At 56.9% G+C, this 115,343-nt stretch carries 99 protein-coding genes and 1 tRNA gene; 49 read left to right on the top strand and 51 right to left on the bottom strand.

Annotation, left to right across the window (positions count from 1 at the left end):
* Positions 1-252 precede the first annotated feature (252 nt).
* The 10 genes from ACR0LY_RS08680 to ACR0LY_RS08635 all read left to right on the top strand — a co-directional run bounded on the left by ACR0LY_RS08680 (position 253) and on the right by ACR0LY_RS08635 (position 9,467).
* Entirely contained in the window at positions 253-1,299 is a 1,047-nt protein-coding gene (locus ACR0LY_RS08680) for a hemin-degrading factor (RefSeq protein WP_170349950.1), read from the top strand.
* Positions 1,296-2,147 carry a heme/hemin ABC transporter substrate-binding protein gene (locus ACR0LY_RS08675; protein WP_170349949.1) on the top strand — a complete coding sequence of 284 codons (852 nt, stop codon included), beginning with the start codon at positions 1,296-1,298 and terminating at the stop codon, positions 2,145-2,147. The genes ACR0LY_RS08680 and ACR0LY_RS08675 overlap by 4 nt, the downstream gene beginning before the upstream one ends.
* Positions 2,140-3,204 (top strand): FecCD family ABC transporter permease, encoded by a 1,065-nt coding sequence (locus ACR0LY_RS08670; protein ID WP_170349948.1) that lies wholly within the window; start codon positions 2,140-2,142, stop codon positions 3,202-3,204. Before ACR0LY_RS08675 ends, ACR0LY_RS08670 begins: the two co-directional genes overlap by 8 nt.
* Positions 3,205-3,207: 3 nt before the next feature.
* On the top strand, positions 3,208-3,978 hold the full coding sequence (locus ACR0LY_RS08665) for a heme ABC transporter ATP-binding protein (protein ID WP_170349947.1): 771 nt from the start codon (positions 3,208-3,210) through the stop codon (positions 3,976-3,978).
* 106 nt (positions 3,979-4,084) lie between these two features.
* Positions 4,085-5,065: a biotin synthase BioB gene (bioB, locus tag ACR0LY_RS08660; RefSeq protein WP_170349946.1), complete on the top strand. Its 981-nt coding sequence runs from the start codon at positions 4,085-4,087 to the stop codon at positions 5,063-5,065.
* Positions 5,062-6,195, top strand: a complete 1,134-nt coding sequence (locus tag ACR0LY_RS08655) for an 8-amino-7-oxononanoate synthase (RefSeq protein WP_170349945.1) — start codon at positions 5,062-5,064, stop codon at positions 6,193-6,195. The genes bioB and ACR0LY_RS08655 overlap by 4 nt, the downstream gene beginning before the upstream one ends.
* Positions 6,192-6,812 carry a dethiobiotin synthase gene (bioD, locus tag ACR0LY_RS08650; protein ID WP_170349944.1) on the top strand — a complete coding sequence of 207 codons (621 nt, stop codon included), beginning with the start codon at positions 6,192-6,194 and terminating at the stop codon, positions 6,810-6,812. Before ACR0LY_RS08655 ends, bioD begins: the two co-directional genes overlap by 4 nt.
* The gene (gene bioA / locus ACR0LY_RS08645) at positions 6,809-8,095 is read left to right on the top strand and encodes an adenosylmethionine--8-amino-7-oxononanoate transaminase (RefSeq protein WP_170349943.1); all 1,287 of its coding nucleotides are present in this window, start codon (positions 6,809-6,811) and stop codon (positions 8,093-8,095) included. Before bioD ends, bioA begins: the two co-directional genes overlap by 4 nt.
* Entirely contained in the window at positions 8,092-8,712 is a 621-nt protein-coding gene (locus tag ACR0LY_RS08640) for a pimeloyl-ACP methyl esterase BioG family protein (RefSeq protein WP_170349942.1), read from the top strand. The genes bioA and ACR0LY_RS08640 overlap by 4 nt, the downstream gene beginning before the upstream one ends.
* Complete coding sequence (locus tag ACR0LY_RS08635) at positions 8,709-9,467, top strand: methyltransferase domain-containing protein (protein ID WP_170349941.1); 759 nt, start codon at positions 8,709-8,711, stop codon at positions 9,465-9,467. The genes ACR0LY_RS08640 and ACR0LY_RS08635 overlap by 4 nt, the downstream gene beginning before the upstream one ends.
* 6 nt (positions 9,468-9,473) lie before the next feature.
* Here the strand turns inward: ACR0LY_RS08635 and ACR0LY_RS08630 are convergent, their stop codons facing one another.
* Positions 9,474-10,082: a GntR family transcriptional regulator gene (locus tag ACR0LY_RS08630; protein WP_170349940.1), complete on the bottom strand. Its 609-nt coding sequence runs from the start codon at positions 10,080-10,082 to the stop codon at positions 9,474-9,476.
* A 273-nt stretch (positions 10,083-10,355) separates the two neighbouring features.
* On the opposite strand from ACR0LY_RS08630, the gene ACR0LY_RS08625 reads away from it, so the two are divergent.
* A complete protein-coding gene (locus tag ACR0LY_RS08625) occupies positions 10,356-11,597 on the top strand; it encodes an acyl-CoA dehydrogenase family protein (protein ID WP_170349939.1) in 1,242 nt (413 codons plus the stop codon).
* Positions 11,598-11,601: 4 nt separating this feature from the next.
* Here ACR0LY_RS08625 and ACR0LY_RS08620 read toward each other — a convergent pair whose 3' ends face one another.
* From ACR0LY_RS08620 to ACR0LY_RS08610, 3 genes are read right to left on the bottom strand one after another with little or no spacing between them, the layout of a single operon-like run.
* Positions 11,602-12,381 carry a carnitinyl-CoA dehydratase gene (locus tag ACR0LY_RS08620; RefSeq protein WP_170349938.1) on the bottom strand — a complete coding sequence of 260 codons (780 nt, stop codon included), beginning with the start codon at positions 12,379-12,381 and terminating at the stop codon, positions 11,602-11,604.
* A gap of 3 nt (positions 12,382-12,384) precedes the next feature.
* The gene (locus ACR0LY_RS08615; RefSeq protein WP_170349937.1) at positions 12,385-14,400 is read right to left on the bottom strand and encodes an acetate--CoA ligase family protein; all 2,016 of its coding nucleotides are present in this window, start codon (positions 14,398-14,400) and stop codon (positions 12,385-12,387) included.
* Between the two features lie 2 nt (positions 14,401-14,402).
* Positions 14,403-15,563, bottom strand: a complete 1,161-nt coding sequence (locus ACR0LY_RS08610; RefSeq protein WP_170349936.1) for an acyl-CoA dehydrogenase family protein — start codon at positions 15,561-15,563, stop codon at positions 14,403-14,405.
* 97 nt (positions 15,564-15,660) lie between these two features.
* Between ACR0LY_RS08610 and ACR0LY_RS08605 the strand changes: the two genes are divergently transcribed.
* Positions 15,661-16,584 (top strand): GlxA family transcriptional regulator, encoded by a 924-nt coding sequence (locus tag ACR0LY_RS08605; protein ID WP_254440210.1) that lies wholly within the window; start codon positions 15,661-15,663, stop codon positions 16,582-16,584.
* 17 nt (positions 16,585-16,601) lie between these two features.
* Here ACR0LY_RS08605 and ACR0LY_RS08600 read toward each other — a convergent pair whose 3' ends face one another.
* Genes ACR0LY_RS08600 through napF form a run of 8 tightly spaced genes read right to left on the bottom strand, consistent with a single transcriptional unit; the run spans position 16,602 to position 23,108 of the window.
* On the bottom strand, positions 16,602-16,859 hold the full coding sequence (locus ACR0LY_RS08600; protein WP_170349935.1) for a hypothetical protein: 258 nt from the start codon (positions 16,857-16,859) through the stop codon (positions 16,602-16,604).
* Positions 16,860-16,872: 13 nt separating this feature from the next.
* Positions 16,873-17,574, bottom strand: coding sequence for a NapC/NirT family cytochrome c (locus ACR0LY_RS08595; protein WP_170349934.1), 702 nt, complete (start codon positions 17,572-17,574; stop codon positions 16,873-16,875).
* Positions 17,575-17,603: 29 nt separating this feature from the next.
* Complete coding sequence (locus ACR0LY_RS08590; protein ID WP_170349933.1) at positions 17,604-18,041, bottom strand: nitrate reductase cytochrome c-type subunit; 438 nt, start codon at positions 18,039-18,041, stop codon at positions 17,604-17,606.
* A gap of 12 nt (positions 18,042-18,053) precedes the next feature.
* Positions 18,054-18,971, bottom strand: coding sequence for a quinol dehydrogenase ferredoxin subunit NapH (gene napH, locus ACR0LY_RS08585; protein ID WP_170349932.1), 918 nt, complete (start codon positions 18,969-18,971; stop codon positions 18,054-18,056).
* Positions 18,968-19,786 carry a ferredoxin-type protein NapG gene (gene napG / locus ACR0LY_RS08580; RefSeq protein WP_170349931.1) on the bottom strand — a complete coding sequence of 273 codons (819 nt, stop codon included), beginning with the start codon at positions 19,784-19,786 and terminating at the stop codon, positions 18,968-18,970. The genes napH and napG overlap by 4 nt, the downstream gene beginning before the upstream one ends.
* A gap of 27 nt (positions 19,787-19,813) precedes the next feature.
* Positions 19,814-22,306 carry a nitrate reductase catalytic subunit NapA gene (napA, locus tag ACR0LY_RS08575; RefSeq protein ID WP_170349930.1) on the bottom strand — a complete coding sequence of 831 codons (2,493 nt, stop codon included), beginning with the start codon at positions 22,304-22,306 and terminating at the stop codon, positions 19,814-19,816.
* Positions 22,303-22,596 carry a chaperone NapD gene (locus tag ACR0LY_RS08570; RefSeq protein ID WP_170349929.1) on the bottom strand — a complete coding sequence of 98 codons (294 nt, stop codon included), beginning with the start codon at positions 22,594-22,596 and terminating at the stop codon, positions 22,303-22,305. Before ACR0LY_RS08570 ends, napA begins: the two co-directional genes overlap by 4 nt.
* Positions 22,593-23,108: a ferredoxin-type protein NapF gene (napF, locus tag ACR0LY_RS08565; RefSeq protein ID WP_170349928.1), complete on the bottom strand. Its 516-nt coding sequence runs from the start codon at positions 23,106-23,108 to the stop codon at positions 22,593-22,595. Before napF ends, ACR0LY_RS08570 begins: the two co-directional genes overlap by 4 nt.
* Before the next feature lie 311 nt (positions 23,109-23,419).
* Here napF and ACR0LY_RS08560 point away from each other — a divergent pair, with 311 nt between their 5' ends.
* The 3 genes from ACR0LY_RS08560 to ACR0LY_RS08550 are packed head-to-tail and all read left to right on the top strand — an operon-like array spanning position 23,420 to position 28,387.
* The gene (locus ACR0LY_RS08560; protein WP_170349927.1) at positions 23,420-25,831 is read left to right on the top strand and encodes a DUF3141 domain-containing protein; all 2,412 of its coding nucleotides are present in this window, start codon (positions 23,420-23,422) and stop codon (positions 25,829-25,831) included.
* On the top strand, positions 25,828-27,222 hold the full coding sequence (locus tag ACR0LY_RS08555) for a bifunctional enoyl-CoA hydratase/phosphate acetyltransferase (RefSeq protein ID WP_170349926.1): 1,395 nt from the start codon (positions 25,828-25,830) through the stop codon (positions 27,220-27,222). The genes ACR0LY_RS08560 and ACR0LY_RS08555 overlap by 4 nt, the downstream gene beginning before the upstream one ends.
* Positions 27,215-28,387 (top strand): acetate/propionate family kinase, encoded by a 1,173-nt coding sequence (locus ACR0LY_RS08550; RefSeq protein WP_170349925.1) that lies wholly within the window; start codon positions 27,215-27,217, stop codon positions 28,385-28,387. Before ACR0LY_RS08555 ends, ACR0LY_RS08550 begins: the two co-directional genes overlap by 8 nt.
* 3 nt (positions 28,388-28,390) lie before the next feature.
* On the opposite strand, the gene ACR0LY_RS08545 is transcribed toward ACR0LY_RS08550, so the two are convergent.
* The 5 genes from ACR0LY_RS08545 to ACR0LY_RS08525 all read right to left on the bottom strand — a co-directional run bounded on the left by ACR0LY_RS08545 (position 28,391) and on the right by ACR0LY_RS08525 (position 31,930).
* Positions 28,391-28,864: a hypothetical protein gene (locus tag ACR0LY_RS08545; protein WP_170349924.1), complete on the bottom strand. Its 474-nt coding sequence runs from the start codon at positions 28,862-28,864 to the stop codon at positions 28,391-28,393.
* Positions 28,865-28,874: 10 nt separating this feature from the next.
* Positions 28,875-29,132 carry a hypothetical protein gene (locus tag ACR0LY_RS08540; RefSeq protein ID WP_170349923.1) on the bottom strand — a complete coding sequence of 86 codons (258 nt, stop codon included), beginning with the start codon at positions 29,130-29,132 and terminating at the stop codon, positions 28,875-28,877.
* A 145-nt stretch (positions 29,133-29,277) separates the two neighbouring features.
* Complete coding sequence (locus ACR0LY_RS08535; protein WP_170349922.1) at positions 29,278-29,949, bottom strand: D-lyxose/D-mannose family sugar isomerase; 672 nt, start codon at positions 29,947-29,949, stop codon at positions 29,278-29,280.
* Between the two features lie 17 nt (positions 29,950-29,966).
* Entirely contained in the window at positions 29,967-30,893 is a 927-nt protein-coding gene (locus ACR0LY_RS08530) for a carbohydrate kinase family protein (RefSeq protein WP_170349921.1), read from the bottom strand.
* Positions 30,894-30,931: 38 nt separating this feature from the next.
* Positions 30,932-31,930, bottom strand: a complete 999-nt coding sequence (locus ACR0LY_RS08525; protein WP_480640785.1) for a glucokinase — start codon at positions 31,928-31,930, stop codon at positions 30,932-30,934.
* Between the two features lie 429 nt (positions 31,931-32,359).
* Between ACR0LY_RS08525 and ACR0LY_RS08520 the strand changes: the two genes are divergently transcribed.
* The 7 genes from ACR0LY_RS08520 to ACR0LY_RS08490 all read left to right on the top strand — a co-directional run bounded on the left by ACR0LY_RS08520 (position 32,360) and on the right by ACR0LY_RS08490 (position 40,422).
* On the top strand, positions 32,360-32,911 hold the full coding sequence (locus ACR0LY_RS08520; RefSeq protein ID WP_170349919.1) for a hypothetical protein: 552 nt from the start codon (positions 32,360-32,362) through the stop codon (positions 32,909-32,911).
* Between the two features lie 74 nt (positions 32,912-32,985).
* Complete coding sequence (locus tag ACR0LY_RS08515) at positions 32,986-33,738, top strand: sugar phosphate isomerase/epimerase family protein (protein WP_170349918.1); 753 nt, start codon at positions 32,986-32,988, stop codon at positions 33,736-33,738.
* Positions 33,738-34,784 (top strand): LacI family DNA-binding transcriptional regulator, encoded by a 1,047-nt coding sequence (locus ACR0LY_RS08510; RefSeq protein WP_170349917.1) that lies wholly within the window; start codon positions 33,738-33,740, stop codon positions 34,782-34,784. Before ACR0LY_RS08515 ends, ACR0LY_RS08510 begins: the two co-directional genes overlap by 1 nt.
* A 22-nt stretch (positions 34,785-34,806) precedes the next feature.
* A complete protein-coding gene (locus ACR0LY_RS08505) occupies positions 34,807-35,556 on the top strand; it encodes a basic amino acid ABC transporter substrate-binding protein (protein WP_170349916.1) in 750 nt (249 codons plus the stop codon).
* 65 nt (positions 35,557-35,621) lie between these two features.
* Positions 35,622-37,265, top strand: a complete 1,644-nt coding sequence (locus ACR0LY_RS08500; protein ID WP_170349915.1) for an amino acid ABC transporter permease — start codon at positions 35,622-35,624, stop codon at positions 37,263-37,265.
* Positions 37,262-39,226, top strand: coding sequence for a beta-galactosidase (locus ACR0LY_RS08495; protein ID WP_217360543.1), 1,965 nt, complete (start codon positions 37,262-37,264; stop codon positions 39,224-39,226). Before ACR0LY_RS08500 ends, ACR0LY_RS08495 begins: the two co-directional genes overlap by 4 nt.
* 71 nt (positions 39,227-39,297) lie before the next feature.
* A complete protein-coding gene (locus ACR0LY_RS08490) occupies positions 39,298-40,422 on the top strand; it encodes an ABC transporter substrate-binding protein (RefSeq protein ID WP_170349913.1) in 1,125 nt (374 codons plus the stop codon).
* A gap of 3 nt (positions 40,423-40,425) precedes the next feature.
* Here ACR0LY_RS08490 and ACR0LY_RS08485 read toward each other — a convergent pair whose 3' ends face one another.
* The 10 genes from ACR0LY_RS08485 to ACR0LY_RS08440 all read right to left on the bottom strand — a co-directional run bounded on the left by ACR0LY_RS08485 (position 40,426) and on the right by ACR0LY_RS08440 (position 51,692).
* A complete protein-coding gene (locus ACR0LY_RS08485; RefSeq protein WP_170349912.1) occupies positions 40,426-42,345 on the bottom strand; it encodes a beta-galactosidase in 1,920 nt (639 codons plus the stop codon).
* Positions 42,342-43,202, bottom strand: coding sequence for an SMP-30/gluconolactonase/LRE family protein (locus tag ACR0LY_RS08480; RefSeq protein ID WP_170349911.1), 861 nt, complete (start codon positions 43,200-43,202; stop codon positions 42,342-42,344). Before ACR0LY_RS08480 ends, ACR0LY_RS08485 begins: the two co-directional genes overlap by 4 nt.
* Positions 43,199-43,804 carry a 2-dehydro-3-deoxy-6-phosphogalactonate aldolase gene (locus ACR0LY_RS08475; RefSeq protein ID WP_170349910.1) on the bottom strand — a complete coding sequence of 202 codons (606 nt, stop codon included), beginning with the start codon at positions 43,802-43,804 and terminating at the stop codon, positions 43,199-43,201. The genes ACR0LY_RS08480 and ACR0LY_RS08475 overlap by 4 nt, the downstream gene beginning before the upstream one ends.
* On the bottom strand, positions 43,801-44,694 hold the full coding sequence (locus tag ACR0LY_RS08470) for a 2-dehydro-3-deoxygalactonokinase (protein ID WP_170349909.1): 894 nt from the start codon (positions 44,692-44,694) through the stop codon (positions 43,801-43,803). The genes ACR0LY_RS08475 and ACR0LY_RS08470 overlap by 4 nt, the downstream gene beginning before the upstream one ends.
* A 4-nt stretch (positions 44,695-44,698) precedes the next feature.
* Positions 44,699-45,466 carry an SDR family NAD(P)-dependent oxidoreductase gene (locus tag ACR0LY_RS08465; RefSeq protein ID WP_170349908.1) on the bottom strand — a complete coding sequence of 256 codons (768 nt, stop codon included), beginning with the start codon at positions 45,464-45,466 and terminating at the stop codon, positions 44,699-44,701.
* Positions 45,466-47,175 (bottom strand): IlvD/Edd family dehydratase, encoded by a 1,710-nt coding sequence (locus tag ACR0LY_RS08460; RefSeq protein ID WP_170349907.1) that lies wholly within the window; start codon positions 47,173-47,175, stop codon positions 45,466-45,468. Before ACR0LY_RS08460 ends, ACR0LY_RS08465 begins: the two co-directional genes overlap by 1 nt.
* Before the next feature lie 24 nt (positions 47,176-47,199).
* The gene (melA, locus tag ACR0LY_RS08455; RefSeq protein WP_170349906.1) at positions 47,200-48,540 is read right to left on the bottom strand and encodes an alpha-glucosidase/alpha-galactosidase; all 1,341 of its coding nucleotides are present in this window, start codon (positions 48,538-48,540) and stop codon (positions 47,200-47,202) included.
* A gap of 21 nt (positions 48,541-48,561) precedes the next feature.
* Complete coding sequence (locus ACR0LY_RS08450) at positions 48,562-49,410, bottom strand: carbohydrate ABC transporter permease (RefSeq protein ID WP_170349905.1); 849 nt, start codon at positions 49,408-49,410, stop codon at positions 48,562-48,564.
* A gap of 1 nt (position 49,411) precedes the next feature.
* Positions 49,412-50,335: a carbohydrate ABC transporter permease gene (locus ACR0LY_RS08445; RefSeq protein ID WP_170349904.1), complete on the bottom strand. Its 924-nt coding sequence runs from the start codon at positions 50,333-50,335 to the stop codon at positions 49,412-49,414.
* A 97-nt stretch (positions 50,336-50,432) separates the two neighbouring features.
* Positions 50,433-51,692 (bottom strand): ABC transporter substrate-binding protein, encoded by a 1,260-nt coding sequence (locus tag ACR0LY_RS08440; RefSeq protein ID WP_170349903.1) that lies wholly within the window; start codon positions 51,690-51,692, stop codon positions 50,433-50,435.
* A 141-nt stretch (positions 51,693-51,833) separates the two neighbouring features.
* On the opposite strand from ACR0LY_RS08440, the gene ACR0LY_RS08435 reads away from it, so the two are divergent.
* The 8 genes from ACR0LY_RS08435 (at position 51,834) to ACR0LY_RS08400 (ending at position 61,739) form a co-directional block, all read left to right on the top strand.
* Positions 51,834-52,640 carry an IclR family transcriptional regulator gene (locus tag ACR0LY_RS08435; protein ID WP_170349902.1) on the top strand — a complete coding sequence of 269 codons (807 nt, stop codon included), beginning with the start codon at positions 51,834-51,836 and terminating at the stop codon, positions 52,638-52,640.
* Positions 52,637-53,695: an ABC transporter ATP-binding protein gene (locus ACR0LY_RS08430; protein ID WP_170349901.1), complete on the top strand. Its 1,059-nt coding sequence runs from the start codon at positions 52,637-52,639 to the stop codon at positions 53,693-53,695. The genes ACR0LY_RS08435 and ACR0LY_RS08430 overlap by 4 nt, the downstream gene beginning before the upstream one ends.
* Before the next feature lie 160 nt (positions 53,696-53,855).
* Positions 53,856-54,815, top strand: coding sequence for a dihydrodipicolinate synthase family protein (locus tag ACR0LY_RS08425; protein ID WP_170349900.1), 960 nt, complete (start codon positions 53,856-53,858; stop codon positions 54,813-54,815).
* Positions 54,806-55,738, top strand: a complete 933-nt coding sequence (locus tag ACR0LY_RS08420) for a 4-hydroxyproline epimerase (protein ID WP_170349899.1) — start codon at positions 54,806-54,808, stop codon at positions 55,736-55,738. Before ACR0LY_RS08425 ends, ACR0LY_RS08420 begins: the two co-directional genes overlap by 10 nt.
* Positions 55,735-56,973 (top strand): NAD(P)/FAD-dependent oxidoreductase, encoded by a 1,239-nt coding sequence (locus ACR0LY_RS08415; RefSeq protein WP_170349898.1) that lies wholly within the window; start codon positions 55,735-55,737, stop codon positions 56,971-56,973. The genes ACR0LY_RS08420 and ACR0LY_RS08415 overlap by 4 nt, the downstream gene beginning before the upstream one ends.
* 9 nt (positions 56,974-56,982) lie before the next feature.
* Positions 56,983-58,008, top strand: a complete 1,026-nt coding sequence (locus tag ACR0LY_RS08410; protein ID WP_170349897.1) for a trans-3-hydroxy-L-proline dehydratase — start codon at positions 56,983-56,985, stop codon at positions 58,006-58,008.
* A gap of 160 nt (positions 58,009-58,168) precedes the next feature.
* Positions 58,169-59,281, top strand: a complete 1,113-nt coding sequence (locus tag ACR0LY_RS08405; protein WP_170349896.1) for a tetratricopeptide repeat protein — start codon at positions 58,169-58,171, stop codon at positions 59,279-59,281.
* Positions 59,282-59,525: 244 nt separating this feature from the next.
* A complete protein-coding gene (locus tag ACR0LY_RS08400) occupies positions 59,526-61,739 on the top strand; it encodes an NADP-dependent isocitrate dehydrogenase (protein ID WP_170349895.1) in 2,214 nt (737 codons plus the stop codon).
* A 285-nt stretch (positions 61,740-62,024) separates the two neighbouring features.
* Here the strand turns inward: ACR0LY_RS08400 and ACR0LY_RS08395 are convergent, their stop codons facing one another.
* The 12 genes from ACR0LY_RS08395 to ACR0LY_RS08340 form a co-directional block, all read right to left on the bottom strand.
* Positions 62,025-63,131 (bottom strand): transporter substrate-binding domain-containing protein, encoded by a 1,107-nt coding sequence (locus ACR0LY_RS08395; RefSeq protein WP_170349894.1) that lies wholly within the window; start codon positions 63,129-63,131, stop codon positions 62,025-62,027.
* A 44-nt stretch (positions 63,132-63,175) separates the two neighbouring features.
* Positions 63,176-64,438: a substrate-binding periplasmic protein gene (locus tag ACR0LY_RS08390; protein ID WP_170349893.1), complete on the bottom strand. Its 1,263-nt coding sequence runs from the start codon at positions 64,436-64,438 to the stop codon at positions 63,176-63,178.
* A gap of 22 nt (positions 64,439-64,460) precedes the next feature.
* The gene (locus ACR0LY_RS08385; RefSeq protein ID WP_170349892.1) at positions 64,461-65,246 is read right to left on the bottom strand and encodes a PP2C family protein-serine/threonine phosphatase; all 786 of its coding nucleotides are present in this window, start codon (positions 65,244-65,246) and stop codon (positions 64,461-64,463) included.
* Between the two features lie 3 nt (positions 65,247-65,249).
* Positions 65,250-66,281 (bottom strand): FHA domain-containing protein, encoded by a 1,032-nt coding sequence (locus ACR0LY_RS08380; protein ID WP_170349891.1) that lies wholly within the window; start codon positions 66,279-66,281, stop codon positions 65,250-65,252.
* A 208-nt stretch (positions 66,282-66,489) separates the two neighbouring features.
* Entirely contained in the window at positions 66,490-68,658 is a 2,169-nt protein-coding gene (locus ACR0LY_RS08375) for a serine/threonine protein kinase (RefSeq protein WP_170349890.1), read from the bottom strand.
* A gap of 339 nt (positions 68,659-68,997) precedes the next feature.
* Positions 68,998-70,284 (bottom strand): dynamin family protein, encoded by a 1,287-nt coding sequence (locus ACR0LY_RS08370; protein WP_170349889.1) that lies wholly within the window; start codon positions 70,282-70,284, stop codon positions 68,998-69,000.
* Complete coding sequence (locus tag ACR0LY_RS08365; protein WP_170349888.1) at positions 70,281-72,323, bottom strand: dynamin family protein; 2,043 nt, start codon at positions 72,321-72,323, stop codon at positions 70,281-70,283. The genes ACR0LY_RS08370 and ACR0LY_RS08365 overlap by 4 nt, the downstream gene beginning before the upstream one ends.
* A 67-nt stretch (positions 72,324-72,390) precedes the next feature.
* Positions 72,391-73,263, bottom strand: coding sequence for a hypothetical protein (locus tag ACR0LY_RS08360; RefSeq protein WP_170349887.1), 873 nt, complete (start codon positions 73,261-73,263; stop codon positions 72,391-72,393).
* A 24-nt stretch (positions 73,264-73,287) separates the two neighbouring features.
* The gene (locus ACR0LY_RS08355) at positions 73,288-73,689 is read right to left on the bottom strand and encodes a hypothetical protein (protein WP_170349886.1); all 402 of its coding nucleotides are present in this window, start codon (positions 73,687-73,689) and stop codon (positions 73,288-73,290) included.
* Between the two features lie 22 nt (positions 73,690-73,711).
* Positions 73,712-75,451, bottom strand: a complete 1,740-nt coding sequence (locus tag ACR0LY_RS08350) for a dynamin family protein (protein ID WP_170349885.1) — start codon at positions 75,449-75,451, stop codon at positions 73,712-73,714.
* Between the two features lie 8 nt (positions 75,452-75,459).
* Positions 75,460-77,469 (bottom strand): dynamin family protein, encoded by a 2,010-nt coding sequence (locus ACR0LY_RS08345; RefSeq protein WP_170349884.1) that lies wholly within the window; start codon positions 77,467-77,469, stop codon positions 75,460-75,462.
* Between the two features lie 2 nt (positions 77,470-77,471).
* Positions 77,472-77,957 (bottom strand): hypothetical protein, encoded by a 486-nt coding sequence (locus ACR0LY_RS08340; protein ID WP_226689470.1) that lies wholly within the window; start codon positions 77,955-77,957, stop codon positions 77,472-77,474.
* A 671-nt stretch (positions 77,958-78,628) separates the two neighbouring features.
* Here ACR0LY_RS08340 and ACR0LY_RS08335 point away from each other — a divergent pair.
* A tRNA-Leu gene (locus ACR0LY_RS08335) sits at positions 78,629-78,713 on the top strand.
* A 112-nt stretch (positions 78,714-78,825) separates the two neighbouring features.
* Here the strand turns inward: ACR0LY_RS08335 and ACR0LY_RS08330 are convergent.
* The 3 genes from ACR0LY_RS08330 to ACR0LY_RS08320 form a co-directional block, all read right to left on the bottom strand.
* Entirely contained in the window at positions 78,826-79,314 is a 489-nt protein-coding gene (locus tag ACR0LY_RS08330) for a TlpA family protein disulfide reductase (protein WP_170349883.1), read from the bottom strand.
* Positions 79,315-79,365: 51 nt separating this feature from the next.
* On the bottom strand, positions 79,366-79,611 hold the full coding sequence (locus ACR0LY_RS08325) for a hypothetical protein (RefSeq protein ID WP_480640775.1): 246 nt from the start codon (positions 79,609-79,611) through the stop codon (positions 79,366-79,368).
* Between the two features lie 119 nt (positions 79,612-79,730).
* Complete coding sequence (locus ACR0LY_RS08320) at positions 79,731-80,129, bottom strand: hypothetical protein (RefSeq protein ID WP_480640838.1); 399 nt, start codon at positions 80,127-80,129, stop codon at positions 79,731-79,733.
* On the opposite strand from ACR0LY_RS08320, the gene ACR0LY_RS08315 reads away from it, so the two are divergent.
* Both ACR0LY_RS08315 and ACR0LY_RS08310 read left to right on the top strand, forming a co-directional pair.
* A complete protein-coding gene (locus ACR0LY_RS08315; protein WP_170349881.1) occupies positions 80,013-80,354 on the top strand; it encodes a substrate-binding domain-containing protein in 342 nt (113 codons plus the stop codon). The genes ACR0LY_RS08320 and ACR0LY_RS08315 overlap by 117 nt on opposite strands.
* Before the next feature lie 236 nt (positions 80,355-80,590).
* Entirely contained in the window at positions 80,591-80,881 is a 291-nt protein-coding gene (locus ACR0LY_RS08310) for a hypothetical protein (RefSeq protein WP_170349880.1), read from the top strand.
* Between the two features lie 104 nt (positions 80,882-80,985).
* Here ACR0LY_RS08310 and ACR0LY_RS08305 read toward each other — a convergent pair whose 3' ends face one another.
* Positions 80,986-83,793 carry an autotransporter outer membrane beta-barrel domain-containing protein gene (locus tag ACR0LY_RS08305; protein WP_170349879.1) on the bottom strand — a complete coding sequence of 936 codons (2,808 nt, stop codon included), beginning with the start codon at positions 83,791-83,793 and terminating at the stop codon, positions 80,986-80,988.
* 310 nt (positions 83,794-84,103) lie between these two features.
* Here ACR0LY_RS08305 and ACR0LY_RS08300 point away from each other — a divergent pair, with 310 nt between their 5' ends.
* Positions 84,104-86,200: a tetratricopeptide repeat-containing sulfotransferase family protein gene (locus tag ACR0LY_RS08300; RefSeq protein ID WP_480567114.1), complete on the top strand. Its 2,097-nt coding sequence runs from the start codon at positions 84,104-84,106 to the stop codon at positions 86,198-86,200.
* Positions 86,201-86,829: 629 nt separating this feature from the next.
* Here the strand turns inward: ACR0LY_RS08300 and ACR0LY_RS08295 are convergent.
* Positions 86,830-88,098: an arylsulfotransferase family protein gene (locus tag ACR0LY_RS08295; RefSeq protein ID WP_170349877.1), complete on the bottom strand. Its 1,269-nt coding sequence runs from the start codon at positions 88,096-88,098 to the stop codon at positions 86,830-86,832.
* A gap of 336 nt (positions 88,099-88,434) precedes the next feature.
* On the opposite strand from ACR0LY_RS08295, the gene ACR0LY_RS08290 reads away from it, so the two are divergent.
* From ACR0LY_RS08290 to ACR0LY_RS08275, 4 genes are all read left to right on the top strand, one after another.
* Positions 88,435-89,808: an arylsulfotransferase family protein gene (locus ACR0LY_RS08290; RefSeq protein WP_480567113.1), complete on the top strand. Its 1,374-nt coding sequence runs from the start codon at positions 88,435-88,437 to the stop codon at positions 89,806-89,808.
* Positions 89,805-90,068, top strand: coding sequence for a hypothetical protein (locus ACR0LY_RS08285; RefSeq protein ID WP_254440209.1), 264 nt, complete (start codon positions 89,805-89,807; stop codon positions 90,066-90,068). The genes ACR0LY_RS08290 and ACR0LY_RS08285 overlap by 4 nt, the downstream gene beginning before the upstream one ends.
* On the top strand, positions 90,065-91,558 hold the full coding sequence (locus tag ACR0LY_RS08280) for a sulfotransferase (protein WP_170349875.1): 1,494 nt from the start codon (positions 90,065-90,067) through the stop codon (positions 91,556-91,558). Before ACR0LY_RS08285 ends, ACR0LY_RS08280 begins: the two co-directional genes overlap by 4 nt.
* Positions 91,559-91,784: 226 nt before the next feature.
* A complete protein-coding gene (locus ACR0LY_RS08275) occupies positions 91,785-93,254 on the top strand; it encodes an arylsulfotransferase family protein (RefSeq protein WP_170349874.1) in 1,470 nt (489 codons plus the stop codon).
* Positions 93,255-93,536: 282 nt separating this feature from the next.
* Here the strand turns inward: ACR0LY_RS08275 and ACR0LY_RS08270 are convergent, their stop codons facing one another.
* The gene (locus ACR0LY_RS08270) at positions 93,537-94,574 is read right to left on the bottom strand and encodes an SGNH/GDSL hydrolase family protein (RefSeq protein WP_170349873.1); all 1,038 of its coding nucleotides are present in this window, start codon (positions 94,572-94,574) and stop codon (positions 93,537-93,539) included.
* Between the two features lie 513 nt (positions 94,575-95,087).
* Here ACR0LY_RS08270 and ACR0LY_RS08265 point away from each other — a divergent pair.
* The 10 genes from ACR0LY_RS08265 to ACR0LY_RS08220 all read left to right on the top strand — a co-directional run bounded on the left by ACR0LY_RS08265 (position 95,088) and on the right by ACR0LY_RS08220 (position 106,991).
* Positions 95,088-96,209: an MBOAT family O-acyltransferase gene (locus tag ACR0LY_RS08265; RefSeq protein WP_480640772.1), complete on the top strand. Its 1,122-nt coding sequence runs from the start codon at positions 95,088-95,090 to the stop codon at positions 96,207-96,209.
* 180 nt (positions 96,210-96,389) lie between these two features.
* Complete coding sequence (locus ACR0LY_RS08260; protein ID WP_480640770.1) at positions 96,390-97,418, top strand: hypothetical protein; 1,029 nt, start codon at positions 96,390-96,392, stop codon at positions 97,416-97,418.
* 132 nt (positions 97,419-97,550) lie between these two features.
* Positions 97,551-99,374: an HAD-IIIC family phosphatase gene (locus ACR0LY_RS08255; RefSeq protein WP_170349870.1), complete on the top strand. Its 1,824-nt coding sequence runs from the start codon at positions 97,551-97,553 to the stop codon at positions 99,372-99,374.
* The gene (locus ACR0LY_RS08250) at positions 99,371-99,619 is read left to right on the top strand and encodes an acyl carrier protein (RefSeq protein WP_170349869.1); all 249 of its coding nucleotides are present in this window, start codon (positions 99,371-99,373) and stop codon (positions 99,617-99,619) included. Before ACR0LY_RS08255 ends, ACR0LY_RS08250 begins: the two co-directional genes overlap by 4 nt.
* Before the next feature lie 201 nt (positions 99,620-99,820).
* On the top strand, positions 99,821-100,381 hold the full coding sequence (gene rfbC / locus ACR0LY_RS08245) for a dTDP-4-dehydrorhamnose 3,5-epimerase (RefSeq protein ID WP_170349868.1): 561 nt from the start codon (positions 99,821-99,823) through the stop codon (positions 100,379-100,381).
* A complete protein-coding gene (gene rfbB, locus ACR0LY_RS08240; RefSeq protein WP_170349867.1) occupies positions 100,378-101,418 on the top strand; it encodes a dTDP-glucose 4,6-dehydratase in 1,041 nt (346 codons plus the stop codon). The genes rfbC and rfbB overlap by 4 nt, the downstream gene beginning before the upstream one ends.
* On the top strand, positions 101,415-102,266 hold the full coding sequence (rfbD, locus tag ACR0LY_RS08235) for a dTDP-4-dehydrorhamnose reductase (RefSeq protein WP_170349866.1): 852 nt from the start codon (positions 101,415-101,417) through the stop codon (positions 102,264-102,266). The genes rfbB and rfbD overlap by 4 nt, the downstream gene beginning before the upstream one ends.
* Positions 102,263-103,135, top strand: coding sequence for a glucose-1-phosphate thymidylyltransferase RfbA (rfbA, locus tag ACR0LY_RS08230; protein WP_170349865.1), 873 nt, complete (start codon positions 102,263-102,265; stop codon positions 103,133-103,135). The genes rfbD and rfbA overlap by 4 nt, the downstream gene beginning before the upstream one ends.
* A 131-nt stretch (positions 103,136-103,266) precedes the next feature.
* Positions 103,267-105,267, top strand: coding sequence for an acyltransferase family protein (locus tag ACR0LY_RS08225; RefSeq protein ID WP_368040138.1), 2,001 nt, complete (start codon positions 103,267-103,269; stop codon positions 105,265-105,267).
* A 257-nt stretch (positions 105,268-105,524) separates the two neighbouring features.
* The gene (locus ACR0LY_RS08220; protein WP_170349863.1) at positions 105,525-106,991 is read left to right on the top strand and encodes a glycosyltransferase family 39 protein; all 1,467 of its coding nucleotides are present in this window, start codon (positions 105,525-105,527) and stop codon (positions 106,989-106,991) included.
* Positions 106,992-107,030: 39 nt separating this feature from the next.
* On the opposite strand, the gene ACR0LY_RS08215 is transcribed toward ACR0LY_RS08220, so the two are convergent.
* From ACR0LY_RS08215 to ACR0LY_RS08190, 6 genes are all read right to left on the bottom strand, one after another.
* Positions 107,031-108,293, bottom strand: a complete 1,263-nt coding sequence (locus ACR0LY_RS08215) for a right-handed parallel beta-helix repeat-containing protein (protein WP_170349862.1) — start codon at positions 108,291-108,293, stop codon at positions 107,031-107,033.
* Between the two features lie 94 nt (positions 108,294-108,387).
* Complete coding sequence (locus ACR0LY_RS08210; RefSeq protein WP_170349861.1) at positions 108,388-109,950, bottom strand: carbamoyltransferase C-terminal domain-containing protein; 1,563 nt, start codon at positions 109,948-109,950, stop codon at positions 108,388-108,390.
* A 9-nt stretch (positions 109,951-109,959) separates the two neighbouring features.
* Entirely contained in the window at positions 109,960-110,772 is an 813-nt protein-coding gene (locus tag ACR0LY_RS08205) for an alginate O-acetyltransferase AlgX-related protein (RefSeq protein WP_170349860.1), read from the bottom strand.
* A 75-nt stretch (positions 110,773-110,847) separates the two neighbouring features.
* Positions 110,848-112,689, bottom strand: coding sequence for a carbamoyltransferase family protein (locus ACR0LY_RS08200; RefSeq protein WP_170349859.1), 1,842 nt, complete (start codon positions 112,687-112,689; stop codon positions 110,848-110,850).
* Positions 112,690-112,698: 9 nt separating this feature from the next.
* On the bottom strand, positions 112,699-112,848 hold the full coding sequence (locus ACR0LY_RS08195) for a DUF5989 family protein (protein WP_170349858.1): 150 nt from the start codon (positions 112,846-112,848) through the stop codon (positions 112,699-112,701).
* Between the two features lie 9 nt (positions 112,849-112,857).
* Positions 112,858-113,262, bottom strand: coding sequence for an SxtJ family membrane protein (locus ACR0LY_RS08190; protein ID WP_170349857.1), 405 nt, complete (start codon positions 113,260-113,262; stop codon positions 112,858-112,860).
* A gap of 789 nt (positions 113,263-114,051) precedes the next feature.
* Between ACR0LY_RS08190 and ACR0LY_RS08185 the strand changes: the two genes are divergently transcribed.
* Positions 114,052-115,343: right-handed parallel beta-helix repeat-containing protein (locus ACR0LY_RS08185; protein ID WP_480567109.1), on the top strand; the 1,292-nt coding region annotated here is incomplete at its 3' end.

Raw genomic sequence — 115,343 nt, 5'->3', positions numbered from 1 at the left:
ATGCTACCTCGCGATGTGCTGGGTGTTTCTACGGGCCTGCGCGCTAGATGCTGCGCGCTGTGGTCCATGTGGGCGGCTCCTTAGCGGATTAGATTTTTCTATACCAGACTATTTTTGTCAGAAAAATGCTGCGTGCCCTTGATGCCACAGGCAGGACCGCTTAGGACAAGGGCAAAGAAAGCTAAAAACAGCGCGCAGCCCGGTCGTCTCGGTCCCAGCCAAATGCGTTTCGATACCATTGTGGAGACGACCATGACCCATCCAAGCCCTTCTGAAATCCGTGCTGCGCGGTTGGAAAACCCCAAGCGGCGCGAGCGTGATCTGGCGGATCAACTCGGCATCACCGAGGCACAGCTGGTGGCCGCGCATGTCGGACACGGAGCCACCCGCATAAGCCCCGACATGGACCGGCTGATGCCCTTAGTGAACCGATTGGGCGAGGTCATGGCACTGACTCGCAACGAAAGCTGCGTGATCGAGAAGGTGGGGATTTACGATGATTACCGTGGCGGCCCCCACGCGGCGCTGATCGCCAATCACGATATTGATCTGCGCATGTTCCCGCGTCACTGGGTTTACGGCTTTGCCGTGGCCAAAACGCTTGAGGATGGCTCGGAACGCCTGTCCCTTCAGATTTTCGACGCCGCAGGTGATGCGGTTCACAAGGTCTTTTTGCGCGATACCTCTGTGATCGAGGAATGGGATGCCGTGATCGAGGCCCTGAAACTGCCGGACCAGTCAGACACTCTGACAGTTGAACCGCGCGCAGCGGTCGAACCTGCCAAGGTCGACCCTGAGAAAATCGACCGTCTGCGTGCTGGATGGGATGAAATCACAGATACCCATCAGTTTCTCCAGATGGTTCGCAAGCTTAAGCTGAACAGGTTGGGGGCCTATCGCATGGCCGGGGCGCCATATGTGCGGCCTCTGGCGATATCGGCTGTCGACACAATTCTGCACAGCGCCGCAAAAACAGGCCTGTCGATCATGGTTTTTGTTGGCAATCAGGGGTGCATCGAAATTCACACCGGACCCCTCAAAGAGGTCAAGCAGATGGGCCCATGGCTGAATGTGCTGGATCCTGGCTTTAACCTGCACCTACGCACCGATCACATCGCCGAGGTCTGGCAGGCCAGGAAATCCACCAAACGAGGCGATGCGATCTCGGTCGAGGCGTTTGACGCGCAGGGCGCACTGATATTGCAAATCTTTGGCGTGCTGGCCGAGCCTGCCTCAGCTGCAATCTGGAACGACCTTGTTGCGTCGCTTGAGGGCCGCCCAGAGGAGGTTCCGGCATGACTCGGGTGCGCGCAAAACTGAAACTTGCCGGATTGGTGCTGTTGGTATCTGCATTTGGTCTGCATGCCGACCCGGCGAAACGCATTGTCTCGGCCGGGGGATCGATCACCGAGATCATTTATGCGCTGGGACAAGAACACCGGCTGGTGGCACGCGACAGCACGTCGAACCATCCGCCGCAGGTCGCCGCATTGCCAAACATAGGCTACGTGCGCCGCTTGTCCGCCGAGGGGTTGCTGTCGGTCAGCCCCGATCTGATCTTGGCAGAAGAGGGCGCAGGCCCGCCGGAAACGCTGGAGGTTCTGGCCGAAACTCATATCCCTTTGGTCAGTATACCGATGGGCCATGATCGCGCGGCGGTTGTCGCCAAGATCAAGGCCGTTGCCAAGGCGCTGGATGTTCCTGATGAAGGCGAAGCACTGGCGCAACGCGTTGGCGGCGCAATCGATGCCGCCACTGCGCACAGTGAATTGGCCGATCAGCGTGTTCTGTTTGTACTGGCAATGCAGGGTGGGCGCGTGCTGGCCGCAGGGCAGGATACGGCAGCGCAGGGTATTATCGAGCTGGCCGGGGCCACAAATGCTGTTAAGGGGTTTCAGGGCTATAAACCATTGGGGGATGAGGCGATCATTACAGCAGCCCCCGATGTCATCTTGCTGATGGACAGCGGCCGACAGATTTCCCTGACAGATGAAGAGGTTTTCAAACACCCTGCGATTGCGGCCACACCGGCAGGTCAGAACGCTAAATTGTTGCGGATGGATGGCATGTTGTTGTTGGGTTTTTCGGTGCGCACCGGGCAGGCCATCTCTGATCTTGCAGCTGGATTGCGCGGCGCCAATGGCTGACCAAACCGCTGACCGGATGGCAATCGACGGCGACCGGAGCGTAACCGCGCGTCGGCTCAGCTGGGTTTTGATCGTTGTATTGAGTGTGGTGGTGCTGACCGGGCTTGCAACGGGATCGGCTGGCACGTCGTTGTGGCAGGCATTCATTGATATGGCACAGGGCCAAGACCTGTCCTTACGGGACCGGGTGGTTTTGCTGGATATCCGCGCGCCCCGTGTGATCATGGGTTGTCTTGTTGGGGCGGCGCTGGCTGTGTCTGGGGCGGTGCTGCAGGGCTTATTCCGCAACCCGCTGGCCGATCCGGGCATAGTTGGAGCCAGCGCCGGGGCCAGCTTGGGGGCGGTCGGTGCGATTGTTCTGGGCGGGACTTTGACCGTTGCCGCCGGGCTGGCAACATGGCTTGTCCCGATTGCTGCGTTCCTTGGCGCCTGGATCACCACAATGCTGCTCTATCGGGTTGCAACGCGGCGTGGCCGAACCTCTGTTGCAACGATGCTGCTGGCCGGGATTGCGCTGACCGCACTGGCGATGGCATTGACAGGCATCCTTGTCTATGTGGCGGATGACGCGCAGTTGAGGGATTTCACCTTTTGGTCCATGGGCTCTCTGGCGGGCAGCAGTTGGGGCAAGATCATGGTTGCGGCCCCGTTGATCCTGATCCCCCTAATGCTGTCGCCATTTCTGGCGCTGGGTCTGAACGGTCTGGCCCTGGGCGAAGCCGCAGCCGGGCATATCGGCATCCGCGTGCAACATCTGAAAACCTGCGCCATTCTGGTCGTCGCCGCATCGACCGGGGCAGCTGTGGCCGTCAGTGGTGGGATCGGGTTTGTGGGTATCGTGGTGCCGCATCTGCTGCGACTGGCCTCGGGGCCCGATCACAAATACCTGCTGGTCAATTCGGCCCTTCTGGGTGCGGCGCTTCTGGTGCTGGCCGACCTGATCAGCCGAATGATCATCGCGCCGTCTGAGCTGCCCATTGGGATTGTCACCGCAGTCATCGGCGCGCCGTTCTTTCTGTGGATTTTGTTGAGGCAACGCGGAATTGTGGACCTTTAGACCATGTTGATTGTCACAGACCTGAGCGTTCAGCTGGGGCGCCGCACGATCCTAAGCAATCTGTTTTTCTCAGCCCAGCCCGGACAGGTGACTGCCGTTGTGGGCCCGTCGGGGGCGGGTAAATCTACCTTGTTGGCCGCGCTGACCGGCGATCTGGACCATGACGGGGCCGTTACGTTGAACGGTCGGGATATCGCGCGAACCAGCGCTGCTGAGCTATCCGACATTCGTGCCGTCCTGCCACAAGCGACTCCAATGAGCTTTCCGTTCACCGTGTTAGAGGTGATCCGCATGGGGCGTATGCGCAGAGCTATGGACGACCGGATTGCCCTGCATGCGCTGACTCGTGTCGGTTTGGGTGGATTTGAAGGGCGGTTCTATCAGGAACTGTCAGGGGGTGAGCAGCAGCGTGTTCAACTGGCCCGCGTTCTGATGCAGGTGTGGCAACCGACCGGGCCGAAAGGGTCGCGCTGGTTGTTTCTGGACGAACCCGTTTCCAGTCTGGATATCGGCCACCAATTGCAGGTGATGCAAATTGTTCGGGATTTCGCGGCCAGCGGCGGCGGGGTGGTCATGGTGATGCATGATCTGAACCTGACGGCCATGTGTGCCGACAATGTGATTCTACTGTCGGATGGGCAAATCCTCAGCCAGGGCACGCCGGTGGATACATTGTGCGACGATTTGCTCAGTCAGGCGTATGGCTGCCGTATTGCGGTCAATTGTGCCCCTGAAACAGGAGTCTACCTTTTACCGCAGGTGGCTGGGCTTTGATCACGCTTCGCGGTTCGGCGCTGTTGAATTAGATTTAAGTTGTAGTTTGTTGTATTATCGATATTAGAAAGGCTAGGCATGGAGTTTTGGATAGATTATCGATAAAATGGAAAACACCTCCCCCACTTGGACCCGCGAGGCGGCGCAGGCCGTATATGATCTTCCCCTGATGGATTTGCTGTTCCGCGCGCAGACCGTGCATCGCGAGAATTTCGATCCCAACAAGATTCAGACCTCCAAGCTGTTGTCGATCAAGACAGGTGGCTGTGCAGAAGATTGTGCCTATTGTTCGCAATCGGCGCGCAACGGTTCGAAGCTGTCGGCCTCGAAACTGATTGAGGTTCAGCGCGTGCTGGCCGAGGCCCGCAAGGCCAAAGACGGTGGCGCTACCCGGTTCTGCATGGGCGCGGCCTGGCGTGAACCGAAAGATCGCGACATGGATGCGCTAGTGGCCATGGTCGAAGGCGTTCGCGAGATGGGCATGGAGACTTGCATGACACTGGGCATGCTAGACGACAACCAGGTGTTTCGCCTGCGTGACGCGGGCCTGGACTATTACAACCACAACATCGACACGTCCGAGCGTTATTACCCCGAAGTAATCACCACCCGCACCTTCGCCGACCGGATCGATACAATGACCCGCGTGCAAGAAGCCGGGATCAAAGTGTGTTCCGGCGGTATCCTGGGGATGGGTGAAGAGGTCGGCGACCGTGTCGATATGTTGGTCACACTGGCCAATATGGGACCCGCACCTGAATCGGTGCCGATTAACATGCTGATGCCGCAGGAAGACACACCGCTGGCGGACGCCAAGCCGATCGATCCGATCGAGTTCGTGCGTGTGATCGCCACCGCCCGTATCATGATGCCGAAATCCTATGTTCGCTTGTCTGCCGGACGCAGCGATATGACCGATGAGCATCAGGCCATGTGTTTCCTGGCCGGGGCGAACTCGATCTTTGTGGGGGAAACGCTGCTGACGGCAGAGAACCCGGAAGAAGACACCGACGCGATCCTGTTTGCCAAGCTTGGGTTGCAAGCCGAAACCGTGGCCGGGCAAAGCTGTGCGGAAGCTGCTGAATGAAAGTATTGGGTCGCCTGAACTCGATGCTTGAAACATTAGGCGCCCGGCATCGTCGCCGGGTGCTGACCCCGAGGCGTGGGCTGGACTTTGCCTCGAATGATTATCTGGGTCTGTCCGAATCTGCATGGCTGCAAGGTGCCGCGCAAAAGGCGCTGGATCGCGGTGTGCCGCTGGGATCGGGTGGGTCGCGGTTGCTGCGCGGCAATCACCCGGTACATGAGGCGTTGGAGGCTGAGGCCGCCGCGTTTTTCGACGCCGAAGCCGCCTTGTTCATGGGTGGCGGGTTTCAGGCCAATCAGGCGATTTTTTCGACCCTTCCCGCTGGTGGTGATCTGATCCTGTATGACGATCTGGTTCATGCCAGCGCTCATGAAGGCATGCGTATGGGCCGGGCCGACACGCGGGCCTTTGCTCATAACGATGTGGCCGACGCACGCCGTGTTATTGCCGACTGGCTTTCCGCAGGAGGGTCCGGTCAAATCTGGATTGCCGTGGAAAGCGTTTATTCGATGGAGGGTGATCTCGCGCCCCTGAACGCGCTGTCCGATCTGGCTGTGGAGCAGGAAGCGGTGTTGGTCGTGGACGAAGCCCATGCGACCGGTGTTTTCGGCCCACACGGCAAAGGACTGGCGCATGGGTTGAAGGCCGAAGTGCTGACATTGCATACCTGCGGTAAGGGTCTGGGCGTTTCGGGCGGACTGATCTGTGGCCCACGGCTGATGATCGACGCGCTGATCAACAGGGCACGGCCGTTCATTTTTGCGACCGCGCCATCTCCGTTTAACGCGGCCCTGGTGCGAGCTGTACTGGCGCATTTGCAATCAGACACCGGACTGACCGAGGCGGCGAACGCTCGAATACATCATGCCCATGCCGAAGCGCGTCGGAATGGCGTGTCGCCGGGTGTGCTGAACAGTCAGATCATCCCCGTCATTCTTGGGGACGAAGCGCACACGATGCAGACGACCGCAGCCCTGCAGTCGCAAGGCTTTGACGTGCGCGGCATTCGCCCTCCTACGGTTCCGCGCGGCACATCGCGGCTACGGGTTTCGGTTACGGGCAATGTTTCACAGGCCAATATTACCGCCTTGTTCGAAACCCTAGCGCAGCAACAAAGCGAGGCCGCATGAGCCCTGTCATCGTAGTCGGAACGGATACGGGCATCGGGAAAACTGTCTTTGCAGCGGGCCTGACAGCAGTCCTTGGCGCGCGGTATTGGAAACCTGTGCAGTCGGGGCTAGAAGAGGCCACAGACTCGGAAACCGTCAAGGCCCTGACCGGGGCCGAGGTGCTGCCCGAGGCGTATCGGCTGAACATGCCCGCCTCGCCACATCTCTCTGCCGAGGATATGGGGATTGAAATCGACCCGGCCCGCCTGACCTTGCCGCCGGTACCCGGCCCACTTGTGGTTGAAGGCGCGGGCGGGTTGATGGTGCCGCTGAACCGTCAGGTCTTTTTCCTGGATGTGATTGCGCAGTGGCAGGCCCCGATTGTGCTGGTGGCGCGTACCGCACTGGGTACGATCAATCACACGACCCTATCCCTGATGGCATTGCGCAATGCAGGGTGCAAAGTGATTGGTGTGGCCTTTGTTGGCGACCCAGAGCCGGACGTGGAACAGACCATCGCCGAAATGACCAATATCCGCCATTTGGGCAGGCTGCCCTTCGTCGAAAACCTTTCACGCGAAACTCTGTCTAACGCATTTTCTGCCATCGACATTGACGCGATCCGAGGTGCCTTATGACACCGCTGGAGTTTGATGCCCGCCATCTGTGGCACCCATACACGAACGTGCTGGAACCCGGCCCGATGCACCTGATCACGGGGGCAGATGGGGTTTGGCTGACGGCTCAGGACGGTACGCAGATGATCGACGCCATGTCGTCCTGGTGGTGTGCGGTGCACGGGCATCGTCACCCGGCCATCATCGCAGCCATGCAGTCGCAGTTGGATCAGATGCCGCATGTGATGTTTGGTGGGCTGACACATGAACCCGCGATTGAACTGGGCCGGAAAATGATCGGGCTTTTGCCCGACGGGCTGGATCGCATTTTCTACAGCGACAGCGGGTCGGTCGCCATCGAAGTAGCCCTGAAAATGGCGGTGCAGTACCAAATGGCGCAGGGTCGCAAGGGGCGAACGCAGTTTGCCACCATCCGCGGCGGCTATCACGGCGACACCTGGAAAGCGATGAGCGTATGCGACCCGGTCAACGGAATGCACGGGTTGTTTGCGGGCGCCCTGTCCGTTCAGCATTTCCTGCCGCGCCCACAGATCGCCTTTGGTCAGGACTGGTCCGAGGATGGTGACCTGAACGGGCTGAATGCACTGGAACAGTTGCTGGAGGCGAAAGCTGACCAGATCGCGGGGCTGATCCTTGAACCTGTGGTTCAGGGGGCAGGGGGGATGTATTTCTACCACCCGACCTGGCTGCAGCGCGCCCATGAGATGTGCAAGGCACATGACGTGCTAGTCATCTTCGATGAGATCGCCACTGGCTTTGGCCGCACCGGTGAGCTGTTTGCCCTGCACCATGCCGACATTGTGCCAGATATTCTGTGCGTGGGTAAGGCGCTGACAGGTGGGCATATCACGTTGGCGGCTACGGTCACCACCGAAACCGTCGCACGACGGATTGGGGAAAGCGAGGCCGGCGTCATGATGCACGGGCCCACCTATATGGCTAACCCGCTGGCCTGCGCGGCGGCGGTGGCCAGTCTGGAACAACTCTCGGTCCGCGATTGGCGGTCGGAAGTGGCGGGTATCGCTGTGCAGATGACGCAGGAGCTGGCTCTGGCGCGCGACTTGCCCGGTGTGGCAGATGTGCGCGTCTTGGGCGCCATCGGTGTTATCGAGATGGAAGGCTGGGTCGACGCGTCGGTAGCGCATGGGTTGGCGTTGGAAACCGGCGTCTGGCTGCGACCGTTCGCACGCAACATCTATTGCATGCCGCCCTATATCATCTCATCAGATGAGCTAAGCCGCGTAACCTCGGCCATGGTATCGCTGGTTCGAGGGATGTCATGAAACAGCGCTGGTTGTCCCGCTCAGGCACGGCCGAGGTGCTTTTGGTCTTCGGGGGCTGGGCCCTTGGCCCGGGTCCTTTCGAAAGCCTTGAGGGCAATACGGATGTCTTGTTCGTCGACGACTATATCCGTTTGGATAACCCGCTGAGCGAGCTGTCAAACTATGACAGGGTCACCCTGATCGCGTTCTCGTTTGGCGTGGCCTCGGCCGCGCATTGGTTGGCACAAACGGGGGTGCGGCCAGATCGGCTGATCGCGGTCAGCGGCACTTTGCATCCCGCCGATGTCGAACGCGGCATCGCGCCGGACATGATCCGGGCCACGGCCGATCAACTTAGCACCGCCAGCTTTGCCAAGTTCTGCCGCCGAGCTGGGCTGGAAGGTCCGGCGCCCGAAATAGATATCGACACGGCAAAAGCAGAGTTGCACGCGGTGATCGAACGTGGCCCGGCACCCGATCCCGGGTTCGACCGGATTTGGATGCCGCTGAGGGACCGGATCATTTCCACATCCGCCCAAAAGGCAGCGTGGGTTGATCAACAAGAAGCAGTCCGAACTGTTCCAACCGCGCATATACCCTTTGCCAACGGTCAGAACTGGCAGGAGTGGATCGCATGAATGCCCAGATGACCAGCCGCGTCCAGCGTAGTTTTAGCCGCAGTTTCCACTCGTACCACGAGGCTTCCAACCAACAGGCGCGGATAGCTGAGCGATTGGCGAAGGATTTGCAACGTGACGGTGCTCCGACGCATTTTGCGTCCGGATTGGAGTTTGGCTGTGGCACCGGTCATTTGACCCAAAGGCTTTGCGCGCAGTTCGCGTTTGATGGTTTGACCGTCAACGATCTGTCACCCGAGGCATATGAGACCGCCGCGTCCTTTGGTGCAGGATTTCTGTGTGGTGATGCGGAAACGGTCGCATGGCCTGCGAAACCGGATCTGATTGCCTCGGCGTCAATGATCCAGTGGTTGCCCGATCCCGCCGCGTTCCTGCACCGGGCCGCGCAGGCGCTGGCCCCCGGAGGCTGGCTGGCGGTTTCCGGTTTTGGCCCGCTGCAATATCAGGAACTGGTGCAGATTGGATCGGCGGCGAAGGCGCCCGGCCTTTGTGGACCGGAGGTTTTGGCCGCTGCTGTCGAAGGTATTCTGAACGTCGTCAGTGCCGGAGAATCCAAACAGCAGATGCAGTTTTCCTCTCCTCGCGACGTGCTGGACCATCTGCGCAGAACCGGAGTGAACGGGCGCGCGCAGAAGCCGTGGACAAAGTCGAGCCTGCTTTCCTTCAATAATGACTATGTTCGGCAGTTTGGCGGCAAGGACGGGGTTCCGTTGACCTATCACCCGACCTGGATCATCGCCCGGAAACCCGACTGATCCCGCCTAAGGCAGGCGGGTCAGGTGGCGCTGCATAACCGAATGCGCCTTGGCCGCATCGCGATCCTTGATGGCGGCCAGAATTGCAGCGTGATCCGGATCGGCGCGCGGTCGCCATTTGGCGGTGTACAGGTTGTTGAAATGCCACGTGTACAGCACTTGCAGGTTCCTGATCTCGTCAATCATGCGCGGCATGTTGCAGGCCGCGATGACGGCCATATGAAAACGCTGATTGGCGTCTTCCCAATCTTCAGCAGTTTGGGCGCTGTCGCAGTCTTCGTGTACCTGTTCTATCTGGGCAATCTGCTGGGCCGTCAGGTTTGGAACGGAATGTAGCAAGGCCACCGGTTCAAGCGCGCGTCGCATCACGCGCAGCTCTTGAATGGCGTTCTGGTCCATTGGCGCCACGCACATACCTCGGCGTGGTACAGCGACGGCCAGTCCTTTTGATGCCAGATTCAGCAGCGCCTCGCGTACAGTGACCTGGCTGACTCCGAACTCACGCGCGATCAGGTCCTGCCGCAGCTTTTCGCCGGGTTTCAATGCGCCACGGACAATCCTGGTCAACAGTTTCTGCGCAATGTCATCCGATTTTTTGATCTGCTGCTCAGACACCTGAACTCCGTCGCATTGGTGCTTTGGTCATATGATCAGACGATTATCGCTCTGCAAGGTGATGGGCAACAGGTGATGGTTGTCGTCGCAACAGCTTGGTCGTTAACTCGGCCACGCTTGACGATACAAAACCCGGCAAGTCCTGTCGCAACTCAAATGACCTTGCGGCAAAAACCGTTGGAAACCAACTGGCAGCTTTCACAAATGCGGTGGGTGCGGATAGGGTACCCGCAGAGGCAACGTAGTGTTGCAACGTTCTGAAAAGGGACCGTCATGGACTTTGCCCCATCGCCACGCGCTGCGGAAATCCGCGAGCAGCTGAAACGCTTTATGCAGGCGCATATCTACCCGCGCATCCGTGCCCATAAGGAAGAGATTGAAGCAGGCAAATTCCCGGTCTCATTCATGGAAGACCTCAAGGCGCTGGCCCGGGCCGAAGGGCTGTGGAACCTGTTCCTGCCTTCCTTGCGCGACGATGAACCCGGCACCCGGCTGAGCAATCTGGAATACGCCCCGCTGGCCGAGTTGATGGGGCAGGTCAGCTGGTCCTCTGAGGTGTTCAACTGCAATGCGCCGGACACCGGCAATATGGAGCTGTTGCACATGTTCGCCACGCCCGAGCAGCGCCAAGAATGGCTGGTGCCATTGCTGAACGGCGAAATCCGTTCGGCCTTTGCGATGACGGAACCGGATGTGGCCAGTTCGGACGCGACAAACATCACCACTTCGATCCGGCGCGAGGGGGATGAATATGTCATCAACGGGCGCAAGTGGTTCATCACCAATGCCTGTCATCCGAACACCAGAATGTTCATTGTCATGGGCAAGACCGATCCCAATGCCGACAGGCATAAACAGCAAAGCATGGTGATCGTGCCCAAAAACACATCCGGCCTGGAGATTGTCCGAAACCCCACGATCCTGAATATGCATGACCCCGAAGGCCATGCCGAGCTGCTGTTCAAGGATGTACGCGTGCCGGTCGGAAATCTTCTGGGCGAAGAAGGCAGCGGGTTTGCTCTGGCGCAGGCGCGGCTGGGGCCGGGACGTATCCATCACTGTATGCGCTCAATCGGGGCCGCAGAGATGGCGTTGTCGCTGATGGTTGAACGCGCGCAAGAACGGAAAACCTTTGGCAAGCAACTGTCAGACCAAGGCGTGATCCGGGAATGGATCGCGAAATCGCGGCTTGAGATCGAACAGGCACGTTTGCTGACCCTGCAGGCTGCGTGGAAGATTGACCAGGTGGGCGCCAAGGCGGCGCGGCGTGAGATTTCCCTAATCAAGGTGGTGGCACCCAATGTGCATGCCGCCGTGACCGACCGCGCAATGCAGGTCTTTGGTGCCATGGGGATGACGCCGGATACGCCGTTGGCCGACAGCTATACATGGGCGCGGGCATTGCGATATGCGGACGGCCCGGACGAGGTGCATCTGCAAGCCATCGCGAAGCAGGAGATCAAAGAGTCAAACTTCGGGATGTCAGCGCAATGGCTGACTCCGCCGCCGCGCTGAACGCTTACTTTCCTTTCCAGACCGGGTCGCGTTTTTCCGCAAAGGCGCGCGCGCCTTCCAACTGATCTTCGCTGGCATACAGCACATCTACCGTGCGCAACTGGCGCTTGGTGATGCGGTTCATGGCATCCTGGAACTTACTGTCCTCGGCGTCGCGCACGACCTCTTTGATCGCGGCGTAAACCAGAGGAGGGCCCGAGGCCAGCAGCCGGGCCAACTCCCACGCGCGATCCATCAACTGATTGGCGGGGATGATTTCGTTCACCAGCCCCCAGCGGTTGGCTTCTTCGGCGTCGAACCAGCGCCCGGTCAGCAGCAGCTCCATCGCGATATGGTAGGGGATACGCTTGGGCAGTTTGACGCTGGCCGCATCCGCAACAGTGCCCGAGCGGATTTCAGGCAGGGCGAATGTGGCATGCTCGGCCGCCAGGATCATGTCGGCTGACAGAGCCAGTTCCAAACCGCCGCCACAGGCGATCCCGTTTACCGCTGCAATCACCGGCTTGTTCAGATCGCGCAGTTCCTGAAGGCCGCCGAACCCGCCAACGCCGTAATCGCCGTCAACTGCATCGCCATCGGCAGCGGCTTTCAGATCCCAGCCGGGGCAGAAGAACTTTTCGCCCGCGCCTGTCAGAATGGCGACGCGCAATTCGGGGTCATCGCGAAATTCGGTAAAGACCTCACCCATTCTGCGGCTGGTGATCAGGTCGATAGCATTGGCCTTGGGCCGGTCCAGCGTCACCTCAAGGATCGCTCCGTCACGTCGGGTTTTGATCGGGTCCATGTCTCAGGCCTTTCTAATCAGGGCATCCACTGCAACCGCCGTGTCGGGCGTGCAGAGAAGCGGGTTAATTTCGACCTCGCCAAGCGTGTCGGCATTTTGCATGACATAGGCCTGAACGGCCTGAATTGCGGTGATGATCGCATCCATATCAGCGGCAGGTTGGCCGCGATAGCCCGCAAGTAACGGGGCTATTTTCAATTTGGCCAGTGCGGCGCGGATATCGTCGGATGTGCTGGGTACCAACAGCGACGCGGTATCGCGTAGCACTTCGGTCAGCACACCGCCTGCGCCCAGCGTCAGGACGAACCCATGCGCCGGATCGCGGACGACGCCGATTAAAAGCTCGACTACGGTACCGGTGATCATCTCTTCGATCAGCACCTCATCCGTCCCGATATCGGCGGCCACATCGGCCACGTCGTCAACCTGGACGCCAAGGCATACTGCGCCGTGTTCGGATTTATGGGCCAACCCGATGCCTTTGATGGCAAAGGGCGCGGTCATATCCGACGCCGCAGCGCGTGCTTCATCAGCGCCCCGAACTGTGCGGTTCTGAGGGACGCGCAAGCCACACACTTCCAAAGCTGATTTCGCCTCGGCCTCGGTCAATGTACGCGTTGCCTCGATCGTGCCGGGCAGGCAAACTAGGGCCTCGGCGGGTGCTTTGACCTGACCCGCTGCACGGGTGGCGCTAAGCGCTTCTTGCAGACCCATAAGAGGGGCGACGCCACCGGCCATAAGGTCTTGCGCGATGTCCTGGGGCAGAAGTTCAGGCAGAGTTGCCGCGATAGCGAAACGAGCTCCGGTCTCGGCCCGCACTTTCAGCGCCGCTCGCGATGCGCAGGTCCAATCTGTCGGATCAGTGGTCGGGTAATCGACGATCGAGAAGGTCAGGTCGATATCGTCGCCTGTCATTCCCGACCACGCCCGCGTCATCGCACCCTCATCGCGCCAGATATAAGTGTGGTAGTCCAGCGGGTTATTCAAAGCGACCATCGGACCAAGCGCATCACGCAGTTGGGTTTTCTTGTCGTCAGTCAACTGAGGGAAACTCAGACCAGTGCCAATGGCCATATCGGCGATTAAGCTGGCCTCGCCCCCCGAGCAACTGATCGAGGCGATGTTGCCACCCGGCAATGGCCCGTAGCAGTGCAATAGTTTCAGCGTTTCCAGGAAATCAGGCAAGGCAGACAGGCGCGGTATGCCCAACCGCTCCAGAAGCGCCTGCGCCCCGGCGTCGCTGCCTGCCAGAGACGCGGTGTGCGACACGGTTGCCGCCTGCGCCTGTTCCGACGCGCCGACCTTGAGCGCTATCAGGGGGATGCCCTTTGCATGCGCCTTGGCGGCCAGCGCCTCCCACTGTCGGATATCCTTGAACCCTTCGATATGTAGGCCAACGGCGGTCACGCGCGGGTCGTCGATCAGGGCCGAGGCAATCTCGGCCTGACTGGTTTGCGCCATGTTTCCGCAAGTCACCATATAGGCAATCGGTAGCGCGCGTTTCTGCATCGTCAAGTTGATCGAGATGTTCGAGCTTTGCGTCAAGATCGCAACGCCCTTGTCCACCGGCGTTGCACCATGCTGATCCGGCCATAGCAGCGCCCCGTCGAGCGCGTTGATGAAGCCGTAACAATTCGGTCCCAGAATGGGCATGTCTCCTGCGGCGGCTAGCAGCTGCTCCTGCAGGTCCGCGCCGGTGTCATCTTCGGCCACTGCTTCGGAAAAGCCCGAGGCGAAGCATACCGCCCCACCGGCACCCATGGCGGACAGCGTCTGTACCGCCTCAATCGTAGCGTGTCGGTTGATGCCGATGAAAACGGCATCCGGGGCCTGTGGCAAGTCTTCCAGACGGGCGAAAACCGTGTGCCCTGCGATGTCACTTGCCTTGGGATGGACCGGCCAGACCTGGCCGGCATAGCCCATGCGTTCCGATTGCAGGATGACCTGCTGACACCACGCCCCACCGCCGATAACGGCAATGGATTTCGGGCGTAGCAGCCGGTTCAGATCTTTGCTCATCTTCAGGCGCCCAAGGGACGCAGCAGATCGCGGCTGATGATGTGGCGCTGAATCTCGCTGGTGCCGTCCCAAATACGTTCAACTCTTGCATCGCGCCAGAACCGTTCGATCGGGAAGTCATCCATCAGACCCATGCCGCCGAAGATTTGCAGTGTGGTATCGGTCACCCGCGCCAGCGTCTCGGAGGCATAGAGCTTGGCCGAGGCGATCTCGCGGTTCGATGGCAAGTTCTGGTCCAGTCGCCACGCGGCGGCGAGGGTCAGCCAGTCTGCAGCGTCGATCTCGGTGATCATGTCGGCGATCTGAAAGCCGACGCCCTGAAACTTGCCGATGGGTTGGCCGAACTGCTTGCGTTCGGCCGCATAATTCAGCGCATAGTCAAAGCACCGGCGCGCGCGCCCGACTGAAAAGGCCGCGACCGTCAGCCGGGTGGCATAGAGCCACTCATTCATCACCGCAAAGCCGCCGTCGACCTCGCCCAGAACCTGGGCATCGGGCAGGCGGCAATTGTCGAAATAAAGGATGTAGTTCTTGTAACCTTTATGGCTGACCGAGTTATAGCCCTCGCGAACCTCGAACCCCGGCGTGCCGCGATCCACGAGAAAGGTGGTGATCCGCTTCTTTGGACCTTTCGGGGTCTCATCGACCCCGGTTGCGATGAAGACAATGAAGAAATCCGCGTGTTCCGCGCCCGAGATGAAGTGTTTCGAACCATTGACGACCCAGTCCCCGCCATCGCGCACGGCCTGGCATTTCATGCCCCGCACGTCCGACCCGGCATCCGGTTCGGTCATCGCCAGCGCGTCCATTCTTTCACCACGCACGGCGGGCAGAAGATAGCGCTCGCGCTGATCATCGTTGCAGGCCATCAGGATGTTTTGCGGACGGCCAAAGAAGTGGGTCAGCGCCATGGAACCGCGGCCCAATTCACGTTCGACCAATGTGAAATCCAGATGCGACAGACCAGCGCCGCCGACTTCTTCGGGGAAGTTGCAGGCGTAAAAGCCAAGGTCGATACACTTCTGTTTGATCTCTTCGCCCAGCTCTGATGGCACGGTTCCGCTGCGCTCGACCGCGTCTTCGTGGGGGTAGATCTCTTTCTCGACAAAGCTGCGGACCGTTGAAACGATCATTTCCTGTTCTTCTGACAGACCGAATTGCATGGCGCGTGTTCCCTGGCTGGTGGTTGACGAATGAAACGCCACAGGTCACGGTCACGACATGCAAAGTTAGTCGCTTAGTATGCAGAGTTAGAAAAAATTGTCCCAACGCTATAACATTCTGTTGTTTGATGGGTTTTCGAACCACTGCCTCGCCAACATGGTCGAACCGCTACGGGCGGCCAACTCGTTGTCGCGGCAGACGCTGTATCTCTGGCGATTCTGTTCGTTGGATGGCAAGCCCGTGCAAAGTTCCAGCGGGCTGGTCGTCACGCCGCATGGGGCCTTGCACGTTCACAGCGGCGATGTATTGGTCGTGATGCCATCTTACGGCTATTTGTCGCTGGATACTCGTGCCACCACGCGCGCCCTGCTGGCGGCGGCGCGGACCCATCCGCAAGTGGCCGGGCTGGATACCGGCAGTTGGCTACTGGCGCGCGCTGGCTTGCTGGACGATCACCGCGCGACGATTCACTGGGATGAGCTATCGCGGTTCGAAGAAGCCTTTCCAGCAGTTGACGTTGTGCAGGAACGCTTTGTCATAGACGGCAATCGGTTGACTTGTTCGGGGGCGATGGCGGCCTTTGATCTGGCCTCGGCCCTCATTCGTCGGGATCATGGCCCGCTACTGTCGATGGAGGTAGCCCACCTGCTGATGAGCCGCAGCGCGACCGATCCCTATGCCTTGCCTTTGAAATCCGAAGATACGCTGGTCAATCGCACGTTGACGGTGATGCAGGGGAACATAGAAACGCCGCTGACGATCCGGGACGTTGCCCGCAAACTTGGCTGTTCGCAAAAGAAGATCGAAATGCGGGTTCAGGCCGAATTACGCACCACGCCGCAGGCACTGTATCGGCGCCTGCGGCTGACTATGGCCCGGAAACTGGTCGAGGAGACCGAACAAACCATCGCGGATATTGCCGGTCGCTGCGGGTATGAAAACGCCAGCGCCATGACCCGTGCGTTCAAGGCCGAATTCGGGCGAACCCCGACTGCATTCCGCAGCGGGGCGCCGAATTGATGCAAAGTTTGGCGAATTCAGACTGTCGCACCCTTGATGCGGATGACCGAACCCAACGTACCTGCGCACAGGCCGATGACGACGGCGATTAACAGTTCGACCATACTGACATTGGCAAAGTTCCAATGGGCGAAGATCACCGTTTCCAGCACGCCGACCACGGCCCCCATCAAGCCGCCCAGCCACAGGCGGCGGGTCATCATGCCAAGCGCAAGGCCCAGAATGCCCGGAAGGCTGATGATGTTGGCCCCGATTGTTCCCAGAAGTTCCAGCATATCGTGCCTCTCTTTAATCCGCGCTCTTGTTCAGAAATGACCGGATCTCATCGCTGCTATCTGCAACCTGATGCGATTGTGCGCCCGTTGTCTCACCGGCCAGCTCATCCGTGACTCTCTGGTATTCCTCAAGGTAATCCGAAGGCAGGCTGTGCGCGATGCCCTGGTGGCAATCGATGCACGTCATGTTGGTGTCGATGGCGCGCTGGTGTTCGGATGCGGCGCGAGTTTCCTGGATGGTGAAATCCATATAGTCGAAGTTGTGGCAATTGCGGCATTCGCGGCTGTCCGACGCCTTCATCTTTTTCCAGACGGCCGAAGCCATGCTCAGACGGTGCGCTTCGTATTTTTCGGGCGTGCTGATGGTTCCGGCCAGTTCGTGATAGACGTCTTTGACGGCCATGATCTTGGCCTTGATCTTGTGGTTCCACTCATGCGGCACGTGGCAGTCGGAACAAATCGCGCGCACGCCGGAATGGTTGTTGTAGTGGATCGTTTCGCGATATTCGCCCAGATTGACCTCCATCGTATGGCACGAGGTACAAAACTCCTCGGTGTTGGTCAGTTCCAGTGTCCAGTGGAACCCACCCCAGAACAGGATGCCGGCCAGAAAGCCCGCTAGGATCAGAAAGCCCGAGCTGAACGCCACGGCCGGTGTCCAGATCCAGTTCCAGAGGCGGCCAATCCAACCGCGTTTTTCGGGGGAGTCTGCCATCTTGGTGCTCCTTTCAGACATGCGTTGGATTAGTTGCCGGACGAGGGTTCAAACACGTTGTCGACCAATGCAGGCGCGTCTGCCTGAGGCACGTGACATTGGTTGCAGAAATAGCGGGTGCCCGCAATGTGATCCAGCTCGTTGCCGTCGCGATCCAGATAGTGGGTCATCGACAGGGTCGGAGCGTTGCGTTCACCTGCCTTGGTCCAGTCGTGGCAGGACAGACACTGATTGGTGCGCACGTCGATCTGGTATTGTTCGATCGAATGAGGAACCAGCGGCGGTTGCTGGCGATAGTTGCGCTGCATGCGCCCTTCGACATTTTTGTGGATCTGATCAAGTGGAATAAGCTCATCCACTTCCGCCCCACGCAGGGTTTCCACTTGGGCCGACTGGGCAAGGGCGAACCCGCTCAGGAGCAAAACGGGGATCAGGGCCATTCCGCCTGTCACGATTGATTTTTTCATCTTGGCACTCCCTTAAATAGGTCTGGCTACGCGCCGGTCGGGCGCGGGAACTGGATCGGAAGGCGCGGCGACATGGTCGTCGAACCGGTGAGTAAAGGTGAAGACATCGACAGCGCATACGTCGATGCAGCGGCCGCAATTGGTGCAGTCCGGGGAAAGGATCAGTGGCGTTGTCCCGGGCTTGCCCTTCAACGCGGGGGATATGATTTGATTTTCTGGGCAGACGGCATAGCAATCCATGCAATCGTCACAGGCCGCCCGGTTTGCGGCGCTGACTCGCAGCAAGCTTTTGTTGCCGATCAGACCATAGAAAGCGCCGACCGGGCAGATATGACCGCACCATCCGTGGCGCGCGACGAACAGGTCAAAGATAAAGATCGCAGCAACCATGGCCCAGACAAAACCCGCGCCAAAAATCAGCCCGCGATGCAGCATGGTGATGGGGTTGATCAGCTCCCAAGCGATCACGCCGGTCAGGCCCGACACGACCAGGACCATTGCCAGTACCCATAGGCGTGTGCTGCGTTTTGGTTGCCAACCTTTCGGCAGGTCCAGTCGCCGGTGCAGCCAATTGGCGGCGTCGGTTACCGGGTTGATTGGGCAGACCCAGGAGCAATAGACACGGCCCCCGATCAGCGCATAGGCGACCAGAACGATTAGCCCGCCGATCAGAGCAGTCAATTCAGGCCAATGCCCGGCAATGATGCTTTGCAATACGATAATCGGATCGGTCAGAGGCAACACGCCTAGGGTCAGGGATCCGGCCAGTGTGCCTTGCACGATCCAGATGCCGAACCATGGGCCCAGCAGGAACAGGACCAGAAAGAACAACTGGCTGGTACGACGCAGTAGCAGAAAACGATGCGCTCCGATCCAGCCTTTGGCTTCGATCGCTTCGTGACCGACAGGAATATGCGTGCGCGCGCTCATTGGCCTACCCCCGGCAGGTCATATGACGGTGCAAAGCCGCCCGGTGTGGTCAGGTTGTCTGTGCCCGGTCCCGGCAAGCGGTCGGGCAGATCGATCAAGCCGTCCACCAAAGGCCCGCCATGGGCCTCTTTTTCTTCCCAGCCTTTGCGATAGTGGTCGGCCGCGCTGCCCCGCGCCAGTCGTTCCGGCAGAACCTTGATGGCAGCTTCCGGTAGGACACAGCTTTTTTCGCACATGCCGCAACCGGTGCAGCGCTCGGCATGCACGGTGGGGATGAACATCGCATGATGGCCCGATCGGGCGTCATGGGCCGCTTCCAGCGTGATCGCGTCATCAATGACGGGGCAGACGCGATAGCAGACGTCGCAGCGCAGGCCCTGAAAGTTCAGACAGTTCTCCTGATCGACCAGAACGGCAACGCCCATTTTCGCGTCGTCGATATTGTCCAGCCCCGGGTCCAGCGCACCTGTGGGGCAAGCGGCAACGCAGGGAATGTCGTCGCACATCTCACACGGCACATTGCGCGCCGTGAAATAGGGGGTGCCGGTGGCCACGGCATCCACCCCAAGTTCGGCCAGTTTCAACGTATCGTAAGGGCAGTCCCGCACGCACAGCCCACAGCGGATGCAGGCCGACAGGAACGCCTCCTCAGGCAGTGCGCCGGGTGGACGCAGCGCCTCGGCCGGTAACGCACGGGCATCACGGGCCAGCCAGGCCAGCAAAGACCCTGCGACCACGCAGCCGCCTGCCGCGCGCGCCGAATCCTGCAGGAAACGGCGCCGTTGAGGCGAGAGGGGGGTACCAGCCAGAGACATGGGGGCTACCTTTGCGATCCGGGCCGGTTACGCGCGCTCGACCTTGCAGGCGCACTTTTTATAGTCGGTTTCTTTCGACAGTGGGCAGGTCGCGTCCAGCGTCAGTTTGTTGGTCAGCTGGTGTTCGTCGAACCACGGCATGAAGACCAAACCGCGCGGCACCTTGTTGCGTCCGCGGGTTTCGACCCGGCTGGTAACCTCGCCACGGCGAGTGGACAGAATGATCTCTTGCCCGCGGCGCAGACCCCGATCCTTGGCGTCCTGCGGATGCATGTAGACGACAGCGGATGGGAAGGCGCGGTGCAATTCCGGCACCCGGCGGGTCATCGAGCCCGAGTGCCAATGTTCAAGCACACGTCCCGTGGACAACCACAGATCAAATTCTTCATCCGGCTCTTCAGCCGCGGGTTCGTAGGGCGCAAAGATGATCTTGGCCTTGCCATCCTTGTGGCCGTAGAATTTTACGTCAGCCCCTTCGGGAACATACGGGTCAAAGCCTTCGCGGAAGCGGTATAGCGTTTCTTTGCCATCCACGACCGGCCAGCGCATACCGCGTGCCTGATGGTACATTTCGAACGGAGCCAGATCGTGCGCATGGCCGCGACCGAATTCAGCGTATTCTTCGAATAGACCTTTCTGAACGTAGAACCCAAAGTGCTCGGCGTCGTCGTTATGGAACCCTTCTGCCGTTTCGGACAGCGGGAACTGATCCACTTTACCGTTGGCATAAAGCACGTCGAACATGGTCTTACCGCGATGCTCGGGCATCTTGGCCAGCAGTTCTTCGCCCCAAACCTCTTCAACCGTGAAGCGTTTGGAAAATTCCATAAGTTGCCACAGGTCGGACTTGGCCTCACCTGGGGCCTGCACCTGCTGCCGCCAGAACTGGGTGCGGCGTTCGGCGTTGCCATAGGCGCCTTCCTTCTCGACCCACATGGCGGTGGGCAGGATCAGGTCGGCAGAGACAGCGGTGACCGTGGGATAAGGGTCAGAGACAGTGATGAAGTTTTCGGGGTTGCGATAACCGGGATAGCCTTCTTCGTTGATGTTGGGCGCGGCCTGCATGTTGTTGTTGCACTGCACCCAATAGGCGTTCAGCTCACCATCTTTCAGCTTGCGGTGTTGCAACACAGCGTGGAAGCCCGGTTTGGGCGGAATGGTACCTTCGGGGATGTTCCACGCAGTTTCGCAAATCTCGCGGTGTTCATCATTCGCCACCACCATGTCGGCGGGCAGGCGGTGGGCAAAAGTGCCGACTTCGCGTGCAGTCCCGCAAGCTGACGGCTGACCGGTCAGCGAGAAGGGCGAGTTGCCCGGTTCGGAAATCTTACCCACCAGCAGATGGACGTTGTACATCAGCGAGTTCACCCAAGATCCGCGGGTGTGCTGGTTGAAACCCATAGTCCAAAGGCTCATGACCTTGCGGGTCGGGTCCGCGTATTGCTGCGCGAGCTTCTCGAGCTTATCCGCCGGAACGCCCGACAATTCCGAGGTGTATTCCAGCGTATAGGGCGCAACCGCTTCGGCGTATTCTTCAAAGCTGATGCTCTCAAGCGCGCCAGAGTTCGGGTTTTCTGCTTCTTGTTGCAGCGCGTTGGTTTCTCGCAGGCCATAGCCGATATCGGTGGCAGTCTTCGTGATGTTGACGTGATTTCTGACGAAATACTCGTTCACCGCGTTGTTCTGGATGATGTAGTTCGCGATGTAATTCAGGATCGCCAGATCGGTCTGTGGTTCAAACACGATGCCGTTGTCTGCCAGTTCGAACGAACGGTGTTCGAAGGTCGACAGCACGTGGACTTCACATCCCGGCTTGGTCAGGCGCGTATCGGTCAGGCGCGACCACAGGATCGGGTGCATCTCGGCCATGTTCGAGCCCCACAGCACAAAAGTGTCCGCGTGTTCGAAATCGTCATAACAGCCCATCGGCTCATCAATGCCGAATGTGCGCATGAACCCGACAACGGCGGATGCCATACAGTGCCGCGCGTTGGGATCGATATTGTTAGACCGGAATCCGGCCTTCATCAATTTGGAGGCGGCATAGCCTTCCCAGATTGTCCACTGACCCGAACCGAACATTCCAACACTGGTTGGACCCTTCTTGGCCAGGGCCTCTTTCCACTTGGCGGCCATGACGTCGAAGGCTTCGTCCCAGCTGACCGGCTCGAATTCACCGTTCTTGTCGTATTCGCCGTTGGTCTTGCGCAGTAGCGGCGTAGTCAGACGGTCCTTGCCGTACATGATCTTGGACAGGAAATAGCCCTTGATGCAGTTCAGGCCACGGTTGACCGGCGCGTCCGGGTCGCCTTGCGTGGCCACCACACGGCCGTCCTTGGTGCCGACCAGCACCGAACATCCGGTACCGCAGAACCGGCAGGCCGCCTTGTCCCAGCGGATATCGGGGGCCCCGGCCTGCGCGTTGGCCTGACCGGTGGCCAGAGGAATGCCAGCGGCTGACGCAGTGGCAGCGGCCGCTGAGGCCTTGAGAAAAGTCCGGCGAGATTCTGAAGTAGTCATAGCGTGAGCCTCCGGCTGGTGGTTTGGCTTTGGGCATCGGGATGCGGGGTAGCCTCCGCAAGATCCTCGAAATGGTGATAGGTCAGCGTTAGTGAGACCACTCCGGGGATCTGATGCAGATCCATGATGATCTCGGACGCCAGGTGATCGGATGTGTCTTCGACGACGACGACGAAACGGCCGTCTTCGGCCTGGGCATGCACCTCGACGCCTGGTGTGTCGCGCATCGTTTGCGCCGCGGCCTCAGCTTGGTCAGGGACGATATGTACAAGGCAACCGCAAATATTCATTGTATCGCTTCCGTTTTAGATGTGGGCTGACGGTCAAGCGCGATGGCATTGACAGGGCAGGAGGGCACGCAAGCACCACACCCAACGCAGGTGTCGGCATCCAGCGAAGGCTCGGCCAGACCGCCCAGTTGCAACCTGAAGCGGATGGCATTCTGTTCGCAATTATCCTGACATACGCGGCAGCTGACCCCGTTCATGGACAGGCAAGAGGATGTCTCGATCGCCGCGCGCCAGGGCCAGTCCGGCAGGCGTTCGATTTGCAACGCGTCTGTCGGGCAGACCGTGGCGCAATCGCCGCAAAAGGTGCAGGGGTTTTCACTGGGCTTAAACACGGGGAAACCGTCCTGACCGACGACAATCACCGTTTCCTGACAGGCGTCGACGCAGTCGCCACATTTGGTGCAGTGATCCAGGAAACCCGGCACATGTGATCCCGGAGGACGGACAATGCTGCTGTCCTCCCGACATATTTTGGCGCTTAGAAACGCCCGACGACTGGTCATCTGGCTCATTTGGCTGGACTGTACGCGCTTGATTCCCTTACTAGGTTATCCCAATAGCGTTTCCGAATGTGATGAATCTTGATCCAGATCATTATTGAAACATTTATTTTTCGCCTTTTCGCAGTCACCTGACAGTTGAAGGTGTCCAATGCCGCTCAGGCGGTGGCTGCACCAACGGTTAGAACCAAGACGGCGCGGCGCAGAGTTGGGTTTGAGTATCATTTCGAAACAAACTATGCTGCGTCGCAGAAATCGACTCGGCCACTGGCAGAATTTCACGGTGGTGGCGCATGTGTTTTCGATGGTTAGAGGACAGGCTCATGGTGACCAATGTGCAGAAGACCTCGTTGAACCTTCGGTCCGAGACGGCTGAAAATGCGGCTGCGGCTCAGGACCGAACGGTTGATATCGTAACCCGCGCTTTGGATCGGTCCGGCGTACAATGGACCCTGTTGTCCCAATCCGCCCGGCTGCAATCGACGCGGATTATCGAAACGCATTCAGAGCGGACCCGAGATCTGATGCAGGGCTTCGCCGAGGTTTCGCAGCGCATTGCGCGTTCGCAATCGATTGTCGACGATTGGACAGCTTATCTGAAAGACGCCACCCAGCGCGTGGTGCTGACCATGGACGCGCTGCGTGAACGCGGAGATGCTTTTCTGGAGCATGAAGCCGCGGGTTGCCCGCCAGTGCTGATCTATGACTATGAGGTCATCGTCGACGGGGCGACCCTGAAACGCCCCTGCAATTACCAACTGCTGCGCATCCTGCCGCCCAAAGGTGTAACCATTGACGACACCCGGCGTCCCTACATCATCATCGATCCGCGTGCCGGTCACGGCGGCGGCATCGGTGGATTCAAACCAGACAGTCAGGTTGGCGTTGCCCTGTCAAAAGGGCATCCGGTTTATTTCGTCAGTTTCGGGCGAGACCCTGTGCCGGGGCAGACCCTTGCCGACGTCATGCATGCCGAGGCCGGGTTCGTGCGCACTGTCCGCGCGCGCCATCCCGACAGCCCGCAGCCGGTCGTGACCGGCAATTGCCAAGGTGGGTGGGCCACTTTGCTGATGGCCGCCTGCAACCCGGATCTGACCGGACCGCTGATCTTGAATGGCGCCCCCATTGCGCCATGGTCGGGCGAGGTGGGGGAAAATCCGATGCGGTATAACGCCGGTGTTCTGGGCGGCACCTGGCAACCGATGTTCTGGTCGGACGTCGGCGCGGGCATGTTCGATGGCGCCAATTTGGTGATGAATTTTGAACAGCTGAACCCCAGCCGGAATTATTTCGGCAAGTATTTCGACCTCTACCGCGACCCTGACGGCGGTCGGAAACGCTTCATTGATTTTGAGCGCTGGTGGGGTGGTTACTTCCTATTGAACGAGGCCGAGATTCACTGGATCGTCGAGCAGCTGTTCGTTGGCAATCGGCTGATCAAGAACACCGCGCAGTTGGAACCGGGCGTGCCGATCGACATCAAGGCGGTGAAAGGCCCGATATTTGTCTTTGCCAGCCAAGGTGATAACATCACCCCGCCCCAGCAGGCACTCAACTGGATTGCCGCCACATACGCAGATGAAGAGGAAATCCGTCTGCGCGGTCAGCGGATCATCTACATGTTGCATGATGAGGTTGGCCATCTGGGCATTTTTGTTTCGTCCAAAGTGGCGCGTAAGGAACATACGCAGATGGCTTCGACCCTGGAAACGGTCGAAGCAATGGCACCAGGCCTCTACGAGATGGTGATCGAAAACACCCAAGGCGAAGGCCAGGATAAACAGTTCGAGGTTCGGTTCTATGACCGCACACTCGGGGATGTAGCCGCGTTAGACGACGGCCAGCAGGATGAGGCCAGCTTTGCCGCGGTGGCCCATATGTCCGAAGTGCAGGCGAATGCGTATGAAACCTTCGGGCGTCCTTTTGTGCGGTCCGTGACGACACCGATGGGCGCAAAGGCTTTGCGTGATCTGCACCCTCTGCGCGTTCAACGCACGGCGATGTCTTCGGACAATCCGATGATGAAGGGGGTTGCGCAATTAGCCGGGATGACGCGCGAACTGCGCGCCCCGGCGACAGCTGATAACCCGTTTCTTGAGATGGAAAAGCTGACCGGCGACTGGGTCGAACAGGCCATGGATCTGAGTCGAGACCTGCGCGACGCCTGGTATGAAGGGATGTTCTATGCGCTTTGGGGTGGTCCGCAGGCCGCGTGGTTCGGCAAGAAGAACGCTGCCCACCGTACCTTGCCTGATCCTGAAACCCTGAAAGCCCTGCCCGAGGTTGAGGCAGCATTGGCGCACATGAAACAGGGCGGGCTGCCCGAGGCCGTGATCCGGTTGTTGCTGTTGCTGGCCTCAAGCAACCAAAGCTTTCGGGCTGAAATTCTGCATCGCTGGGCGCATGTGTTCCAACATGAGGCCCCGTTCAGGGATCTCACCGTCGAAGACCGCCAACGCATGTTGCGCGAACAGACAGTGATTGTCACTTTTGACGAACAGGGTGCGATCGATACGTTGCCCGACCTGTTGCCGCGGGTTGCTGACAGAAAACAGGCGGTTGATCTGCTCAAGCGTGTTCTGGGTGAAATTCCGAACCCTTCACCTGAGCTTGTCGAGATGGCACAAGCGCTATACGACACGCTTGATCTTGCTGAGATCAAACAGAAAGCCGGAACTCGGTCCAAATCTCAAGGGCGCAGTTCGGCTACTGCGAACAAGGCCAAACAGAAATGAAAATAACGGAAAACCGCACCTACACGCAGATCAAGGTCGGGGACGTGGCGCAGGTGACGCGCTTATGTACGGTCGATGATCTTTATGCCTTTGCCTCGGCCTCGGGCGATCATAATCCATTGCATCTGGCAGGATATGATGGCGATGGCGATGGCCACCCCGAGGCAGTGGCCCCAGCCCTGTGGCCTGCCGGTTTGATTGCGGCAATTTTGGGCAATATCCTGCCCGGCGCGGGCACCCAGGCGCGGTCGGCGAACCTGTCTTTTCATGCGCCTGTTCTGGCAGATGACGAGGTGACCGCCACGCTGACCGTGACCGAAAAGCGGGACGACGGTGATTTGCTTTGTGCGACCGAAGTGCGCCGCGTGGGCGACAACGCTCTGATCCTCAGTGGTGAGGTGCAAGTGACGCCGCCAGCCAAACACCTGACGTTTGACTCGGTTGACGTGCCCGGCCTGATCGTTCAGCGCCATCGCCATTTCGATGCACTGATCGCAAAGGCAAAGCCTCTGGATCCGATGCCCACAGCCGTGATCGCCCCGGAAGAGCCGAACTCGCTGGGCGGCGCCTTGCTAGGGCATTCCAAGGGTATTATTGCGCCGATCCTTCTGGGTGATCCTGACAAAATCGCTGCTGCAGCCGCCGAGTTGAAGGCCGATTTGTCGAGTATCGAGATCATTGAAGCCCGCAGTCATGAAAATGCGGCCCATCGCGCTGTGGACCTGGTGGTTGAAGGTAAGGCGCAAACCCTGATGAAGGGGCATTTGCACACCGATGTTTTGCTGCGAGCGGTTCTGCGTCGGGACAAAGGTCTGCGGACAGGCCGTCGCTTGTCGCATGTGTTTGTGATGGATGTGCCAGGCTTTTCACGGCCCATCATGGTGACGGATGCGGCCGTGAACATCGCTCCGGACCTCGAGACCAAGGCAGACATTGTGCAGAATGCCATCCATCTGGCACACTCGATCGGGATAGAAACACCAAAGGTTGGCGTCTTGTCGGCGGTTGAGACGATCAACCCGCATATGCCCTCGTCTGTGGATGCGGCGCTGTTGTCGAAAATGGCCGAGCGGGGTCAGATCACCGGTGGGCTGGTCGATGGCCCACTGGCGATGGACAACGCGGTTGATCTGAAGGCGGCGCGAACAAAGGGCATCAAGTCCGCCGTCGCCGGGGCGGCGGATATTCTCGTGGCCCCGAATATCGAAGCTGGCAATATGGTGGCCAAACAGCTGACTTACATTTCCCATGCCGAGGCAGCGGGAATTGTGGTAGGTGCCGCCGCCCCGATCATTCTGACGTCCCGAGCGGATGATGATGCCTCGCGGTTGGCTTCCTGCGCAGTAGCGGCGCTGCATGCGCAGGCAAATAAGGGTAAAATTCATGGCTGACCATGTGCTGGCGCTGAACGCCGGGTCGTCTTCGTTAAAATTCGGGCTGTATGAACTGGTCGAAGGCAATCGCCCCAGCATGCGTTGGCACGGCCAGATCGAACGCTTGGGGGATGCGCCGCGCTTGTTGGCGGAATCTGCCGGGGGCCGCTCGATCAACCAGGCGCTGACGGATACCCAAAGCCATGACGAGGCAATCCAGGCCTTTCTGGACATGACACGCGAATATCTGCCGGACATCCAAATCCGGGCCATAGGTCACCGGGTTGTGCATGGGGGGACGGTGTATTCCGAACCCGTGCGGATCGACGACAAGGTTCTGGATACTCTGGCCGGGTTCATCCCCTTTGCGCCGCTGCACCAGCCATTCAGTCTGGCCGGTATCCGTGCAGCCAGCGCCGCCTTTCCAGACACGGTTCAGGTGGCCTGTTTCGACACCGCCTTTCACCGCACCCATCCATGGGTCAACGATACCTTCGCCCTGCCGCAGAGCTATTATGACAAGGGCGTGCGCCGGTATGGCTTTCACGGCCTGAGCTATGACTACATCACGCAAAAGCTGAAAGAGATCGCGCCCAGCCTGTATGATGGCCGCGTTGTCATCGCGCATCTGGGCAACGGCGCGTCGATGTGTGCTGTGTCAGGCGGGCGGGCTGTGGCGTCGACCATGGGTTTTTCCGCATTGGACGGCCTGCCGATGGGCACCCGCAGCGGTCAGCTGGACCCGGGTGTCGTGCTGTACATGATGCAGCAGGAAGGGATGAGCGCGGATGAAATCGCCGACATGCTCTATCGTAATTCCGGCCTGCTGGGTCTGTCGGGGATGTCATCGGACATGCGCACCCTGCTGGCCGCCGAAACGCCCGAGGCCCGCAAGGCGATCGATTATTATGTCTTTCGCATTCGCCGAGAGCTTGGCGCCATGTCTGCTGCGCTGGAAGGGTTGGACGCGCTGGTGTTCACGGGCGGCATTGGTGAGAATGCAGTACAGATCCGTCAGCGGGTTTGTGACGGGATGCGCTGGATCGGGATTGAAATGGATCCCAACAGGAACGCCGACAATGGCACGGTTCTGTCGACCGATTTCAGCCGCGTGCGCATTCTGGCAATTCCCACGAACGAAGAGATGGTGATCGCCCGCGCCGCCGCCCGGATGGTGCAATAGTCGCTATTGCTCGGGTTTGTCTTTGCGACGCTTGGCGTATTTGATCAGCGTACTCAGAATGGCGCTGATAACATCGGGTGTCAGGGCACCCAGCGGGTCGCGCCGGATGCCTGTCACGGTGTTACGTGCGTCGGACAGAGTGTCTTTGATCTCGGTTTCGATATCTAACAGTGCCATATCGCGCAATTCGACCGCGGCTGTCGTATCCGCCTGCGCGTTCTGCGTGTTGGCCATCAGAACCAGGATCACACCCAGCAACAGGTTGGCCCCAGCCATGATCAGCGCGGCCAGCGGTTTGGACAGGGTTGCTGACAACCAGAAAAAACCAGCCACGTTCAGCATGATGACAGCCAGCCCCGCGGCCAGCCCCGCCGCAGCGTAAAAGCCGGTACGCCGTGCGGCCACGGCAACATGGCGTTGGGCAATCAACCGTTCGGCGCGCAGAATGATCGAGATATTGCGGGAAATGCGGCTCATGTTCAGGCTCCTACCGGGATCGGCCTAGCAGATAGCCAAGCGTAAAAATGCCAAGCGCAAACAGGATCGGTCTTTTGTGCGGCAGATCCTCCAACTCGGTCAGGGCTTCTTCAAGCTGTCCGGTCCAGTTGTCGATGTTCTCGGCAATCCTGTCGGCCACAGTATCGTGTGGTTCCGGCCTTTGTGCCTGTTCACGGGTCGCAGTTTGCTCGGCCAGTTGGCGGCGCAGATCGGCAACTTGCGCTTCAAGCTCAGCTTTCGTGACCATTGGACCGGCCCCCTAACAGTTGTTGCTGTAACAGGTCAGGGTTGGAACCCCCACCCACGGTTTCGCAGCCCATGTTAATGCGTTTTTCCGGTTTAAGAAAAGGGACTTATCATTTTGCGGGTCAGGTCAGCCTGAAAACTGCGTATCAAGCGTAGTAATCCGCGACCAACAGGAAATCCGGCGCGACGTCTTCTTCGATGGTTGCAAAGCGCGGGATCGGGTCTTCGAACACGTTGTCGGTTCGGTCGTCATTGACGGTCGAGACCTCGCCAATCAGGCAATCGCCTTGTTCGGCCCAGAAGGCGTGCCATATGCCGGGCATCAGAGTGACGCTTTCGCCGGGTTTCAAGCGAAGCAACTCACCGGGCCGAATTGTGACGGGGCAACCGTCGCTGGGCACGACAACAGGATTTTCACGGTCGATACCGCCTTGCGGGTCCGAGGCATAGATCTCCATCACCAGATCACCACCGCCGCGGTTTATGATGTCTTCGGCTTTCACAATGTGGCGGTGCATTGGCGACAGCTGTTTGTCTCGCGACACCAGCAGCTTTTCGGCATAGAGCATGCCCCGACCACTGTTCAGATCACCCACATCGCCGTTGCGCAAGGTGAACAGGAACAGGCCCAACTCATCAAAGCGACCCTGCCCGTAATCGGTGATGTCCCAACCCAGCCCGCGTTCGCGAATGCCTGCGGCTTTGTCACTGCGCATTTGGTCAGGCGACCAATTGGCAAAGGGGGGCAGGACCGCACCGAAGGAGCGTATAAAGGCCTCGGCTTCGGTTTTGATGGCGTTGATGTCAGAACGTTTCATTTAGATCTCTTTGGGGTTCAAAGCTCGTGCGCCCAGGGCGGGTTGGCCCCGGCGCGGGAAACGGTGATGGCTGCAACCTCTGCGCCTTTGGCCAAAGCGGCGCGCAGGTTTTCGGTACTCAGGGTGCGCAGCGCGGTTTTGGTCAGGTGCCCACCGCGCTCCAGCTCGGCCAGCACACCGGCGTTGAACGTGTCACCTGCACCGACGGTATCGACAACTTGAACCGGTCGAACGGGGACTGAGGTTTCGGACCCGTCCGCCAGATAGCCTGACGCGCCGTCACCGCCACGCGTTACAATAACCACGGCAGGCCCGGCTTGCAGCAACAGCGGCACTTTCTCAGTGATGCTTTCCGGGCCGGGAATGATCCAATCCAGATCCTCGTCCGAGACCTTTACGATATCCGCCTGTGCGATCATCCGGTTCAGACGGGTGCGATACCGGGTTTGATCCTTGATGAAATCGGGCCGGATATTGGGATCAATCATCACCGCCCGATCCGCCCCTTGCCGGTCCAGCAATGCGGCGTAAGCGTCGGCGCAAGGCTCGCAGGCCAGGCTGATGCCGCCGAAATACAGCGCCGAAATAGCGGGGAGCTGATCCGGCATATCCTCGGGCATCAGCATGCGACCCGCCGAGTTTTCGTCGATAAAGCTGTAAGAGGCGTGCCCGTCCTTCAACTGCACAAAGGCCAGCGTCGTGGGGCGATCTGCTCGGATCACATGGCTTGCATCCACATGGCTGGTCTTCAGGGCATCGGTCAGTTGCTCTCCGAACATATCCGAAGACAGACCGGTCAGCAGCCCAACCGGCGACCCCAGCCGCCCCAAGGCAATGGCAGTGTTAAAGACCGCGCCACCGGAATGGGGCACAAATCCATCACCGCCCGAAATGGTCGGGGTGGCGATCATGTCGATCAGGGCTTCACCGCAGCACAGGATCATGCCGGGTCCTTTCTGTCTTGTGGGATCAGGCGGCCATATTAACGCGCGAGCGCACTTTTACAGAAATTGTTAGCGCCAACAATGCCAAATTCGTCCTGTTCCGAAACATACAGGCTCATTGACCTTCGCAAATCGGTAAACCGCCCGCCCGCGTTGAACGCATCGCGGAAGGCTTCCTTGAAGAGCCAGCGGTTTTTCTCGGCCACACCGCCCACAAGGAACACACCGCCCACAGGCATCAGCACGACGGCAAGATCACCCATCACTGCGCCCAGATGGGTGGTGAACATATGCGCCGTTTTTTCGGCGATCGGATCTGTCTGCGCGCGCGCGTCATCAAGAATGTCCTTGGCGCTGCGCATTGGCGTGTTGGTCTGTCCTGCGGCCATGCTTGCAGCTTGATAGAGGACCGGCAGACCTGTGCCGCTAAGGAACATTTCCGCCTCAAGCACCAAAGTTTCATCAAAGAAACAATCCGGCGCGATGTGCCGGGCGGCTTTGAAAATCTCGACCTCATCCACATGGCGCGGTGACAGGCCAATATGGCCGCCTTCACCAGATGCGGTGTGATACCGGCCCTCAGAATAAAGCAACGCCCCAACCCCAAGACCTGTGCCGGGACCGACAACCAACCGGGTGCCAGGGGGTGGGTTCGCGGTGCCTTGCAACACCTCGACATCATCGCCTGTGATTTCGGCCACCGACCAAGCAGCGGCGGTAAAGTCGTTGATGACAAAGGTATGCTGCGCGCCCGTGGCCTTGCCGATATCACCCTCGGACAGGTCGAGCTTTGCATTCGTCAGGCAGATCTTCCCGTTCTTCACAGGCCCGGCCCCGGCGGCCACCACGGCGCGTGGATCGGTGCCGATCTCATCGCGCAGGGTGTGAAAGGCGTTAAGCAATTCTGGCAGGGTGCCGGTTGGGTATTTGCGCAGATCGGTCAGCTTTCCGTCAGCGATCACGCCCAAGCGCGTATTGGTGCCGCCGATATCCGCGACCAAGTTCCAATGCGCGCGGTTGGAAGCAGTGGGTTGCAATAGGGGCAAAGAATCTGATTTTCCAGACAGGGTGGTTTTTAAGTCCTTGGTAGACATTTCAGATTGCGTTCCAGTTATGAGAATTCTATGTCAACAAAGCCATTCTGGCATAGTCGATCGTGTGCCCGAGCATCCCGATCCAGACGTGAACAGAACTCTGCGGGGAAATCGATGCAAGTGTAGTGCATTGTAGAAGCCTGTCGGAACGCATTGAGATGCCAACTAACAGTTCAGCCATCTGCAATCCAGTTTTAAACAGACCGGCTGCGGATTTGACACACTTGGCTTGCAGGAGCATCAACCCATCGATCACAAGGAAACAGGCAACCCTTACGACCCAAGACCAAGGAGTAACCTCTTGTTATTTCTTGTGTACCGTGAGAACAGATTTTGGCTTGGAAAGTAAAATAGGCGGTACCCAGCTAGGATATGTCTGACAACAATAATACTGTATTTTATCTGAATTTGATTGAAAAAGAAAATGCACTGGTAAACCAAAGGCTGCATTGGGGCATGATTTTTCAGGGTATACTGTTTGCCGCCATTTTCATTGGGTCCGGCAACAAAGGCGGTTTTTCCCTGACTGCAGAAAACATTGTTCTTACCAGCCTGGGTGCAGTAGCTTCGATGTCCTTGATTTTGGGTACCCTAGCCGCACACTTCGTAATCCGTGGATCGCAAGCTGAAGTTCAAAAGCTGACTAATCGTGTTGGTGCCGCTGAGCAAACCGGTTTGAACTCAATCCTCTTTACGGTGCTTATGCCACATTTTTGTCTTCCCGCGCTCAGTCTGGTGTGCTGGGTCTATCTTGCAACACATGCTTTGATCTCCAGTAGAACGGATAAATTGAGCAATTCAGCGCAGGACCAGTGGCAATTCCTGTTTGTTTTGAATTTCGCAGTGATATTGCTGTTCCTCGCTGTCTTTTCCACACTGGTAGTTCAGAAAGTACTTCAAAATAGGGCTACCGTTCCAAGCTAAACGCTGGGCTTGACAAACATAGTGCGGCTGTTTCACCGTTATTGAAACGTTTCAATCGCGGTGAATCTCAGGAAATGCGGATAGCGGCACAGCTTTATACCGTCAGGCAGCTCGGGGGTCTGGCTGCGCAGTTGGATCTGATCCTCGCCTGCGGTATTGCGGATGTTGAAACAGTTGGATTTCACGATCTGTCCCCTAAACACATGGCGTTGCAGGTTGCGCAGTCGGGCCTGACCGTCCGGTCGGCGCATTTCGATTGGGAGGAATTCGAAGCCCGGTTTGACGATATTCTGACCCTGCTTGATCTTTTGAACTGCCCGGTTGCCGTGATGCCATGGCTGGCGCCACAGGCCCGCCCCGGCACGGTCGCGGGATGGCAGGATGTAGCAGACCAACTCTCTGCTTGGGCGGCGCGATTGGCGGGCCAGGGGGTTCGACTGGCTTATCACAACCATGATTTTGATCTGGTTGGCCCTGTTGGAGAAACGCCTTTGGACCTGATCCTGGCCCATGACACGCTGCATTGGCAGCCCGATATCGGATGGTTGGCCGTCTCGGTGCCGGACCCGGCCGAGGTGTTGCAGCGGTACGCGGGGCGGATCGTATCAGTACACGCCAAGGATGCAGAACCGGCTTCGGGGCAGGGTGATGATCGCTGGCGCAATCTGGGGCAGGGCGTGGTCGATTGGCCCCGGCTGTTGCGCATTCTGAATGACAGCCCCTGCAGCGATCTGTTTGTCGAACACGATGAAACGCCCGACCACGCCGAGACCTTGCGGACGGGGCGAAAGTTTCTGATGGGACAGATGTCTTCGGAGGTCGGATAATGGCGCGCGCAACGATCAAGTCGATCGCCAAGGAGACGGGCTATTCTGTTGGCACCGTCTCGAACGCGCTGCGGGGGGCTGCGTCAGTTCGGGAAGAAACACGCCAAGAGATTCAGGCTGTAGCCACGCGTCTCGGGTACCGTGTCAATATGGACGGTTTGAAGCTGCGCACCAACAAATCCTACCGTATCGCGGTGCTGGTCAGCGTGTCACCTGACGCAGCAGAGGAATGGGAAGGGGTAGAATTCACCCGCATTCTGGCCGGTATCTCGGCGTCCTTGCAGGGTTCGCGATACGAGATGTCTGTGTTCAACGTGGCCGATCTGCCGGATGCCATGGCCGTTCTGGCGCGGATTGTTCAGGACGGTTTGGCCGATGGTGTCATCTTTTCGGGCACATTGCAGGGCGACCCGCGCATCGCTTTTCTACAGCGACACAGTTTTCCCTTCGTGACCATGGGTATGAGCGACAGCAAGACAGCCCATGCCTATGTCGATTTCGACAGTCAGGCGGCTGCGTTTGACGCAACCGCGCGGTTGGTGGGGTTGGGGCACTGGCGTATTGCCTTGGTGAACCCCCCGGCCGAACTGATCTATGCAGCACAACGTCAAACCGGATACGAACAGGCTTTGGCCAATGGTGGCCTTGCGCCTGACCCAGCGCTGATTTTCAATGGCCCCACAACCGCTCGTACTGGGCAGTTGTGTTTTGAGGCACTGATGCAGCTAAGCGACCGACCCACGGCCTGTATCTGCGCGAATGAGGCGATGACACTAGGCGTTTTGTCCGCAGCCCATGCTGCGGGTGTGCAGATTGGCCGGGACATGGTGGTGATTTCCACCGATGATCTGCAACTCAGTCGATATTTCGTACCCCCGCCCAGCACCTATTATGTGCCCATCGAAGAAACCAGCCGTCTTCTGGGCGAGTACATGTTGAAAGCTTTGGAAGGGGGTGACCCGTCCGAGACCCAGAAAAAGATCAGGGCCACGCTGATCGAGCGCCAACCTGACACCCCCGCGCCGCAAAAGGCGCCCACCACGTAAATCAACTCAGGAGGACTTGAAGATGTTTAAAAATCTACTGGCCGCAGCGGTCGTGACCGCGATAGCAGCCCCCGCAGTTTTTGCTGCCGACCTGGACGGGCGCGTTCTGAAAATCGGAACCGACGCCACCTATCCGCCGATGGAAACTGTCGATGAGACGACCGGTCAGATCGTGGGTTTCGATGTGGATGTGATGAATGCGATCTGCGAACGGGTCAATTGCGTCCCGAATTTCGTCAACACCGCATGGGACGGCATCTTTGCCGCGCTTCAGCAGGGTGAGTTCGATCTGGTGATCTCGGGCGTCTCAATCACGCCGGAACGCGAAGAGACGATGGATTTCTCAGAACCCTACATTGTGGTCAGTCAGGCCATTCTGCTCCAGGTCGACAATGCGGACATGACGCTTGAGGATTTCAAAGCCGGTGGTCAGAAGCTGGCGGCGCAGACCGGTACCACCAACGCGCAATTGGCCGAGGATCTGGTAGGGCGCGAAAATGTCAGCCTGTATGACAACTTCTCTGCCGCGATCCTGGCACTGCAAAATGCGGATGTGCAGGGTGTGATCATCGACGGCACCTCGGCCGCCGCATACGAGCAGGAGTTCGCGGGTGAGCTGACCGTGGGCATCACCGGCCTGCAATCCGACCCGCTGGGTATCGTGTTTCAGGAAGGCGACGCAACGGTCGACGCCATCAACGAAGGGCTGGCAGCGATCAAGGCCGACGGCACGCTGGACAAGTTGGTCGGCAAATACTGGGGCACCGAATAAACCTGTCCGATCCGAAACGGCCCGGTGCCGATGGCAACCGGGCCGCCTGTTTGCAGTGAGGTCCCATGAAGCGTCTAAGCTCGATCCGCCCGAGCAATCTTGTTCTGCTCGCCGCGGCCCCGTTCATTATCTACCTGTTCGCTACCTCTTCAAAATACCTGCGCTCTTTGATCGCAATTCTCGGGATCGGGAATAATGCCGGCCCGATTTTTGTCGGGTTCCTGCTGGTTCTTGCGGTGGCCATTCTGGGATATCTCTGCGCCCGAAACGCGCGGTTTCAGACGGCGCCGAGTTGGGTGCGTATCTCGGCATGGGCGGCCTTGCCCGCAGCGTTGGCGCTGGCGGTCTTGGTTTTCGTCGCGCCGCAGGTGCTGATGCCATTTGCCGAGTCCGTCTTCTTTCATGCGCTCAGCGAAAATACTTCGACCTTGATCGACCGCTCCGCGCAGACTTGGGTACTTTTTCCAGACGTTGTTGATCAGGTTCAGACAGGTCTTCAGGTGTTACTGCTAATCTATGCGCTTGTGGTTGCTGGTATTTTGCTGTCGGGCCGTTTGCCCGTCAGGGCGCGGGGACTTGCTCAGCTTGGGTTTGAGATCCTGACCGGGGCCGCGCTGTTCTATCTGATGTTTATGGCCCGTTGGCAATTTGCAACCGGAGTGGCGATCACGTTTCGCGCCGCCATTTTTGCTTATATCTTCGCCGCCATTCTGGGGCTGATCTGGGTCGGGCTGCAATCGTTCAAACCCAAGGCGCGCACGACCGTTGTCTATGGCTGCATCAGCTTGACTTTGCTGGGTGTATCGGCGTTTTTCTTCATGCAGCCACAGGTCAAATACGAACTGATAGGTACGCTGGATGCGCGCATCGCCATTGTGCGCGGCACCCCGCAGGCGCAGGCCGACATCATCAGGTTTGGTGAATTCGACGGGGGCGAAGACCAACAATACCGCATCCGTAGCGCCCCAAACGCTGCCAGCGCGGTGGAACAGATCGAAACCGTCGACAGCGTGTCGGGCGCCTTTGTCCCGGTCGGTGCCAACACCAAGGGCTATCCGGTGATCTGGCAGACGCAATTCCTGCCGGATCAGTACCGCAACCCAGCGCTGGCTTTTGCCGTGTTTGGTTTTCTATTGCTGACGCTGACGGTGGGCGGTGCGCAGCACAAGCTGCATCCGCTGGCCGTAGGGGCCGAGTTCTTCGTGGACACGATCCGTGGCATTCCGATGCTAGTGATCATCCTCTATATCGGTCTGCCTTTGGCTGGGGCGGTCAAAGATGCCACGGGTGGCGGTATCGATATGACCAATATGACTCGCGGGATCATCGCGATCTCGGTCGGCTATTCCGCTTATATGGCCGAGATTTTCCGATCCGGGATCGAGGCCATCCCACGGGGTCAGATCGAGGCTGGTGGCTCGCTGGGTCTTTCGCGCTGGCAAACTGCGCGGCTGATCATCCTGCCGCAGGCGCTGCGCATCGTCACGCCGCCCTTGGGCAATGAGTTCATTGCGATGATCAAGGATACCTCACTGCTGTCGATCCTGTCAGTCCGCGATATGACCCAGCGGATGCGCGAATTTCAGGCCGCCAGTTTTCTGCCCTTTGCGCCGTTTAATACAGCCGCAATCCTCTATGTGGTGATCACGTTGGGCTGCGCCAGCTTCCTCAAATGGATCGAACGCCGCACGGCAAGGGAAGATCGATGAGCAGGTTGGAACTTGGGGTATGCTATTACCCCGAACAATGGGACCGGTCGCTCTGGTGTGAAGACGCGCAGCGAATGGTCGAGATGGGACTGGATTGGGTGCGCATCGCCGAATTCACTTGGGGCCTGATTGAACCGGAGCGCGGCGTTTTCCACTGGGATTGGCTGGATGAGGTGATCGACATTCTGGGCGAGGCAGGCCTGCGCGTGATGATGTCCACGCCCACCGCCGCCCCGCCGAAATGGCTGATCGACGAACATCCGGAAATTCTGCCAGTTGGGCCGGACGGGCGCGTGCGAAGGTTTGGATCGCGGCGGCACTATTGCTTTTCCAGCGATTTCTATCTGGCCGAAGCCCGCCGGATTGCCACCGAATATGCCCGTCGTTATGGCCAGAACCCCTATGTTCACGCTTGGCAGATCGACAATGAATATAACGATCACGACACGGTGCTTAGCTATTCGGATGCGGCGCGGGTCGGGTTCCAGCGATGGCTAGCGGATCGGTACGGGTCGATCGCAATACTGAACGAAACCTGGGGGACAGTGTTCTGGGGATCTGCCTATTCCAGCTTTGACCAGATCGAATTGCCAAACGGGCTGGTGGCCAGCCCCAACCCAACCCACGCGCTTGATTTTGCGCGATACTCCTCGGACCGGGTGCGGCTGTTCAACCGCGCGCAGGTGGATGTGTTGCGTCAGTACGCGCCGGACCGGGACATCACCCATAATTTCATGGCGGGCAGTTTTGAGTTCGATCACCATGCCGTTGCCGCCGATCTGGATATTGTTGGCTTCGACAGTTACCCTTTAGGCAATCTGTTGGGCTCGACCCTGTCTGACGACGAAAAGCACCGCTATTTGCGGACCGGCGCGCCGGACTATCAGGGGTTTCACTGCGATCTGTATCGCTCTCAAGGCAAGGGGCGCATGTGGGTGTTGGAGCAGCAACCCGGCCCGGTGGACTGGGCCGAGAAAAACCCCTCACCCGCGGACGGGATGGTGCGACTGTGGACCTGGGCAGCCTATGCGCATGGCGCGCAGGCGGTGATGTTTTTTCGCTGGCGACAGGCTAAATTTGCGCAGGAACAGTATCACACAGCATTGTTGCGTTCGGACGGCAGCCCGGATCAGGCCGCCGTGGAATTGGCGCAGGTCGCGGCAGAGCGCGACTTGTTGCCCGCCGTGGTACGTGAGCGGGCGCAGGTGGCCATAATTCTGGATTACGAATCCATCTGGGCGGCGGATATCCTGCCGCATGACGATGCCTTCCCAAATGCTCAGGTCATCCGCGAATGGTATGCCGGGCTGTGCGCGCTTGGGGTCGATCTGGATTTTGTGGGGCCACAAGATGAGCTGAACGGGTATGCCCTGATTGTTGTCCCGCAAAGCATGATCGTTCCAAACGATCTGGCCAACAAACTGCGGGACAGTGGGGCGAAACTGCTGATCGGCGCGCGCGCGGGCAGCAAGACACCCGACATGCACACACCGCACAACCTTGCGCCCGGAGCGTTGGCTGAGCTTACCGGTGTGACGGTCTTGCGGGTGGAATCGCTACCAGAACTGGCGCAGGAATCGGTGCGCTTGCAGGACGGAACGACGTATGACTTCACCGGTTGGCGGGAAATCATCGACACCAGCGGAATGGTAACGGCAGAGTTTAGCAGCGCATACCGGGATGGCAGCCCGGCGATTGTACGCTCGGACCGAGCGATCTATCTGGCAATGATCCCACGCGGCCAATTGCTGCATGCCATACTTTCGGACGCGTTAAGCTGGGCGGGCCTTCCCGTCACGGATTGCGGACCGGATCTGCGGATCACACGTCGCGGAGGATTGAAATTTGCCTTCAATTTCGGGGCAGATGGGTTGTCATTACCGACTGACGAACCACATGCCTATTTGGTTGGGGGCACTGAAATCCCACCCTATGGGGTTTCAATCTGGCGGGACACGTGATCTTGCCAGTCCACATTCCTGTTGGCAGCAAGTAGAAGGCTGCAAAACAACTCAATAGCAGGAGAATCAAAATGGCTGAACGGAAAACCCTTTCCAGACGCTCGATGCTGAAAGGCGCGGGCGCGGCTGTTTTGGCGGCTCCGCTTTACAGCAAAAGCGCGCTGGCCTCTTCGGGTGAGATCAACGTGGTGATGTGGTCGGATTACCTGCCGCCTGAGTTCCTGGAAGGGTTCGAAGCGGAAACGGGGATCAGGGTCAATCATATCGGGATCGGATCGAACGAAGAAATCCTCAACATGATGACTGCGTCGAATGGCCAGGGGTTTGACCTTGTCGCGCCTACCAACATGCGGTCTTTGCAATGGGCGCCGCTGGACCTGCTGCAACCGTTTGATCTGGATAAGGTGAACCTGGACGCGGTTAACCCTTCCATGGTTAGAATTGGGACCGACGCTTGGAATTTCAACAAAAGCGGAGCGCACTGGCTGCCGCATATCTGGGGGACTGAGGGCATAGCCTACCGTACCGATCTGTGGTCGCCCGAAGGCGACGCTCCATCCTATGGGGATGTCTGGGCGGAAGAAAATGCCGGTATGACCATGGGTCGTGCGCATTCTATGATGCTGTGTGCGGGTCTGTATTTGGAACGCTTGGGTGAGATGGAGCCCGAGTCCGTCTGGGATGCCTACGACGACGAAGACACCATGCGCAGGGTCTGGGACCAGATCACGGACTGGTGCATTGAACGCAGGGATCGGATCAAGCTGATTTGGAACGATGCTGAAACTCAGAAATACGGCTTGCTGAATGGCGGCGTGGTTGTGGGGCAAACATGGGACGGGCCGCCGCTGGCTTTGAAATCAGCAGGGGAACCGGTGAATTATCAGGCTCCGATCGAAGGAGCGATGGCGTGGGTGGATGGTCTTGCAATGCCAGTCGGTGCGGAAAACATCGAACAGGTCTATGCGTTCATCAACTATTTGTACCGACCTGAGCCAGCCGGAGCTGCCGCTGCAGTGAACGGATATAACACAGCCGTACTGGGCGCCGAGGATTTCGCGGGCGATGAGTTCAGAAAGAACTTTGCCGAGGCCTATCCGGGCGACGCGTTGGCCAACCTCAACCCGTGGCTGGCCGAAGCTCCCTGGTATGCCAAAGCACGGGCCGAATTTGTCGAGAAATTTTTAAACGCCTGAGCATTACCCCTGTGCGGGTGGACCATTTGGTAGGATGACGACGTCACACGCTGCGATTTCGTGCCCGTTCCAAAGGACGGGTGCGGCGGTGTAGTTGATCAGAAATATATACTGCTCGGATTCCCGTCGGCGCAGGCCCTCGGGCATTGCATGCAAGGTCATGTCGACCGTTTGGGCGGCCATCGAGATGACCCTGTCCCAAAGAGCCTCATCCGGGAAACCCGCAAGGTACCAAAGACCGTTTTCGCCTTTTAGGGCAGATGTGCCATCAACAAAGGTCAAAAGGTCTGGGGCATCTCCAGAGAGGCGGTCAACCCAGTGTTGCGCCGCGCCACCTCCGTTAACATCACGCTGCACGTTGGGGGGCAGGGTTTCCACAAGATCAACTCCGCAATCCAGCCCGGACAGGCCCGGGCGGCCTGAGGTTGGAATTTGGAAATCGCGAGTGATCGCGCCTGTACGGGGGCCAAGGATGGCCAGATCACAACCCTCAGTCAGGCGGGTTTCCAGATCGTCATCCAGCGTGGCAAGACCGGGGGCGAGGATCAGTTTGTAACCGGTCTTGGGCGTTTCCGAGGCCGCAATGAAGTCCACCGAAAGCCCGGCCCGCCGCAGCGCGCGATAGGCTGAAAAAACCAGCCGGAAATAGTTGAACCCGGCCCCTTGCGGTTGTGTCGCCCAGGCCCAGTCCGAGGCATAATCGAACACAATCGCCACGTCCGCCTGCGTTTGCGTCAGCGCGCCAAGCTCGGCCAGATCAACTGCGGTTTGACGTGCCTCAGCCAGTGCCGGGGCGGGTGTGTTGTTCGGTGTCAAAAGGCCAGCGTGCATTTGTTCCTGCGCGAACGGAGCCTGCCGCCAGCGGAAATAGCTGACCACTTCGGCCCCATGAGCCACCGCCTCAAGCGACCACAGGCGCACCATGCCGGGCAGGGGGGCAGGGTTATAAGGAGCCCAGTTCACCGGGCCCGGTTGTTGTTCCATCACCCACCAGCGCCCGCGCCCAACGGCGCGATAAAGGTCGTGATGAAAGGCCTGCATATCCGGATCGCCCTGTTGCAGGAACGCGGCTTTATGGGCCTCGTCCGCCTCAAGGCGGTCTGAGAGAAACCCAATCGGGTAGCTGTCCCATGTGGCGATATCCAGATCCGCACCGACTTTGAAATGATCGAAATCCAGAACCCGACCCATATAATTATGCAGCAGTGGCGCGTCGGTCAGTGGCCGCAACGCATCAACCTGCGCTTTGTTGAACATCACCACCTGATCCGAGCTGAACCAGCGGAAGGCCAGAACATGCGCTGGGTTGGGTTCGGTCACAGTCAGATTGGGCAGGTCGATCTGATCGAAACCTGCGTATTCCATCGACCAAAACACATTGCCCCAGGCGGCGTTCAGAGCGTCGACCGAGCCATATTGATCGGCCAGCCACCGCTGAAACTCTCGCAAGGCAGGCTGGCTGTAGCTGACGGTCGTGTCATGGCAGCCATATTCGTTGTCGATCTGCCAGGCGGCGACATGCGGGTTGCGCCCATACCGTTCGCCCATGAGCCGGACAATGCGGGCGCATTCGGCGATATATCCCTGATGACTAAAGCAATAGTGCCTGCGTGAACCGAATTTGCGCGGCTGCCCCTGAGCATCCACCGCCAGCATGTCAGGGTGTTTCTCAAGCATCCATCGGGGCGGCGTTGCTGTCGGCGTGCCCAGAACAACCTTAAGGCCCACAGCCCCCAGCACCTCAATCGCTCGGTCCAACCAGTCGAATTGCAGATCACCCGGAGTTGGCTCCATCCGGCTCCAGGCAAACTCACCGATCCGCACCCAGCTCAGGCCGGTTTCGACCATCTGCGCGGCGTCCGTGGCCCACATTTCTTCGGGCCAGTGTTCGGGATAGTAGCAAACACCAAGTTCGGGCTTCATAGAATGACTCTGTGTTCGGCCTGCCCAGTACCCGTGCTGGGGGCGGCAAAGGTCATACCGTTGGTAGGGTGTGCAGCAAGCGTGTCCTCGTCCAGCCCCTCGCGGGCAGTGGTGCAGTAGAGTGTGGTCAAGTCGTTGCCGCCAAATGCGGGGCATGACACATGGGTGGCTTCAAATGGGATGGCCGTCAGGAACTGTCCTGACGGTTTATAGGCTGCAACACGGCTTGCACCCCATTGCGCGATCCAGAGGTTGCCTTTCGCATCAACCACGGCGCCGTCGGGGTTCAAACCGTCGACGCGTAGGTCCAGGAATACCGTGCTGTCGCCCTTGGGCCAGCCGGTTTCGGAATTCAGCGGCCATTGAATGACCTGCTTGGTGGCCGTGTCCGTGTAATAGGCGCAAGACCGGTCCGGGGCGAAGCAGATCGCGTTCGAGATCGTGACATCGTTCACCAGTTGCCGAAGTTCCCCCCGCCAATACCGATAAATCGCGCCTGCACCGGGTTCGGCGGTTTTACCCATCGTCCCGATCCAGAACCCACCCCAAGGATCCGCACGCCCGTCATTTGAGCGCGTGACCGGATTGTCCGCCTCAAGTGGGGCAATCAGGTCTTTCTGGTCGTTTTGCAGGTTGAACCGCCACAGGCCCGTTTCAGAGGCTATCAACAGCCTATCCCGGTCTACCCAGCCCGCGGCCGAGACATGTTCGTCGAACTGCCAATTGCGCTGCGCTTCGCCGTCCCGTGTCATCAGACGTTTGCCCAGGATGTCAAACCAGAACAGCTGTTGCCGTTCCGGGTGCCACAACGGCCCTTCGCCCAGTTCACAGGCGCGGTTGTCGTAGACGATGCTCATCCAGCGGCCTTGTCGTAGGCGGTGACGATTTGGGTCGCCCGCTCTGCGACTTCCGAGGCGGTCATGCCGGGTTTGAACAGCGCCGATCCGATGCCGAACCCATCAGCGCTTGCCTTGATCCACAGGTCGAAATTCTCGGGGCCTGCCCCGCCGACGGCATAAACCTGCGTGCCTGTAGGTAGCACCGCACGTAAGGCCGCCAACCCTGTTGGTCCTGCCAGCGCTCCGGGGAACAGTTTCAACCCTGATGCCCCTGCTTGGAGCGCGGCGAAAGCTTCGGTCGGGGTAAAAATACCCGGCCAGCTTTCCAGTCCCAGCCGATGTGTGTGCGAGATCACCTCGGGGTCGCAATTCGGTGAGACGATCAGACGACCGCCGACCTCTGATACCATGTCGACCTGCTGGGACGTCAAAACCGTGCCTGCCCCGATCAAAGCACGATCACTGAACTCATTGGCCAGAACGGCGATCGAGGCCAGCGGATCGGGTGAATTCAGCGGCACTTCGATCTTGTCGATGCCAGCGTCGATCAGCGCCCGTCCAACGTCGGTTGCGTCCGAGGGGGCTATTCCGCGCAAAATGGCGATGATGGGTCGGCTCATGCGGTTTGCCTCGTGAGGTTGCGGGCCTGTTGCAGACCGGCCAGGGTACATTTCGTGCTGTTGGCGGTTTCTACAAACGCGCCCTGTTGTTGTAGCGCCTTGGCATAAACTTCCGACAGGCTCTCGGCCCCGATGATTGCCAATTGCTGACCCAACCAATAGGGGCGGGTGGCCGCCAATTCCGCGCCGATCAGATAACCTGACAGCCGTGCCCGGATAACGCCGCCATCCTGCCCTTGCAGCAGATCAGCGGCCCGCAGGCCAAACAGACGCGCCGCCAGTTGTTCAGGTTTCGACAACGCATCGGCAGTGGCCTCAGCAAAGGCGGCATCCTCCCAGCCCTCGCCGATCGAATATTTTAGCACCGATTGCCCGCCCAGCAGATCGAACATCTCGCCCGTCATGAAGGTGCGAAAGCTGACAACCTCTCCGGCGCTGACCTGCACCCATTTCGTATGGGTCCCGGGCAGGCAAATCACCCCGTCCCAGTTTTGATGAGCGGCCAGAAAACCAGCGATCTGGGTTTCTTCGCCGCGCATGACGTCCGGCGGGGCCGTTTGTTTTAATCCGGGCACCACAAAGGCGCGAATTCGGGGATCTGTATTCGGCACGCGGAAGGGGGCAACCGGTGTCGGTTCACACGGAACCGCCGAATACGGGGCCTCGACCCAGCCCTGGCGCGCGCCGACCATTCCACAGGCCACCACATCAATCGGAGCAGTGCTCAGCCAACCTTCGATCAGTTCGAACAGCGCGGCTTGGAACCCGCCTTTGTCCACCCGCGCCATGCCTTTGACCGACTGCGCCTGATCCAGCACCGCATCACCCTGCATCGCCCAAGCCCGCAGATGCGAGGTTCCCCAATCGACTGCAATCCATTCCGTATTCATGGCTTTACCCCGTTACGACAACGCCGCCATCGACGGCCATGCATTGCCCGGTCATCGCGCGGCTGGCGTTTGAGGCCAGAAACAAGGTCGGTGCGACCATATCCTCGGGCGTCAGGTGTTCTTTCAGGCATTGACGGTCCAAATGCGCGGCCAGATCTTCGGGCGTGGCCCACATGTCCAGCTGTTTCTGCGTCAGAACCCAGCCCGGAGCCAGCGCATTCACGCGGATGTTCTGCGGCCCAAGCTCGCGCGCCAAGGATCGCGTCATCCCGGTGATCCCGGCATTTGAGGTGGTGTAGATCGGATAGCCTGCATTGCCCATCATATAGCTGATAGAACTGAAATTGATGATTGCTCCACCCTTGCCCTGCATCTGGCGCGCGGCCTCCTGACAGGCAAAGAAATAAGCCTTGAGGTTCACCTCGATCATCCAGTCCCAGAATTCGGTGGTGGTTTCGTCCAGCGAATGGCGTTTGTCATTGGCGGCGTTGTTGATCAGCACGTTCAGCGGGCCATGCGCCTCGGCGGCTTTTTGCATGGTGACGTGAAGCAGCTCGGTGTCGGTCATGTCGCCTTGCATGAACAGGGGCGCGCGGCCGTGTTTGTCGCGCATTTCCTCGACAAACCCACTGGCGTCGGACCGGCCGATGAAGGCGACATTGGCGCCCTGCGCAAGAAACCCATCGGTCAGCGCCGCGCCAACCCCCGAGCCACCGCCGGTGATATAGACCGAAGCCCCGTTGAGATCGTGGAAAGTGGCTGGTTGATCCATCAGTGGCTCTCTCTGGTCACAAGGCGGGTGTCTTTGCCGACAAGAAAATCAAGGTCCGCGCCCTGATCGGCCTGCAGCACGTGGTCGATATAGAGTTTCGCATAACCGCGTGTGTAATGCGGGTCATCCGGTTGCCACGTGGCGCGACGGGCGTCCAGTTCCTTTTGATCGACCAACAGTTCCAGCTCACCCTTGCTGGCGGAAACCCGGATGCGGTCACCGGTTTTGACCAGTGCCAGCGTGCCGCCTGCCTGCGCTTCGGGGCTGACATGCAGGATGACGGTGCCATAGGCGGTGCCGGACATGCGCGCGTCCGAGATACGGATCATGTCGCGCACACCTTCCTTCACCAGCTTGGCCGGGATCGGCATGTTGCCGACCTCGGGCATCCCCGGATAGCCCTTGGGGCCGCAGCCCTTGAGCACCAGAATGGTCTCGGGTGTCACCGGCAGGTCGTCGCGGTCGATATTGGCCTTGAGATCTTCGATGTTCTCAAAGACATAGACTTCGGCCTCGGTCTCCAACAGCGCGTCCGTCGCGGCCGAGGGTTTCACGATGGCGCCGTTCGGGGCCAGATTGCCGCGCAGCACGCGCAGGCCCGCGGCGGGTTTCACCGGATCGTCAAAGGGGCGGATGACGTCGCGGTTAAAACATTCAGCCCCTTCAGAATGGGCCGAGATATCCTTGTTCAAAACCGTTTTCGCGGGCCGCAGGAAGGGTTTCAGCTCGGACAGAACGACGGGAACGCCGCCTGCGTAACAGAAATCCTCCATCAGGTACTTGCCCGAGGGCATGCAGTTCACCAAAAGGGGAATGTCTGAACCGATTTCGAAGTCTTTCAGGGTCAGATCGACTCCGACGCGGCCTGCCAATGCCAGCAAATGAACCACCGCATTTGTCGATCCACCCACGGCTGCATTAGCCAGGATGGCGTTTTCAAACGCTTCCTTGGTCAGGATGTCCGAGGGTTTGAGGTCTTCGTCCACCATCTCGACAATCCGTTTGCCGGTCAGATGTGCCAGCGCCATGCGACGGGCGTCGACAGCGGGCAGGGCGGCGTTGGTGGGCAGGCTCATGCCCATCGCCTCGACCAGCGACGCCATTGTGCTGGCCGTGCCCATCGTCATGCAAACGCCCGCACTGCGCGACATGCCGGATTCCGCACTCATGAAATCCTGCAGGGTCATTTCACCTGCGCGTACGGCTTCAGAGAATTTCCAGACGTCTGTGCCTGACCCGATATCCTGGCCGCGATATTTACCATTCAGCATCGGGCCGGAACTGACCACAATAGATGGCAGATCAACCGAGGCCGCACCCATCAATTGACCCGGTGTGGTTTTGTCGCAACCTCCCAACAGGACAACGCCGTCGATACCATAGGCGCGGATCGATTCCTCAACATCCATCGCCAACAGATTGCGAAACAGCATGGCGGTGGGTTTCATCTGCGTCTCGCCCAGCGACATGACCGGAAACTCAACCGGAAAACCTCCGGCCTCCCACACGCCGCGTTTGACCCCTTCGGCCAGGTCACGCAGGCCCGAGTTGCAGGGCGTTAGTTCCGACCATGTGTTGCAGATCCCGATGATGGGGCGCCCGTCAAATGCGTGGTCTGGAAAGCCCTGGTTCTTCATCCACGAGCGGTGGATGAACCCATCTTTGTCCAGCTTGCCATACCAGTGCTGTGATCGGCGTTTCTTAGTCATTTGGTCTGCCTTCTATTCTTGGGGTCAGGCGGCTTTTGCCGGTTTGCACCAGTCCGGCAGCCAATCGGCATGGGCGATGAGAAGATCATCAACCAGGTTGCGGATTTGGCGCAGGTCCAGTTCGGCGGCAGTGTGCGGGTCCATCATAGCGGCGTGATATATGTAATCGGGGTTCCGGTCGACCAGCGCACGCACCGTTAGCTCCTGCACGTTGATCTGACTGCGCATCAGCGCGATCAACTGCGGTGGGATGTCCGCGACCACCGAGGGCTGCACACCGTTGCTGTCCACCAAGCACGGGGTTTCAACCGCAGCCCCCAAGGGCAATTGCGGGATTTGGCCTGTGTTGGGCAGGTTGCCATAGGCAACGTAGGGCGTGTCGGTGACGATGGCGTTCATCAGATCGGCGGCGAATTCATGGCTGCGGGTGACATTAATATTGCGCCCGTCGGTCAGGGTCTTGGCCTGTTCTTTCCAACTGGCCACCTGTTCGACGCAGCGGGTGGGGTATTCGTCCAGCGGGATCGAAAACTGCTCGATCAGGTCCGACCGCCCATCCTTGATGAACCACGGCACGTATTCCGCCAGATGCTCGGAGCTTTCGGTGCAGAAATAGCCCAGATGGTCCATTACCTCATACCGGACTTTGTTGGGGCAACGTGGCATCAGCAGCGGGGCCTTGGGTATTTGACCGCTTGCGTATCCCTGCCGCAATGCGGGGTAGAGATCGCGCCCCTGGTGTTCCAACCGTAGAAAGAAGGCGACGTGATTTACGCCAGCGACCTTATAGCGAAACTCGTCCTTAGGCAGGTCCAGATCATGGGCCAGCTCTTCGACCGTGTTCTGAACCGAGTGGCAGAGGCCAACATGCTTCACCGCTGGAAATTGCTCGGCCAGCGCCCAAGTGTTGATCGCCATTGGGTTGACGTATTGCAACAGGGTTGCATTCGGGCACAGCTGCATCATGTCTCGCGCCACATCCCACAGCACAGGAACCGTGCGCAGGCCGCGCATGATGCCCCCAATGCCCAGCGTATCAGCTATGGTTTGTCGCAGACCGTATTGCTTGGGAATTTCAAAATCGGTGACTGTGCAGGGTTCATAGCCGCCAATCTGGAAGGCGGTGATCACGAAATCCGCCCCGTCCAGCGCCGCGCGGCGGTCATTATGGGTGGATACGGTCGCACCCGATCCGACCGAGCGGATCATCGCACGGGCGACCGCCTCGCTTTCAGCCAGGCGTTCGGCGTCGATATCCATCAGCGCAAAGTGGCTGTCGGCCAGCGCAGGGGTCAGCAGGGCATCGCCCACGATGTTCTGCATGAAAATCGTGGAACCCGCACCAATAAAGGTGATCTTGGTCATAAGGCGAACTCCGGTTCGAAGCTATTTGACGGCACCGAGGGTCAGGCCCGCGATGAAGTGTTTCTGCATCAGGAAGAACATAGCGACCGGCGGCAAGGCTGCCACGATGGAGCCGGCGCTCATCAACTGATAGGCGGCGCGGAATTGCGCGTTAAAGCTGGTGATGCCTGCGGTAACAGGTTGGCTTTCGGCCCCTTGGGTCAGGACAACGGCCCAGAAATAATCGTTCCAGATGAAGGTGAAGATCAGCACGCTGAGCGCGGCGATGGCTGGTTTCATCAGTGGCAGGACCACATACCAGAATATACGCCATTCGCTGATACCTTCGACCCGGGCAGCTTCGATCAGCTCAAACGGAAGGGCGCGGATGAAGTTGCGCATGAACAAGGTGCAGAACCCAGTCTGGAAGGCGATGTGGAACAGCACGAGCCCGGTTTTGGTGTTGTAGAGACCCAATTGCAGGGTCAGGTCACGAACCGGCACCATCAGAATTTGAAACGGCACGAAATTGCCTGCCACGAACATGAAGAATATCCAGATGTTCGATTTGAACTTGTAGATCCCCAGCGCGAACCCGGTCATCGTACTGAGCGCGACACACCCGACCACCGTCGGGATGGTGATCAGGAACGAGTTCAGCAGATACCGTGGCATGTCTGAATTAAAGAAGACCTGCCCATAGTTGAACGCGCCCTCAAAGCTGGACGGCATGCCCCAATAGTTCGCGTTGGTGAAGTCCGCAGCCGGTTTGACCGAGAACAGGGCGACCGCCAACAACGGCCCCAGCCACAACAGCAAAGCCAAAGGCAGCATAGCCTGATAGCTGATTTGCGCCGCGCGGGATTGTTTTTCGATAGGTTTGGGAAACATCTCAGTGCCCCTTTTCTTCGCGATACATCGACCACAGGAAGTAGGCGATGAAGCAGAGCATGATCAGGAACAGGATCACAGCGATGGCGGCACCATATCCCATACGGAAGCCGTATTCGGACAGCGCGACCTCGAACATGTAATAGGCCAGCACGCGGGATGATCCGAACGGGCCGCCCTGGGTCATGATTGAAATCAGATCGAAGCTGCGCAGCGCGCCGATGATGGTCACGACAAAGGCGATGAATGTGGCGGGGCGCAGTTGCGGCAGGATGATGTGCCATAACATCCGTAGGCCCTTGGCGCCGTCCAGACGCCCGGCCTCGATCTGTTCGGGGTCCACGGCGTTCAGGCCGGTCAGGTACAGGATCATGCAATAGGCCGTTTGCGGCCACAGACCGGCAAAGATGATGCCATAGGTGACAAAGCGTTCATCCCCTAGCACGTTCAGCGGCTCGATGCCGAACAGACCGAGGAATTCATTGAGCAGTCCGAAGGTCGGGTCATAGAACCACGTAAAAACGAGGCCGACGACGACCTGAGAAATAACGAAGGGGAAGAAAAATAGCGATTTGTACAGGCGGATGCCCCAGACCGTCTGGTTCAAGAGCAGCGCGATGAACAGGCCCGCCGGGATCGCGGCCAGATAGAGGATCAGCCAGATCAGGTTGTTTTTCAACGAGGTATAGAATGCATCCCGGTCAACCCATTCCCAATAGAGGTCTTCATAGTTGCGAAAGCCCACATATTCAGCCGCCCCAAGTCCATCCCATTCATAGAGGGACAGGTTGAAGGACTGGAACACCGGGATGATCACATAAACCATGAAGAACAGCAGGCCCGGGGCCAGAAACAGCCAGGGCGCAATGCGTTGTTGGTTTCTGTGGAACCAGCTTTCCTGTTCTGGGACGTCGACGGCTGACATGAGCAAACTCGGGTTTTAGGTAGGTTGAGTAAGACGGGTTACTACCCGTCTTACGCAGGATGAGGTGCAGGCCGGGCTTTCGCCCGACCCGACCGGTTCAGTTGTCGTAGATGCGCTGACGTGCGCGTTCCAGTTTGGCCAGGATGCGGTCGGCATTGTCCGGCTTGACCATGAATTCCTGAAACCCTTCCATTGACACTTTGGCCATTTCAGCCGGCGCGTCACGATCCCAGAACTGCGCCACGCCACCGGGGCTGTTCGACGACAGCATCTCGAAACCCTGTTGCAGGAACTTGTCGTCATCCACGGTTGATTGCGCGTTCACTGGCAGTTGGCCGAGATTGGCGCCGTTGTTGATCTGGGACTGTTCATCCGCGGATACAACGAAGCGCAGGAACTCACGTGCGGCTTCCTTGTTCGATGCGTTGGCCGGGATGTGGAACGTGTCGGTCGGCGCGTCCTCGGCCAGTTCAACGTCAGGGTTGATGGCGACGAACTGGTAGAAATCCAGTTGATCATCGGTCAGCCCGGCCTCGCGCAGCGGAGCGACGGCGAAGTTGCCCATCAGATACGCCGCGGCCTCGCCGTTGACCATGAAGGGTAGGGCCTCTTGCCAGCTATAGGTCTGGTGGTTGTCGATGAACGCACCCATGTCGATCAGCTGTTTCCAGTTGGCGAAGGTTTGCTTGACCCGGTCGTCTTCCCAGCTGATTTCGCCATTGGCAAGTTGGTTGTGGAAGTCGAAGCCGTTTGTGCGCATGTTCAGGTAGTCGAACCAGCCACCGGCAGTCCAAAGGAACTTGGTGCCGATGGTGTAACAGGCGCGACCGGAATCGACGATCTTCTGACAGTTGACCAGCTCTTCTTCCCAGGTGGTCGGCTCGGTCAGGCCCAGCTCATCAAAAATGTCTTTGCGGTAGTAAACGCCCCATTGATAGTAGGTATAGGGCACGCCCCATTGCTTACCATCAAGGGTCATCGCGCCTTTGGTCGAGGCGAGATTGTCTGCGATCTCGGGTTCGGCCCAAAGATCGGACACGTCTTCGAACAGGCCGGCCTCAACATAGGGCTTCATCCGGTTGGCTGCATACCATGTCGCAACGTCCGGTGTGTCCGCCGTAAGGAAGTTGCGGATCTGAGTCTTATACGCCTCGCGGTCGATCACGGTAGTTTCAATCTCGAGCCCCGGATGCTGTTGCGCGAACCGATCGATCATCGCTTCCATCGTCGCGCGGGGCGCCGGGTTCGATGTGTCGAGGAAGATTCGCAGCTCGCCGGACAGTTCGGCTGCTACGGGCGCGGCAAGTGCCGCACTGGCCGCCAGCGCCACCGCAGTACGCTTGAACATGGAATGCATGGTTTCCTCCCTTAGCTTCCATTTTTAGTTTCAAATAATGAAACCGTGTTTTATATATTGAAAACTACACATCGACTCGGTTAGTCTTGTCAAGACCCTCGTGAAGATGGCGATGGGTCAATAGGAGGAGAACAGACGCCCGTGGCAGGTGACGGAACAATAGGAAAAGCATGTGAGGTGCTGGATCAGGTGGCGGCTTTTGCGCGCCCGGTCCGATTTGCGGAACTATTGGAGAGCAGCGATTTCCCCAAGGCTACGCTCTATCGGTTTCTGCAAACGCTGACCAATCAGGGCATGTTGTCATATGACCCTGATCGGCAAACCTATACGCCCGGTTTGCGGCTGGTGCGGCTTGCGCATTCGGCCTGGACACAAAGCTCATTGGCGCCGATAGCGCGGCCGTTTCTGGATGCTTTGAGCGCAGAGACTGGGGAAACGGTGCATCTGGCGCAGCTGGATGCCAGTCAGGTTCTGTACGTCGACAAGCGCAACGCCGCCCAACCGATCGAGATGTATTCGCAGGCGGGCAAGGTCGGCCCGGCCTATTGTACCGGCGTCGGTAAGGCGATGATGGCGTATTTGGATGAGGTCGCGCTGGAGCGCGCCGTTTCTCAGCAGAGCTATCACCGGTTCACGGATAAAACCCTGACCTCTGAGGCGGCGCTGCGCGCTGACCTCGACCTGATCCGCAGTCGCGGCTATGCCATCGACGATGAAGAACACGAGCCGGGCATTATTTGCATCGCTTGTCCGATTCTGACGTCGGGCGGGCGGATGCTGGGGGCAATTTCGGTCACCGGATCGACCGAGCGGATGAATTTCGAACAATTGGAAACCTGGATTCCCCGTGTTCGCCGAGTGGCCGAACAGATCGGAGCCGAAGCACAGGCCTGGCGGTTCCCCGAGACCCGCCAAAGCGCCGACAACAACAGGATGCAAGCGACATGACCGGAGTTACTCTGAACCAGGCGATCAAGCGATATGGCGAGACGCAGGTAATCCACGGTATTGATCTGGACATCGAAGATGGTGAGTTCTGTGTTTTCGTTGGCCCCTCTGGCTGCGGCAAATCCACTTTGCTGCGCATGATCGCGGGGCTTGAAGAGACGACCGAGGGTCAGATTAATATTGGTGCGCGAGACGTAACCCATATGGATCCGGCCAAGCGCGGCGTGGCGATGGTGTTTCAGACTTACGCTCTGTATCCGCATATGACTGTGGCCGAGAACATGGGCTTTGGTCTGCGTATGAACGGGGTCGCCAAATCCGAGATCGACCAAAAGGTTCAGCAGGCGTCGAATATCCTGAAGCTGGATCAGTACCTCAAGCGTAAGCCCAAGGCCCTGTCTGGCGGTCAGCGTCAGCGGGTTGCCATTGGCCGCGCCATCGTGCGGGGACCCGAGGTGTTTTTGTTCGACGAACCTCTGTCTAACCTCGACGCTGAATTGCGTGTCGAGATGCGGGTGGAGATCGCGCGGCTGCACAATGAGATCGGCGCAACGATGATCTATGTGACCCATGATCAGGTCGAGGCGATGACCATGGCCGACAAGATCGTGGTATTGCGGGACGGCCGGATTGAACAGGTCGGCGCGCCGATGGATCTGTATCGCGACCCGGACAACCGCTTTGTTGCGGGGTTCATCGGCTCGCCCGCGATGAATTTTCTGGAGTGTGATTTTGCGGACGGTAAAGTCTCGCATCCCGCCCTTAGCGCACCGTTGGAGGTGACGGCCAATGTACCTGCGGGTCTGAACAAGGTGACCCTGGGCATCCGCCCCGAACATATCGAAGTTGATCGTGCAGCCGAAACCTGCGCCGTTGATCTGACCGAAGCGCTTGGTGGGGTAAGTTATACCTATCTGTTGACCCCCAATGGCGACAAGCTGATCATTGAAGAGCGCGAAGACCAGCGTAGCAGGCAAGGCGAGCGTATCGGTATCACCGTGCGGTCAGATCGTGCAATGCTATTCGATCCTGAAACCGGGCAACGGTTCCGGTAATCGCAAGATCCTGAGTGAAGCAAAACGCACCGGTCTCTGTGATCTGGTGCGTTTTTTGTCAGTCGCAAATTTTCTGGATTTTGTATCCAATATCCGTTATGGCGAGTCAAAAGGGTGAATTCAACCCGCCTCTACGTTGCCTTTTGGAAGGAAAACTTCGATGACGACCAATGTTTTCACCGGCACCATGCCTGCTCTTATGACCCCCTGTAAGGCTGATCGCACGCCTGATTTCGACGCGCTGGTGCGTAAGGGAAAGCAGATGATCGACGCGGGAATGTCAGCGGTGGTCTATTGCGGCTCGATGGGGGATTGGCCGTTGTTGACAGACGCACAGCGGATGGAGGGTGTTGAACGGTTGATCGATGCAGGGTTGCCCGTGGTGGTCGGGACCGGGGCCATCAATACAAAATCTGCTGTGGCCCATGCGGCCCATGCGCAAAAGGTTGGGGCGGTTGGCCTGATGGTGATCCCGCGCGTGTTGTCGCGTGGCAGCTCTCCGGCAGCGCAAAAGAACCATTTCCAGGCGATCCTGACCGCCGCGCCGGATGTGCCCGCGATCATCTACAACAGCCCGTATTACGGATTCGCCACGCGGGCAGACCTGTTTTTTGCCTTGCGCTCCGAGCATCCAAACCTAATCGGATTCAAGGAATTCGGCGGCAAGGAAGATCTGCGTTATGCGGCCGAGAACATCACCAGTCAGGATGATCAGGTCACCCTGATGGTTGGCGTGGATACCGAGGTTTATCATGGCTTTGTCAATTGCGGCGCGACGGGCTCGATCACCGGGATAGGCACCGCCTTGCCGCGTGAGGCATTGTTGCTGGCCGGGTTGTCCAAAAAGGCGGCCCAAGGCCATGCCGAGGCCCGCCAGCGCGCGCGAGAGCTGACCGAGGCGATCCATGTGCTGTCCAGCTTTGACGAAGGTCCGGACCTGGTACTGTATTACAAGCATCTTCTGGTGCTGAACGGGGAACAGGAATACCGTCTGCACTTCAATGAAACGGACGAGTTGACAGGTGCGCAGCGCAACTATTGCGAACAGCAATATGACCTATTCCGCACATGGTTCGCCGACTGGTCCAAACAGGGCGGAGTAATCGCTGAATGCATGTGATCGACAGCCACACCGGGGGCGAACCCACACGGGTTATCCTAAGTGGCGCACCCGATTTGGGTTCCGGCCCGTTGGGCGAACGCGCCCACCGGTTGGCGACAGACCATGAGGAGTTCTATCGCTCGATCATGTTAGAGCCGCGCGGTCAGCCTGCCATGGTTGGCGCGCTGCTGGTCGAGCCGGTTGATCCGACCTGTGTGACTGGCGTGATCTATTTTGACGTGGATGCCGTGCTGGGTATGTGCGGTCACGGAACCATCGGGCTAACCGTCACGTTGGCCCATCTGGGGCGGATCGGTGTTGGACAACATCGCATTGAAACGCCTGCTGGGATCGTGACGGTCGACCTGCACGACGCCAACACTGTCACCGTCACGAATATCGAAAGCCGCCGGGTGCATCGCGGGGTGACGCTGGATGTGCCGGGTTATGGTGCGGTGACTGGCGATGTGGCTTATGGCGGCAACTGGTTCTTTATTGTCGATCCCAGCCCGATACCGGTGGAAACCGAAAATATCCCTCAGCTGACCGATATGACCGTTGCGATCCGAGAGGCCTCGATTGCGCAAGGGATTGGCGGAGAACAGGGTGAACCGATTGACCATGTGATCTTTCAGGACGCTCCGGATAATCCGACGGTCCATGGTCGCAACTTTGTGCTGTGCCCGGACGACAATTATGACCGGTCCCCCTGTGGCACCGGCAGTTCCGCGCGTCTGGCCTGTCTGGCCGCTGATGGGGTGCTGAAACCCGGCGAAGAGATTGTGCAACACAGCGTCATCGGCAGCGCCTATCACCTGTCCTATCAGCCCGGCACGAATGGTGGTGTCATCCCGTCGATAACCGGGCGGGCCCATATTATGGCCGAGGCGACGCTAATCTTTGGGGACAATGACCCCTTCAAGGCGGGCATCAACCTATGACCTCGCGGGTCGTCGTGATCGGCGCTGGCGTGATCGGCATCACAACCGCGCTTGAGTTGCAGCGCCGGGGCCATCGCGTTCTGGTTCTGGATCGTGAGGGTGTTGCAGCACAGGCCTCGGCCGGGAACGCAGGCGCGTTTGCCTTTTCCGAGGTCGAACCTCTGGCAAAGCCAGGGATTATGCACAAGGCCCCTAAATGGCTTCTGGACCCGCTGGGGCCGCTGTCCGTACCACCTGCTTATGCACTGAAAATCGCGCCGTGGATGTACCGGTTTTGGCGGGCCAGCCGACCGGGACGGTATCAAGACCACCTGCGCGCGCAGGCGCGTCTGATGGACTTGTCCCGCGCGGCTTTGGACCGTTTGGTTACTTCGGTGAACGGCGAAGCGATGATGCGGCGTGACGGACAAATGCAGCTGTACGAAAGCGAGGCCGAGTTCCGCGCCAGCCTGCCCGAGTGGGAGCTGCGGCGCCAACATGGGATCGATTTCGAACTGCTGGACAGTCGCGAGGCACTTGCCGAAAAACAACCCGGCCTGAGCCCCCGTTTTACCCATGCAGGGTTCACGCCGAACTGGATGAACACTGTCGACCCAAAGAAATGGGTTGCGCATCTGGCCCAGACCTTTCGCGATCGCGGAGGGCAGATTGAAATTCATGACACGCGCGGGCTGACTGCTGATGAAGGCGGCGTTCGGATCGCACTGTCTGACGGTGAGAAAAAGGCAGCCAAGGTGGTTCTGTGTGCTGGCGCATGGTCGCATCACCTTGCGTGGACACTGGGCGACGCGATTCCGCTTGAGACTGAACGTGGCTACAACACTACCCTTCCTGCTGGTGCGTTTGACCTGCGCATGCATCTGACATTTGCTGGCCACGGGTTTGTCGCCACGCGGATCAATGGCGGCGTTCGGATCGGCGGAGCGGTTGAATTGGGTGGGCTGACCCTTCCGCCGAATTACAAACGAGCGGACGCGTTGCTGAAAAAAGCGGTTCAATTCCTGCCCGGATTGAACACCGATGGGGGATCGCAGTGGATGGGGTTCCGCCCATCCCTGCCAGACAGTCTGCCGGTGATCGGAGCCTCGCCGAACGCGCCGGACGTCATTTATGCCTTTGGCCACGGTCATCTGGGTCTGACGCAATCGGCAGGAACGGCTGAATTAGTCGGAGCTTTGATTGACGGTCAACCTTCTCAGATTTCCCTAACCCCTTTTTCCGCCACCCGGTTCTAAGGACAAGACATGCGCAGCATCAAAACCATTCACGTGATTTCGGCCCATGCAGAAGGTGAGGTGGGGGATGTCATCGTCGGCGGGGTCCAGCCACCGCCCGGAGAAACCCTGTGGGAACAGCGCTCGTTCATCGCCCAGGATCAGACTCTGCGCAATTTCGTATTGAACGAACCCCGCGGCGGCGTGTTTCGCCATGTCAATCTGTTAGTGCCACCCAAAAACCCCGAGGCGGACACCGCCTTTATCATCATGGAGCCCGAAGACACGCCGCCCATGTCGGGATCGAACTCGATCTGCGTGTCGACGGTGTTGCTGGATGGCGGGATCATCCCGATGCAGGAACCGGAAACGGACATAACGCTCGAGGCGCCGGGCGGATTGGTCCGGGTCCGCGCAGAATGCCGGGACGGCAAGGCCCAGCGTATTCACGTGCAGAACTTGCCAAGTTTCGCCGACAAGATCGCAGTGCCATTGGAGGTTCCGGGCGTTGGCACGTTGACCGTGGACACGGCCTACGGCGGCGACAGCTTTGTGGTGGTCGACGCCGCCGCGCTTGGGATCGAGATTGTTGAAAATGAGGCCCGCGATATTGCGCGCATGGGTGTGGCGATCACGAATGCCGCCAACGAACAGCTTGGCTTTGCCCATCCCGAGAACCCGGATTGGAGCCACATCTCATTCTGCGCCTTTTGTGGCCCGCTTGAGACCACCGAGACTGGCCTGACCGGCAAATCCGCAGTTGCCATCCAACCGGGCAAAGTTGACCGGTCACCCACCGGTACCGCAGTCTCGGCGCGTATGGCATTGATGGCGGCCAAGGGGCAGATGACGGTCGGCCAGACATTCGAGGCGGTGTCGATCATCGGCTCTCGCTTTACCGGTCGGATTGTCGCCGAAACCCGCGTCGGCGACCGCCCGGCCATCACCCCCGAGATCAGCGGCCGTGGTTGGATCACCGGCATCCACCAGCACATGCTGGACCCAGATGACCCCTGGCCCGGGGGATACCGGTTGAGTGACACCTGGGGCGTGTGATTGATCGCCAAGGTTGCGCGTGTGGTTTTTATGGCTCACTTACAGCAGGTTGACGGCTTAGGCATCTTGAGAATGGGTCGAGGATCACCACTTAAAGGTGAGTATCTCTGACCCAAAGGAGCCTTGATGCATATACGCCTTGCTGCCCTGATCATTGTGATTGCTGCTTTCGTTTAATTCACCTTCCAGATTGGAAGCGAAATACACGCAGCTGACCGCAACATGTCTAGGCAACAATGGCAGTACGGCTACGGTTGTTTCGGCATGTACGGCATTGATAGAGGTCGATGGGCTCACTCCGGATCAGAGAAATGAACTGATGAAGGCGCGGGGGTGGGCCTATTACTGCGGTCGGCGTTACGCTGAGGCCATTTCCAACTATGATGCGGCTTTGGCCCTGCGACCGAACGATGCGACCTCGCATCTAAGACGCGGCATGGCGTTGGACGCACAGGGAAATTTCGATGCGGCTGAAACAGAGTATGCCAAAACGCTGCAAATTGATCCGAACAACATCAATGCCTTGCTTGAAAAGTCGAAAATTGACGAAAAACATGGGCGTCTTGAAGACGCTGCCCAAGGTCATAAACGGGTGCTCGAGATAAAGCCGGACAGCAGCAAAAGCGGTTATGCGGTTGCACGCTTACTAAATCGTATTGACGGGAAAGATGGGGTAAAGGCGTTTTTGGATCAGGCTCCAACGCGTTGGCCGGAACAGGCTTGGGTTCACAATGTGCGAGTTTACTATCACCTTGGCTACACAGGGGACCTCTCGCGCGCATTGGAGGCAGTGTCAGAGGTTGATCGTTTGACTTCGGATGTAGAAGGGGTGTTGCTGATGCAAGCAACTATCCACCTTACAATTGGAGAGGAAGAGCAGGGGATAGAATACGTTCAGAGGCTTGCTGCGTACATGAATGAAAGCGATGAGCATTTAAAAGGAATATTCATTAAAAGATGGTTCTACGCGGCTATTAACTGGCATTTGTGGAAGGACAAAAGAGAAGCGTTGTGGCGCGGTCATCTTTTTGCGGTTATGGGTCGCCCGGATTTGGCGACACCAGAATTAGAGAGTGCTCTACCAACGCTTGCGTACAAAGGCCGAAAAGCGGTCTTGGACATGTTTAGCAAGCGAGGGGTGTCAGTTGCGCCACAAGCCTATGCTGGGTCGACTAAACATCTGAACGAAGCGGTTGAAGACTACGTTATACAAGCCGGGAAGTTGTTGGAGAACCTCAGCTTTCGCTCGGAAAATGCGACATCAGGTAACTAGAGAAAGTGATTGCCGGCTCAAGTTTAGCATTTTCCAGCTCGTATAGCCCTGTAATCTTACGACCCGTGTCAATTTGCGCCCCCACTAGACGATTGATCCCAAGGCAAACCTGATTTAAGGGAGACCCTGTCAAATCAGAGTCACCGTTGGGGCGCTTGGATTCCCGCGCCCCAGTACCAGCCACGCAGATGTGGCGCTACTCTTGGATCGCACGCCCCGAAAGGCTGAAAAAAGGTAAAAGAATATGGCAGAAAATTCGAACTTCGATATATTGTATACCATTGTAGACGAAGCGCCCGAGCTGGCCAGCGCGTCCTTCCTGCCCATCATTCGCAAATTCGCCGGCGCCGCGGGTGTCAGTGTTGGAACCAAGGATATTTCGTTGGCAGGACGTATTCTTTCGACCTTCCCCGAAAACCTGACCGACGAACAGCGCATCACCGATGATCTGGCCGCGTTGGGTGAGCTGGTGAAAACGCCCGAGGCCAACGTGATCAAGCTGCCGAACATCTCGGCCTCGGTCCCGCAATTGGTTGCGGCCATCGAAGAACTGCAATCGCAGGGCTATGATATCCCGAACTACCCCGAAGAGCCCTCGACCGAAGAGGAAAAGGCGATCCGCGCGCGGTATGACGCGATCAAGGGTTCGGCCGTGAACCCGGTTCTGCGCGAAGGCAACAGCGATCGTCGCGCCGCGAAGGCCGTCAAGAATTATGCCCAGAAAAACCCGCATTCGATGGGAGAATGGGCCGCTGACAGCAAGACCAAAGTGTCGTCGATGTCCGGCAATGACTTTTATGCCAACGAAAAATCGGCCACTATCACCGCGGCACAAGCGGGCGATGCAAAGATCGAATTCGTCGGCAAAGATGGCAGCGTGACTGTCCTGAAAGACGGCTGGCCGCTGGACGAAGGCACCGTGGCGGACGCCACCTTTATGTCGGTCAAAGCCCTGTCTGCCTTCCTGACCGAAGCCATTGAGGACACTAAGAAAGACGGCACCATGTTCTCGCTTCATATGAAGGCGACCATGATGAAAGTGTCGGATCCGATCATCTTTGGCTATGCCGTCAAAGCCTGGTTGGCGCCGGTGTTCAAAAAATATGGCGCTGAGCTGGATGCTTTGGGTGTGAACCCGAACTCGGGCCTGGGTGATCTGCTGGACCGCGTCAAAGGCAACGCTGAGATTGTCGCCGCCATTGACGCCCTGAAAGCTGACCGTCCGTCCATGTATATGGTCGACAGCGACAAGGGCATTACCAACCTGCACGTACCGTCGGATGTGATCATCGACGCCTCGATGCCCGCAGTGATCCGCGCGGGCGGCAAGGGTTGGGATGAGGCTGGCGCCAAGGGCGACACCAACTGTGTGATCCCTGACCGCTGTTATGCCGGTGTTTATGATGAGGCGATCAACTTCTTCAAAGCCAATGGCGCGCTGAACCCGGCCACAGCCGGTGCTGTCGCCAACGTTGGCCTGATGGCGCAGAAAGCCGAAGAATACGGCTCGCATCCGACCACGTTCGAAGCGCCTGCTGATGGCGTTATCCGCATCGTGCTAGCTAACGGTGACGTCCTGCTGTCACATGAGGTGGAGGCTGGCGATATTTGGCGCGCGTGCACCGTCAAGAAAGCTCCGATCGAAAACTGGATTCAACTGGCGCTGGATCGGCAGCGTCTGACCGGATCCGAGGCAATCTTTTGGCTGGACGCAAACCGCGCCCATGATGCCGAGCTGATCAAATACGTCAAACCGGCGCTTGAGGCTGCTGGCGTGGCTGACAAGTTCCTGATCATGGCCCCGCGCGAAGCGACCCAGCAAAGCTTGCAAACGATCACCGCTGGCAAGGATTCGATCGCCATCACCGGCAATGTGTTGCGGGATTACCTGACCGACTTGTTCCCGATCCTGGAACTGGGCACCTCGGCCAAGATGCTGTCCATCGTCAAGCTGATGAATGGCGGTGGCCTGTTTGAAACCGGTGCTGGTGGCTCGGCTCCGAAACACGTGCAGCAGTTGGTCGAGGAAAACCACCTGCGTTGGGACTCGATGGGTGAGTTCTGCGCGTTGGGTGAATCGCTGAACTTCCTGGCCGACAGCAAAGGCAACGCCAAGGCAGGTGTTCTGGGTGCCGCAGCCGAGGCCGCGACACAGGGCATTTTGGACAACAACAAATCGCCCAGCCGTAAAGTTGGCCAGCCCGACAACCGCGACAGCCACTATTGGTTTGCGCGCTATTGGGCCGAGGCACTGGCGGCGCAATCCGACGATGCAGACCTTGCGGCCGAATTTGCGCCAATCGCAAAAGAGCTGGCCGAAAAGGAAGGTCAGATCCTGGGTGAACTGGCCGCCGCGCAAGGCGCGCCTGCCGATCTTGGTGGCTACTATCACACCGACCCGGCCAAGGCCGCCGCTGTGATGCGCCCCAGCGCAACATTGAATGCGATCATCGGCTGATCGCCGAAAGTCACGCCTTTAGGCGTGGCTTTTTCGCTGAAAAATGGAGATCAAAATAGAAAAAAGGGCCGACCCCCAAAAGTCGGCCCTTTTTTGAGTGAGTGGGGAGGCTGCGCCTCTCCGGTATATTTGATTTCAGAATATCACTCTGAGCTATTCCGGGTATTAGGGGATTCCCGTAGGCTCCGCAATTGAACCCCAAGAAATTGACCGAATAACGGTACCAGAAACCAAAAAAAGGCCGGTCCTAAGACCGGCCCTAAGGGTTTCAGGTGAACTAAAAGATCAGTTCGACGCTGCGTTCAGCTTTTCGTTCTGCTCACGCAGGGTATCCGAGATGATCGCGTACCACTCGCCGGACTCACGCATCTCAATCAGGCCTTTGTTCATCATCGCAATGTATTCGCGTGCGAACGGGTTGGTGCGGTGCGCGAGGAAGCTCATCGAGGACAAGGTGGATACATATGGGTTTTCAACGATGTCAGCCGAGGTCAAGCCCATGTCATTCATTGTCGATGCGAACAGATCCACTTCGAATGCCGCCACATCTGCGGTGCCGGTCAATACGGCATCCAGACACTCACGGGCTGTATTGGGCTGGACCACGGTTGTGTTGTTGTGGTTCAAGCCTTGCTCTTCAAGCACCACCATGCTCCAGCCTGCCATGCGGCAGATGGTCGAGCCTTCAAGGTCCTTGAAAGAAGTCGCACTTGCATAGTCGCTTTCCGGCAGTGTGAAGAAGCCACCCACGATGTCATAGACAGGAACTGATGCGACAAACTGCGTGCAGCGGGCTTCGGTAGCTTCAGACCACTCATACGAGCGGTTAGTGCAGTCCGGAACGGTCCATGCGATCGAGATGTCAAACGCCCCAAGCGGCAACAGGGTGTCCAGGTGCGAGCTCCAGTCATCAACAAAGCTGACCGAGTATTCGCGCTGGTTGCCCGCACGCTGAAGGCTGGTTGTTGCCAGACGGGTCATAATACCGCCACCGTTCAGGGTTTCAGTTGTAAATGGCTCCCATCCGTTGCCCGCGACCATCTTGATCGGCGGCGCATAGACATTCGAACGCTTGACGCTTGCCGCACGCTGTTCCTCGGCCGCAATAACTTCCTGAGCGGATTGACCGTTCGGCAGGCTGCCGTCTTCACAAGGCAGCGCAAGAACCAGACCAGGGGCCAGATCGTTCGGGTTGGTGATCAGGTTGCGGTTCGCGTTGAAGATCGGCTGATAGTTCGACGTGCCATAGGCTGCGATGGCGATGGTGGCCATCGTGTCGCCATCCGCGACGGTATAGTTGGTGCAGGCTTCTTGTGCGGCGGCGGCTCCGGCGCTCAGGGCGGTGACGGCTGTTGCCGACAGCGCGACTTTCTTCAGGTTGAATTCAAACATGTCCACTTCCTCCAGACTTTTTAGTTGTCAGGCCGGTTGAGGCCTTAGCCATTTTCCATTTGATGACGCAGAGCGGTCGAAACGATGTCACGCCATTCGCCAGATTGCTGCATGATTGCCAGACCCTGGTTGAGCGTCTCAAGGATCGCTTCCCCATCCGGATTATCTTTGTGGGTCATGACGTTAAGCGACTTGATCGCCGCCAGGTTGGGGTTTTCGAGAATGCGATGCTCATAGCCCAGGCGGCTGATTGCACCGACGGCCAAGTGAGCTTCGATCGCGACGATGTCGGCGGTGCCTTCCATAACCGCGTGAAAGCAATCATCCGGTGACACCGGGCGCATCAGCGTGATCGCCGGTTCATAAAGACCCACTGCATCCATATGCGACAGTGACCAACCCTCAGGGCGGCAGATCGTGGTGCCCGCAAAATCGGCATAGGTCAGCGTCTGTTCATAGCCCGAGCCTTCGCGGGCAAAGAAGGTGTCCACAACCTCATAGAACGGGTTCGAGAAATTGTAAGTCTCGCACCGCGCGCGGTCATTTTCCGAGAGGGCTTCGGCCGTTTCGCAATTGGGGCGCGACCAGGGGAAGGTGCCGTCAAAGGCCAGTGTCGGCATCAGCAGGTCCAGATGCGAGGACCAGTCGTTGACGAACTGGATCTTGTAGGCCTGCTCGGGTGCGGCCCGAAGCATCGCGGTTTCCACCAGATTTGTATAAAGGCCGCGATGGGGCAGGGCCTCATCTGTGAACGGCGCATAGTTGCCGCCGGTGATCAGCAGCAACTGGCGATCCCGAATATCGGGGCGGATCCCGCCATCCGCGTCGCGGATCAGTGCGGCACCCTCGGCGCGGGCGGCTTCGATTTCTTCGCGGGCCGCGGCTTTGGCTGCAACCACCGCGTCCTCGCTTGTCTTTTTGGCTTCGGCCTCGGCTTCTGCTACGCGGGCTTCGGCCTCGGCTATTGCTTTAGCTGCCCGCTTTTCGGCTGCTGCGACCAGTTCGGCTGCCATCTCGGCTGCCATGGCTTCTGCTTCCGTTTGCGGAACTTCCCGCGCACGCCCGATATCTTCCAGACAGGGCAGGGTCAGTACGTCGCCCACGCGGATGATATTCGGGTTGTTGCCGATCACGTCGCGGTTGGCATCAAAGATGATGCGGAAATCCTCGGTCGAATAAACATTGATCGTCAATTCGCGCAGGCTGTCGCCTGATTGGATTTCGTAGGTTGAGCACGCCTCTTGCGCCGAGGCGGCTCCGGCCGCGGCAGCAAGTGCCAGGCTGGATATGAACAGATGGGTTTTCATGGGTCCTGTATCTTTGCCTTGGTTAGTTTCTTGTTAATTTCACAACACCGATCGAGGCATTGTCCTGATCGGGGTCAAACTTGGCGTGAAGCGCCTGCAACAACGCTTCGGCGATGTCCTGCGCCCATGCATGCGCGTTGGCCTGCACAATGGTCTGAATTTCCGCGTCACTGAGGAACTGCAGCCCGTCACTGCCCAGGATCAACACGTCTGCTGCAGTCAGGTGCAGCGGCTCTTCCGGGCAATCGACCTTGGGGATTTCGGCCCCCATGACCACTGATGTCAGTTGGTTGCGATCCGGGTGAACCTGCGCTTCAGCCTCTGTCAGAGTGCCTTGGGCCACCTGCGCGTCAATGACCGGAGCCATGGAGTGATCTTCGTTGATCTGGCGCAGCACCCCGTCGCGGAACAGGTACAACGGGCTGTCGCCGATCGAAATCCAGAACACGCGCTGTTCCAGCAACAGCACCCCCAAAAGGGTAGACCCCATGTTGAGGCCCTCGCCGTTTTCCTCGCAGCGCGCGGCAATTGCGGCATTGGCTTGCATGGCAGCCAAGGGCAACGCGTCGATTATCGCGCTTTCGGTCGGGGTATTGCACTCAAGCTCAGCGTCCAGGGCCTCGCGCCAGGCGGCAATCACAAGATCCGAGGCGACTTCGCCTGCCGCATGACCACCCATGCCGTCGGCGACGACAACATAGCTGGCATTGGCCGCATCGAACATGCGCGCCGCGATCGCGTCTTCCTGCGAGTCGCGCTGACCCTGTTCCAGGATCAGAGCAATGTCATATGCCGGTTGCGCCAGCATCTATTAAGCATCCCGCCAGTCAAAGCCGTCATCGCAAAAGGCGGCAAATCGAACTGAGGTTTCGCTGATCCGGATCAGGTCGCCACTGGACAGCGCAACGGTACTCAGCACCGGTTTGCCGTTCAGACGGACCAGGTTGGCTTTGCCGCCGTGACCCAGATAGCATTTGCGGTCTTCGGGATCATAGGCGATCACCGCATGATTGCTGCGTGAAATACCGGTGTCGCCAAAGTCCAGTTGAATAGCCTGGTCGTCGTTGCGGCCAATCTGCATCAGCCCCTCAGTCAGGGTGATGCAGGATCCACGACCCGGTCCGGCGGTTACGACCAGCCAACCCACAGGGAAGGTTTCCTGCGCAGTCTCGGTCTTGGCTACCGGTTCTGCGCTTTCGATCATCTCCTGAACGTGCGTGTCGGCGCGTTCAAAACCAAGGAACGTGGTCTTGACGCGGCCACGGCGGTCCTCGGAGGCGGGCGCTTGAACCGGCTGAGGCGGTTCCGGTGTAATTTCTGGTTCAGGCGCGATTTCAGCGACTGGTTCGGGTTGCGCAGGTTCAACCGGCTCGGGCTGAGCGGTCTCAAGTGTTTCAACAACAACCTCAAGAATGGCCTCTTCCTGCGGCTCCTCGGCCTGTGCGGTTTCTTCCGTCTCGACCTCTTCGTCGGTGGCGATGTGCAGGGTTACAACCGGCTCTTCTGGTTCGGGCTGGGTTTCGGGTGTTTCGAAGATGTTATCCTCGGCCTCTTCGACCACTTCGGTCACCACGACGTCATCCGAGGCATCTTCTTCCGGCTCGTCGGAAAACTCAGGCATGTCCTTTTCGGGGATCAGTTCGTCAGCTTCTTCGTAGGAATCCGACGACATGTTGCCACCGGCCAGCGCGTTACGCAGTGCGTTGAAATCCGCAATCGGCTGGGGCTTTTCCGCCTCGGGCTCTGCGGCTTCTTCCGCGACCACTTCTACTTCGGTTTCTGCTTCTTTAGGTTTGCCGGCACCTTCGAGAAGCCGGCTGAGAGGGCTTTTATATTTGAACATGGTGTCGACACCTTTGCTTTTTGACACAGGGTTTTCGTCCTGCGGGGCTGCTACTCGCCTCTGCGCGCATCGGCACAACGGCACTTACAATTTGGAAATCAAACCAACTTTTTTCTGCCGCGACGGGCCGGTCCCCGTCAGGGTGGCGGATTTCCAGGCACCACCCTTCGTTTTCACTTTGCGGCAGATCACTTTCGAACCGGTCAGATTACTCCTGCGCTAGCTGCATCACGGCCTCAGCTTCGGCCCCGTTGCGCAGCACGGTCAGTCGGGCCTGCGTGAGATTGTCCGAAACCAGAGCTTCCAGCAGGGCATCCAGGCTTTCTTCTTCGTTCAGGATGGCCCCGGTTTGCGCTTCCGAGATTAGAACGTCACCAGCCCGAAGGCTTCCCGCCGTGTCGGTGGGGGTGCTCGTTACAGTCGCCTTCCAGCCCTGACCGTCTTCATTGCGGACGGTAAAGCCAATGCCGTTTTCCAAACCGATCACACGGATGGCAGGCAGGGCCAGCAAGCCGTTCTGGGCCAAGGTCTTGCCCAGCGGACGATAACGCGCGGTCACACGGATATACCCGTCAGGATCAACGGACAGATCATCCAGAACATGCGCGGCGAAGCTTGCATTCTCGCGGATGGGTTTGCCATTCAGCGTATAGATCGCAGCGCCGCGCGTGACCCAATCGCCGATCACCGACATGTCTTGTGCCGGGTCAACACCGGTAACGGCGATGATGCTGCCGGTGGATACACGACGTCGCGAGAACTGGAACGGAATCTCGACATCCCAATGCGAGAAGGCAACTTGCGTTTCCGCAGGGGTTCCCGACGAAACCACCGCGGGTGAAGTTTCGGCTGTCTGGGCTTGGGCCTCTTGTGTGTCAGCCGAGGGGGCCTGTGTCTGCTCGACAGGCTCTGGCGTCGGTTCTGCCGTAACGGGCGCCGGTTCAACTGGTTCCGGCGTAGGTTCGGTGTTGGCCGCTTGCTCGACAGGGGCTTCGGTATCAGCAGTCTGCTCGACAGGTGCTGCCGTTTCAGTTTCGACCTGGGTTGTTGCTGGGGTGGTGGCCTCGGTCGTTGCGGGTTCGGCCACAACTGCAATGTCCTGTGCGGGTTCCGGTTTTTCGCTGGTCATCAGGAAGTATCCGCCCGCCGCCAGACCGGCCACAACAACGGCAATGCCCGCAACCAGTTTTCCGCTGCCGCCTGATCCACTTTTAACCACAGTGTCAACGGCGACGGCCGTGTCTTCCTTGGACGTGAACTTGGCCAGTTCATCGTCGTCTTTATCTTCGTTGCCCAGAGCCAGATCTGCGTTGCCAGCCAGTAGTGCGGTGACCACCGCCTCGGCGTTTTCGCTTTCGGCTTTGATCCGGGCTTTTTCAACCTCATCATCCTTACGGTCCATCGCAACGATGACGGAAACCGGACGATAGTCGAACGTATCGAACATCACGCCCGGACCGCGGAACATGCGCAACCAATCCAACGCGCTTTGCAGGCGGTCAGTGACGTGAACCTCCATCGCCTTGTCGATCGCTTCAAGGAACCCATCCGGGTAGCCTTTGAACTGCCCAGCCAATGGAGAGTATGGGTCGTCCTGGTCATTGTTGAATGCGTTCAGGCGGGTCTGACCATCAATTGGGCGTTCTCCGCTGATGGCGTGATACAGCGTGGCGGCCAGCACATAGAGGTCACTGCTGGGGCCTTGATCGGCGCCACGCACATAGAATTCGTGGGGGGAATAACCGTCCTTGATAACCCGCAGGGTCAACAGAGCCGCGGATTGCTGTGCCGCTTGCTCGCGCGCGGCGCCGAAGTCGATCAGCACCGGATCGCCGTTCTCGTTGATCAGGATATTGTCGGGTGAGATATCCCGGTGCAGCATGCCGCTTTGGTGGATGAAGGCCACCGCAGACAACATCCTTTCGGTCACCTGTACGATGAAATCCGGCCCGGCCTTGTTGTCGGAGTTCTCAACGTAATCCAACAGATCGCATCCCTTGATGAAATCCATCGCGATATAGGCGGTGTTGTTGTCTTCAAAGACCTGGTGGACGTCTACGATATTGGGATGCACCAGACGCGCGTGGTTGCGTGCCTCTTGAATGAACAAATCAATGATGGCGCGCAGATCGTCCTTGTGGTCAGGATCGGCGGGTTCGACCGTGTCGCCATTGCGACGGCACAAGGCACCCGGAAAGCACTCTTTGATCACCACGTCACGCTCTAGGCTGTCGCGGGCCAAATAGGTGATCCCAAAGCCGCCATTGCTTAGGAAACGCAGGATTTCATACTGACCGCGCAGTAGTTTTGCGCCGGGTTGAAGTCCTTCAATTTTCGGTTCGTCGTGCGATGCACCGACCGCCTGGTTGTGGCTCATTTCTTTCCGCCCGTTCTGATCGTTTTGCGGTTTATTTAACTGGGCTAAATCGCCCTCGAACTCACAACCAAACACAACCGCAGGACACTTAAGACGGTTAGACGTTTCAAATTTGACTTTATTGGGGCCGCCTCATGGCTTCACTATGGACCGTTTTCGGGTCAATACTACATATTGTATTTCGGTGAGGTAGAGACACTAAATGTTGAAAAACAGCCTGCACAAAATGCAAGCTGATCGACTGTTTGTCTCCGCTTGGTCAACGGAGTCAGAAAGTTTTAGGTGCGATTCTGGGGCATTCGAATCGCTGTATCGCGACTCAATTTTAACGAGAAGTTATCAGGTTCCGGTTTTTGGCTGCGCCGAATCCACTCGGCTGCCTGCCCAGGCCAGGTTATCGCTGAGCTGTGCCAGAATGCTGATCGCGTCCTTCAAGGGGGCGTCACCGCTTTCAAATTGCAACAACAACAACAGGTCGGTGGCCTTTTCGAACTCGCCCGGGATCCAGTCGGCCGTGGGGTCGATTTCGCCCCCCTGCTCTAACCGTTCGGCGAAATCTTCGACGATTTCCTGGCACGAATGCAAAAAGGCCGACGGTTCGATATCCGACGATTCACGCAGGTCTTCGTAGATGCTGGCAATTGCGGCCAGCCAGTCCTCGAGGATCGGGTTTTCAAGCGGCGGCAGTGCGGATTCCAGCGTGGCATGCATCGAGGCAGTGTCGGCCGGCTGCGGCTCGGCCTCGGGCAGGTCCAGCGTTTCCAGAAAGGGCAGAAAGTCCTGTTTCAGGTCTGCCTGTGCGGCTTCAAGGTCAGCTAGACGGCGGGCGGATGCGATCTCTAAAACCTGTTCCGCCAGATTTTGGCCACCACAAGTTTCCCACAGGGTAAAATCGGGCTCGGGCTCCTGCGCCATGGCGCGGACGGCAACCGGCGTGCCAATAGGCACGACCGAGCGGAACAAATCGCCCTTTTCCTTGTTGAGCCGCGACAGAACCCGATCCAGTGCTTCGCTGACATGCGGCAGATCGGTGTGGGTGACGGCCAGCAGACTATTGGCGCGCAGCTCTTGCGGGACTTGTACCCACAGATGCCGTTCGGTTTCACGCCAGGCATTGGTCCCGTTGGTACACCAGATCGCACAATCGACAAATTTCAGCAGATCGAGCGTCTCTTTGTAATTGTCGTCCAGCGCGCCGGTTCCCGGCAGATCGAACAAAGAGATTTCCTGCAGGGCAGGGGTGTTCAGCCCAACCGAAATGAAATCGGGTTCATCCGCGGCTGCTTTTTCCAGAGCGATGCCGGAATAAACCTTGGGTTCACGATCCCACCAGCCCACGGTGGTTTCCGGAGTTTCGGAATAGGCGACGATAACCAGTGGCAATTTCAGGTGTTGTGGCCCGGTGGGCAGGATATCGGCCCCGGCCAACATGTTGGCAAGGCTGGACTTGCCAGCCCCGAATTCCCCGGCAAAACCGATGTTGACCGCGTTGGACAGCCGTTCGGCATGGGCCAGCGCTCTATCGCGCATATCGCCCAGTGCCTCATCGGCTGTCAGGTTTTCGGTCACGGTCAGAAAGCGTTCAAGTTGTCTTACTTCCTGTTCGGTTCCGGGAAATTCGATCATTCCGCCGCCTCTGCTAGTAATTTGTCTACGTCATCCGCACCGAATACGGCGCTTAGTTCTGCCACGATGCGCTGTGCCTGATCAAAGGCCATTTGAGCCTCGGTGCGCTCATTGGTCTCGCCGCTTCCAATGCGATGTTCAAGATGCCCGGCCAGCAAGGCCAGATAGTGATCCAAAACGGTGTTCAGGCGCTCCAACAAATCGCTGCGGGCGGTGTCTACCAGATCATCGCCGATCATCTCGAATTCCTGAACGATCATGCGTTCGGCGCGGGCGACAACGCTTTTGCGTGAAATCAGACGCGACAGCCAGCTGACCCGCAGTTCAACCGTAATGCCGCGGGTCAGAGCTGTGGTATCCGGGCGGAACCAGCGCACGGCACTGGTATTCATGCGGTTGTCGCTTGGGTCTTGCCAGCCGGGCAGGGCGCGCAAGGCGGCATTGCTTTGCATGTCAATCGAGTACAATTCGCTCAGCATCCGCTGCCGCACCACTTGCGTGGCCCCTTGAACCAACTCGCGCATTCGGTCGCGCAGCGGAGTGAAGTTCAGTTCGGTATCCCCACCCTTAGCAAGCAGGGGTGAGTCGCCATTCGGTCCCCGAACCACAGCCGAGACAGACTCGGCCACGGTATCGTCCATGACCCCGCGCAGATTGGCCAGAACATCGTCCATGTCATTGACGATTTCCGAGGTTTTTTGCGTTACTAGTGTGCGCAGATCGGCGAGCGTCTTACTATTCTCGTCACCGCTGTCGGGGGCAGGGCTGATTTCCTCTTCGATGACGCGCAGATGGGCCTTGCTGCGCTCAAGCTCGCCTTGGGCAAAACTGTTGAGGTGCTGCCAAGCCATTCGCAGCTGTTCATTGCGCGGTCCCTCGGTCAGCGCACTAGTCACGTGACGGCGCAGGTCTGGCAAGCCCGAAGCGATCATGGCGGCAAACCGCAAGACGCCTTCGCGGCTGATCGGGCCCGAGCCGCGTTTGATTTCTTCGACCCCGTCCAGATATTGCTTCATTTGTTCCGGATGCGCGCGCAGCCAGGCCAGGACCTCATCATGGTTGATACCTGTTTCGTCCCCGGTCAGCGCATAGTGCGCCCACTGGGCGCTGCCCATCAGCACATCGATATCCGAATTGCCAAGTGCTTTTTCCAGACCGTCCATCACATCGGCCCGGACCTTGCCCGCATCTTCGGCTCCACCGCCCAATTCGTCGACGCGGTTGATGAAGACTACGATCTGACCCAGTTCCAGCGCCTGCATCAGGCGGAACAGTTTCAGATCGGCGCGTGACAGGGCCTGATGCGCAGACAGAACCACAACAAAGAAGTCGGATTCCTTGAGGTACTGGCGCGAGATCTCCTCGCGGATCAGCAGTGGGTCGTTGACGCCCGGCGTGTCCGTCACCGTCAGCGGGAACGGGAAGTGGCCGATGTCGAAATAGACCTCGGCCTTGCGGGTGATGTCGCTGTAGAGACCACGATCTGATCCAGGGTCGTGCTCACCCTCTTCGGTTGGATCATCCCCGGCACAGACATAGCGCGCCAGATCGTCTGAATTCAGGTCATCCAGATCGTGATGCTGACCCAGCAGGTGTTTATAGCTTTCACCCAGACGCAGTTTGGCGCGGGTTTTCATCGCCTCGACCTGCTCTTCGATCATTTCGCGCTTATAGCTGTCCTCGTCATCGGGGAACATGTTGCGCAGCTCTTCGCCTTCGGCGATCAGCGCTTGCCACTGGCGGTTGTCGAAAAAGTGGAATTCGGCCCCTGCGGTGCGTCCCGATGGGTGGCCGAAATGCATATCGGTAATCACCGTCGTCCACGGGTTCACATCCGACGGCAGGTATTCGGCCTGCCCGGTGAAGCCGTTGATCAAACGGGATTTGCCGGCCTTGATCTGCCCGACAAAGGCAATCGAAGGTTTCAGATTCGTCAGGTCGCTGACAATTCGCGAAATGAACTGGCGGGTCTCTTCATTAGAGGTGCCGTTCATGTCATCGGCAATACGGATTAACTCGCGACGGTTGTTCTCACTCATAAACTTTACCCTGGTAACTTGTAATCACGGATAGAATTAGTCGAAAAATTGAATGTTATGGCCGAAATCATCCGCCCGGCCTCTTCAGGTTGGTCCACAGATTGACGACGGCACCCAGCTTGCGCGCCTCGTGTACGGCCATTGCCAGGTTTTTACCATCGTTCAGGATTGCCAGCCCGGCGTCTTTGCCACCCGAAGGGCGCATGACAATCAATTGCGGATGGTCCATCACGGCGGCGCTGTCGCCATTCCAACCAGCAAGATCGCGGGCAAAGAGGGCCAGCAGGTCAGAATCGGGGTGTAATGATCCATTTTCTTGGCAATCACCTGCCATTTGCAGTGCTGCCCCGTCGGCCCCGGCTGCCAGAACACGCCCCTGTGCAAACCGCTCGGACCCGTCATAGAAACGCTGCGCAAGAGTGTCGTTTTCTTTGCTTTCCAAAGCTTCATCGGCGGATGCTATTTCGTTCGGGTCGGCATCCGCAACAATGGAAATAACCGGCTCTGGCGGCACTTCTATGTTTTCACAGGCGGTTTCGATCTCGCTGTAGGTTATGCCAACGTCATCCGCCTCAAGCGCCGTGTCTGGTTGCAGGGAAACAAGCTCAAGCGGAGCAGGAGCACAGGCGATGTCCGTGACCAGCTGCGCCAGTTTGACGGCCAGATCCTCACGCGATTCCGTTTCGAAATCCGGGGCAATACCGGATTGCACGCGAAACACATCCGTCACCCGAGAGCTGTTGACCTCAATCGCCAGGCAATCGCCGTTGGCGGCGGTGAATTCCAACCGACGGGGCAGGATGGTGCCGCGAATGGTACGCAAAACCTTTTCGCGCCGCGCCTGGGCAGTTTCGCCTGGTACGGTCACCGCCGGATTCAGGCGGGCGACAGATGCGCGACCGATATCGTCGAGCAGATCAAGTATGTCCGTGTCCATCATGCCGTGACCCCCCTCTGGTCCGGTCTAAACTGCAGCCGCTACCGGCCCCAGGCTGAGATGCGATTTAGTCAACGCCAACCCGACATTGGCGCTGTTGTGACAGATGTAGCAGACCACGTGATCGGGATATTCCCGGGTCCGCAGAAAGATGTGCAGCCGATCGTTCGAAAACACCGCGATTTCCCCAAATCCCGGACTATCCGACTCTTCTGCTGTGGCCGAGCGCAACAATTCCTCAAAGGCTTTGACGCCGCGACCCTGAAACAGGTTAGCCACGGCAATGGCCAAAGTGTCCAGAACGTCCGCGCTGTCTGTGTCCAAGGTGTTGGTCGCCAGCAACATCCCCGTTTCCATATCGACATACCCGGCTGCAATGCAGTCGGGTATGGTGTCCATCGCGGTGTTCAATGCGGCTTCTATTGTCATCGCTTGCTACCTGCGCTTCGGGTCACAACACATGGAATTCCGCCCCGCCGTTTTTTGAAGCGTTCGGAACCGTATGCATCGAATCCTTGGCCTGACGTGCGTAATGTTCGGCTGCGATCTGGTCGAATTCCTTGAGGAACGCGTCGAACACATTTTTCATGCCTTCAGCGTCGTCCGGCAAATCCTCATCCGCAGTGATGTCGCGCCACATGGATGCCGCGCTCAGCGGTTTTCCTGCCGGTACGTTCAGCAAGTCTTCCAGTTTTTCGCCGTTTTTTGCGGCCGGGGTTGCCTCGTCAGGGGCAGCACCGTTGGACAGTGGCACAACTTGCATGTCCACAAGACCACTGGATTCGGGCTCGGGCTCATACTCATCATCTGCGCCTTTCGCCTGTTCCGCCAGCAAAGCCGTAATTGATGACACCGAGACATCGGCGCGACGGTCTTCCGGTGCTTGTTCGGCGCTCTCACTCTGCTCGGACGTGTCTGCCAACTCGCTTTCTGGCGAGGGAAGGATCGGGTCCGAAGCGGCCAGTTCTTCGGCAGGGCTGTCCACTTCGGGGTCAGACAACAGGTTGATATCGTCATCTTCGTCCAATTCGTCATCATCCAGCAGATCGAACGAGTCTTCCTCGTCGAAACCCCGCACGTGTTCGGACAGGTTCAGGCCGGTATCCGGTGTGTCGCGGAAAAAGGCGCGCAGCTCGTCCTCTTGGGCGTCCTGGACGGGTTCAGCATCCTGCTTTTCCGCCACCATTTCGGCGCGTAGGCGCTCGGCCTCGGCCGCATCGATGCGTTCTTCCCGGTCGGTATCCTCGGCGCGGCGCTCGACACGCGTTGGACGAATTGGGAAGTTGGTGACCACTTCGTCTGCGCCACCCGCCTCGGATTCGGATACGGGGTCGACCAGTTTCAACGGCGCCGGTTCGTCGGCCTGTTCTTCCTTTCGCTTGGGGCGAATTGGCTGAACACGAAGGTCGCCTGACAGGCTGTTGTCGATCTGGTAACGCGCCAGCATATCAGCGCGGTTGTCCATGATCTGTTCGGTGATTTCGAGGAAGCTGTCGACCATCTTGCCGCCACCGCTGCGGGCCCACAGTTCGGCGTCACCGCTTTTGTCCCGCGCCGTGATCGCGTCACGAGCCGAGAACAGGATTGATCTGTTAAACAGATGACCGGCTTCGCGGTTCACGCGGCGCAGCACTTTTTGGCGATCTTTCTGGCCCAACACATCTGCGCGGGTCACCAACAGCAGCGAGTTATGCTGCAACCGTTCGGGCAAAGACACCCATGTCGCCCGCTCGGTCTCGCGCCAGGCTTGGGTTGCATGAGTACACCACAGAACGCCATTGGCTTGCCCGACCGCGCGACGCCAGACATCGCTGGAAATTTTCGGGTCGGAAATGCCGGGGGTGTCGATCAGGTCCACCGCTTCCAGAATGTCGGATTCAAGGAAAATGCGAACGAACTGAACGTCGTTGACTCCTACGGTATCAAGCTGGTCCAGCGTAATGTTCTCGCGGCTACCATCGTGGCGCTGCACATAGGCCGAACCTTTTCCCCAACTGAACCAGACGGGGGGCAGTTGCGTGGCCGTGACCTGCGTTGGCAGCGCGTGCGAGCGCAGCAAAAAGTTCATCAGCGTCGATTTTCCTGCACTGAACTCTCCCATCAGCGCAAAGATCGGTTTGCGTCGGGACCACTGCTCGATGCGTTCCCATGCCTTAGGAGAGACGAAGCGGGTTTGTGTGTCTTTTGCCATATCGCTACTTATGCTGCCTCGTTACTAAGATCTTTCAGGATGTCACCCAGGATATCGTCGCGCGATTTCTTGGGTGCTATACCGGCCATAAGCGCGGCCTGGCTTGGGTCTTGCTCGGCTGAGGCCGAGATGTTCAACAGGGTCTCGGCCTGCTCGCGCAGGAAGTCAGACAACCCGGCCCGGACATTTTCCAGAACCGCAGCGATCTGATTTTCCTCAAGGTCCTTGGTGATCGAGTTCGCCTCGGATGCGATCAGGCGCGTATAATCGGCAGCGTATGCTTCGAACCCTTTGCGGCGTTGCCACCAGCGGCGCCACCATGTGCTTTGCAGGTCCAGCGCAATGGTGCGCCCGATGCCCAGTGGCGGAGGTACGCGAGGGACGATTGGGGCTTCGATGCTGAATTCACCCAGATGGTTGCCCAAAAGCTTCTGATACAGCGCTTCGACATCCGCCGCGGCGGTACTGTAAAGCGCGCCTGCCTCTTTGCGCATCGCGCGGGCAAAGCTGAAATAGGCCGCTTTCTGCAATGTGCGCAGACCCGCCGGGTCATATTGCCAGGTGCCTTCCTCGCCATTCTGTTCGAGATGCGAAATCAAAGAGTCCGTTGCGCGTTTGACAAAGTTCGCCTCGGCCGATTTCAGACGTTCCAGCACTTTGTCGCGCAAGGCGGTCGTCAGTTCCGCAGCCTTCTTATCGTATTCCTCAGCAACCTTGGCGATTGCCTCTTCGGGGGACACACCATCCAGATCCCGCACGACCCCTTGGCCGTCGGACAGGTTCTTGGCCACAGCCGTCGCCCGAATCTGGCTGGCGATATTGCGGGCGCGATGCCGGACGCGATCCAACAGGCGAGTACCCGCTCCGTCAGCGATCCGTTCATTCATCGCCAGTAGCAGATCGGGAAGACCCGACAATGCCCAGATTTTATCCAGCGACGGGGCCTGATCACCAAACCCTGCTGCCAAATAGAAGGTATTCAGAGCTTGCCGCGACTCTTCTGTCAGAATGTCGGGATTGCCGGTCAGGGCGGCTTCGGCCCAAAGGGCACTGCCGAACACAACGCTTGTGCTCGTGTCGATATTATTCTGTTTCAGCGTGTCCTGAATGCGGTCGCGGATTTCCGGCACTTGATTGACCGGATCTGACAATTCGTCGATGCGGTTCACAAACAGGATGATCTGGCGGTTTTCAAACTGTGCGATGATCCGCATCAGCGCCATATCCATGGTGGTCAGCGCCTGGCTGGCGGCCAGAACAACAACGCAAACCTCGGACCCGCGCAGGCTGCGCAGCGTGATCTGTTCGCGCACCATAAACGTATCGTTCACGCCGGGTGTATCGCAGAGTTTCAGCGAAATCGGATATTGCGGAATGTCCATGAACAGTTCCGCAGATTTGGTGACGTCGGCAAAACGCCCGGTCTTGGGGTTGATATCCGGGTCTTCGTCATCGCCCAGACAGACATAGCGCTGGATCAGTTCGTCGTCGAAATAGTCATACTGGTGGCTTTGTCCCAGGATCAGGTCAAAATGCTGGCCCAGGCGGGATTCGGATTTGGCCTTCATCTCGCCGATCTGGCGGCGAATATCTTCCATCTCATCATCGGCCCCGGCGCGATTGGCCAGTTCTCCCAATCGGCCACCGCCGACCATCAGGTTGTCCCACTCTTCTTGTTCGAAGAAGGTGAACTTGGCTTTTTTGTCGCCTTCCGTGCGGGTGTTGATGTTCAGCGTGGTTACGACCGAGGTCCACGGGTTCACATCCGACGGCAGTAGGGCGGGGCGCCCGGCCAGAATGTTCACGATCGAGGATTTGCCAGCCTTGACCTGCCCAACCAGTGTCACACTGGCCGTAAAATTCTCCATCTTCGTCTTTAGCGTTGCAAGCCGCGCCGAGGATCGCGCATCTGCCACCTCTGTCAATTGGTCGATCTGCGTAGACAGGGCAGTCATGGCCGAAGTCATCGGCGTCAGCGCCTCATTTCCTACGGACAGAAGATGGTCGTTTCGGGCCATGGTCAGCCTCCGGTTCCAGTGGCAGCGATGGGATTGTGGTCCTGACCGTCATGAGAGCTGGTCATGATGTCGATACGCGCGATCAGATTCAGCGCAGTGCCCAGAATATCGGCCTCGTCACCGGGTGAGATCGTTTCATAAGCTTGAGAATCGGCAAGCACTTCGATCTCGCTGAACTGTTCACTGTTTTCCAGCAGAGCCAGGCGACGCCCGGTCGGAAAACTTTTTGATTTCGTTCGGGGCAACGGCATGCGCGAGTTGGCCAACAGGTAGTGACCCCCCGAATGCGTACGCAATGACACGCCGAAGCCTGTGTTCGGATGATTCCGGTTCAAGGACTTCAGTTCACCAAGAAAACTTTCACGGGCAAGACCAATGGCGTCTTGCTCGGCAGAAGCAGCGTTCATCATATTGGTCACGGTTAAGATCCTCGTGTTCGAGTTGAGCAAAAAAGAAACTCGTACTTGCCCGAAGGCAAAAAGACTCATTAATTCCCGCTCTCCATAATTGTTGGCAAGGCGGTGTTATTTTGACGCGAATAAGATTTTTTGGCGTTTGAATTGTGGCGCAAATATGGTCGCAACCCCTACAATCGCTCAACTCATGGCCGAGTAAGAAGAATTTCGACACTGAAGGATCAAGGCGCCATAGCTGAGCAAGGCGTTGATTGTAGGATGAATTCTCTTAAGGGAGTGGCGGATAATATATTGTTTTATAACAATATAAATTAGAAGAGAGATTTTATCTACGAGCCGGCTTTCCGACCCTCCCGGTGCGATGATCGAAGCAACCGTGTTAGGTGCGCCCATCTTTCAATCAGATAACTCAACGTAAGCGAGTGTAATTTTTCGGCCATCTTTAATGTGCATGAATCGTCAACTATTGGTAGGACGACCAATTGAGGGATCAAATGCTGTCGTACTGATTTTCGCCAGGGATCTAAGTTCCAAACATTCAATAAATTGGGACTATTGGCCCGATTCAGTCTGCTCACGAACCCTCAGAGGCTTGGATTCTGCGCGCCGGGTATTACGATCAGCCTCGCCAAGATTGTCGCCAATAAGGGGGCAATAATCTTTGCCAAAAGCCAATTTCCCTCTCGCACTCGGTCGCAGCCTTTGTTATTGAGCACGTCAATCCGGCGCTCAAGGCCGGTCGTGCGGGTGTGGCGAAATTGGTAGACGCACCAGATTTAGGTTCTGGCGCCGCAAGGCGTGGGGGTTCAAGTCCCTCCACCCGCACCACTTTTTCTGATTGTTTGCGCATCACCACTGTCCTGAAGAAACTGTCCAAACCTAATGTCTGGTTGGGCAGCAGCACCGCGTAGGCGCGCGTTGTTTTTGTTCGTTGCGACGCTTATGCCGCCGAGAAGGCCTGAACGCTGCCGCGCGGTTCGAAGACGTGCAGGAACGTGTCGGGATGAGGGCGAATGCGATAGTTGTCGGTCTCATTGCCGAAGATCACTGTGCCATCTTCATCCAGTGCGATGACAATCGCTTTGACAGTATCGCTAGGGTAACCGGGCATCTCAGACGGTGCTCCACCCAAATCTTCGATACCCAGGGTCTTGGCGGCAGCCAATCCGTTGTCCTGAAGGATCTCGAAATGGGCCGGTAACATCAGATTCTTTGCCAGTTTCTCGGAATTCTTGATGCCTTGGTTAGGGATGAACTTTACCTTCACACCCGCCTTTGCCTTCACCTCTTTGAGCTGGTTCATGCAGAAAGGGCACCAGATGGCGCGAAAAAACACCAGCAGTGTTTGTTCGCCTGTAAAGGACGCGGAGGTCGTGTGTGTTTCGTCCAGCCGTTGCAGCGGCAATTCAGATAACGCTTGGCCTTTCACAATGGCAACGTTCGGCTTGCGGCCATAGTTCGAGAAGATGTGGATGTACCATTACATGGTGATCGCGCCAAACAAGGCCAGTCCTACGGCAACGTATTCACTTGGGGTCGTGAAACCGCCGCGCGCGGAAATTTGGTAGACTACCCAAGCTACGGCAGACAGGTTGATAAGTTGGATCACCGGCAGGTTCTTCGAGGTTCGGGAAATGACCAAAGCTCCGGCCAGCACCATCAGAAAGAACGGCATGGTGAACGTCGCAAAGAATGAACCGATCCAGATCGGATCGTAGCCTGACATCCAGAACATAATAGCTAAGCCAGCGTCCCTGGCCTTCTTGCGGCGCCAGGGTGAGAACGTCGCCGGGCTTCACGCTAAGCTCACTGTCCAGTACCGCGCGGAACTGGTGCCCTTCCACGTCACACGTCACCAGCATATGCGCGCCCAATGGCTCCACAAGCTTGGCCCGCGCCAAAGCCCTGATCCGAAACGCGCAAATCTTCCGGGCGAATGGCCCATTTCAGGTTTTTGCCGCTGGCTGGGCCCTCAAGGCATTGCCCTGCAACTGTCCAGCGACCAGAGCCCGAAGACTCAGCCGGAAGGAAATTCATTGGCGGATCGCGGATGAAACTGGCCACAAACTCGGCCGCTGGATCCCGATATACCTCGATGGGTGAGGCTGCCTGAACAATTTTGCCCTGATGCATGACACTGATCCGGTCAGCTATGGACATGGCCTCGACCTGATCGTGAGTCACGTAAGTGGCAGTGGTTTTGCTTTCGGCCAGAACCCCCTTCAACTCGGCACGCATTTCCATCCGCAACAGCGCGTCGAGGTTCGACAGGGGTTCGGCGATATCGAAGACACGGCCGTTTCGACGCCGGGCCTTTCAATCATGGCAATCAACCCAAAGAAACTAGGCACGCGATCGGCTGAAATCCTTCTGGACCGAATGCGAACACCCGAACTGCCAGTCCGTCATTTTGAGTATTCCGCGACCTTGGTTGCACGGGGAACATCAGGGCAAGCTCCTGACCATTGAACCTATTCCCAGAATTTGTTGTAGGTATTTATCGCTGTTCTCGCTGACATTGTGCGAGCAAGGGAGCGGTCATATATGATCGGCGCAGCGAATGTTCGGTTCGAGCCCGTACTTTGCAACACAGCCTGGGAAAACGGCCCTTTACGTTCAGCGGTTCTCTGCGATTTTGACAAGCTACACTAATTAATCTGCGCTCATCTAGCGCCACACGACAGCTCTAGCGTGTAGAATGCTAAATGCCCCAAAATCGTTTTGATGAACTGATGGATTTCGTCTGCGTCCGCTATGGCTATTGCGGAGGTGTCGTTGATGGGAAACCGATACATGTAGCGCATTTCATTCCTGAATATGGGAACGTAGCTGCAAGTGAATTTTCTGAATGGGTGATGTTGGCAGAAGATAGTGGTCCGGATTCGAACTTGGGTTTTCGTGACCAGCATAAAAAGGACATAGAGGCTGCATTCATAAAGATCATGGGAAGCGCAGTAGTTCCTGCCAAAGAATTGAGATGGGATGCAGAAGACTAAGTGACTTGTGTCGAAGCAGTTGAAGCGAATGATGCTCTATCCGCAATGCGTGAGTTCGACCAATTGGAATTCCGCGGCACCCTCCCGGGTGCCGCGGAGATTTTTTAGAACGACCAGCGAAGTCCCGCCCGCAAGAAGGGGCCCTGGGCGTCGCTGCCGATTTCTTGTTCGGCATTCAGTTCAAGCTGAATGTCCTCAACAATATCTTGCTCGTAGCCAACCGCGACACGAGCGCCGGTGAAGTCGGTAGATGCAAAGATCAGCGACTGAGTCGATGAGAATACGGTCACATCAGCATCCGTTGTTCCCAGATCGCGCCGCAGAACACCGCTGAGCTGCCCGCTTAGGATACCGCCATTACCGAACTGCTTTTCAGCTTCTACACCCAGTTGGGCTTCGATGACTTCGGTGGTGACATCTCCGACCGTGGCGTTGGCGCTTGAGCGTGTTTCGGTGTAACCATCGTCCTTTTGGTTGGTATAGCGCGCGTTCGCAAATCCGAGCAGCCCGAAATCACCACTGACGTCGAACCCGCGTTCGACCGCGATATGCGCTGTCAACAGCCTGCTGTCATAATCGGCATTAGCATCATCGCTGCCATTGATTTGACGGGTGCGGTCTGTCGAGAGCCAGCCATAGCCAAACCCAGCTTCAAGCGTATAGGCACCAATCTGTCGACCCACGGCGGCGTCAAGAAAAAAGCCGGTCGTGTCAAAGTCCGCGGACTCGTTATCTCCGTCCGCCGAGAACACGCCCATGCCAACAGCCAACGCAATGCCGTTGTCCATCTGGCCGGAAATCCCGGCGCTGCCGCTGAAAAGCGATACGTCCAGATCGCTGCCGGTTTCAGGGTCGAACTCTCGATACTGTGCGTCGATCATCGCAAATGGCCTGAAGCCCGCAAAGGTGAACCCCTGCGCAACTTGCTCTGACGGTGCATAGTTCAGCGCGTTGCCACTGCTGCCTACGACGCTGCCGTAAAAGGCGACGACGTCGCCTGAAACCGCAAAATCATCAGCATCTACAGCAGCATATATCGGTGCTGCTCCGCCCTCATCCTGCACGAACCAGACAGAGCCCTCTTCGGACACGGTGGTCGTGAAAACACCCGCTCCGGGCGTGGCGTCTTCAAAGTTGAACACAGCGCTGCCGCCCTGCGCGTCGAGATTTACGTTGTGCGCGTCGACCCGTATGACGCCGTCGACATCATCATTGGTGTCAGCGTTAAGCGTGCCCGAACCCGTCCCGAGATAAACGGCATAAACTTCGTCATTGCCGGAAACCCGGATGGTTCCCAGGCCGTCGATCGTGCCGTCAAAGTTGTCGAATTGGATACCGGCAGCACGTGTCCCGGCAGAACCGGTCCCATGAACAGTGATCTGTCCGGTGTTCGAGAACGATCCCTGCATGTCGTTGGCGTAGATACCGATTGCCGTTGATTGGTCCGGCGATAGTCCACCGCCATCCATCCCACCCTGGGCGGTGACCGTGATATTGCCCGAGTTCGAGATGTCTCCGGTTGCGATTTCGTCGACGTATACGCCGTAGGCTTCGGCCTCGGTATCCCGCGAGATGGCGGTGGCCGTGATATTGCCCGAGTTTGTGATGGTGCCGCTCAGATTGTCTGTCAGATAAAAGCCTGCGGCAGTTGCCGAGTCTTCGGCAGCCTCGGCGCGCAAGGTCATGGTCCCCGAGTTGGTGACCGTTCCCGAAACGTCATCGCCAATATACATGCCCGAAGCTGTCGCCTCGTCACCGGTATTTAGAGAAAGCGCGGTCCCGGTGATCGTACCCGAGTTGATTACGGTGCCTTCAACCAGATCTTCGAGGTAAAAGCCGCCTGCATAGGCCTCATCATCGGTATCGGCACTTGCGAATGCAGTGATCGTGCCGCTGTTGATGATGGTTGCGCCTTCCAGCATATCGTCATCGACGAAGATACCATATGCCGAAGCGTCGGATTCAACCGCCAAGGCAGTTACTTTGATCGTACCGCTGTTTTCAATTCGGCCGGACAGATCGCTATCGACAGCAATGCCATAGGCGATCGCTTCATAGGTCGTTGGAGCAGATGCGAAAATGTCCAGAGTGCCCGTGTTCAAGATCACACCGGACGCATCGCCATCAACGAAAATCCCGAATGCAGATGCAGTACTGTCAACGGTGGTGATGGCAACCGATTTTATGGTGCCCGAGTTCACAATCTCACCGGTCTCTAGCAGGTCATCCTCGACATAGATGCCCCAGGCATAGGCGTAATCGTCGGCGAAGGATCTGGCGCGTACATCGATTGTGCCCGTGTTTCGGATGGAGCCGCCAACGTCGCCATCAACGGCGATACCGTAGATAGATGCGGTGCTTCCCGCGGAGGTGTTGATAAGCCCATCGACCCTTATCGTGCCGGTGTTCAAGATTTCGCCGGTCTCTGTAAGGTCTCCGTCGACATAGATACCCCAAGCTTCGATGTCCCCATCAGTCGATTGCACATCGACCTCTATGGTGCCGTTGTTCACGATCGAACCGGCGACATCACCATTGACCTGGATTGCATAAATATCCTGAGGGTCAGAGCCCGTAATATCCAGCGATATGGAGCCGTTGTTCACCAGTTCGCCGCCCTCAAGCAGGCCGCCATCCAGGCGCAGGCCCGTCGCCGTATCCGTGTCGGTGGCAGTGACCGAAATCGACCCGTTATTGGTAAACGTGCTTGAGTAATCCGTAGTGATCGTCAGGGCGGCGGCCGTCGAAGATGTAATCTCAATCGCGCCGCTTGCTGTCACTTCGTGATCCGCATCGGTTGCGAAAACCTGAGGCGTCGTCACCACATTCGAGATCGTATCCGCATGTACGTCCCCGGCAGTCAGTGCAACCATCGATACCTGTGCCAGCAACGCAGCAGGAGCCGCACTCACAATTTGGCCTTTCCACTTGAAAAGACGCCCCCCACGGAGCTTGGGGGCGTTCACCCCCGACCCATTTTTAGACATTTACTATCCCGTTAGATTTTTTTTGTCTTTTTTTGTCGAAGCTTGCCGCGTATTCGCGATCGGCTCCGCTTATGAACTGTTAAAAAGTCGTTAACATATATGCAATCCACCAATTTTGCATTGCATAAGATGATCTATTGCTGTTGGAAATTCGTAGGAAAACTGCAACACAATGTGGCAATTTGACGGCGCTTGGTATCAGGTTGCTATCATGCGCCAGCCCGGAGCTACGTGAATGCCAAAAAACCAGACTTTGTCTATCGGAGAAGCCTATAACCAAGGTGTTCAGGCATTTGAAACAGGGCAATTGAACAAAGCTGTCAAGGTTCTGAACCAAGTCCTCAAGGCTGCGCCCGAATATGCCCCTGCGCATCAACTGCTTGGCGTAATTGCGTTTCAAGCCGGTCAGACCGGACCTGCCGAAAATGCCATGCGCGAAGCGATCCGATTGCAGCCAGACAATGCCGGGTTCCTGTCAAATTTTACCGAGGTATTGCGCACGAACGGAAAACCTGAAGAAGCACTCAAGGTCGGTAAACGTGCGGTTCAGCTTGCTCCGGGGGTTGCAAATGCGCATTCAAACCTTGGGTTGGCCTATTATGATATGGGTGAACTGTCCGAAGCCGAAGCCTGTCAGAAAAGAGCGTTGGCCCTAAACCCCGATCTGATTGCGGCGTTGAACAATATGGGATCGATCGCGCGCGACAACGAGGACAGAGAAGGGGCAATTTCATTCTACCGCCGGGTGCTGGACCTGCGCCCGGGCTATCTGGAGAGTGTCAACAACCTCATTTCCGTATTGATCGAAGCTGAACAGTCGGAAGAGGCCACAGAGCTGGCAGATGATTACCTTGGCAAGGGACATGTTTCCGCAGAGTTGCATCGCAATCGGGGACGGTTACACGTTTTGCAGTGCGAATGGGACGAAGCCGAACGCTGTTTTCGGAATGCAATTTCGCTGGATGAGAAGAAGCCCGAATCCTATGTCGGGCTTGCACAGGTTCTGACCGAGAAAAACCTGCATGAACTTGCCCTTGTCGAGGCTGAAAAAGCGCAGCGCTTAGACCCCAGCCACGCACCTGCGTATCACTATATAGCCGTCTGCAAATCGCACCTTGGCGACCTTGAGGCCGGTTTTGCCAATTACGAAAAGACCCTTGAACTAAAACCAGATTTTTCGGCCACGATGATCGCATTGGGGCATCTGGAGATGGAGCGCGGCAACTTTGACGCCGCCCGCAGTTGGTTCAATAAGGCGGCTGAAAGGGACAAGGCGCGTCTGAATGCGCAGATCGCGTTGGTCAGGTTGGACAAGGTTGCCGAAGACAACCCTGATTTTCAGGCTCTTGTGGCCGCGTTGCCCGGGGTCGACAAGTTGCCGCCCGAACAATCGGTTTCGTATCACTACGCTTTGGGGAAATGCTATGAGGACCTCAAGCGCTACGACAGCGCTTTTGAGCATTTTGCAAAAGGGGCCGCACTAAAGCGCAGCATTATCGATTTTGACGCGGACCAGATCGAGGAAACCGCCGACGATCTGATTTCGATGTTTACGCCAGAGCTGGTCCAAAAGCTCCGCCAAAGTTCTGTAGATAGCAGCCAGCCGATCTTTGTTGTTGGTATGCCCCGATCTGGAACCACGCTGACCGAGTCGATCCTCGCCAGCCACCCCTACGTTTTTGGGGCCGGAGAGTTGAGCTATATGCACAAGCTGTTTACCGATCAGCTGCGTGGTGGAAACAAGAAGACGGGTAGTCTGATCGCCGCTCTGCCGGATCACGAGATTTCGAAACGCGCCCAACAATATATCCAGCAGCTTGACGCGCACGCGCCTGGTAAACCGTTTATCGTCGATAAGATGCCTGCGAATTTTCTGATGGTTGGTCTGATACACGCGATCATGCCCAACGCACGGATCGTGCATGTCGCGCGCAATCCAATGGATACGTGCCTGTCCTGTTTCACACGGGTTTTTCAGCGCAGCCAGTATCACAGCTATGACCAGGTCGAGCTGGGCCGGTACTTCAACGCCTATGTTCGCGTCATGCAACACTGGAATGATATCCTTCCGTCGGGCAGTTTTCACACCGTTCACTATGAAAACCTGGTCGAGAACATTGAGTTTGAAGCGCGTCGCCTGATCGCCTTTTGTGGTCTTGAATGGGATGATCGCTGCCTTGAATTTCACAAAGATGCGCGGCGAGTTCGTACCGCCAGCGTTCAGCAAGTGCGCCAGCCGCTGTACAAGTCCTCAAAGGAAAAATGGCTAAACTACAAATCTCATCTAACCCCGCTTATTGAAACTATCGGAGAAGCAAGGATTTCTTTCTGAAAGATTTTCGCTGAAACCTAAAATTGAAGGTTGCCGGTGTGAAGTAGGGCGCTGTTTTCGATCCAAAATCACCAATGTCAGCTGGTTTAGAACGCCCGAATGTGCGTTTCGCGATTTGCTAAAGGCTCAGAACCTAACTCTCGCAATGCATAGATGAACCGATTTATTCCCGCCGCGCCATCACGTGATGCATGACCAAGTTCAGCACTTCGACATCATCCTGATTAAATGTCCGATAGCGAAACCGTACCGTTCCCCGGTCGGGTTAGGAACGAGACGGCGTAAGCGCTTCGACCGTAACACGAGCGCAGAGCGTGTCGTCCGGGAAAACAGGAGCAAGCCACCGAACCTCGTCCATACCACGACCGCCCAAGTTGGTGCCGGTGAGTATGCCGGTGTCACGAAAAAGGCGGAAGGTGAGGGGAATGGTTTGAAACCTACTGGCAATTCCTAGCTCCTGGTCCATCAGTGCTATCGCTCACCAACGTCAGAAGTTACCGTCCCTTCGAGTGTGCAGCAGACGCGGTCTCTAACCACCGAATAGTTACAGGTTCGCGGATATCAACTCGTTAAATTTCCAAGCATGACGATCAACACTTGCAACAGAATGTTTGAAACACCCTCTGAGGTTATGGGCAATTCCAAGCAGCGACTTCCGCGGCAGTTATTGGATATCTTGTCGCCTCCATCACCTCGGGCACCTGACTTGCATCATATCGGTCCATGACCCATTCCCAGACGGGATCGCCCGTACTGGTCACTTCCAGCGCTCGTCCGGCGCGGGATTCGGTTAGCAGAAGATTGCCATTGGGCAGCTTTTGCCATTTCCCGGACCACTTGGTGTAGAACGGTTGGTCGGGCCGTTTGGGAAAGAGAATGGCGCGTTCTTGCGTATGGGGTTGCACTGCGACGACGCGGGATCCTCCCTGCAGGCCTCCACCCTCGGTTCGGTCGTAGTTGTTGTCGAAGATGCCGATCCATCCGTCACCGATGAAATCCGGGTCGTGCTGAAACAGAGTGTCTGAATAGGTGCGCCATTTCACCTTTAGCGTATCCGGGTCCAACACCATGACCATATGTAGATCCCGCAGGGAAACAACGATGTCACCCGCATCGAACAACGGATATTCAGCGGCCATATCCGGTGACAGTTCTTCTATGTCGTTGAGGTGAAAGATATCGCCATGATAATTCCTGCCTGTCCTCAGGTACACGTCGCTCAGGCCATTTTTCTCAAACACTTCGATCGAGCTGATGGATTTCAGGATCTCGCCATCGGGGCTGACTTTCATGAATACGTCTTCGTAGACGGGGAAGGACACGATATCGAAAAGCGCCTCATCCCGCCCGTCACGAGAGCGCAGTTCCTGATTGCCGGACACCCAGAAAGAACCGTCATCATTCGCTGAGATGGAGTGATGCGCCCGAGGCTCTGACAGCGCCCACAACACGTCGCCACAGGCCGACATACGCGCGATCCCGATGAATTCGAAGTTGAACAAAATGTCGCCATTGGGAAAAAGATGCGAGCCGTGAATATAGGGATAATTATGCCGCCCGCCGAAGATCTCACCCGGATCAGGCGCCCAGGAATGCAGGACCGCGCCGGATTCGTCGATCAGCCGAACACCTGCATGCCAGTCGAATTCCGGGAAATACGATGTGATAAGCGTAGAACCGGGGGCAATGGCGTTGGCATCGTGAATGCGTACACCTTCAAAATCATACCGCACCGGCATCAGCCGGTCAGGTTCCTTCATAAAGGCTTTGATCTCCCCCCAAGTCTGAACGGCGATCCTGTAAGGGGCAAGATACAGGTAAGCTGATGCAAGCCCTGCCAAGAAAGTGATTGCCAACAGGCAAGCCAGCGACAGCAATGCAAGCAGGCGATCAGACATAATTTCAAAATCCTAAGCTACAATCTGTGTGACAAAGTTGGAATTTTGTCTGTTGGTGATCAAGCTTTAATCAACTCACACTGCCCATTTTGCGGCATATCCATTCAGCTTCGTGCGCTTTTTCGGGCAATTGAAGGGTTTGGGTCACCTTTTAACTTGCGCCTACATAGGCATCTGAATTGGCAATAATACAACTGATCTCGCAAAGTTGTTGCCAAATCGCTGCAATATGAGCGTCTGTTATTCGTAATTTTTGCAAGCTGGTTTAGTTTCGATGACAAGGTGTAATTTTTGCTTGGTGTTGAGTGTCGTGTTACAGAGTTTGAAGAACAGACAATGAAGCCTGCCTTTGAAAAGTTGCCAGAACGGCTGTTCCGGGTTTGCCTGGTCGTTTCGGTTATCTGTGTGTCTGTTCTTTATGGGATGTTTGCGCAAAAGAAAAATTGGCCTCCGGCCCCGCAATTTCGGACGGCATATAATGTCCTGTTCGTCTATGAAGCTTTGTCACGCAAAGCCAGAGCATACCGTCAGCATCTTCAACCGTCACGCGGTCAAGGCGACGGCGTCATGGTAAACGAACACCCTGACCGCCAGGATGCGATCCTGCTGATGGGATATTTCGAAGGAGAGAACCAGGCGAGGCTTGTGAAGCGAGACGGCAGTGTGATCCGAAAGTGGACACTAGACTACTTTCAACATTACCCCGATGTTCAAGATCGTCCCTGTGCCCACCTTACAGCCCCTTTGTTGACAGATGTGCACGGCGCGTTGCTAACGCCAAAGGGTGAGCTTGTGTTCAACTACGAGTATTGCGGAACGGTCAAGTTGGATCAGTGTTCCAATCTACTCTGGCGGTTGGATGAAAAAACACATCATTCGATGGTTGCATCGGAAACAGGCGGGTACCTGACGCTTGGCCGCAATGTTTGGAATGCGGCCGAGGTTGTTGACCGTTTTCCGCCGTTTTCGACACCGGCGACAAACGATTTGATATGGGAAGACGTGGTCTTGAGGCTTGATGACAATGGCCAGGTACTAGAAAGGGTATCGATCCCAGGCATGATCATGGACAGCGGTCTGACAGCGTTGCTTACAGCAAACAATGAAGAGATCACATCCGCAAAAGTGGTTCGGAACGAGCTGCTTCATTCAAACAAGATTGATGAACTCCCGTCTGAACTGGCGGAACAGTTTCCAATTTTCAATGCCGGTGACTGGGTTATTTCGATGCGAGGGCTGAACCTTGTCATCGTAGTTGACCCTGCCTCACGGGTGGTGAAATGGCACCAGACCGGTCCATGGATTCGTCAGCACGACCCAGAGTTTCGCCCTGACGGTAAAATTTCGATATTCAACAATAATGCTTATCTGACCTCATACGACAAGCACAAGAAGACAAGGTTGGCTGCGCCTCGAGATACGAACATTGTGATTATTGACCCGGTCACACGAGAGACCGAAGTTGTCTTCGGCAACAAGCCCGGTCAGGAAATGTTATCGGTCATTCGGGGACAACATGAGGTTTTGGAGGACGGCGGGCTTCTGATCACGGAGTTCGACGCGGGCCGAGTGCTAGAAGTGGACGGCGCCGGAAACGTGACCTGGGAATATATTAATAAATACGATGCTGAATTTGTGGGTGAGATCACCAATGCAAAACTCTACCCATTGAGTTATTTTGAAACTGATTGGAAGGAATGCATGCAATGAAATGGTTCAGGAGAATCTGGGTAGGAGAACGTCTGATCCCGCTTTGTCTTACCGGAGCGCTGTCTTTTCTGATTCAGGCAAGCCCGGCTCACGCCTATATCGGGCCCGGTGCCGGGTTAGGCGCGGTCGCGGTCACGATTGCTGTGGTGCTGGGCGGCCTCTTTCTTATTGTCGGGCTCGTCTGGTTTCCGTTGAAGAGAATGCTCCGCGGCAAGAAAGTCGCGGCTGAAGCAGGTAAAGAGACCGACGCGGCGCAATGATACAGGCTGTTGCCGTTTCGCTTTTGGCGGTGGCGGGGTTCATTCTTGCTTTGTGGTGGACGAATATCGCGGATATTGCCCGCGGGATTGTTGGTGCAAGCATGGCGGGTGTGGCCGCCCTGTTTGACAACCAGTTGTCTGACGATGCCAAAGAAGTTGCAGCGCGGCGGGCAGGGGGTCAGTTAATTTTAGGGGGATTAAACCTGGCAGGGCGCATTGTTGTGGCGTTGGCTGCGGCGGGCCTTCCCATCTTGCTGGCGGATTTTGTGGGCCTGGTGCCCGGCAGCGCGGTTCTGGATGTCATGCTGCGGTTGGATTACATCGTCATCGTTTCCATCCTGGCCTTTGCAACGGTGAAGATCGTCAACCGTCTGCGTCGTACCGATGCAGCGGCAGAGAATAGCGGCCCCCAATATTCGCCTGTGGATCAGTTCGTTCACAACTTAGCCTTTTCCGGCCCCGGGGTTCAGAAAATGGCCGCACGGGCCGAGGCGCGCCTGATACCGCGCCCTCCGATGCCCGACGTTTCGCAAACCATTTTTGTGACGTCCCTGGCGCGTGGTGGCACCACAGCGGTTCTCAACGCCCTTCATGATGCACCCGAAGTGGCGACTCACACGTATCGGGATATGCCTTTTGTTACGGCACCTGTGCTGTGGAACAAGCTGGCCGGCGGCAAGAGACGCGGGGTGCGCAGACGGCAGCGTGCCCACGGCGACGGAATGGAGATCGACCTTGAAAGCGCAGAAGCGTTTGAGGAAGTGATCTGGAGAATGTTCTGGCCAGAGAGGTACAAGGAAGCCTCAATCCCGCTGTGGCAGGCCGGGGATACAAATGAACAGGCCGACCGGTTTCTACAAAACCACATGAGCAGCATTATCCGGGCGCGCAATCTTCAGGCCGGGCCGCAGAGCGTTGAGAAGACACGCTATTGTTCAAAGAACAATGCCAACATTGCCCGGATTCCCTATCTGCTGAAATCCTTTCCTGATTGCAGGATCGTGGTTCCCGTAAGACGTCCTGAAAGCCATGCTGAGTCCCTACTGCGGCAACACAATAACTTTAGCAAGCTGCAAACCCAGGACAATTTTGTGACCCGCTACATGGCCGATATTGGTCATTTCGAGTTCGGCAATCTGCATAAGCCCTTTTTGTTTTCCGGAATGGAACCGAAGCAAAAGGACACCCACACACCTGATTACTGGCTGCAATACTGGACTTGCGCCTTTCGGGAACTGCTTGAGTACAAGGATAGGTGTATCTTTCTTCTGCAGGACGATTTGCGCGCATCGCCTCAGGCGACGATGGAGGGGTTGTATGACACCCTTGAGCTTTCGTCTGATGGCCAGAGTTTCGAACAGTATTTTCATTCGAAGCCTGACGTGGCTGCCGCAGAACATTTCGACCCCATCTGCCTGAAGGCCGCGCAAGATGTATATGAGGCATTGGAAGAATGCGCCCATCGGAACCTGCTGCGAAACGTGATTTGAGACTGGTACGAATAGAACTACAAGTTTTGAGAACAAGTTCCTGCTGACCTGCTTCAAGCGGAATATGTCATACATTCAATCGCCGAGAGCATTTTTGTTCCAGGCAGCGTGTGTCGCGCTAACCTTCACATTATTTGCCCTCAATATGAACTGGCAATGAACATCGCGTTGTACGTGAGTTCAAGCAAAATGGCCTTTAATTGCTTCGTTAAGTTCGGGATTGGTAATGCAAATGAAGTTAGTACGATTTTTGGAGAAACATTTCTCCGCGGTGTTGTTTGGGCTTTCGATTTTGAGCGGAGCGTATATCTACGGAGCAGTCAGCTACAAATATGAATGGTTTCCTGTTCCAATTCTGCAAAAAGCCAAAGCAGGATACGACGCTTGGCGAAAACTTGAAGCCAAAGAAGAAATTTTTGGAAAGGTGGAATATGTAGCAGTCCCAAAGGAAGATCTGACAACCTGGCTTGTTGAACCTAGGGACTACGACGATCTGTTGCTGATTACAGGTGGGTTCGAGGAACAGCCCGAACTCTGTCCGGAGGTCGGTTGCATCGCCTGGATAATGGATCGCCAGGGGAACGTATACCACACTTGGAGCGTGTCGAGAGCAGACCTTTTTGATGGGCAAGAATTTGAAGGCTTCAGCGGACAACCCGGAAGAGACAATGTGAATGTGTTGGGAGTTGACCTAGACGACAACGGTGATCTGGTTGTTACGTTTCAGGCCAAAAACATGTTCCCTTACCATATTGGTTCGATGCGAATTGATCGGAACAGCAAAATTCTCTGGTCTTTTATTAATCACGCACATCACTGGCCTTATGTTGCGGACAACGGCGAGGCCCTTTTACCTTGGGCTCAACTTGAGCAGCCTCCGGAACAGTATGTTGGACCCACTCGGATCGAAACCAATTGTTCAATACTTGGAGCGGTTTACGAGGAGGGTTTCCAAATCTTCGATCGGGCTGGGGAGAGAATACGTGCGGTACGGTTTGAAGATCTTTTTGTACAAAATGGTCTGATGGGGCTAGCGTACTCAGTGCGCGAAGGGTGTGACCCTTATCACATCAATGGGGTTGTGGAGATAAATGAAGCAACCGCTGCTAAGATTGAGGGGGCAGAGGCGGGCGATATTGCTATGTCACTACGATCCTCGAGCTCACTAATTGTTGTCGATCGGCACGATGATACTATTCATCGTGTCATAATGGGGCCAATGGTTGCTCAGCATTCGCCAGTCGTCACAGAGCGCGGCACTTTCGTACTGTTCGACAATCTTGGTGGTCTCGCGTCGCAAGGTGGATCTCGTATACTCGAAATAGACCCTGTATCTGGTTTGGGCACATCCCTTTTCCCATTGGCTGGTGATACAGAACACTATCTGTTCTCAAAAGAGCAGGGCTTAGTAAGATTAAGCGAGAACAACGAACGGGCGCTCGTATCGGTTTCCGAAACTGGCCAGGTTTTAGAAGTTGACTTATTGGAAGGCAGACCAATTTGGGAATACCTTAATCAAACTAGTCTCTCAGCGTTCCAACGTCGCATTGGCCAAGTCACAGATGTCAATTACGCTTTAATGGAAACTCTAGGCGCAGACTATGTGTCCCGGGATTTTGTGGAAACGGTGTTGGGTGGAACAGTGCCAATTGGAGCAGTTCAGCCAAGAGCTAGCGATAGGAATCATAACCAATAATTGACGGTTGCATCGAACACGATGGTGGGTGGGAAGACCTTGGTTTGGCGGTCATTGCGCGTCGCGTCCGTTAGTTTCGTCGCTTCTCCGGCAAGGCCATCAACCCGTCGTAGATTCTGTAAATTTCCATTGGCTTTTGTCGGTTGTTGTCCATTTTCTGATCGCCGAAGTAGATCGGTTCAATTAAGGGGGCTCAGGTTCTCGATGGGCTATTTGCGCCTCGCTCAGTCAAAAAAGATCACCTTTCGATCCCTGGGCGCAGATTAAACAGATTGATGGAAATCAATTTGAGCCAAACTTTAAGTCTGCTTGACCAAAAATTTGGTTCTCAACTATCGCACGGGCAAGCTTTTGATGACCCGTTTCCGACAAATGCCCGTCCGGGAAAAGATAGTCCTCGGGCTCCAGTATGTCCGGCGTATGAAGGATCGTTAAGTCAGATACCTTTGCGCGCAAAAGGTCGAGGTCTGGCGAGGTCGAGAGGACTTCGGTGAAACGCCCCCCCCGACCGCCTGTGTTCACGTCGAATACAATCAGGTGCGGTGGGGTGGGGCCCCAATCCCAATTGGCCAAAACCTCGATCAACACATCGGGGCCACTCAGGTCTGCCATTTGCAGATCGTACTGCTCATCCTCGCCATCCTCGCCGCCAATGAAACGCCAGCGAAGCTCATTAAGGAAGGCGGGCAAGTAATGCCCAAACCCTCCGCCTGTCCCTTCGTTTTCGGCGACGAGTTTGGCATAGGTTTCTTGCGACATAGCAGACAGCGTGCCGTCGTGAAGATAGCGTCGGTTTTCGTAGCCGTCATTGTCGCTGTATTGGACAATCACTGTCTTCAGGTTGCTGCGGTCAAGTCGGTCCAGCGTCATAAGCTCTCGGACTGTGCCATAGGACGACACGCCGGTGTTCAGCGTTTTGCGCCCGGTTTCGGCCTCGATAACGTCGGCAAAGGTCATTCCTTGCCCGACACCCCAACCCATTGCCTGGCTATCGCCAAGAACCACGATTTCGGGCGCATCAAGAGACGCCTCATCATCGCGGTATCCTGCTGAATTCACGACAAGCTCGGTTGAAAAGCCAGTGTTTTCGAAGGTGCAATTGCCGGGCTGCAACGTATAGCCCAGCTCAGAATCGTAGCGTGCGCATTCCGGAAGGTATTGAACATACGAGACATTCGCCCAGTAAATCTTTTGCGCAAGCCGGTCCACTGCGCGGATGCCCGTCGGAGACTCCCGCGTGACAAGCCAGGCAAGCGTGGCTTCCAGACCAATCAGAAGAACCGCAAGGATCAAGGCATTTATAGCAACGACGCGCCACATCCGGTTTCAGTCCAACCCACAGCTTATTTTGTTGCCTATTGCCTTCGACTGGTCCTGACCTTTAATCCGCAACACGACAAACCCTTTAACAAAGTAACATTACGCTCATAGCACAAAATGCCGCGTCAAGGGAACGATGTTGTCTGCCACTCAGAATGCCAGCCGCGTTGGTCTGTGGCCTTTTTTGTCCTTTTGGCCTCGTTCCTCATTCCTTTCATCTCTTCGCCTGAGAATGAGACAATGATGCTTGATTGGAAACAACGTCAGGATTCCATTGACTTGCTCAAAAATGCTATGAAACTGACAAATGGTGTACCTGTACACGGCCCGATCTGTGCTGAAACTATTTGGTTTCAGTATCTGATGTTTTCAGGGGTCGGCACGCGGGAAAGGGTGAAAAGTATTCGGTTTTGAGTATTAGTTCAGAGTGAAATGTTCATAGATTTGCTATCTTGGGAATTCCTGCTGTTTTCGGCGTTTGCCATAATCTTGGTTGCGTCTTCGACAGGGCCTGTGCGGACGGTCGGCTTTCTTGGCGCCAATATCGCCTTCATTTTTGCGCTTCTCGGTCCAATCGGTTTGGCTTCAACTTTGTTCTTTTCAGGTTTGGGGTGGGGGCTGACCCGGGTGCATCTTACGGCGTCCAGATGGGCGGCAATTCTGTCGGCAACTCTGCTGGTCCTCGTTTTTATCTACATGCTGGACTATGAATTCCTGGGATTGTTCCTGCCGGAAGCAGCACGCCTGTCATTCCTGCAAACAGTTGGTTTGAGCTTTCTGTTGTTTCGTATCTTGCATGTCATGATTGATGCCCGGTCGGGTGTCATCGACCGCATTGATCCCGCTGTTTATCCCAACTACCTCTTGGCGTTTACAACGTTCATGATGGGTCCGATCCAACGGTATCAGGATTTTCGCGACCAATGGGCAGATCGTACCCAAGCCATCGAGATGACGTATGAAGCTCATCTTGATGCCGGGCTGAGAATTCTCTGGGGGCTTGTCAAAGTATACGTCATCGGAACATTCATCTTCCGTTTTGCGCTACAGCCCAACACCGATGTCCTTGCGTTGAGTTTGGGTGAATTCTGGCTTCAATTGGTAGCCTTCTACTTTTTTCTTTATATGAATTTTTCCGGCTACTGCGACGTCGTGATCGGTATCGGCAGTCTGATGGGCATTCGGCCACCCGAGAATTTCAACAACCCGTATTTTGCCCAGAACATCGCTGATTTCTGGCTCCGCCAGCACAGAACTCTCACGTTGTGGTTAACGGACTACGTGTTCAACCCGGTGTATAAAAAGGCCCTCAGTTCCAGTTCATTCGCCAGTTTGCCGCTGGCTGCCGGGATCATTGCGGCCATGCTGACCATGCTTGTTTCTGGCCTTTGGCACGGCACCACAATCGGTTTTTTGATCTTTGGTCTCGTGCATGGGACGTGGCTCGCGATTTATCGGATATGGGATCACGTTTTGGTGGCGCGCCTTGGGAAAAAACGGCTGCGAAAGATCAGGGCAAGCTGGCCCGGACGGGTAGTCGGAATGGCGATTACCTTGCACGCGGCTGCCTTTGCGTTCCTGTTCTTCCAGTTGGACACACCAAGCGTCATTGCGTTTTTGAAAGGTCTTTTGTGATGTGGTCGGCCCTTTTCCCCAATCGGTCTGTTCGGATGACCATGAAGATTCTCGTCGCAGCCGGGCTTGTTGGTATTCTTTTTGTTTTCTCCGCGACGGAGGTCGACTTTGTCTACACGGGTTTCTAGGAAACTGCGCCTTTCGCTCGCGGCCATTGGGACAATTGGGGTCGTCGTTGTGTTGGTCTTTTCGGCGCTGACATGGCTGGCCATCAGCGCCGAGCGCAGCTTTTTCATGTTCCCATATAAACAGGAAAGCTGGTACCGCTTTCTGCTGCCGTCGCAATTTGTGGTCCAGGACAAACCCGTCATCATGTTGGCTGGCCCCTCTACAGTACGCGAGAACCTGCGATGGGAGCAGGTGCAGGAGGCGTTTCCCGATTATCACATCTATCAGGGGGGGATCAGTCTGGGCACGATTGAAGACGTGACAATCTCGCTGAAACTGATCGAGGCAGCATACGGTGAAGACGCGTTGCCGGATTATGTCGTCCTTGGCCTCGGGCCCCGTTTCATTGCCAACCTGCCGCCCGATCGGCCTTTTAAATCAATTGTTGATACCTACAGCCCCTGGTTCGTGACAACTGGTCCAAACGGGGTTGAGCTGCACAAAAAATCGCTATTTGGCGCTGCGCGGGCCAAAATCCGCTTTGTCGGAAAGCAGCCCGAGCGTTTCAGGTCTGCGCTGCGTGCTTGGGCTGCCTATTGGGGTCGCGAGTTCGAAGAATGGCCCATTGGCGAGTCTGTCTTGCGCCAAACCGGGTTGCTGAATATGTGGCAATCGCAGGTCGAAAGGCAGGGAAGGCTTGTATCACCTTACAAATTTGCCAGAAGTGCTGGCCTGAGCGAAGCGGATCTTGCTAATTTTATGTCAGGCGGCTGGTGGGAGTCCGTTTTCGATTGGGATGCGCGCAAGAATAGCGGCGCTGCAGCTGAACGTCTGCGCCAGCTTATGGAGTTCCTTGATGCGCATGGCATAGGCGTCGCAGTCGTAAATATGCCCGAGCGGTCATATTCCCGCGAACGATTTACTTTCGAGTATGACGACTATCTCGGAGCGATCCACGACGGCATTGGTCAAGCACCGTTTCTCGATCTGAGTGTTTTTGCGCACGATAGTGAATTTTTCGATGCTGAACACACCATACCAGAAGGGTCACAGCGTTTGACGGCCCACGTAACAGCTTGGATTCAGTCATTATTGAATTAATGTGAGGGGGAAAGAGAATTTATTGTCGAAGTGATTGATTATAGTGTTACTAGTTAAGCAATTACCCTGAATTTTGGGGGAGGTTAAATGGTTTCAGGTGTAAAGGCAGGGAGTTTTTCCCCTGTCACAGCTATGCCCGACGAACAAACGCGGACCCGGATTCTGGGTTCTCTGCGAGCGACTGAGTCCATTCAGGACTATCTCTCGTTGTGTCGCAAATGGCGCAAGATCGACCGGACCGCCGGCGATGACGGGCGCGCCGAATTGCGGGTTGCGCTTCTGAGCGGCGCAACAACGGACTTCCTTGAACTTCCTCTTCGTGCAGAGCTTGACAGCTTTGGCCTTCGCGCCCGCATTCACCGCCCGGACTTCAACACTCATGTCTCCGAGCTTATGGATTCTGCCAGTGCTACGGCCGAGTTCTCTCCGCAGATTGCAGTTCTTCTGCTTGGGGCATCAGATATCACTGAATGGCCAGCCGTGGGGGATACTGAGGCGGGCGTGGCAAAGCTGGCCGACCGGTTTGTTGACCTGTGGCTGAACAACATTTGCGCAACGTTCAATCGGGAATCCGGGGCTGAAATCATCCTTGGCAACCTGCATCTGCCACCGACTTCATCGACCGGTCACCTTAGCCGTCGCCTGCCTTGGGACCGAACCAATTTCGTGCGTCGGATCAATCAGCTTTTGACGGAGCGGGCACCAAAATATGTCCATACACTGGACCTGGAGCTTCTCTCGGCCCAATACGGGGTCCAACAATGGTTTGACCCCCGCTTTTGGTACCATGCCAAACAACCTGTCTCATTCGATTGCATGATCCCGCTTGTGCGCGACATGGCTGGGATTATCGCGGCCATCTACGGCAAGACTTCGAAATGTATCGTGCTGGATCTGGATAATACCCTGTGGGGCGGAATTGTCGGTGACGATGGGGTGAATGGCATCAAGATTGGCCAGGGCAGCGCTGAAGGTGAGGCCTTCCTGGCCTTTCAAAACTATCTGCTTGAGTTGAAGGCGCGTGGCATTCTTCTTGCCGTGGCCTCAAAAAACGAAGACGCCAACGCGCGCGCGCCATTCGATACGCTGGATGACATGGCGTTGAAATTCGCCGATTTCGTGTCGTTCAAGGCAAACTGGGGACCCAAGCCCGATAGTATCGCAGCCATCGCAAAGGAACTGAACATCGGGCTCGACGCGATCATATTTGTCGATGACAACCCGGCGGAGCGTGCTTTGGTACGGCAGAGCTTACCGGAAGTGCGTGTTCTGGAAGTGGGCGACGATCCTTCGGAATACCCATATCTTCTAAGCAGGTCCGGCTGGCTTGAGACAATCGAGATTACCAGTGAGGACCGCAAGAAATCCGAACAATACGCAGCCAATCGATCGCGTACCGAGCTTGCGGAAAGCGCAGTAGACTATGACAGCTATCTGCGCTCGTTGAATCAGAAAGCGGTGATCCGCCCGTTCGAGCCAGAGCATTTCGACCGGATTACGCAGCTTATCAATAAAACCAATCAGTTTAACCTGACTACCCAACGGATGACGCAATCCGAGGTAGAGGCACTGGCAGCCAGTGACAGCACGCTTACGGCGTATATGAGGTTGAAGGACAGCTTTGGTGACAATGGCCTCATCAGCGTAGCTGCAGGATCTGTTGTGGGTGACACGCTGACACTCGATCTTTGGCTGATGAGCTGCCGCGTTTTCAAAAGAGGCGCCGAGTTTGCTATGGCGAATTATCTTTTGCAGGAAGCCGTGCGCCGAGGGATTGCAAATGTAAGGGGTCTCTACCGGCCAACGGCAAAGAACGGCCTGGTCGAAAACCTCTATGCCGACCTTAACTTTGAAAAGGACGGTCCTGCGGAACAAAGTGGTACAAATTGGAGCCGAACACTTGCAGGGTTCGAACCGTTTCCAGTCAGCATTGAAATAGTGGAGGATTTTGCGTGACCGAAAGTGAGGTATGGCAGCGTTTAACATCGGTCTTTCAGGACGTCTTCGAGGATGACGAGATCACCTTGAGCCCTGAGACCACGGCCGAAGCGATTGAGGATTGGGATTCCCTGACGAACATCCAGTTGCTGATCGCCATCGAGAAAGCTTTTCCAGGGCTTCAGTTCAGCACCGGTGAGGTTGCGAACCTCCAAAATGTGGGCGATCTGGTGTCGGCGATAATAAAGCGCGTTGCAACTTGACGCCTCCACGAACAGGATTCGATGCAGTTGGTGACGGATTTACTCGGCACGTTGCCGATGCGCGGTGATCGATCCACCTGTTTGATCAAAGTGTGGGCTGGTCTTTGGGTGCAACATGATCTGCTCTATTCGCGCGCCCATTCATGACAGCCCTGTATTCAATTGCTAATAATATGTTGTGTTAACACGGGTTTTGAGTGCATGCAGATTGAAGAAACCGCCTTATCTGGCGTCCTTATCCTGACGCCTAAGCGGTTCGGGGATGAGCGCGGTTTTTTCTCTGAATCCTGGAACCGAAAAACCTTGGGCGCACATGGGATCGTCCTGGACTTTGTGCAGGATAATCATTCGGTTTCTGCTGGTGTTGGGACTCTGCGGGGGTTTCATTTCCAGTCGCCGCCCCATGCGCAGGATAAGCTTGTGCGCTGTGGGCAGGGGGCATTGTTTGATGTAGTGATCGATATCCGCAAAGGTTCACCCACATACGGGCGGTGGCTGGGTATTGATCTGACGGCAGAGAACGGAAAACAGCTTTTGGTGCCCAAGGGGTTCTTGCACGGATTTGTCACGCGGAAAACCAATACTGAGATTTGCTATAAATGCACCGACTATTATGCACCCGAGTGCGAGGCAACAGTGCGCTGGGACAGTTGCGGTGTGGATTGGGGCCTGACCGGCGACCCGGTGCTGTCTGACAAGGACGCAGTGGCCCCCATATTAGCCGAATTCGACAGCCCATTTGTCTGGGAGGGCAGGCCATGAAGCTGCTGGTCACAGGGGGTGCGGGCTTTATCGGATCGGCCGTCGTGCGGCGGGCGGTTCGGGATGGGCATCAGGTGGTCAATCTGGATGCGCTGACCTATGCGGCCTGCCTCGACAATGTGGCCGAGGTGGCGGATGAACCTAACTACACCTTCATAGAGGCTGATATTCGGGATCGCGCGGCCCTGAACCGGGCGCTGGCGGAATATGCCCCGGACGTGATCATGCACCTTGCGGCTGAAAGCCATGTGGATCGCTCGATCGACGGGCCCGGTGCCTTTATCGAGACCAACGTGACCGGCACCTATACCCTACTTGAAGCGGCCCGAGCATATTGGGAAGGGCAGGGGAGGTCAGACAACTTCCGGTTCCACCATATCTCCACCGATGAAGTCTATGGCTCGCTGGGGTCAACCGGTCAGTTCACCGAAGAGACGCCTTATGATCCTCGCTCGCCCTATTCGGCCAGCAAGGCCGCTAGCGACCATCTGGTGCGCGCTTGGTGCGCAACATATGGCCTGCCGGTGGTGCTGACGAATTGTTCGAACAATTACGGACCGTATCATTTCCCTGAAAAGCTGATCCCGGTCACCATCCTGAACGCTCTGGAGGGTAAGCCATTGCCGATTTATGGCGACGGGTCCAATGTTAGAGACTGGTTATACGTGGAAGACCACGCCGAAGCACTGCTTTTGGTGGTCCAGAAAGGTCAGATCGGGCGCAGCTATAACATTGGTGGTGAAAACGAGTGCACCAACCTGCAACTGGTGCAGATGCTGTGCGGTATTCTGGATCGTCTGCGCCCCAGGGCCACGCCCTATGGCGACCTGATCACCTTTGTCGCTGATCGTCCGGGTCATGATGCGCGTTATGCTATCGACCCGACCCGTATTCGACAGGAACTGGGCTGGCGACCCTCTGTCAGTGTTGAAGAAGGCTTGGAGCGGACCGTTCAGTGGTATCTGGACAATGAAAGCTGGTGGCGCGCGCTGCAGAACCGCGACGGCGTTGGCAAGCGATTGGGTATGAAAGCATGACCATCCTTGTCTTTGGCCGAACCGGGCAGGTGGCGCGGGAACTGGCGGCGTATGCGGGTGTGACATGCCTCGACCGTTCTGAGGTTGATCTGGAACAGCCCGCCTCCTGTGCAGCGGCAATCCGCGCGGCGGCTCCACAGGCAGTGATCAATGCGGCGGCCTATACGGCCGTTGACCGGGCGGAAGAAGAAGAGGCGCTTGCAACCGTCATCAACGCGGCGGCTCCCACTGTGATGGCGCGGGAATGTGCGGCGTTAGGCATCCCTTTCGTCTCTATTTCGACGGATTACGTGTTTGACGGCTCGGGGGACGCCCCGTGGAAACCCGCAGATCCCACCAGACCGTTGGGGGCGTATGGGCGTTCCAAATTTGCAGGAGAACAAGGCATAAAGCAGGCCGGAGGGGCCTACGGCATCCTGCGTACTTCGTGGGTGGTGTCGGCCCATGGCAACAACTTCGTCAAGACGATGCGGCGGCTTGGAGCCGAACGAGGCCAGTTGTCGATTGTGGCCGACCAGATCGGCGGCCCGACGCCCGCACGGAACATCGCGGCGGCTTGTCTGTTCATGGCGCAGCAACTGATCAAGGATGCGGGCAAAACGGGTATCTACCACTTTGCGGGCGCACCAGACACCAGTTGGGCCGGGTTTGCCCGGGCAATTTTTGCCGAATTAGAGATTGATTGTGATGTAACGGACATTCCGTCCGGCGAATATCCCACCCCCGCCAGACGCCCATTGAATTCCCGCCTTGATTGTTCCTCACTGGAAACAACTTTTGGCATTACACGTCCTGATTGGCGGCAGGGGTTAAGGGATATTTTGCAAGATTTGGAAAACGCGTCATGAGTACACGGAAAGGCATCATACTTGCGGGGGGATCGGGTACACGCCTCTATCCGATCACGATGGCCGTCTCGAAACAGCTGTTGCCGCTTTATGACAAGCCGATGATCTATTACCCGCTGTCGGTGCTGATGCTGGCCGGTATTCGCGACATTTGTGTGATCACCACCCCGCAGGATCAGGACCAGTTCAAGCGCACGCTAGGGGATGGCAGCCAGTGGGGGGTTAGCCTGACCTATGTGGTGCAGCCCAGCCCTGACGGTCTGGCGCAGGCATATATTCTGGCCGAAGAATTTCTTGCCGGCGCGCCTTCGGCGCTGGTTCTGGGGGACAACATCTTTTTTGGCCACGGCCTGCCCAAATTGCTGGCCGCCGCGGATGGGCATGCCGAGGGTGGGACTGTGTTCGGCTATCACGTGGCCGACCCTCAGCGCTATGGCGTGGTTGCTTTTGACTCGGATGGACGAGCACGCGAGATTATCGAGAAGCCTTCGGTACCTCCTTCGAACTATGCCGTTACCGGCCTTTACTTTCTGGATGGTTCGGCACCTCAGCGCGCCCGACAGGTCAAACCTTCACAGCGGGGCGAGTTGGAGATCACCGACTTGCTGCAGATGTACCTGGAAAAAGGTCATCTCAGGGTCGAAACCATGGGGCGGGGCTATGCCTGGCTGGATACGGGCACCCATGCCAGCCTGTTGGATGCCGGCAATTTTGTGCGCACCCTTGAAGAACGTCAGGGGTTACAGACGGGATGCCCCGAAGAGATAGCCTGGCAACTGGGTTGGATCAGTGACGCGCAGTTACGTCAGCGGGCCGAGATGTTCGCGAAGAATGAGTATGGGACTTATCTGGACGGTTTGTTGGAATAACAGACCGGCTGAGAGAAGGGAGCATTGAACAGGGGGCCGCAAGCCTTGCTGTATAAAGTCAAAAAATGCACCTTGGGATTTGGGTGAAATGAAATAGAAGTGGTGAAAATTTTCTGGGTTTAATAGTTTGTGTGAACGATGTGTCGAAAATTTCCTACAGACCGGACATTGATGGGCTTCGCGCGGTCGCCGTAGTTCCTGTTGTCCTGCACCATGCTGGTTTTAGCGCAGTTCCGGGCGGGTTCGTCGGTGTGGATATATTTTTCGTCATCTCTGGCTTTTTGATAACCAGAATTCTCACGCGGGAAATCCGGGACGGGCAGTTTTCGCTGCTATCTTTTTACGAACGCAGGGCCAGGCGCATCCTGCCCGCACTTTTTATAGTGCTTGTCGCATGCCTGGCTGTCGGCTGGTTTCTTCTACTGCCCAGCCAGTATGACGCGCTTGCCAGGTCTACGGCTGCAACGCTGCTTTTTGTGTCTAACGTCTGGTTTTGGGATGCGGCTGGTGACTATTTCGGCAGGGGGGTCGAATTGGCGCCGCTGCTTCATACCTGGTCTTTGGCGGTCGAAGAACAGTTCTATCTTGGATTTCCAATATTATTGTGGGTAATGGCGAAACAATCGCGCCGCTTTTGGGTTGGTGTGATTGCGCTGATTTCACTCATATCTCTGGGGCTTTCGATATGGGCGACGACCGCTGCGCCGATTGCCAACTTCTATTTTACCTCAATGCGGGTTTGGGAACTGGGGCTGGGTGCGCTGTTGGCCATCGGTGCGTTTCCGGCACTCCGTCGCCCGCTGGTGGCTGAGGTAATCGGGCTGATTGGATTGGCAATTATCCTAGGCAGCATCGTTCTGATCTCGGACAACACCCCGTTCCCCGGGTTGATGGCTGTGCCGCCCTGTGCAGGTGCCGCTTTTTTGATCTGGGCGGGAATGAATAACACTACGTCTGCCGGCCGGTTGTTGGCCTTGCGCCCGATAGTCTGGATTGGGCTCATTTCCTATTCGCTGTACCTGTGGCATTGGCCGGTACTGGTCGCGGCCAGAGTGCAAAACGGCAGTGCGGATCTGCCCGCTATGACGGCGATGATTTGTGTATTTCTGTCTGTTCTGCTTGCAGCGGCTAGCTTGTATCTGATCGAGCGACCCTTTCGCATTCCGGCCAGCAAAGGGGGCTTTTCGCGAGCCAGTATTTTTACGGGTGCAGGCACAGGTGCCACGCTTATATTGGGGCTAGCCGTCATACTTGTTGTGAAAGAGGGCGTTCCAAGCAGGGTTCCGGCTGAGTTGGCAGCCAAAATGAACAAGTTCAAGGAATCCCATTATCTGATGGATGCGTGCAGACAGTGGGAAGACGGTAAAGAACCCTGCAAAATAGGAGCATCCAATCAGGCCGACGCAGAACCTCGCGTCGTCGTGTGGGGGGATTCCCATGCCGGGTCTTTGTTACCCGGCATAGATTCCTGGCTGAAAGACAACAACATTACGGGCGAGGCCTTTGTAAAGTTTGGCTGCCCTGCGCTGTTGGGGGTCCGCCGCGCCGACATGGCGCCTGCTCATGGTTGCGACACTCATAACGAATTGGTGGTGCGCTATATCGAACGACTGCCCGAATTAGACGCGGTTGTCGTGGCGTCGCGTTGGGCTTTGGCGACCGAAGGTGTTCGGGTTTCGGGCGAAGAGGGGAGAATAGCCGTTCTGGCGGCAACCGATGAGCGCCCCACTGGGGTTGAGGATAATCCAAAACACGTGGAACAGGGTCTGAAACGGCTGCTTCAAAGGCTGGAAAGCCGGGGTATCGAGGTTCTTATCGTCGGGTCAATACCAGAGATCGGGTTCAACGTCCCCGATGCCCTCGCAGGCAGCGCTGCGTTCGGGACTCAGTTGCGCGTGCCCCCGTCACGGGAAGAGTTTGATCTACGCAATTCCCGCTCTTACGCAATTCTGGCGGATGCCGGGCGGGAATTCGACGCGGCGCTTGCGCGTCCGGCTGATATTTTATGCGATGAGTTCTGCCGTATTCATCTGGACGGTCGCCCTCTTTACCGGGATGACGATCATCTGAGCGAGTTTGGAGCAAACTGGGTTATGCCGGCCTTGCTGGATCAGCATTTCCTGCGAAATTAGTGCATTCCGTCTGTACACTGGGGCATATCCGCAAGGCTGGACTGCCCGACCCCACAACAATCTGGGCCATTTAGTGAAAATGTCTGCAATCAAGAGACAGTCCATATCAAAATACACCAGCGACGGTACATTCGCTTCGACGCGTGGGATGGAAACGAGGATAATCGGACAAGTTTCAGCGGGCGGCTGTGTCTGGCTCGTGCAAGGTTAGGATAGGTTTGGTACCCGGAGATGCGCGCGTGATCGGAGAAGCTGACATGAAGCCGCCATCCCCCGCGATTGGCCGCAGTGATTTGGCAATTCTATTGTTCATTCTGCTGCTCGCTGCCGCGTTGAGAATTGCAGGGCTGAACTCACCGCTTTGGTATGATGAAATCTGGACTGTCGACACGCATATTCGTTTGCCCTGGGGCGACATGATGCGCGAATATTCCATGAACCATCATTATTTCTTCAGCATGAAGGCAAAGCTGTTTTCTCAGATATTCGGAGAGGAATCCTGGGTCTACCGTTTCCCAGCCGTAGTGTTCGGCGTCGGCATCGTCGCCGCGATCTGGTGGCTGACCAAAGAGGTCGCAAACACCTGGATCGCGCATGTCTCGGCCTTGCTCGTGGCCTTGTCCTATCATCAGGTTTGGTTCTCACAGAATGCGCGCGGGTATACCGAGCTTGCTTTTTGGAGTATGCTTGGCCTCATTCTTTTTCTGCGGGGAGCGCGCAATCCGACGATGGGAATCTGGCTCGCCTTCGGGCTGACTGCCGCCGCCGCTGTTTTTACGCACCTGACCGGTGCATTTTTCTTTGTTGCCCTAGGGTTCGTCTGGCTGATCTCACTGGTGACCGGGTTCGGTCGTGAGGCCCCTCTGACTCGCGAATGGATGCTGCAGCCGCTGATCGGCGTTGCCCTTGCGCTGGTTCTGACCTTTTTAGCCTATTTGCCGATTTTACCCAGTGTTCTGAATACCATGGGTGAGATATCGGCGACGTCCTCTGTCGACAAGATGCAGGTCTATCAAAACCCGATCTGGACTATGTTCGAAGGCGTGCGAACTGCAATTGGTAATACCGGGCCATTGACAGTGATCGTGGCCGTGGCAGGGTTGGTGACCATTGCTTTTGGCGCGTTGGGGACGCATACGAAACAGCCTCTGTTTTTTGTCACCATCGCCATGCATATCGTCGTGACGCTGGTTATTCTCATGTCGCTGGATATGCGGATTTGGCCGAGGTTTTTCTTTGTCGATATCGGTCCGGTTATTGTTCTTGTCGTTGTCGGTTGCGGCTATGGTGCCGGTCTGGTGGCGCGGCTGTTCAGACGGCCTCAGATTTCGCGGCCGTTGTTTATCGCAGGTGTTTTGGTGATGGTTGCCGTGTCCATGTTTCTGGTACAGCGCAACTATGATGCTCCTAAACAGAATCTGGCCGGGGCTTTTGCCTTTGTCGAAGAAACGCGCGGCCCTTCAGAACGCGTTTATGCCATCAATCCCGGCGGCCCTGTTTTTGAAAGTCACTTTGATGCTGACTGGAAAACCATCGGCGATGCAGAGGGCTATGCCAAGGCGATGGAACAACCCGGACCTGTGGCGCTGGTGGTTTTGTTTCCGAACCGGATGCTGCGCGTCATTCCACGGCTTGGGACGGATGCTGATAAGGAACTGGAACTTGAACGCACCTTTGCTGGCACGCTTGGGGACGGACACGTTCTTATCTATCGGCGCAAGTGACGTCGCTATAGAAACAACTGATAGAAAGGGTGCAGGCTCCTATTGGCGTGTCGGGTAATTATTGACGAGCGTGGACCCGGCTTTAAGGCGGTCGACCTCGCTGCCAGGGCGCACCCCGTATTCGTGAAAGCCATTGGCGGCCCCAGTCGCATAATAGATGAACTCTCGGTCATAATAGCCGGGGCTCGAAGGGGACTGATCCTGAACAATGACGTTGTTGAGTACGGCCCAATCCTTTTGGTTCTGGTACCCGTTGATCCCGCTGACTACGTTTTGCTCGATTACGACAGAAGTCGAATATGAGATATTTATGCGCGGGATCGATACCTTGCCGCCTTTCGGTTGGCGGACCCGGATGATCGAGTTTTTGCGAATCGAAAGATTGTCGGCCCCATGAACCGAAATGCCGTGCATATGCGCGTTGTAGATCACGTTGTTTTCAATCAGCACGTTCTTGTGCCGCAAAAGGGGGTCACTTGTATTCTTGCCGCTTTTGCCCATGAAAATCGTCTGGGTATAATCTCCGGCTCCGATGTCAAAGACGTTGTCCCGGATCACGATATTCGAACTGCCTCGGTTCGTCGTCCGCATCAGTTGGATCATGTCCCGGTGATCGCGGCTGTTGCCGCCGCGGAAAGTGTGAAACCTGTTGAGTTCGATCGTCAGGTTGTCAATTCCGCTTAGGGCCATTCCATCAGCCCGAATGTCATAGAACTGATTTCGGCTCAGCGTCAGATGTGTGGTTTTGAACGCAGTCAGCGCTTTCCACCATTTACGAAACAGGCTGTTCGAGATGGTTATTTTAGAACTGCCCGTGATCTGCAGGCCAAGGCCGTGCCCTATGCCGGTGTTGTAATCCCCGTCGAATACGGAATTGGTGATGGTGATGTTGTGACCGTTAGCAATGCCGAAATGGTTGGTACGGTGCTTGTCGCCACGCTGGAAGGAATAGTCGAACATCAACCCATCCAGAATGAGATTGCCAGCATTCTTCAGGCGTAAACCTGTGAAACATGCCGGTGAACTGGGATCAGCAGACCGGATCGTGACTGGGGTTTTGAAAGCCCTTTTGACGATCAAAGCGTCGTAGTTTCCCCCGGCCAACAGCAAGGTTTCCCCGCCGCTGGCATGATTGAGGGCTTGATTGAGGCCCTGGGCGTTTTGGATAACCTGGCCGTTTTGCGATTGTGATCCGCCTTTAAACCCAGAGCAAGCCGACGCTGCAAGCAATGGCGTTGCCAGAGATGCGAACACAAGAATGGACCAAAACAGGATGCCAACAGAGATATTTATACGTCTCATAGGAATAACTCTTTATAATATTGGCTGTACAAGAAATATTAGGCACAAAAGAAAGCCTTGTCTATCGCGGCCCTGTCACCAGTCAGAGCGCGTCTTAGAGACGATAAAACGATCTGCCGGCGACAAAACCATCAAGTCCAACAGAGCGCGCGAATTTGTAAAGGTCGCTTGTCTTGTTGATAAAGCCCGAGCGTTTGAAGTTCAGCGACGTGTTGCATAAGACGCCGACGCCGCTGGTTGCCTTGAACTCGGTTAGCAGGTCATACAGCATCGCGTTCTGGTCTTTAGTCACGGTCTGCACCCGTGCCGACCCGTCCACATGACTTACTGCCCTAAGGTTTGGGTTAGTCACTTGCTGAAAATGAAGCATGTGCGGCGAGGGGCCAGACCAGTCGAAATGGTTCGACACATCGTCCTCAAGGCAAACGGGTGACACTGGCGCAAGGCCCGCACGGCCTTTGATTCTGTTTACCCGGTCGCGTGTTTCGTTGGAAAAGGGCGCCGCCAGGATCGAGCGGTTCCCAAGCGCCCGGGGGCCAATTTCGCAATTTCCCATGACCCAGCCGATGACCATTCCGTCATGCAGCGCTTGTGCGACCTCTCTAAGATTCAATTCGCGGCTGGTGACACCTTGCATATCTACCCGGTCGTCGTTGAATGGCTGGCCTGCATACACCGTCCAGTTCAGTTTGGCCCGCCCCGTAAAATGACGCATGGCATCAACCGCTGTACCGATTGCACTGCCCGAGTCATTGGTGCATGGGGGGATGAAGACATCGCGGAACAGGCCGCTGTCCCGCCAACGCGTGTTCCAGCGATAGTTCAGGCCGCATTCTCCGGTAATCAACAGCGGATAGCGCTTGGTCAGATTGGCCTTTGCGAAATCGTGGAAGTGGGAAAACACCGCGTCGGAATATCTGGCCGCAAGGTTGTGGAACCTAGGCGAAGTGACGCCAATGTTGTAGTAGGGTGAGTTTTTGAACGCTTCCTTGTTCAGGAAACCAGAATCCGCGCCGTTTTGTAACAGTGCGTCAATCAAACCCTGTGCGTCGCCATCAATGACGTTTGCCTCGCCATGTGCGCTGGCTGATTGCAGTTTGCTGGAAAACTCCTTTCCCGGGGTATTATCCGTTCCCGAAAAACTGGGGTCGGCAAGCGCATAGAGAAAGGAAAATCGGCGCCCGGGCGCAGCCAGCACCCGCCCCATGTGATGTATCTTTAGGTTGCGATCGATTTCATAGAAATCACCCAGCGCATCATCCCAGACCAGGACATAACAAGGCTCGCCCTGTTCGAAGGGCGACAGCCCATAAGCCGCCCAGATGAGCGAGCGTTCGTGCGAGGAAGAATAATAGTCCAGCCGTTTCCCGAAAAAGTTCTTTGTTCCGACAATGGCCGTGCTTTCGTCGATGCCAAAGCTTCCGGCACCGGATATGGCGGTATGGCTTTCCCCCGGCGTCGACCAACCGCTCAGCGCCAGAACGTCAGGAAGCTCGTTGAACCACAGCCCGGCGTCGAGGAGGGTATTCGGGTCAATTGGTGAGTTTCGGGGAAGGCTGTCTTTCTCGGCTTCATAGGAAAACATCAGATGCTGTTTTGGCGCGTCGACCCCTGCGACAGCCCCATCATGCCCGGATTTGAAGGAAAGAATTTTCATACTAGCACTCTAATCCAACCAGCCTTTTATTGTCAGGTGATCAATCACTGCCCGTGCGGCGACCTGATGCCCATTTGGGGTCCAATGCGCATCGTTCAGAAAATAAACCAATGTTCCGTCAGCGGCGGCCTTCCGCAAGGCAGGCGTCAAATCCATATAGCCTATGCCGTTCTCATCGGCCAATGTCTTAAGTTCAGCGGCCAGTTCCAATGACACCCAGTCCTGTAAGACGCTGTCATCGGGAAAGGCCAGCAAATCGCGATAAACATCTGTCTTAATCGGGATGTGCGCGACCAGAAGCTTCCCGCCATTTTCCCGAACAAGAGCATGCCCTTGTATCAATAGCTCTTTCAGATAGGCCAAGCGTGCCTCGACCCTATCGGGAGGGGGATAGGCGAAATGCATTACCGTTTCTTCAGACCAAGCCGCGTCAATGAAGTGACCAGACCGCGTGCGCGCGCCAAATGTTAACACGGCATCCCCCGGTCGTGTCTTGCTATACTGGTCGTTTTTGGGTTGGCTATAGAACCCGTCCGGCTCATAGACCCGGTTATGGGGTCCTAAAAGGCTAATTCTATTGGGTATAAAGATCTGCTGATAATCGATGAGGCCGGTCAAGGCGGACAGTTCAATCAACAGGGTCAAAAACCCGAGAGTTGCAACACTCAATGCAACGCTTTGAGCAAGGTCCCGGCGCCGGTCAATCTGCCTGTCCGACGTGACCAGTGCTTGTACCGACCATTTGTTGAACGCCACACTTGGGACCATCAGGAAAACCCCGAGCAGTTTCCGATAGCCGGACTTGGATCTTGCGAGCGTCATTTTGGTCTCATACATCGAATTCCAGTAGGCACTATACTGACCGTGTCGCAAACAACGCGACGAGAGGTATCTGTCCTAGTCCAGCTCAAACGCTTCTTTATAATCCTGTTTCAGCGCCTGATCCTGATCAGGTTTTCGCAAAATGCAACGGCCGATGACCAGCATGTCCAGCTCGGTGCCCATGAAGCAACGGAACGCGTCTTCGGGAGTACAGACGATCGGCTCCCCTCGGACGTTGAAGGATGTGTTGACCACAACCGGGCAACCGGTGCGCTGCTTAAATTCGCTAATCAGCGCGTGGTAAAGGGGGTTGGTTTCGGCATGCACGGTCTGAACCCGTGCAGAATAGTCGACATGGGTGACCGCCGGAATATCCGAGCGCACAACGTTAAGCTTGTCGATCCCAAAAAGCTGTGTTTCTTCCGAGGTCATCGTGCGGCGCATCTTTTCCTGAACATCCGCAACCAGCAACATGTAGGGGCTGTCATAGTCCAACTCGAACCAATCGCTTACATCTTCGCGCAGGACTGAAGGGGCGAAGGGGCGAAAGCTTTCCCGGTATTTCACCTTGAGGTTCAGCGTCTTTTGCATCGAAGGGGACCGGGGGTCGCCAATAATGGACCGTCCCCCAAGCGCGCGAGGCCCAAATTCCATCCGGCCCTGGAACCAGCCAAGCGCCTTACCGTCGACCAGAGCTGTCGCTGCCTCGGTGATCATGCCATCGGTTTCGAATGTCTCGAATTTTGCGCCAATCGCGGTCAGGCGTTGCTCAATGTCATCCTGTGCAAAGGATGGACCCAGATAAGAGCCTTGCATCTTGTCGGACGGGCTGCTGCTTTGACGCTCGTTTTTCAGTTCCGTATGCCATGCCGCCAATGCGGCCCCAACCGCGCCCCCGGCATCTCCGGCGGCAGGCTGCACCCAGATATCCTTGAACGCGCCGTCCCGAAGGATATGACCGTTGGCAACGCAGTTCAGCGCCACACCCCCGGCCATGCACAGATTTTCGATGCCATATTCCTGCGCGGCAGAGCGGGTCAGCCGCAGCACAATTTCTTCGGTCACGACCTGAACCGAGGCCGCGATGTCCATGTGGAACTGGGTCAGTGGGTCTTTTTCAGGTTGGCGCACAGGCTCGCCAAACAGGTCAGAGAAACGTTGGTTGGTCATCGTCAGACCAACGGCATAGTTGAAATACTGCATGTCCAGCCTGAAGGACCCGTCCTCCTTCAGGTCAACCAGGTTCTCTAGAATGACATCCTTGAAGCGGGGGACGCCATAGGGGGCCAACCCCATGACCTTGTATTCACCACTGTTGACCTTGAAGCCCGTGTAATACGTGAACGCCGAATAGAGCAGGCCGATCGAATGGGGAAAATGGATTTCCCTTTCAATCTTCAGGTCTTTGCCGCGCCCGATCGCCAATGTCGTCGTGGCCCATTCGCCGACACCATCCAGCGTCAAAACGACCGCCTCTTCAAAAGGAGAGGGAAAGAAAGCACTGGCTGCGTGGCTGAAATGGTGTTCACTGAACATCAGTTTGTCACCAGGCCGAAATTCGGGATCGTGTCCGCGCAGTTCCCGGCTCAGCAAGTCTTTTTGAAACAGCTTCTCGCGCAACCAGACTGGCATGGCCATTCGAAAGGAGTTCAGCCCGCGTGGAGCATAAGAGACATAAGTTTCCAGTAGGCGTTCGAATTTTAGGAATGGCTTGTCATAAAAGGCGATGTGATCGACGTCACCAATGCCAAGGCCAGCTTCATCCAGAACATATTCGATCGCATGAAACGGATATCCCGCATCGTGCTTTTTGCGCGTAAAGCGCTCTTCCTGCGCTGCGGCGACCAAAGAGCCGTCAACGACAATGGCCGCGGCGCTGTCGTGATAAAACGCAGAGATTCCTAGAATTGCAGTCACGACCCGGTCCTAGAACAGCGTGTAAATGAACGGGGCGATAGCCGAACCCTGACTTAGAACGATCAACCCGCCAAAAAGAACCATCATGACAAGGATCGGAAGAAGCCAGAATTTCTTTCGAAACCTGAGAAATTGCCACATCTCCATCAGAAACGACATCCGATACTCCTAAAATTGATTTTTCATCGAACCCACGTTTTCCGTGCGTTTAATCCAATATGTGTTTGTGTCCTTGTTTAGTTTTTGTCTTAAAAGGTCCTTTCCCAAGGCCCTCATGATCAGTCCGGTTGGTGTCACGGTCAGAAAAAAGACCAACGCCATAACGATAGGCGCAACAATTGCGCCCAGCAGTAGGCCGAACTTAGTCCACAGCCGGTTTGCGCCCGACAACAACGAGGGGCGCAGCAAAGTAACCAGCACAAACGCGACCGCAATCGCCAGCGCCCAATACCGCAAGCCTCCGCTGTGGATCAGCGGCCATAGACCAATGATGGTGAATACGGCTGCAAAAACGAAACCAAAATTACGGTTGCTGCCACCCTGGACTTCGTGTCGTGCCTCAATATCGATCATAACAAGATCATCTCATCGGATAACTTTAAGAACTCATACGCCGCCCTGCACAACCAGTCAGGGAAACCAACTTTGTTAATTTATACACTCAGGCTGTGCTGTTGTCGCAAATTTTTTTGGCAAATGGGCGCTATTCCCAAAATTCTGGGCGCAAGGACCGGTTTTGAGGTCGGTTTGCGCGCAGAAATCGCGCACAGTGTCGTGAATGCGGAAACAAACAAGATGGGATTCAAGGATTGGCCCGGTGCCGCCAGTATTGAGCGCCTGGTTTGGCTGTGCGGCCAGACGGGCTCACCCGGCCGAGGTGCGAAACCTTTTTTTATCGGTCTGCATCTGATGTCCAGCTGATTGCCAATTGCGCTCTGCGGTGTCGCCTCATCTTCTCATTGCCACTTTTCAGTATCGAAATGAAACTAAGTGAGCGTGGGCAGGGAGGCTCGCCGAGCGGTTGACGTTGGGGAACCCAGCAAGTGATTGCCGATGTCTAGCGCAGATACGCGAGGTCACGCCTGAATTATGGCATTTTGTTGACCATTGTTGCGACCCCGGAATCAATTCGTCACACCCTAAGATGACCGCTAAGGGATGGGGAACAATTCCCGGTATCGAGTATCGAGTTCACTCGGAAATGAAGGCAATGAGGCAAAACTGTCTCAATACAGGCAACAGTTTCCAAACATAGCCATATTCTGGCCAACCTGTCGCCCTTGTGCGGCTGTTCCCTTTGTCCCGGGTGAGCGGGTTCTCGTGCGCTGCCACTCACAGCGCCTATGAAACAGAAGGTGAAACATGTCGACCACAATTACGGTAACCTCTGCGGCCGAGCTGAATCAGGCTTTGTCTCAGGCGAAAGGTGGGGAAACGATACTTCTTGCAGCAGGTGATTATGGCGCGCTGAACTTAAGCGCGAACTATGCATCGACTGTAACAATCAAGTCCGCGGATGCGAACGCACCCGCTACGATCACGGCGATGAACGTGAACAACGCGTCGAACATTGCGTTCGAAGATCTGAATTTCGACTATAGCTTTAATGGGGAAGCAAAAAGCTATCGGCCGTTTTCAATCGTGAACAGCTCGAACATCACGGTTGATAACTCCACGTTCTCGGGGGATGTGGCCACCGGAGTATCCGCGACAGCTGACGGGTACGGATGGGGTCAGGGCTTGTTTGTTTTTCGTAGCGACAACATCAATGTTACAAACAACGAGTTCCACGACTGGCTAAAAGGGATGTATGTGGGGATCAGCACGGATGTGACTGTCTCGGGCAACAACTTACATTCGATCAGTGAGGACGGGATGTTTTATGAAAACATCAAAGGCGCCGTGATCGAAGGCAACTATATTCACGACTTTGAACGTAATCCGAATGCTGGAGGTCATGGAGACTTTATCCAGTTTTCGAGGCTTACGGGTGTAAGTACCGACATCATCATTCGCGACAACGTCTTGGACATGGGGTCCGGGGATTGGGCGCAATCGATTTTCATGGGGAACGGTAAAATCGTCCAGCCCTACCAAAATGTTCTGATCGAAAATAACACGATCTACAACGGCCACACACACGGAATTTCCGTGAGCGGAACTAACGGTTTGACGATCTCGAACAACACGGTTCTGGCAGTGCCTGGCGCGTTGACCGGCGGTGTGTCAATTCCGAAGCTATCTGTGGCCAGTGGTTCGACCAATGTCACGATTAATCAAAACGTTGTTTCCCAGATCAATGGCTATTCCGGCCAATCGGACTGGAATGTAACGGACAATGCTTTGGTCAAGACCCACCAATATGACGGCGTGTTCACGTATCATGCGACTGGCGCGCAAGATGGATACAACCAGTATGGCGTCATACCGGGCAGCATCGTTGACAACTTGAATGCGGGTTCGGATTTGGCTCAGCAGTTTCCGTTCTCTTATGACGCTTGGGTTGGAACCGCTACTAGCGGCGGCACCACTCAGCCCGGTGGTGGAACAACCCAACCCGGCGGTGGGACCACGCAACCCGATAGCGGGACGACCCAACCTGACAGTGGTACAACCCAGCCTGACAGTGGGACCACGCAACCCGATAGCGGGAC

Source organism: Ruegeria sp. BC5, from assembly GCF_056539205.1.
Note: the sequence above shows the minus strand (reverse complement) of the source record. Positions and strands in the feature narration are given on the sequence as shown.

Excerpts from the sequence above, each read along its gene's own strand:
- ACR0LY_RS08680 (WP_170349950.1), top strand. The coding sequence starts at position 253 with ATGACCCATCCAAGCCCTTCTGAAATCCGTGCTGCGCGGTTGGAAAAC.
- ACR0LY_RS08675 (WP_170349949.1), top strand. The coding sequence starts at position 1,296 with ATGACTCGGGTGCGCGCAAAACTGAAACTTGCCGGATTGGTGCTGTTG.
- ACR0LY_RS08670 (WP_170349948.1), top strand. The coding sequence starts at position 2,140 with ATGGCTGACCAAACCGCTGACCGGATGGCAATCGACGGCGACCGGAGC.
- ACR0LY_RS08665 (WP_170349947.1), top strand. The coding sequence starts at position 3,208 with ATGTTGATTGTCACAGACCTGAGCGTTCAGCTGGGGCGCCGCACGATC.
- bioB (WP_170349946.1), top strand. The coding sequence starts at position 4,085 with ATGGAAAACACCTCCCCCACTTGGACCCGCGAGGCGGCGCAGGCCGTA.
- ACR0LY_RS08655 (WP_170349945.1), top strand. The coding sequence starts at position 5,062 with ATGAAAGTATTGGGTCGCCTGAACTCGATGCTTGAAACATTAGGCGCC.
- bioD (WP_170349944.1), top strand. The coding sequence starts at position 6,192 with ATGAGCCCTGTCATCGTAGTCGGAACGGATACGGGCATCGGGAAAACT.
- bioA (WP_170349943.1), top strand. The coding sequence starts at position 6,809 with ATGACACCGCTGGAGTTTGATGCCCGCCATCTGTGGCACCCATACACG.
- ACR0LY_RS08640 (WP_170349942.1), top strand. The coding sequence starts at position 8,092 with ATGAAACAGCGCTGGTTGTCCCGCTCAGGCACGGCCGAGGTGCTTTTG.
- ACR0LY_RS08635 (WP_170349941.1), top strand. The coding sequence starts at position 8,709 with ATGAATGCCCAGATGACCAGCCGCGTCCAGCGTAGTTTTAGCCGCAGT.
- ACR0LY_RS08625 (WP_170349939.1), top strand. The coding sequence starts at position 10,356 with ATGGACTTTGCCCCATCGCCACGCGCTGCGGAAATCCGCGAGCAGCTG.
- ACR0LY_RS08620 (WP_170349938.1), bottom strand. The coding sequence starts at position 12,381 with ATGGACCCGATCAAAACCCGACGTGACGGAGCGATCCTTGAGGTGACG.
- ACR0LY_RS08615 (WP_170349937.1), bottom strand. The coding sequence starts at position 14,400 with ATGAGCAAAGATCTGAACCGGCTGCTACGCCCGAAATCCATTGCCGTT.
- ACR0LY_RS08610 (WP_170349936.1), bottom strand. The coding sequence starts at position 15,563 with ATGCAATTCGGTCTGTCAGAAGAACAGGAAATGATCGTTTCAACGGTC.
- ACR0LY_RS08600 (WP_170349935.1), bottom strand. The coding sequence starts at position 16,859 with ATGCTGGAACTTCTGGGAACAATCGGGGCCAACATCATCAGCCTTCCG.
- ACR0LY_RS08595 (WP_170349934.1), bottom strand. The coding sequence starts at position 17,574 with ATGGCAGACTCCCCCGAAAAACGCGGTTGGATTGGCCGCCTCTGGAAC.
- ACR0LY_RS08590 (WP_170349933.1), bottom strand. The coding sequence starts at position 18,041 with ATGAAAAAATCAATCGTGACAGGCGGAATGGCCCTGATCCCCGTTTTG.
- napH (WP_170349932.1), bottom strand. The coding sequence starts at position 18,971 with ATGAGCGCGCGCACGCATATTCCTGTCGGTCACGAAGCGATCGAAGCC.
- napG (WP_170349931.1), bottom strand. The coding sequence starts at position 19,786 with ATGTCTCTGGCTGGTACCCCCCTCTCGCCTCAACGGCGCCGTTTCCTG.
- napA (WP_170349930.1), bottom strand. The coding sequence starts at position 22,306 with ATGACTACTTCAGAATCTCGCCGGACTTTTCTCAAGGCCTCAGCGGCC.
- ACR0LY_RS08570 (WP_170349929.1), bottom strand. The coding sequence starts at position 22,596 with ATGAATATTTGCGGTTGCCTTGTACATATCGTCCCTGACCAAGCTGAG.
- napF (WP_170349928.1), bottom strand. The coding sequence starts at position 23,108 with ATGAGCCAGATGACCAGTCGTCGGGCGTTTCTAAGCGCCAAAATATGT.
- ACR0LY_RS08560 (WP_170349927.1), top strand. The coding sequence starts at position 23,420 with ATGGTGACCAATGTGCAGAAGACCTCGTTGAACCTTCGGTCCGAGACG.
- ACR0LY_RS08555 (WP_170349926.1), top strand. The coding sequence starts at position 25,828 with ATGAAAATAACGGAAAACCGCACCTACACGCAGATCAAGGTCGGGGAC.
- ACR0LY_RS08550 (WP_170349925.1), top strand. The coding sequence starts at position 27,215 with ATGGCTGACCATGTGCTGGCGCTGAACGCCGGGTCGTCTTCGTTAAAA.
- ACR0LY_RS08545 (WP_170349924.1), bottom strand. The coding sequence starts at position 28,864 with ATGAGCCGCATTTCCCGCAATATCTCGATCATTCTGCGCGCCGAACGG.
- ACR0LY_RS08540 (WP_170349923.1), bottom strand. The coding sequence starts at position 29,132 with ATGGTCACGAAAGCTGAGCTTGAAGCGCAAGTTGCCGATCTGCGCCGC.
- ACR0LY_RS08535 (WP_170349922.1), bottom strand. The coding sequence starts at position 29,949 with ATGAAACGTTCTGACATCAACGCCATCAAAACCGAAGCCGAGGCCTTT.
- ACR0LY_RS08530 (WP_170349921.1), bottom strand. The coding sequence starts at position 30,893 with ATGATCCTGTGCTGCGGTGAAGCCCTGATCGACATGATCGCCACCCCG.
- ACR0LY_RS08520 (WP_170349919.1), top strand. The coding sequence starts at position 32,360 with ATGTCTGACAACAATAATACTGTATTTTATCTGAATTTGATTGAAAAA.
- ACR0LY_RS08515 (WP_170349918.1), top strand. The coding sequence starts at position 32,986 with ATGCGGATAGCGGCACAGCTTTATACCGTCAGGCAGCTCGGGGGTCTG.
- ACR0LY_RS08510 (WP_170349917.1), top strand. The coding sequence starts at position 33,738 with ATGGCGCGCGCAACGATCAAGTCGATCGCCAAGGAGACGGGCTATTCT.
- ACR0LY_RS08505 (WP_170349916.1), top strand. The coding sequence starts at position 34,807 with ATGTTTAAAAATCTACTGGCCGCAGCGGTCGTGACCGCGATAGCAGCC.
- ACR0LY_RS08500 (WP_170349915.1), top strand. The coding sequence starts at position 35,622 with ATGAAGCGTCTAAGCTCGATCCGCCCGAGCAATCTTGTTCTGCTCGCC.
- ACR0LY_RS08495 (WP_217360543.1), top strand. The coding sequence starts at position 37,262 with ATGAGCAGGTTGGAACTTGGGGTATGCTATTACCCCGAACAATGGGAC.
- ACR0LY_RS08490 (WP_170349913.1), top strand. The coding sequence starts at position 39,298 with ATGGCTGAACGGAAAACCCTTTCCAGACGCTCGATGCTGAAAGGCGCG.
- ACR0LY_RS08485 (WP_170349912.1), bottom strand. The coding sequence starts at position 42,345 with ATGAAGCCCGAACTTGGTGTTTGCTACTATCCCGAACACTGGCCCGAA.
- ACR0LY_RS08480 (WP_170349911.1), bottom strand. The coding sequence starts at position 43,202 with ATGAGCATCGTCTACGACAACCGCGCCTGTGAACTGGGCGAAGGGCCG.
- ACR0LY_RS08475 (WP_170349910.1), bottom strand. The coding sequence starts at position 43,804 with ATGAGCCGACCCATCATCGCCATTTTGCGCGGAATAGCCCCCTCGGAC.
- ACR0LY_RS08470 (WP_170349909.1), bottom strand. The coding sequence starts at position 44,694 with ATGAATACGGAATGGATTGCAGTCGATTGGGGAACCTCGCATCTGCGG.
- ACR0LY_RS08465 (WP_170349908.1), bottom strand. The coding sequence starts at position 45,466 with ATGGATCAACCAGCCACTTTCCACGATCTCAACGGGGCTTCGGTCTAT.
- ACR0LY_RS08460 (WP_170349907.1), bottom strand. The coding sequence starts at position 47,175 with ATGACTAAGAAACGCCGATCACAGCACTGGTATGGCAAGCTGGACAAA.
- melA (WP_170349906.1), bottom strand. The coding sequence starts at position 48,540 with ATGACCAAGATCACCTTTATTGGTGCGGGTTCCACGATTTTCATGCAG.
- ACR0LY_RS08450 (WP_170349905.1), bottom strand. The coding sequence starts at position 49,410 with ATGTTTCCCAAACCTATCGAAAAACAATCCCGCGCGGCGCAAATCAGC.
- ACR0LY_RS08445 (WP_170349904.1), bottom strand. The coding sequence starts at position 50,335 with ATGTCAGCCGTCGACGTCCCAGAACAGGAAAGCTGGTTCCACAGAAAC.
- ACR0LY_RS08440 (WP_170349903.1), bottom strand. The coding sequence starts at position 51,692 with ATGCATTCCATGTTCAAGCGTACTGCGGTGGCGCTGGCGGCCAGTGCG.
- ACR0LY_RS08430 (WP_170349901.1), top strand. The coding sequence starts at position 52,637 with ATGACCGGAGTTACTCTGAACCAGGCGATCAAGCGATATGGCGAGACG.
- ACR0LY_RS08425 (WP_170349900.1), top strand. The coding sequence starts at position 53,856 with ATGACGACCAATGTTTTCACCGGCACCATGCCTGCTCTTATGACCCCC.
- ACR0LY_RS08420 (WP_170349899.1), top strand. The coding sequence starts at position 54,806 with ATGCATGTGATCGACAGCCACACCGGGGGCGAACCCACACGGGTTATC.
- ACR0LY_RS08415 (WP_170349898.1), top strand. The coding sequence starts at position 55,735 with ATGACCTCGCGGGTCGTCGTGATCGGCGCTGGCGTGATCGGCATCACA.
- ACR0LY_RS08410 (WP_170349897.1), top strand. The coding sequence starts at position 56,983 with ATGCGCAGCATCAAAACCATTCACGTGATTTCGGCCCATGCAGAAGGT.
- ACR0LY_RS08400 (WP_170349895.1), top strand. The coding sequence starts at position 59,526 with ATGGCAGAAAATTCGAACTTCGATATATTGTATACCATTGTAGACGAA.
- ACR0LY_RS08395 (WP_170349894.1), bottom strand. The coding sequence starts at position 63,131 with ATGTTTGAATTCAACCTGAAGAAAGTCGCGCTGTCGGCAACAGCCGTC.
- ACR0LY_RS08390 (WP_170349893.1), bottom strand. The coding sequence starts at position 64,438 with ATGAAAACCCATCTGTTCATATCCAGCCTGGCACTTGCTGCCGCGGCC.
- ACR0LY_RS08385 (WP_170349892.1), bottom strand. The coding sequence starts at position 65,246 with ATGCTGGCGCAACCGGCATATGACATTGCTCTGATCCTGGAACAGGGT.
- ACR0LY_RS08380 (WP_170349891.1), bottom strand. The coding sequence starts at position 66,281 with ATGTTCAAATATAAAAGCCCTCTCAGCCGGCTTCTCGAAGGTGCCGGC.
- ACR0LY_RS08375 (WP_170349890.1), bottom strand. The coding sequence starts at position 68,658 with ATGAGCCACAACCAGGCGGTCGGTGCATCGCACGACGAACCGAAAATT.
- ACR0LY_RS08370 (WP_170349889.1), bottom strand. The coding sequence starts at position 70,284 with ATGATCGAATTTCCCGGAACCGAACAGGAAGTAAGACAACTTGAACGC.
- ACR0LY_RS08365 (WP_170349888.1), bottom strand. The coding sequence starts at position 72,323 with ATGAGTGAGAACAACCGTCGCGAGTTAATCCGTATTGCCGATGACATG.
- ACR0LY_RS08360 (WP_170349887.1), bottom strand. The coding sequence starts at position 73,263 with ATGATGGACACGGACATACTTGATCTGCTCGACGATATCGGTCGCGCA.
- ACR0LY_RS08355 (WP_170349886.1), bottom strand. The coding sequence starts at position 73,689 with ATGACAATAGAAGCCGCATTGAACACCGCGATGGACACCATACCCGAC.
- ACR0LY_RS08350 (WP_170349885.1), bottom strand. The coding sequence starts at position 75,451 with ATGGCAAAAGACACACAAACCCGCTTCGTCTCTCCTAAGGCATGGGAA.
- ACR0LY_RS08345 (WP_170349884.1), bottom strand. The coding sequence starts at position 77,469 with ATGGCCCGAAACGACCATCTTCTGTCCGTAGGAAATGAGGCGCTGACG.
- ACR0LY_RS08340 (WP_226689470.1), bottom strand. The coding sequence starts at position 77,957 with ATGAGTCTTTTTGCCTTCGGGCAAGTACGAGTTTCTTTTTTGCTCAAC.
- ACR0LY_RS08325 (WP_480640775.1), bottom strand. The coding sequence starts at position 79,611 with ATGTCAGGCTACGATCCGATCTGGATCGGTTCATTCTTTGCGACGTTC.
- ACR0LY_RS08315 (WP_170349881.1), top strand. The coding sequence starts at position 80,013 with ATGCATGACACTGATCCGGTCAGCTATGGACATGGCCTCGACCTGATC.
- ACR0LY_RS08320 (WP_480640838.1), bottom strand. The coding sequence starts at position 80,129 with ATGGAAATGCGTGCCGAGTTGAAGGGGGTTCTGGCCGAAAGCAAAACC.
- ACR0LY_RS08310 (WP_170349880.1), top strand. The coding sequence starts at position 80,591 with ATGCCCCAAAATCGTTTTGATGAACTGATGGATTTCGTCTGCGTCCGC.
- ACR0LY_RS08300 (WP_480567114.1), top strand. The coding sequence starts at position 84,104 with ATGCCAAAAAACCAGACTTTGTCTATCGGAGAAGCCTATAACCAAGGT.
- ACR0LY_RS08295 (WP_170349877.1), bottom strand. The coding sequence starts at position 88,098 with ATGTCTGATCGCCTGCTTGCATTGCTGTCGCTGGCTTGCCTGTTGGCA.
- ACR0LY_RS08290 (WP_480567113.1), top strand. The coding sequence starts at position 88,435 with ATGAAGCCTGCCTTTGAAAAGTTGCCAGAACGGCTGTTCCGGGTTTGC.
- ACR0LY_RS08285 (WP_254440209.1), top strand. The coding sequence starts at position 89,805 with ATGAAATGGTTCAGGAGAATCTGGGTAGGAGAACGTCTGATCCCGCTT.
- ACR0LY_RS08280 (WP_170349875.1), top strand. The coding sequence starts at position 90,065 with ATGATACAGGCTGTTGCCGTTTCGCTTTTGGCGGTGGCGGGGTTCATT.
- ACR0LY_RS08275 (WP_170349874.1), top strand. The coding sequence starts at position 91,785 with ATGCAAATGAAGTTAGTACGATTTTTGGAGAAACATTTCTCCGCGGTG.
- ACR0LY_RS08270 (WP_170349873.1), bottom strand. The coding sequence starts at position 94,574 with ATGTGGCGCGTCGTTGCTATAAATGCCTTGATCCTTGCGGTTCTTCTG.
- ACR0LY_RS08255 (WP_170349870.1), top strand. The coding sequence starts at position 97,551 with ATGCCCGACGAACAAACGCGGACCCGGATTCTGGGTTCTCTGCGAGCG.
- rfbC (WP_170349868.1), top strand. The coding sequence starts at position 99,821 with ATGCAGATTGAAGAAACCGCCTTATCTGGCGTCCTTATCCTGACGCCT.
- rfbB (WP_170349867.1), top strand. The coding sequence starts at position 100,378 with ATGAAGCTGCTGGTCACAGGGGGTGCGGGCTTTATCGGATCGGCCGTC.
- rfbD (WP_170349866.1), top strand. The coding sequence starts at position 101,415 with ATGACCATCCTTGTCTTTGGCCGAACCGGGCAGGTGGCGCGGGAACTG.
- rfbA (WP_170349865.1), top strand. The coding sequence starts at position 102,263 with ATGAGTACACGGAAAGGCATCATACTTGCGGGGGGATCGGGTACACGC.
- ACR0LY_RS08220 (WP_170349863.1), top strand. The coding sequence starts at position 105,525 with ATGAAGCCGCCATCCCCCGCGATTGGCCGCAGTGATTTGGCAATTCTA.
- ACR0LY_RS08215 (WP_170349862.1), bottom strand. The coding sequence starts at position 108,293 with ATGAGACGTATAAATATCTCTGTTGGCATCCTGTTTTGGTCCATTCTT.
- ACR0LY_RS08210 (WP_170349861.1), bottom strand. The coding sequence starts at position 109,950 with ATGAAAATTCTTTCCTTCAAATCCGGGCATGATGGGGCTGTCGCAGGG.
- ACR0LY_RS08205 (WP_170349860.1), bottom strand. The coding sequence starts at position 110,772 with ATGACGCTCGCAAGATCCAAGTCCGGCTATCGGAAACTGCTCGGGGTT.
- ACR0LY_RS08195 (WP_170349858.1), bottom strand. The coding sequence starts at position 112,848 with ATGTCGTTTCTGATGGAGATGTGGCAATTTCTCAGGTTTCGAAAGAAA.
- ACR0LY_RS08190 (WP_170349857.1), bottom strand. The coding sequence starts at position 113,262 with ATGATCGATATTGAGGCACGACACGAAGTCCAGGGTGGCAGCAACCGT.